This window comes from Paracoccus thiocyanatus (assembly GCF_900156255.1).
GTDB classification, from domain to species: Bacteria; Pseudomonadota; Alphaproteobacteria; order Rhodobacterales; family Rhodobacteraceae; genus Paracoccus; species Paracoccus thiocyanatus.
Genome location: NZ_FTMK01000017.1, coordinates 1 through 82,760, shown reverse-complemented (window position 1 = coordinate 82,760; position 82,760 = coordinate 1). Strand labels below are relative to the sequence as shown.

71 protein-coding genes and 1 pseudogene are annotated in these 82,760 nt (G+C 68.3%); 34 read left to right on the top strand and 38 right to left on the bottom strand.

What is annotated here, in order from left to right; all coding sequences use genetic code 11:
• The 10 genes and pseudogenes from F3H32_RS12795 to F3H32_RS12750 form a co-directional block, all read right to left on the bottom strand.
• Positions 1-450: pseudogene (locus tag F3H32_RS12795) on the bottom strand (hypothetical protein); the annotation flags it as partial.
• 188 nt (positions 451-638) lie between these two features.
• Entirely contained in the window at positions 639-2,699 is a 2,061-nt protein-coding gene (gene paaZ, locus F3H32_RS12790) for a phenylacetic acid degradation bifunctional protein PaaZ (RefSeq protein ID WP_149766192.1), read from the bottom strand.
• A 79-nt stretch (positions 2,700-2,778) separates the two neighbouring features.
• Positions 2,779-3,531 (bottom strand): Phenylacetic acid catabolic protein, encoded by a 753-nt coding sequence (locus F3H32_RS12785; protein ID WP_149766191.1) that lies wholly within the window; start codon positions 3,529-3,531, stop codon positions 2,779-2,781.
• Between the two features lie 22 nt (positions 3,532-3,553).
• Positions 3,554-4,630 (bottom strand): 1,2-phenylacetyl-CoA epoxidase subunit PaaE, encoded by a 1,077-nt coding sequence (gene paaE, locus F3H32_RS12780; RefSeq protein WP_149766190.1) that lies wholly within the window; start codon positions 4,628-4,630, stop codon positions 3,554-3,556.
• 28 nt (positions 4,631-4,658) lie between these two features.
• Positions 4,659-5,180, bottom strand: coding sequence for a 1,2-phenylacetyl-CoA epoxidase subunit PaaD (gene paaD, locus F3H32_RS12775; RefSeq protein WP_149766189.1), 522 nt, complete (start codon positions 5,178-5,180; stop codon positions 4,659-4,661).
• Positions 5,181-5,185: 5 nt separating this feature from the next.
• Complete coding sequence (gene paaC, locus F3H32_RS12770; protein ID WP_149766188.1) at positions 5,186-6,040, bottom strand: 1,2-phenylacetyl-CoA epoxidase subunit PaaC; 855 nt, start codon at positions 6,038-6,040, stop codon at positions 5,186-5,188.
• The gene (gene paaB / locus F3H32_RS12765; protein ID WP_024843406.1) at positions 6,040-6,324 is read right to left on the bottom strand and encodes a 1,2-phenylacetyl-CoA epoxidase subunit PaaB; all 285 of its coding nucleotides are present in this window, start codon (positions 6,322-6,324) and stop codon (positions 6,040-6,042) included. The genes paaC and paaB overlap by 1 nt, the downstream gene beginning before the upstream one ends.
• Before the next feature lie 65 nt (positions 6,325-6,389).
• Entirely contained in the window at positions 6,390-7,379 is a 990-nt protein-coding gene (paaA, locus tag F3H32_RS12760; protein WP_149766187.1) for a 1,2-phenylacetyl-CoA epoxidase subunit PaaA, read from the bottom strand.
• A gap of 18 nt (positions 7,380-7,397) precedes the next feature.
• Complete coding sequence (gene pcaF, locus F3H32_RS12755; protein WP_149766186.1) at positions 7,398-8,603, bottom strand: 3-oxoadipyl-CoA thiolase; 1,206 nt, start codon at positions 8,601-8,603, stop codon at positions 7,398-7,400.
• Positions 8,604-8,767: 164 nt separating this feature from the next.
• The gene (locus F3H32_RS12750) at positions 8,768-9,676 is read right to left on the bottom strand and encodes a PaaX family transcriptional regulator C-terminal domain-containing protein (RefSeq protein ID WP_223191443.1); all 909 of its coding nucleotides are present in this window, start codon (positions 9,674-9,676) and stop codon (positions 8,768-8,770) included.
• 174 nt (positions 9,677-9,850) lie between these two features.
• On the opposite strand from F3H32_RS12750, the gene F3H32_RS12745 reads away from it, so the two are divergent.
• The 7 genes from F3H32_RS12745 to F3H32_RS12715 are packed head-to-tail and all read left to right on the top strand — an operon-like array spanning position 9,851 to position 17,921.
• A complete protein-coding gene (locus F3H32_RS12745) occupies positions 9,851-11,728 on the top strand; it encodes a TRAP transporter large permease (protein WP_149766185.1) in 1,878 nt (625 codons plus the stop codon).
• A 30-nt stretch (positions 11,729-11,758) separates the two neighbouring features.
• Positions 11,759-12,775, top strand: coding sequence for a TRAP transporter substrate-binding protein (locus tag F3H32_RS12740; protein WP_149766184.1), 1,017 nt, complete (start codon positions 11,759-11,761; stop codon positions 12,773-12,775).
• Positions 12,775-13,587 (top strand): IclR family transcriptional regulator, encoded by an 813-nt coding sequence (locus F3H32_RS12735; RefSeq protein ID WP_149766183.1) that lies wholly within the window; start codon positions 12,775-12,777, stop codon positions 13,585-13,587. Before F3H32_RS12740 ends, F3H32_RS12735 begins: the two co-directional genes overlap by 1 nt.
• Positions 13,584-14,753 (top strand): acetyl-CoA acetyltransferase, encoded by a 1,170-nt coding sequence (locus F3H32_RS12730; protein WP_115754520.1) that lies wholly within the window; start codon positions 13,584-13,586, stop codon positions 14,751-14,753. The genes F3H32_RS12735 and F3H32_RS12730 overlap by 4 nt, the downstream gene beginning before the upstream one ends.
• The gene (locus tag F3H32_RS12725; RefSeq protein ID WP_149766182.1) at positions 14,750-16,339 is read left to right on the top strand and encodes an acyl-CoA synthetase; all 1,590 of its coding nucleotides are present in this window, start codon (positions 14,750-14,752) and stop codon (positions 16,337-16,339) included. Before F3H32_RS12730 ends, F3H32_RS12725 begins: the two co-directional genes overlap by 4 nt.
• The gene (locus tag F3H32_RS12720) at positions 16,336-17,163 is read left to right on the top strand and encodes a PCC domain-containing protein (protein WP_149766181.1); all 828 of its coding nucleotides are present in this window, start codon (positions 16,336-16,338) and stop codon (positions 17,161-17,163) included. Before F3H32_RS12725 ends, F3H32_RS12720 begins: the two co-directional genes overlap by 4 nt.
• Complete coding sequence (locus tag F3H32_RS12715) at positions 17,160-17,921, top strand: SDR family NAD(P)-dependent oxidoreductase (RefSeq protein WP_149766180.1); 762 nt, start codon at positions 17,160-17,162, stop codon at positions 17,919-17,921. Before F3H32_RS12720 ends, F3H32_RS12715 begins: the two co-directional genes overlap by 4 nt.
• A 31-nt stretch (positions 17,922-17,952) precedes the next feature.
• Here F3H32_RS12715 and F3H32_RS12710 read toward each other — a convergent pair whose 3' ends face one another.
• Complete coding sequence (locus F3H32_RS12710; RefSeq protein WP_149766179.1) at positions 17,953-19,137, bottom strand: replication initiation protein; 1,185 nt, start codon at positions 19,135-19,137, stop codon at positions 17,953-17,955.
• A 516-nt stretch (positions 19,138-19,653) separates the two neighbouring features.
• On the opposite strand from F3H32_RS12710, the gene F3H32_RS12705 reads away from it, so the two are divergent.
• Together F3H32_RS12705 and F3H32_RS12700 are read left to right on the top strand one after the other, a co-directional pair.
• Positions 19,654-21,066: an AAA family ATPase gene (locus F3H32_RS12705; RefSeq protein ID WP_149766178.1), complete on the top strand. Its 1,413-nt coding sequence runs from the start codon at positions 19,654-19,656 to the stop codon at positions 21,064-21,066.
• A complete protein-coding gene (locus F3H32_RS12700; protein ID WP_149766177.1) occupies positions 21,059-22,168 on the top strand; it encodes a ParB/RepB/Spo0J family partition protein in 1,110 nt (369 codons plus the stop codon). The genes F3H32_RS12705 and F3H32_RS12700 overlap by 8 nt, the downstream gene beginning before the upstream one ends.
• Positions 22,169-23,315: 1,147 nt before the next feature.
• Here F3H32_RS12700 and F3H32_RS12695 read toward each other — a convergent pair.
• Genes F3H32_RS12695 through F3H32_RS12685 form a run of 3 tightly spaced genes read right to left on the bottom strand, consistent with a single transcriptional unit; the run spans position 23,316 to position 25,201 of the window.
• Positions 23,316-23,864, bottom strand: coding sequence for a biotin transporter BioY (locus F3H32_RS12695; protein WP_149766176.1), 549 nt, complete (start codon positions 23,862-23,864; stop codon positions 23,316-23,318).
• Positions 23,865-23,868: 4 nt separating this feature from the next.
• Positions 23,869-24,486 (bottom strand): energy-coupling factor transporter transmembrane component T family protein, encoded by a 618-nt coding sequence (locus tag F3H32_RS12690; RefSeq protein WP_149766175.1) that lies wholly within the window; start codon positions 24,484-24,486, stop codon positions 23,869-23,871.
• On the bottom strand, positions 24,461-25,201 hold the full coding sequence (locus F3H32_RS12685; protein ID WP_149766174.1) for an energy-coupling factor ABC transporter ATP-binding protein: 741 nt from the start codon (positions 25,199-25,201) through the stop codon (positions 24,461-24,463). Before F3H32_RS12685 ends, F3H32_RS12690 begins: the two co-directional genes overlap by 26 nt.
• 212 nt (positions 25,202-25,413) lie before the next feature.
• On the opposite strand from F3H32_RS12685, the gene F3H32_RS12680 reads away from it, so the two are divergent.
• A complete protein-coding gene (locus tag F3H32_RS12680; RefSeq protein ID WP_223191442.1) occupies positions 25,414-27,021 on the top strand; it encodes a glycosyltransferase in 1,608 nt (535 codons plus the stop codon).
• Between the two features lie 9 nt (positions 27,022-27,030).
• The gene (locus F3H32_RS12675) at positions 27,031-27,930 is read left to right on the top strand and encodes a glycosyltransferase family 2 protein (protein ID WP_149766172.1); all 900 of its coding nucleotides are present in this window, start codon (positions 27,031-27,033) and stop codon (positions 27,928-27,930) included.
• A 40-nt stretch (positions 27,931-27,970) separates the two neighbouring features.
• Here F3H32_RS12675 and F3H32_RS12670 read toward each other — a convergent pair whose 3' ends face one another.
• The 3 genes from F3H32_RS12670 to F3H32_RS12660 all read right to left on the bottom strand — a co-directional run bounded on the left by F3H32_RS12670 (position 27,971) and on the right by F3H32_RS12660 (position 30,866).
• Complete coding sequence (locus tag F3H32_RS12670; protein ID WP_149766171.1) at positions 27,971-28,810, bottom strand: hypothetical protein; 840 nt, start codon at positions 28,808-28,810, stop codon at positions 27,971-27,973.
• A gap of 63 nt (positions 28,811-28,873) precedes the next feature.
• On the bottom strand, positions 28,874-29,638 hold the full coding sequence (locus F3H32_RS12665; RefSeq protein ID WP_115755434.1) for a sulfotransferase family 2 domain-containing protein: 765 nt from the start codon (positions 29,636-29,638) through the stop codon (positions 28,874-28,876).
• Positions 29,639-29,729: 91 nt separating this feature from the next.
• A complete protein-coding gene (locus F3H32_RS12660) occupies positions 29,730-30,866 on the bottom strand; it encodes a UDP-galactopyranose/dTDP-fucopyranose mutase family protein (protein WP_149766170.1) in 1,137 nt (378 codons plus the stop codon).
• Between the two features lie 462 nt (positions 30,867-31,328).
• On the opposite strand from F3H32_RS12660, the gene F3H32_RS12655 reads away from it, so the two are divergent.
• The 6 genes from F3H32_RS12655 to F3H32_RS12630 all read left to right on the top strand — a co-directional run bounded on the left by F3H32_RS12655 (position 31,329) and on the right by F3H32_RS12630 (position 39,248).
• Positions 31,329-32,717 carry a DUF6212 domain-containing protein gene (locus F3H32_RS12655; RefSeq protein ID WP_188128658.1) on the top strand — a complete coding sequence of 463 codons (1,389 nt, stop codon included), beginning with the start codon at positions 31,329-31,331 and terminating at the stop codon, positions 32,715-32,717.
• Between the two features lie 14 nt (positions 32,718-32,731).
• Entirely contained in the window at positions 32,732-35,374 is a 2,643-nt protein-coding gene (locus tag F3H32_RS12650; RefSeq protein WP_149766168.1) for a glycosyltransferase, read from the top strand.
• A gap of 13 nt (positions 35,375-35,387) precedes the next feature.
• Complete coding sequence (locus tag F3H32_RS12645; protein ID WP_149766167.1) at positions 35,388-36,125, top strand: sulfotransferase; 738 nt, start codon at positions 35,388-35,390, stop codon at positions 36,123-36,125.
• A 112-nt stretch (positions 36,126-36,237) separates the two neighbouring features.
• Positions 36,238-36,963 (top strand): hypothetical protein, encoded by a 726-nt coding sequence (locus F3H32_RS12640; protein ID WP_149766166.1) that lies wholly within the window; start codon positions 36,238-36,240, stop codon positions 36,961-36,963.
• A 31-nt stretch (positions 36,964-36,994) separates the two neighbouring features.
• Entirely contained in the window at positions 36,995-37,594 is a 600-nt protein-coding gene (locus F3H32_RS12635) for a sulfotransferase family 2 domain-containing protein (RefSeq protein ID WP_149766165.1), read from the top strand.
• Between the two features lie 145 nt (positions 37,595-37,739).
• On the top strand, positions 37,740-39,248 hold the full coding sequence (locus F3H32_RS12630; protein ID WP_149766164.1) for a catalase: 1,509 nt from the start codon (positions 37,740-37,742) through the stop codon (positions 39,246-39,248).
• Positions 39,249-39,319: 71 nt separating this feature from the next.
• On the opposite strand, the gene F3H32_RS12625 is transcribed toward F3H32_RS12630, so the two are convergent.
• The 9 genes from F3H32_RS12625 to F3H32_RS12585 form a co-directional block, all read right to left on the bottom strand.
• Positions 39,320-40,237 carry a sugar kinase gene (locus F3H32_RS12625; protein WP_149766163.1) on the bottom strand — a complete coding sequence of 306 codons (918 nt, stop codon included), beginning with the start codon at positions 40,235-40,237 and terminating at the stop codon, positions 39,320-39,322.
• Positions 40,234-41,682 carry a mannitol dehydrogenase family protein gene (locus F3H32_RS12620; RefSeq protein ID WP_149766162.1) on the bottom strand — a complete coding sequence of 483 codons (1,449 nt, stop codon included), beginning with the start codon at positions 41,680-41,682 and terminating at the stop codon, positions 40,234-40,236. The genes F3H32_RS12625 and F3H32_RS12620 overlap by 4 nt, the downstream gene beginning before the upstream one ends.
• The gene (gene uxuA / locus F3H32_RS12615; RefSeq protein ID WP_149766161.1) at positions 41,679-42,887 is read right to left on the bottom strand and encodes a mannonate dehydratase; all 1,209 of its coding nucleotides are present in this window, start codon (positions 42,885-42,887) and stop codon (positions 41,679-41,681) included. Before uxuA ends, F3H32_RS12620 begins: the two co-directional genes overlap by 4 nt.
• 18 nt (positions 42,888-42,905) lie before the next feature.
• On the bottom strand, positions 42,906-44,063 hold the full coding sequence (locus F3H32_RS12610; protein ID WP_149766160.1) for an alpha-hydroxy acid oxidase: 1,158 nt from the start codon (positions 44,061-44,063) through the stop codon (positions 42,906-42,908).
• Positions 44,064-44,067: 4 nt separating this feature from the next.
• Positions 44,068-45,111: an L-idonate 5-dehydrogenase gene (locus F3H32_RS12605; RefSeq protein WP_149766159.1), complete on the bottom strand. Its 1,044-nt coding sequence runs from the start codon at positions 45,109-45,111 to the stop codon at positions 44,068-44,070.
• A 1-nt stretch (position 45,112) separates the two neighbouring features.
• Entirely contained in the window at positions 45,113-46,393 is a 1,281-nt protein-coding gene (locus tag F3H32_RS12600) for a TRAP transporter large permease (RefSeq protein WP_149766158.1), read from the bottom strand.
• A gap of 4 nt (positions 46,394-46,397) precedes the next feature.
• Complete coding sequence (locus F3H32_RS12595; RefSeq protein WP_149766157.1) at positions 46,398-46,904, bottom strand: TRAP transporter small permease; 507 nt, start codon at positions 46,902-46,904, stop codon at positions 46,398-46,400.
• 67 nt (positions 46,905-46,971) lie between these two features.
• Entirely contained in the window at positions 46,972-47,952 is a 981-nt protein-coding gene (locus tag F3H32_RS12590; protein ID WP_149766156.1) for a TRAP transporter substrate-binding protein, read from the bottom strand.
• A gap of 23 nt (positions 47,953-47,975) precedes the next feature.
• On the bottom strand, positions 47,976-48,656 hold the full coding sequence (locus tag F3H32_RS12585; protein ID WP_149766155.1) for a GntR family transcriptional regulator: 681 nt from the start codon (positions 48,654-48,656) through the stop codon (positions 47,976-47,978).
• 171 nt (positions 48,657-48,827) lie between these two features.
• Here F3H32_RS12585 and F3H32_RS12580 point away from each other — a divergent pair, with 171 nt between their 5' ends.
• From F3H32_RS12580 to F3H32_RS12555, 6 genes are read left to right on the top strand one after another with little or no spacing between them, the layout of a single operon-like run.
• Positions 48,828-49,973: an ABC transporter substrate-binding protein gene (locus F3H32_RS12580; protein ID WP_149766154.1), complete on the top strand. Its 1,146-nt coding sequence runs from the start codon at positions 48,828-48,830 to the stop codon at positions 49,971-49,973.
• A gap of 60 nt (positions 49,974-50,033) precedes the next feature.
• On the top strand, positions 50,034-50,951 hold the full coding sequence (locus F3H32_RS12575) for a branched-chain amino acid ABC transporter permease (protein ID WP_149766153.1): 918 nt from the start codon (positions 50,034-50,036) through the stop codon (positions 50,949-50,951).
• Positions 50,948-51,934 carry a branched-chain amino acid ABC transporter permease gene (locus F3H32_RS12570; protein ID WP_149766152.1) on the top strand — a complete coding sequence of 329 codons (987 nt, stop codon included), beginning with the start codon at positions 50,948-50,950 and terminating at the stop codon, positions 51,932-51,934. Before F3H32_RS12575 ends, F3H32_RS12570 begins: the two co-directional genes overlap by 4 nt.
• Positions 51,927-52,691 (top strand): ABC transporter ATP-binding protein, encoded by a 765-nt coding sequence (locus F3H32_RS12565; protein WP_149766151.1) that lies wholly within the window; start codon positions 51,927-51,929, stop codon positions 52,689-52,691. Before F3H32_RS12570 ends, F3H32_RS12565 begins: the two co-directional genes overlap by 8 nt.
• Entirely contained in the window at positions 52,688-53,377 is a 690-nt protein-coding gene (locus F3H32_RS12560; RefSeq protein ID WP_149766150.1) for an ABC transporter ATP-binding protein, read from the top strand. Before F3H32_RS12565 ends, F3H32_RS12560 begins: the two co-directional genes overlap by 4 nt.
• Positions 53,378-54,181: an alpha/beta hydrolase gene (locus tag F3H32_RS12555; RefSeq protein ID WP_149766149.1), complete on the top strand. Its 804-nt coding sequence runs from the start codon at positions 53,378-53,380 to the stop codon at positions 54,179-54,181.
• Positions 54,182-54,202: 21 nt separating this feature from the next.
• On the opposite strand, the gene F3H32_RS12550 is transcribed toward F3H32_RS12555, so the two are convergent.
• Positions 54,203-54,745, bottom strand: a complete 543-nt coding sequence (locus F3H32_RS12550; RefSeq protein WP_188128657.1) for a MarR family winged helix-turn-helix transcriptional regulator — start codon at positions 54,743-54,745, stop codon at positions 54,203-54,205.
• Between the two features lie 108 nt (positions 54,746-54,853).
• Between F3H32_RS12550 and F3H32_RS12545 the strand changes: the two genes are divergently transcribed.
• Positions 54,854-56,401, top strand: a complete 1,548-nt coding sequence (locus F3H32_RS12545; protein ID WP_188128656.1) for an MDR family MFS transporter — start codon at positions 54,854-54,856, stop codon at positions 56,399-56,401.
• Positions 56,402-56,409: 8 nt separating this feature from the next.
• Here the strand turns inward: F3H32_RS12545 and F3H32_RS12540 are convergent, their stop codons facing one another.
• Positions 56,410-56,697 carry a hypothetical protein gene (locus F3H32_RS12540; protein WP_115757528.1) on the bottom strand — a complete coding sequence of 96 codons (288 nt, stop codon included), beginning with the start codon at positions 56,695-56,697 and terminating at the stop codon, positions 56,410-56,412.
• 82 nt (positions 56,698-56,779) lie between these two features.
• Positions 56,780-59,482, bottom strand: a complete 2,703-nt coding sequence (locus F3H32_RS12535) for a cation-transporting P-type ATPase (protein WP_149766147.1) — start codon at positions 59,480-59,482, stop codon at positions 56,780-56,782.
• A 343-nt stretch (positions 59,483-59,825) separates the two neighbouring features.
• Between F3H32_RS12535 and F3H32_RS12530 the strand changes: the two genes are divergently transcribed.
• From F3H32_RS12530 to F3H32_RS12510, 5 genes are read left to right on the top strand one after another with little or no spacing between them, the layout of a single operon-like run.
• A complete protein-coding gene (locus tag F3H32_RS12530; RefSeq protein ID WP_223191441.1) occupies positions 59,826-61,307 on the top strand; it encodes a putative nucleotidyltransferase substrate binding domain-containing protein in 1,482 nt (493 codons plus the stop codon).
• On the top strand, positions 61,304-61,549 hold the full coding sequence (locus F3H32_RS12525; RefSeq protein WP_149766145.1) for a hypothetical protein: 246 nt from the start codon (positions 61,304-61,306) through the stop codon (positions 61,547-61,549). The genes F3H32_RS12530 and F3H32_RS12525 overlap by 4 nt, the downstream gene beginning before the upstream one ends.
• Positions 61,546-64,242, top strand: coding sequence for a sensor histidine kinase (locus tag F3H32_RS12520; RefSeq protein ID WP_149766144.1), 2,697 nt, complete (start codon positions 61,546-61,548; stop codon positions 64,240-64,242). The genes F3H32_RS12525 and F3H32_RS12520 overlap by 4 nt, the downstream gene beginning before the upstream one ends.
• Positions 64,232-64,597 (top strand): response regulator transcription factor, encoded by a 366-nt coding sequence (locus F3H32_RS12515; RefSeq protein WP_115757557.1) that lies wholly within the window; start codon positions 64,232-64,234, stop codon positions 64,595-64,597. The genes F3H32_RS12520 and F3H32_RS12515 overlap by 11 nt, the downstream gene beginning before the upstream one ends.
• The gene (locus F3H32_RS12510) at positions 64,594-66,696 is read left to right on the top strand and encodes a 3'-5' exonuclease (protein WP_149766143.1); all 2,103 of its coding nucleotides are present in this window, start codon (positions 64,594-64,596) and stop codon (positions 66,694-66,696) included. Before F3H32_RS12515 ends, F3H32_RS12510 begins: the two co-directional genes overlap by 4 nt.
• On the opposite strand, the gene F3H32_RS12505 is transcribed toward F3H32_RS12510, so the two are convergent.
• From F3H32_RS12505 to F3H32_RS12475, 7 genes are read right to left on the bottom strand one after another with little or no spacing between them, the layout of a single operon-like run.
• Positions 66,690-67,856, bottom strand: a complete 1,167-nt coding sequence (locus F3H32_RS12505) for a BatD family protein (RefSeq protein ID WP_149766142.1) — start codon at positions 67,854-67,856, stop codon at positions 66,690-66,692. The two genes, F3H32_RS12510 and F3H32_RS12505, sit on opposite strands and share 7 nt — an antisense overlap.
• The gene (locus F3H32_RS12500; RefSeq protein WP_149766141.1) at positions 67,850-68,464 is read right to left on the bottom strand and encodes a hypothetical protein; all 615 of its coding nucleotides are present in this window, start codon (positions 68,462-68,464) and stop codon (positions 67,850-67,852) included. Before F3H32_RS12500 ends, F3H32_RS12505 begins: the two co-directional genes overlap by 7 nt.
• On the bottom strand, positions 68,461-69,330 hold the full coding sequence (locus F3H32_RS12495) for a VWA domain-containing protein (RefSeq protein ID WP_149766140.1): 870 nt from the start codon (positions 69,328-69,330) through the stop codon (positions 68,461-68,463). The genes F3H32_RS12500 and F3H32_RS12495 overlap by 4 nt, the downstream gene beginning before the upstream one ends.
• Positions 69,327-70,253, bottom strand: coding sequence for a VWA domain-containing protein (locus F3H32_RS12490; protein WP_149766139.1), 927 nt, complete (start codon positions 70,251-70,253; stop codon positions 69,327-69,329). The genes F3H32_RS12495 and F3H32_RS12490 overlap by 4 nt, the downstream gene beginning before the upstream one ends.
• On the bottom strand, positions 70,250-70,579 hold the full coding sequence (locus F3H32_RS12485; protein ID WP_149766138.1) for a hypothetical protein: 330 nt from the start codon (positions 70,577-70,579) through the stop codon (positions 70,250-70,252). Before F3H32_RS12485 ends, F3H32_RS12490 begins: the two co-directional genes overlap by 4 nt.
• The gene (locus tag F3H32_RS18100; RefSeq protein WP_262494989.1) at positions 70,566-71,438 is read right to left on the bottom strand and encodes a DUF58 domain-containing protein; all 873 of its coding nucleotides are present in this window, start codon (positions 71,436-71,438) and stop codon (positions 70,566-70,568) included. Before F3H32_RS18100 ends, F3H32_RS12485 begins: the two co-directional genes overlap by 14 nt.
• Positions 71,432-72,394, bottom strand: a complete 963-nt coding sequence (locus F3H32_RS12475) for an AAA family ATPase (RefSeq protein WP_149766137.1) — start codon at positions 72,392-72,394, stop codon at positions 71,432-71,434. The genes F3H32_RS18100 and F3H32_RS12475 overlap by 7 nt, the downstream gene beginning before the upstream one ends.
• A gap of 208 nt (positions 72,395-72,602) precedes the next feature.
• On the opposite strand from F3H32_RS12475, the gene F3H32_RS12470 reads away from it, so the two are divergent.
• Positions 72,603-73,859: an NAD(P)/FAD-dependent oxidoreductase gene (locus F3H32_RS12470; protein ID WP_149766136.1), complete on the top strand. Its 1,257-nt coding sequence runs from the start codon at positions 72,603-72,605 to the stop codon at positions 73,857-73,859.
• A 50-nt stretch (positions 73,860-73,909) separates the two neighbouring features.
• Here F3H32_RS12470 and F3H32_RS12465 read toward each other — a convergent pair whose 3' ends face one another.
• Positions 73,910-75,403, bottom strand: a complete 1,494-nt coding sequence (locus F3H32_RS12465; RefSeq protein WP_149766135.1) for a phosphomannomutase — start codon at positions 75,401-75,403, stop codon at positions 73,910-73,912.
• A gap of 94 nt (positions 75,404-75,497) precedes the next feature.
• Complete coding sequence (locus tag F3H32_RS12460; protein ID WP_149766134.1) at positions 75,498-77,081, bottom strand: hypothetical protein; 1,584 nt, start codon at positions 77,079-77,081, stop codon at positions 75,498-75,500.
• Between the two features lie 295 nt (positions 77,082-77,376).
• On the opposite strand from F3H32_RS12460, the gene soxC reads away from it, so the two are divergent.
• From soxC to F3H32_RS12440, 4 genes are all read left to right on the top strand, one after another.
• On the top strand, positions 77,377-78,762 hold the full coding sequence (gene soxC / locus F3H32_RS12455) for a sulfite dehydrogenase (protein WP_223191440.1): 1,386 nt from the start codon (positions 77,377-77,379) through the stop codon (positions 78,760-78,762).
• Positions 78,749-79,420 (top strand): c-type cytochrome, encoded by a 672-nt coding sequence (locus F3H32_RS12450; RefSeq protein WP_149766133.1) that lies wholly within the window; start codon positions 78,749-78,751, stop codon positions 79,418-79,420. Before soxC ends, F3H32_RS12450 begins: the two co-directional genes overlap by 14 nt.
• Before the next feature lie 170 nt (positions 79,421-79,590).
• Complete coding sequence (locus F3H32_RS12445; RefSeq protein WP_149766132.1) at positions 79,591-80,154, top strand: TetR/AcrR family transcriptional regulator; 564 nt, start codon at positions 79,591-79,593, stop codon at positions 80,152-80,154.
• A 216-nt stretch (positions 80,155-80,370) separates the two neighbouring features.
• Positions 80,371-82,665 carry a Hint domain-containing protein gene (locus tag F3H32_RS12440; RefSeq protein WP_149766131.1) on the top strand — a complete coding sequence of 765 codons (2,295 nt, stop codon included), beginning with the start codon at positions 80,371-80,373 and terminating at the stop codon, positions 82,663-82,665.
• Positions 82,666-82,760: the final 95 nt, after the last annotated feature.

Sequence of the window (82,760 nt, the reverse complement as noted above, 5' to 3'; positions counted from 1 at the left end):
CGAGGAAAGCTGGGTATAGGCCGCCTCCAGCCCCGCCGACAGGCCGAAGCCGTTCGAGGCCAGGTTTTGCAGCGTCACCCAGATGCTGTCGGTCAGCGACATGCGGCCGCCGTAAAGCGCATTGGCCTCGATCGGGTCGACGATCGGCCCGCGGCGGCGGCGCAGCCGCACCAGCAGGGCGCTGAGCAGCCCGCCGGCGGCCGGGATCGCCAGCAGCGGCCAGCCCCGCTCCAGCCCGGCGCCGCTCAGGCCCTGGGCAAAGCCCACCCCGTAAAGCAGCCGGTGCAGCAGCGCCGCAAGGCTGCCCACCGCCGCCACCACCAGCCCGGCAAGCCCCCCCGCCGCAATCCCCAGCAGGATAAGCCCGATCTCGTTGCCCCGCGCAAAGGCACGGCGACGGAAAAGCGTCAGCCACAGGATGGCAGAGGTGGCAAGGGATTTGCGGGACATGGCGGGGAATTGCCGTGGACGAAGGGAACAAGGGGCGACGCTGCGCGGACGGGTTTAACCGCAAACCGCGCCGCCGTCACCCTTTGCCTGCCCGGGGGCGGAAACCGGCTTTCGCCCGCCCGGCGATCCGTCGCCTGTCGCCGGGACCGGGCTTTCGGCCGGGCAGGACGGCTTTGCCGCCGGCGCCGTCACTCGGCCGCGGCAGCCTGCGGCCATGTCTTGGCCACCATGGTCAGCACATCGTATTGCGCCACCACCTCGGCCTTCTGGTTCGTCACCTGGCAATCCCAGCGCACCTCGCCATGGCCGGCATTCTCGCGCGGGTTGATCTCCTTGCAGGTCAGCCGCACCTGCAAGCTGTCGCCGAAATAGACCGGGGTCAGGAAGCGCAGGTTGTCCACGCCGTAATTGGCCAGGACCGGGCCGGGATCGGGTTCGACGAACAGCCCCGCCGCAAAGCTTGCGACCAGATAGCCATGCGCCACCCGGCCGTCGAAGAACGGGTTCGCCCGCGCCGCCGCCTCGTCCATATGGGCGTAAAAGGTGTCGCCGGTGAACTGGGCGAAATGTTCGACATCCTCGCGGGTGACGATGCGCGCCGCGGTGACAAGCTGGTCGCCGATGCGCAGTTCGGCCAGGGACTTGCGGAACGGGTGTTCGCCCTGCTGCACATCGGCGCCGGGGATCCAGCGCCCGGTGACGGCCGACAAAAGCCGCGGCGTGCCCTGCACCGCCGTGCGCTGCATGTAATGCTTGACGCCGCGGATGCCGCCCATTTCCTCGCCGCCGCCCGCGCGGCCCGGCCCGCCATGGACCAGCGGCGCCAAAGGCGAGCCATGCCCGGTCGAGGATTTGGCCGAGCCCCGGTTGCCGATCATCACCCGCCCGTGCCAGGGCGCCGCGCCCAGCACCAGGTCGCGGGCGACCGCCGGGTCGTCGGTAAAGACCGACGTGACCAGCGAGCCGCGGCCCAGCCGCGCCAGCGCCAGCGCCTCGTCCAGCCCGTCATAGGGCATGACCGTGGCGACGGGTCCGAACGCCTCGACCTCGTGCACCGCCGCCGCGGCAAAGGGCTGGGCCGCATACATCAGCACCGGGTTCAGGAACGCGCCGCTTTCGGCATCGCCCGAGGTCACGCGCACCGCGTCGGGGTCACCCGCCACGATCTCGGCCGCGGCTTGCAGGTCGCGGATGCGCTCGCGCACTTCCTCGCGCTGGCCCAGGCTGGCCAGCGGCCCCATGCGCACCCCCTCGTCGCCCGGCAGGCCAAGGGGCGTCTTGCCCAGCCGCTGATCCAGCGCGGCGACCAGCGCATCGACCTGGGCGCGGGGCGCGATGACGCGGCGGATGGCAGTGCATTTCTGCCCGGCCTTGACCGTCATCTCGCGCGCGACCTCGCGCACGAACAGGTCGAACTCGGGCGTGCCGGCCACCGCGTCGGGGCCAAGGATGGCCGCGTTCAGGCTGTCCGCCTCCATGGTGAAGCGCACGGAATTGGCGATCACCGCCGGATGGGTCCTGAGCTTGCGCCCGGTCCAGGCCGAGCCGGTAAAGGTCACCGCGTCCTGTTCGGTCACATGGTCCAGCAGATCCCCGACCGAGCCGCAGATCAGTTGCAGCGCGCCTTCGGGCAGGATGCCGGTCTCGACGATGCGGCGCACCATCAATTCGGTCAGATAGGCGGTCTGGCTGGCGGGCTTGACCAGGCAGGGCACCCCGGCCAGCAGCGTCGGCGCGATCTTTTCCAGCATCCCCCAGATCGGGAAGTTATAGGCATTGATATGCACCGCCACGCCATGCAGCGGCGTCAGGATATGCTGGGCGACGAAGCTGCCGTCCCTGGACAGCACCTCGACCTCGCCATCGGTCAGCAGGCGGGCATTGGGCAATTCGCGCCGCGCCTTGGAGGCAAAGGCCAGCATGGTGCCGATGCCGCCCTCGATATCCACCCAGCCGTCGGTGCGGGTGGCGCCGGTATGCAGGCTTTCGGCGTAGAACTCTTCTTTCTGCGCCATCAGCGCCAGGCCCAGGGCCTTGAGCATCCCGGCGCGTTCGTGAAACGACATGGCGCGCAGTTTCGGCCCCGCCGCCTCGCGGCCATGGGCCAGGGCTGCGGCAAAGTCGATGCCGGTCGCGTCGATCACGGCCACCGGCGCGCCGGTGGCGGCGTCCAGCAGGGTCTGGCCCGGCTTGTCGCCGGGGGTCCAGCGCCCGCAGACATAGCTTTCAAGACGGCGCGGAGTGGTCATGGGCGTTTCCTTGGTCAGTCTTCGTTTTGGTCAGGCGGCAAGGCCCCGCCCGTCGGGAAGCGCGGCCGCAAGCGCCGGTTCAGAGGCCAAGCGCGGCCAGATGTTCCGACACCAGCGCCTGCCAGCGCGCCAGCAGCGCCTCGTTCGGGCTGTGGCGCAGGCCGAACCGCGCCAGGGTGTCGTGGCGCGCCGAATGCGTCACGCCAAAGCCCGCGGCGACGCGTGGCCGCCAATAGGCGATGGCGGCGCGGGCTTCCTCGCGCCCCGCTTCGGTCTGGGCGATCTGCTCCAGCCCCTCTCGGCCCAGTTCGGCATGGCGCGCCTCGCGCGGGGCGATCTCGCGGAACACCTCGGCCAGGGGCGCGTAGGATACGCGGGTCAGTTCGGTCATCTGCACCCCGGTCGCCAGCCCTTGCAGCACGTTCATCACCACCGCGTCGGTCCAGCCGGCGATGGGATAGTGAAACACCGACAGCCGCATGTCGCCGGGCCGGCGCGCCGCGCCCAGGTCGGCTCCGCGCTCCACCCGCGCGGCCCAGTCATGGCTGGTCTGGTAGCGCCCGGCATCGGTGCCGAACTCGGCCATCACCCGCAGCACCCGTTCGGCATGATCGGCCTTTTCCAGGGTGATGCGGCTGGCGGCGATCCGCTCCCGGATGCCGGGGGCAAGGTTGATCGCATCGGCGAACCCGGCCGAGGCCGCCAGTTCGCTGTCCACGAAGGACGACATCAGCCGCAAAAGCTCGCCGCGATAGCGGGCGGGCACGTTGCCGGGCGCGGTCAGCACGCCGCCCTGCGCCAGGTAGTCCTCGATATTCATGGTGTCGGACATGGGTTCCCCTCCTGCGCCGGGATCATTCGTCATAGGTGACGACCACGCGGTCGCTGATCGGGCGGGCCTGGCAGGACAGCACATAGCCGGCGCGGACCTCGTAATCCTCCAGCGCGTGGTTCACCGCCATTTCGACCTCGCCCTCCAGCACCTTGCAGCGGCAGGTCGAACAGACGCCGGCCTTGCAGGAATAGGGCGCGTCCATGCTGTTGGCGAGCGCGGCCTCCAGGATCGTCTCGCCCTCGCGCGGCATCTGGAAGCTGCGGGTGGCGCCGTCCAGCGTCACCGTGGCCGCCACGCCCTCGCCCGCCGCGCCCGCCTGGGCCGAAACCGGACGGGCCTTGGCCCGGCCCGGCTGGCTGGACGCGAACAGTTCGAACTTGATCTGCCCCTCGCCCAGCCCGTGGGCGCGCAGGGATGCGGCAACGGCCAGCATCATCGGCTCGGGGCCGCAGATGAATGCGGTATCCACGGCCTCGGCATCCAGCCAATGCTGGAACAGCGCCGCCATCTTGGCCTCGTCGATGCGGCCGGTGAACAGGTCGATCTCCTGCCCCTCCTGCTCCAGCACATGGATGACCGAAAAGCGGCCCAGATACAGGTTCTTCAGATCCTCCAGTTCCTCGCGGAACATGATGGTGCTGATCTGGCGGTTGGCATAGACCAGCGTGAACTGCGCCCGCGGCTCGCGCGCCAGCACGGTCTTGATGATCGACAGGACCGGCGTGATGCCCGAGCCGGCGGCAAAGCCCAGATACTGCTTGTCCGCCCCAGGCTCGATCGGGGTGAAGAACTTGCCCATCGGCGGCATCGCCTCGATCTCGTCGCCGGGCGCCAGGGTCTCGTTCACCCAGGTGCTGAAGGCGCCGCCATCGACGCGCTTGATGCCGACGCGCAGCATCCCCTCGTCCTTGCCGGCGCAGATGGAATAGGACCGGCGCAGCTCCTCGCCGTCGAAGTCGCGGCGGAAGGTCAGGTATTGGCCTTGGGTGAAATCGAACAGCGCCCGGTCCTCGTCGCGGGGGGCCAGGGTGACGACCACCGCGTCGCGCGTCTCGCGCTTCACATCGGTGACTTTCAGCGGGTGGAAGCGTGCCATGCGGGTATCCTTCCTGAAGCGGGGCCTTTTACAGGCATTTGAAGTAGTCAAAGGGTTCCAGACAGTCCTTGCAGCGATAATTCGCCTTGCAGGGGGTCGAGCCGAACTGGCTGATCTTTTCGGTATGGGTCGAGCCGCAGCGCGGGCAGGCGATGGTCAGGTTCGCGCCGCTCATGCGGGCGATGCGCCCGGCCAGCACCCCGTCCGCCGCCGTGCCGTCGATGGGCGGGGCGATGCCATAGGCGCGCAGCTTTTCGCGGCCCGCCTGGGTGATCCAGTCGGTGGTCCAGGGCGGGGTCAGCTGGCGTTCCAGCCGCAGCTTGTCGATGCCGTGGCTGCGCAGCGCGGTCTCGATGTCCAGGTTGATGATGCTGGTCGCGGGACAGCCGGAATAGGTCGGCGTGACCCGGACGACCAGCGTGTCGCCCTGCCATTCGACGCCGCGGATGATGCCCAGGTCGGTCAGGCTGATGACCGGGATTTCCGGGTCGGGCACCTCGGACAGCCAGCCCCAGACCTCCTCGACGCTGGGATGGGTCGCAGCGGCCATGGCGCTTACCAGCTTGCGCCGGGATAGGCGCGTTGCAGGAACTGCATCTCGGCCAGGATATAGCCAAGCTGTTCGGTATGGATGCCCTGCCGCCCGCCCTTGTGCGAAAAATCGCCCTCGGGGATCTGCAAGGTGGCCTCGGTCAGCACATGGCGCAGCGTGGCGTCCCAGCCGGCGCGCAGGCTGGCCGGATCGGGGGCGATGCCGCGCGCCGCCATCTGGGCATCCTTGTCGTCGCCCAGAAACATCTCGCCGGCATAGGGCCAGAGCGCGTCCAGCGCCTGCTGCATGCGGCGGTGGCTTTCCCCGGTCCCGTCGCCCAGCCGCACCACCAGGTCGGATGACCGTTCCAGGTGATAGGCCACTTCCTTGCCGGCCTTGGCCGCGATCTCGGCCAGCCGCGGGTCGGACGAGGCCGCCAGCCCCTTCAGCATTTCATGGTGCCAGGCGTCGAACAGGAACTGCCGCATCAGCGTATGGCCGAAATCGCCGTTCGGACGCTCGCAGATCAGCAGGTTGCGGAAATCCCAGGCGTCGCGCAGATAGGCCAGGTCGTCGGCCGTCCGCCCCTGCCCCTCGACCTCTCCGGCCAGGCCAAGCCATAGCTGCGTCTGGCCGATCAGGTCCAGCGCCACATTGGCCAGCGCGATGTCTTCCTCCAGCGCCGGCGAATGGCCGCACCATTCGGACACGCGATGGCCCAGCACCAGCGCGCTGTCGCCGATGCGCAGCAGGGTTTCAAACAGCGCCTCTTGCCCCTCGTCGGGCTGGGGCACGGTTGGGTGGGCCGGATGCGCCTGGGCCTGTTGCCGGGCCAGTTCCGCCACCTGGGGCGTGGTCATGTCGGGCAGCGACGGCATCACATATGCCCCACTTCTTCGGGGATGTCGAAAAAGGTCGGGTGGCGATAGACCTTGGCGTTCGAGGGCTCGAACAGCGGCCCCTTGTCCGAGGGGCTGGACGCGGTGATCTGCGCCGAGGGCACCACCCAGATCGACACCCCCTCGTTCCTGCGCGTATAGACGTCGCGGGCGTTCATGATCGCCATTTCGGCGTCGGGCGCATGCAGGCTGCCGACATGGCGGTGGTTCAGCCCGTGCTGGCCCCGGATGAAGACTTCCCAGAGCGGCCATTCCTTGGACATGGTTCTCTCCCTAAACTTGGTTGCGCGTCCCGGCCCGGTCGGCCGGCGGCGCTGTTCCTGACGGGTTACTCGGCGGCCTGGGCGCGGCGGGCGGCGGCTTTCTCGGCATGGGCCATCAGCCCATCGCGGAACCAGGCGCCGTCCTCCCAGGCCTTGACGCGCGCGCCCAGCCGGTCCTTGTTGCAAGGCCCGTTGCCGGCGATCACATCGAAGAATTCCGACCAGTCCGGCTCGCTGAAATCGTAGCCGCCCTTTTCCTCGTTCCATTTCAGGTCCGGGTCGGGAACGGTCAGGCCCAGATATTCCGCCTGCGGCACGGTCTGGTCGACGAATTTCTGCCGCAATTCGTCATTGGTGTTGATCTTGATCTTCCAGGCCATCGACTGCGCCGAATGCACCGAATCCTTGTCCGAAGGCCCGAACATCATCAGCGACGGATACCAGAATCGGTTCAGCGCGTCCTGCGCCATGCGCTTTTGCGCCGGCGTGCCCTGGGCAAGCTTCATCATCACCGCATAGCCCTGGCGCTGGTGAAAGCTTTCTTCCTTGCAGATGCGGATCATGGCGCGGGAATAGGGACCGTAGCTGGTCCTTTGCAGCGGCACCTGGTTCATGATCGCCGCGCCATCGACCAGCCAGCCCACCGCGCCCATATCGGCCCAGGTCAGCGTCGGATAGTTGAAGATCGAGGAATATTTCATCTTGCCGGCATGCAGCAGCTTCATCAGCTCATCGCGGCTGACGCCCAGCGTCTCGGCGGCGCTGTAAAGATAAAGCCCATGCCCGGCCTCGTCCTGCACCTTGGCCAAGAGGATCGCCTTGCGCTCCAGCGTGGGGGCGCGGGTGATCCAGTTGCCCTCGGGCAGTTGGCCGACGATCTCGCTATGGGCATGCTGGCCGATCTGGCGGACCAGCGTCTTGCGATAGCCCTCGGGCATCCATTCCTTGGGCTCGATCTTCTCACCGCGGTCGATGCGCTCCTGAAAGGCGATCTCCTCGGGGGTCATCTCTTCGCGGGCCTTCGTCCCTTCGGACTTCACAAGCTGGGCATACATGGCAAACTTCTCCCTGGGTCAAACGCGTTCGATGATAAGGGCGATGCCCTGCCCCACGCCGATGCACATGGTGCAAAGCGCATAGCGCCCGCCGGTGCGATGAAGCTGATACATCGCCGTCGTCACAAGCCGGGCCCCCGACATGCCAAGCGGGTGGCCAAGCGCGATGGCGCCGCCGTTGGGGTTCACATGGGCGGCGTCGTCGGGCAGGCCAAGGTCGCGCAGGGTCGCCAGCGCCTGGCTGGCGAAGGCCTCGTTCAATTCTATCACATCCATCTGACCGATGGTCAGTCCCGCGCGCGCCAGCACCTTTTTCGCCGCCGGCGCCGGACCGATGCCCATGATCCGCGGCTCGACCCCCGCCGCCGCCATGGCGACGATGCGGGCCTTGGGCAGCAGGCCGTGGCGCTCTGCCGCAGCACCCGACAGGATCGCCAGCGCCGCGGCGCCGTCGTTCACGCCCGAGGCATTGCCCGCCGTCACCGTCAGGTCGGGTCCGTTCACGCCTTTCAGCTTGGCCAAGGTCTCGGCCGTGGTGCCGGGGCGCGGATGCTCGTCGGTATCGACCACGACGGGCTCGCCCTTTTTCTGCGGCACCGTGACCGGCACGATCTCGTCGGCAAAGACCCCGGCCTTCTGCGCCGCGTCCCAGCGCGCCTGGCTGCGCGCGGCAAAGGCGTCCTGGTCGGCGCGGCTGACGGCGAAATCGGCTGCCACGTTGTCGGCGGTCTGCGGCATCGAGTCGATGCCATATTGCGCCTTCATCGCCGGGTTGACGAAACGCCAGCCGATGGTGGTGTCATGGACCGCATTGGCGCGGGAAAAGGCGCTTTCCGCCTTGGGCATCACGAAGGGGGCGCGGCTCATGCTTTCGACGCCGCCGGCGATGACGAAATCGCAATCGCCCGCCTTGATGGCGCGCGCCGCCATGCCGACCGCATCCATGCCCGATCCGCAAAGCCGGTTCACCGTGGTCCCCGGCACCGCCACCGGCATCCCTGCCAGCAGCACCGCCATGCGGCCGACGTTGCGGTTGTCCTCGCCCGCCTGGTTGGCGCAGCCATAGATCAGGTCGTCCACCGCCGCCCAGTCCACGCCGGGATTGCGCGCCATCAGCGCCTTCAGCGGCACCGCGGCCAGGTCGTCCGCCCGGACCTGGGCCAGCGCCCCGCCATAGCGACCGATCGGCGTGCGCACCGCGTCACAGATGAAGGCGTCCTGCATGCTCTCTCCCTTATATGTGGCGAGACCAGTGATTCTCCAATTCACTGACCGATTGGTCAATTTATACAGGCTGAAACATCACGAAGAAAGAGAATTTTTCGCTATCCATGTAATGTTTGGCGGCGCCCGACAATTACCCCTACAATACAGCACATTACCCGATCTCACCCCGCCAGCCGCGCCCGGCTTTCGGCGGTTTGCGCCGGCAGGAAGCCGTCCTGGCCCTCGAAATGCCCGCCGATCCAGCGCTCGGCCGCGGGGGACAGGTGCCGGTAAAGGCTGCGAAACAGCGCCCGCGCCTCGTGCCCCTTCCAGTCGGCGGGCAGGGCGTCTTGCGGCAGGCGCGGGTCGCGCAGCAGCGCGCCGCGATAGTCATGCACCAAAAGCAGCCGGGCGATCAGCGCCATCTCGTCCGACAGCGCCGCCCCCGCCTGGGCCAGCGGCTGGAACCGCGCCAGCATGTCCTGATAGCGCCGATGCGGCACCGACAGGTCCCAGAACTGCCCGATCCGGTCCAGTTCCGGCGGGTCGGCGGCGCGAAAGGCCAGCGCGCCTGGGGGCACCGGCTGGCCGCGGTCGGGGCGGATGAACACCGCGCCGCCCATATGGCCCATGCGCTGGTGGCGGGCCTCGTCCTCGGCCAGGTCGGGGGCATGCAGGATCTGCCAGCCGCGCGGCGGCACCTCGGCGCCGTAAAGCAGCCCCGCCGCCTGGTCGAATTCCCGCTGGGCCGAGGCGTCCAGCCGGTAATAGCTGCGCCGCCCCAGCCGCTCGCCCCGCAGCCGATGCGCGGCAACCAAGCGCGACACCGCGGTCCGCACCAGCGATTCGCTGATGCCGACTCGTTCGCAGACCTCGATCAGCGTGCCGGTCCACAGCACGCCGCCGCGCGGCACCACCACGTCGCCATAGACCGTGACGATGAAACCGGCCGAACGCAGCGCCATGTCCTGCACGATCCCGTCGAACAACCGCCGTTCCGCCATGCCCTGCCGCCCCCGTCCGCCTGCCTGCCTGCCGCCATAGAAGCCGGGAATGCCGGCCCGCGCAATGCGCCCGGCATTCCACATCATGGACCAGTTTGCCAGCCAATCCGCGACGCAATCGCCCCCCGAACCGGGCCGGACAGTTTTTTCTTGCACTTGTCGCCGAACTGCCCAGAAATCGGCACAAGACGCGGCTGCCTGCTGTCCACATCGTGGATCGCAGGCCGGGAAGGAAGGGCCCGCCGCCAGGGGAGGACATATATGCAACTGACCGACACCCAGCCCCAGGGCGAGCTGGCCCTTGGCGGCATCGAGGCCCTGGCCGAACCCAAGCGCGCCGAACGCTGGATGCGCCCGGTCGAAATCGCCGCCGCCGCCCTGCTGGTGGTGATGATCGTCACCGTGCTGGCCAATGTGTTCTTTCGCTATGTGCTGACAAAGCCGCTGATCTGGGGCGACGAAGTGGCCTCGATCAGCTTCATCTGGATGGCGATGCTGGGCGCGGCGCTGGCGGTGGACCGGCACGAACACATGCGGCTGACCGTGGTGCTGCCCTTGCTGCCGCCGCGGCTGGCGCGGGTGGCCGAGGTGGCGGGACAGGTTCTGGTCTGCCTGTTGCTGTTGCGGCTGCTGCCGGTCGCCGTCGAATATGCCTATGAGGAAAGCTATGTCACCTCGCCGGCGCTGGGGCTGCCGATGTCCTGGCGCGCCTCGGCCCTGCCCGCCGGGATCGGGCTGATGTCGGTGCTGGCGGTGCTTTCGCTGCTGCGCACCCGCGAATGGCGCATCATCGCCGCGACCCTGGCCGTCACCGCGGCGGCGGTGGCGCTGCTGTGGTTCGCCAAGCCGGCGCTTCTGTCCATGGGCAACTGGAACCTGCCGATCTGGCTGGGCCTGCTGGTCGCGGTGCTGCTGTGCATCGGCGTGCCCATCGCCTTTTGCTTCGCGCTGGGGACGCTGGCCTATCTGACCTTTGCCAGCCATGCGCCGATCTTCGTGATGATGGGCCGCATCGACGAAGGCATGTCCTCGCTGATCCTGCTGTCGGTGCCGGTCTTCGTGCTGCTGGGCTGCATCCTGGATGCGACCGGCATGGGCCGCGCCATCGTCAATTTCCTCGCCTCGCTCCTGGGCCACGTCAAGGCGGGGATGAGCTATGTGCTGCTGGGCTCGATGTTCCTGGTCTCGGGGATTTCCGGCTCCAAGGTCTCGGACATGGCGACGGTGGCGCCGGCGCTTTTCCCGGAAATGCGCAGGCGGGGCCATTCCGCGCCCGAGATGACGGCGCTGCTGGCAACCGGCGCGGCCATGGCCGATACCGTGCCGCCCTCGATCGTGCTGATCGTGCTGGGCTCGGTCGCCGGCGTGTCGATCGCCGGGCTTTTCACCTCGGGCTTCGTCATCGCCATGGTGCTGCTGGTGGTGCTGGCGGTGCTGGCGCGCTGGAAGGCGCGGGCCGAGGATATGTCGGGCGTCAGCCGCAGCGCCCTGCCGCTGATCGGCAAGACCGCGCTGATCGCCGCCCCGGCGCTGGTGCTGCCCTTCATGATCCGCAGCCTGGTCGGCGGCGGCGTGGCGACCGCGACCGAGGTCTCGACCATCGCCGTGGTCTATGCTTTCGTCATCGGCGTCGTGCTTTACGGCGGCATCCCGGTCCGCAGGCTGGGCACCATGCTGGTGGAAACCGCCGCCATGTCGGGCGCGATCCTGCTGATCCTGGGCGCGGCCTCGGCCATGGCCTGGGCCTTGACGCAATCGGGCTTTGCCCGCGACCTGATGGCCGTCGTCACCGGCCTGCCGGGCGGCTGGCTGGTGTTCATGCTGGCCTCGATCCTGATCTTCCTGATCCTGGGCTGCGTATTGGAGGGGTTGCCCGCCATCGTGCTGCTGGCGCCGATCATGTTCCCCATCGCCCGCGGCCTGGGCATCCACGACATCCATTACGCCATGGTCATCGTCACCGCGATGAATATCGGGCTGATGGCGCCGCCCATCGGCATCGGCTTCTACATCGCCTGCAAGATCGCCAATGTGCCCGCCGACCAGGTCATGCGCCGCATCTGGCCCTATCTGGCGGCGCTGCTGGTCGGGCTGCTGGCCATCGCCGCCGTGCCGGCATTCTCGACCGCCCTGCTTTGACGTCAACACCCCCTGGAGGAGGAGGAAACCATGACCATCACCCGCCGCAGCATCCTGATGGGTGCCGCCGCAGGCGCGCTTGCCGCGCCCTTCATCCGGCTCGGCGCCGCCCGCGCCGCCGAGTTCGCCTATAAGATCGCCAACAACCAGCCCTTGGAACACCCCAGCAACGTGCGCCTGGCCGAGGCGGTCAAGGCGATCCTGGAAGAAACCTCGGGCGCGGTGGACATCCAGATCTTCCCCTCGAACCAGTTGGGCGCCGATACCGACGTGCTGGGCCAGCTCCGCTCGGGCGGGGTCGAATTCTTCCAGCTTTCGCCGGTGATCCTGTCGACGCTGGTGCCCAACGCCTCGATCAACGGCGTGGGCTTTGCCTTTCCCGACTACGACACCGTGTGGAAGGCGATGGACGGCGACCTGGGCGCCTATGCCCGCGGCCAGATCGAAAATGCCGGCCTGGTGGTGATGGACAAGATCTGGGACAACGGCTTTCGCCAGACCACCTCGTCCAGCAAGCCGATCCAGACGCCCGAGGATTTCCAGGGCTTCAAGATCCGCGTCCCGGTCAGCCCGCTCTGGACCTCGCTGTTCTCGGCCTTCGGCGCCGCGCCCGCCTCGATCAACTTCGCCGAAGTCTATACCGCGCTGCAAACCGGCATCGTGGACGGACAGGAAAACCCGCTGGCCATCATGAAGGTCGCCAAGCTGTGGGAGGTGCAGAAATACCTGTCCATGACCAACCACATGTGGGACGGGTTCTGGCTTCTGGGCAACCGCCGCGCCTGGGCCGCCCTGCCCGAGGATGCGCAGCAGGTCGTCGCCAGGCATTTCAACGCCGGCGCGGACCGCCAGCGCGAGGATGTGATGGCGCTGAACGCCACCCTGCGCGGCGACCTGGAAGGGCATGGCTTCGTCTTCAACGACGTGGACCCCCAGCCCTTCGAGGACAAGCTGCGCGAAGCCGGCTTCTATGCCGAGTGGAAAAAGACCTATGGCGACGAGGCATGGGAGATCCTGGAAACCGCCGTCGGCCGGAAGCTGGCCTGATGAAGGACGCCCCCGCCCCCCAGGCGACCGGCGGCGCGCAGGCGGTGGCGCGCGCGCTGTCGCTGCTGTCGCTGGTCGGCAGGGGCGGTGACGCCGGCCTGGCGCTGGGGCAATTGGCCGCCGCATCGGGGCTGACCCGGCCCACGGTGCGGCGGCTGCTTTTGGCCCTGGCCCAGGCGCGCATGGTCGAACAGGACCGCCGCAGCCGCCGCTATCACCTGGGGCCGGAAGCCTATCTGCTGGGCACATTCGCCGCCGAACGGCATGGCATCCTGCACCATGCCCGCGATTCCATGCTGCGGCTGGCCGACGAAACCGGCGACACCCTGCTTTTGACCGTGCCGCAGGGCGACCACACCCTGTGCCTGGAACGGATCGAGGGGGATTTCCCCATCCGCACCCATGCGCTGATGCGCGGCGACCGCAAGCCCGCGGGCGTCGGCGCCGGCGCCTTGGCGATCCTGGCCGCCCTGCCCCAGGCCCAGGCGCGGGCGCTGCTGCATCGGGCCGCGCCCCTGGCCGCCGAACTGGCCCCCGGCCTGGCCGCGGCGCTGGCCGACGATCTGGCCCAGGCGCGCGCCGCCGGCCATGCGCTGAACCCCGGCCGGGTGGTGCCGGGGTCCTGGGGCCTGGGCGTGGCGATCCTGTGGCCCGACGGCCGCCCGGCCGGCGCGCTTTCCATCGCCGCCATCGAAACCCGCATGGGCCCGGCCCGCCAGGCCGAACTGGCCGCCGCCCTGCACCGCGAGGCGCGCCTGGTCGCGGCCCGGCTTGCCGCATTGGACACTGAACCCGAAAGGAACATCGCATGACCGATCCCCTGATCGTCGGCTGGGCGCATACGAAATTCGGCAAGTCCGAAGCCCCCGACACCATGGCCCTGATGGCCGAGGTGGCGCGCCCGGCGCTGGACCATGCCGGCCTGCCGCCCGATGCCGTGGACGGCATCTTCGTCGGCGTCTACAACAACGGCTTCTCGCGCCAGGATTTCCAGGGCGCGCTGGTCGCCATGGGCACGCCGGAACTGGCGGGCGTGCCCTTCATGCGCACCGAAAACGCCTGCGCCACCGGCTCGGCCGCGATCTATGCGGCGGCCGATTTCATCGCCTCGGGCCGCGGCAAGGTCGCCCTGGTCATCGGCGCCGAAAAGATGAGCGCGACACCGGGCGACCAGGTCGGCGACATCCTCTTGTCCGCCAGCTACGTCCCCGAAGAGGGCGAGATCCCCGGCGGTTTCGCCGGCGTCTTCGGCCGCATCACCGACAGCTATTTCCAGCGCCATGGCGACCGCTCCCAGGAACTGGCGATGATCGCCGCCAAGAACCACGAAAACGGCATGCGCAACCCCTATGCGCATATGCAGAAACCCTTCGACCTGGCATTCTGCAACACCATCTCGGACAAGAACCCGCGCGTGGCCGGGCCGCTCAGGCGCACCGACTGCTCGCTGGTCTCGGACGGGGCGGCGGCGCTGGTGCTGGCCGCGCCCGAACTGGCCTCTGACCTGCAACGCGCCATCCGCTTTCGCGCCCGTGCCCAGGCCGGCGACCTGCTGGCGCTGTCGCGGCGCGATCCCATCGCCTTTGACGGCCCGCACCGGGCCTGGGCGGCGGCGCTGGACCAGGCGGGCCTGGGCATCATGGACCTGGCGCTGGTCGAAACCCATGACTGCTTCACCACCGCCGAGATGATCGAATACGAAGCCATGGGCCTTGCCCCCCGCGGCCAGGGCTGGCGCGTCATCCGCGACGGCGTGACCCGCTTTGACGGCGCGCTGCCGGTGAACCCTTCGGGCGGGCTGAAGTCGCGCGGCCATCCGATCGGCGCCACCGGCGTCTCGCAGCATGTCATGGTGGCGATGCAACTGGCGGGCGATGCCGGGGCGATGCAGGTGCCGGGCGCCAGCCTGGGCGGCGTCTTCAACATGGGCGGCGCCGCCGTCGCCAGCTATTGCTCGATCCTGGAGCGGCAGAAATGACGGAACCTATCGGCGGCCAGCGCCCGGTCTCGACCAGGGTGATGAACCTTGCCACCTTCCTGACCCAGGCCGCGCGGCGCGACCCGGACGGCATCGCGCTGGTCATGGGTGCGGCACGCTGGACATGGGGTCAGTTCGAGGCCCGCACCGACGCCCTGGCCCATGCGCTGCAAACCCGTTTCGGGCTGCAAAAGGGCGACCGGGTCATGTGCCAGTCGCAGAACTGCATGGAAATGATGCAGGCCATGTTCGCCACCTGGCGCGCCGGCGGCGTCTGGGTGCCCGCGAATTTCCGCCAGACGCCCGAGGAAGTGGCCTGGCTGACCCGATCCGCGGGCGCGACGCTGATGTTCTGCAACGCCGGCTTCCCCGACCATGCGGCGGCCTGCGGCGTGACCACGCTGGCCTTCGGCGACGCCGGTTTCGGCCCCTCGGTCCAGGACATCACCGCCGAAAGCATGGGAAGCCGGCCGCAGGTCGCGGCGGTGGATCGCGACGATCCGTGCTGGTTCTTCTTCACCTCGGGCACCACCGGCCGGCCCAAGGCATCGGTCCTGACCCATGGCCAGATGGCCTTCGTGGTGACGAACCACCTGGCCGACCTGATGCCCGGCCTGACCGGCGACGACGCCTCGCTGGTCGTGGCCCCCCTGTCGCATGGCGCGGGGGTGCATCAACTGACCCAGGTGGCGCGCGGGGTGAAAACCGTGCTGCTGCCGTCCGAGCGGTTCGACGCCGCGCAGGTCTGGGACCTGGTGCGGGAATGGCGGGTGTCCACCATGTTCACCGTGCCCACGATTCTGAAGCTGCTGGTCGAGCATCCGGCGACGGAAACGGCCGACCTGTCCTCGCTGCGCTATGTCATCTATGCCGGCGCGCCGATGTATCGCGTGGACCAGCAAAAGGCGCTGCGCAGGCTCGGCCCGGTGCTGGTGCAATATTTCGGCCTGGGCGAAGTGACCGGCAACATCACCGTGCTGCCCGCCCATCTGCACCAGGCCGAGGACGGCCCCACGACCCGCATCGGCACCTGCGGCCATGCCCGCACCGGCATCGAGATCCAGGTCCAGGACGACCAGGGCCGCGAATTGCCCCCCGGCCAGACCGGCGAGATCTGCGTGATCGGCCCCGCCGTCTTTGCCGGCTACTACCAGAACCCGCAGGCCAACGCCAAGGCGTTCCGCGACGGCTGGTTCCGCACCGGCGACCTGGGCCACATGGACAAGGCCGGGTTCCTGTATATCACCGGGCGCGAATCGGACATGTTCATCTCGGGCGGCTCGAACGTCCACCCGCGCGAGATCGAGGAAAAGCTCCTGACCCATCCCGCCATTTCCGAAGTCGCGGTGCTGGGCATCCCCGACCCCCTGTGGGGAGAGGTCGGCTGGGCGATCTGCGTCGCCCAATCCCCCGTGACCGAAGACGAGCTGGCGGCGTTCCTGGCCCCGAAACTCTCGCGCTACAAGCTGCCCAAGCGCTTCCTGTTCTGGGATGCGCTGCCGAAATCCGCCTATGGCAAGATCACCAGGAAGCTGATCCGCGAGGAACTCGAAACCCGCGGCCTGCTGGAACAGGCCCCGGCATGACCATGATCCATCCCGGCCCCCGCGCGGCCGAGCGCATCCTGGCACGGCGCGCCACGCTGCGGCCCATTCGCGGCCGGCTGCGCGCGGGGCAAACGGTGATGCAGGCGGTGGCCGATCTGTTCGCGGATCACGGCTGCAAGGGCGGCGTCCTGTCGCTGGCGGGCGTCGCCTGCGAGCCGATGCGCTATGTCCTGCCGGCGCTTTCCACCGACGGGCTGCACGCGGCCTGGTATTCCGCGACCCATGCGCCCGAGGGCCGCTGGACCATCGACAGCGCCACCGCCAGCGTGGGCTGCAAGGACGGCGCGCCCTTCCTGCATTGCCACGGCATCTGGTCGGGCGGAGGCGATACCGCCATGGGCCACCTGCTGCCCCTGGATTGCGTCATCGCCGAGGACGCGGCGGTCCAGGGCCTGGGTGCGGCGGAAACCTGGTTCGAGGCCCTGCCCGACCCGGAAACCGCCTTCACGCTCTTCACCCCGCAGGGCGGCGACGACGGCCCTGCCCTCTTCGCCCGCATCCTGCCTGGCGAAGACGTGGTCACGGCCATCGAAACCCTGGCCGCCCGCCACGGCATCGCCACGGCGCGGCTGCATGGCGTCGGCAGCATCGACCATATCCGCTTTGCCCAGGGGCACCGCATGGACTGCCTGGCCACCGAACTGCGCCTGGACGGCGCGCGGCTGGCCCAAGGGTCGGCGCATGTGCCGATCCAGGCCGTGGACATCCACGGCCATATCGCGCGCGGCACGCTGGCGCGGGGCGAAAACCCCGTCGGCGTGACGCTGGAACTGATCATCGAACCCACAGGGGACGCGCCATGAAGACCGCCATCGTCACCGGGGGCTGCCGCGGCATCGGCCTGGCCGCCACCCGGATCTTCCTGGAACAGGGCTGGGCCGTGGCCGTGGTGGACCGCGACACCCAGGAATTGCACCGCGCCTGCGCCCCCCTGGAAAACGTCCTGCCCATCCAGGCAGACATCTCCGACCCCCAGGCCGCCCAGGGCATGATCCGCCAGGTGGTCGAACGCTTTGGCCGCGTCGATGCGCTGGTCAACAATGCCGGCGTGGCGCTGTTCTCGCCCGCCGGGCAGACCGGCTTCGAAGAATGGCGCGAGGTCATGGCGACGAACCTGGACGGGGTGTTCCTGTGCATCCAGGCGGCGGTGCCGGAACTGGCCAGGACCCGCGGCGCCATCGTCAACATCGCCTCGATTTCCGGGCTGCGCGCCTCGACCCTGCGGGTGGCCTATGGCACCTCCAAGGCGGCGGTGATCCACCTGACCAAGCAATTCGCCGCCGAACTGGGCGAACAGGGCATCCGCGTCAATTGCGTGGCCCCCGGCCCGGTCAAGACCAAGCTGGCCGCGGCGGTCCACGCGCCGGAAATCATCGCCGCCTATTACGACGCCATCCCCCTGAACCGCTATGGCGAGGCGCACGAGATCGCCGAGGCCATCGTCTTTCTGTGTTCCGACAAGGCCAGCTTTGTCACCGGCCAGACCCTGGCGGTCGATGGCGGCTTCGACGCCACCGGCGTCGGCCTGCCGGCGCTGCGCCGCCAGGACCCGCCCGACTGACCGGGCCGCCTGACCCCGCCGCCACAGCCGGTCAGCCGTCGTCCAGCCCGGCCAGCAATCCGGGCGACATTTCCTCCCAGAATGCCGCGATGCGGGCGCTGTTCAGCGGCGACATCCAGCCGTGCTTTTCGAAATCCTCGCGGATGCGGGCATCGGAAAGCTGCGCCAGGAACAGCCGCTTGTCGGCGTCGCGCTGGGTCGGCGTGCGGGCCTTGACCGCGTCCAGGATGCGGCGCAGCCGTTCGGCGCGCGGGCTTTGCGGTGTCTCCCCTGCCCGCTCGGGCGGCGCGCCGAAATTGCCCTCCAGCGCCGCGGTCAGATAGCCGAGCTTGCTTTTGACGTTCTTGCGCGATTCGACATAGTCCAGCTTTTCCAGCACCTGCTCTTCGCCATGCGCGCTCAGCCATTGCCGCGCCAGCCGGTCGCTGACGCCCAGGTCGCGCAGCCGGGAATAGACCGCGCCATGCCGCATCCCCTCGCCATCGTCCAGGTCCAGGATCGCCAGTTGCGGGTTTTCCCGGATGCGAAAGCGGATCTCCGTGACCGCCCTGCCCTGTTTCTTCGTCTCGGGCGTGACCAGGATGTTGCTGCTGCGGTTCACCTCGTCCACGGCGGGCTTGATGACCTTGGCGTTCAGGTGCTTGAAGGTTTCGTAATAGGCGCTGCCATCGACCCCCATCAGCCGCCGGAACAGGTCCAGGGGCCACCACCCGGTCGAGCCGGTCCTGACAAAGCGATAGCAGTTTTCGTATAGCGCCAGCGCATGGCCGCTGGTGAATCGGCGCTGGATGTTCAGGTTGATCAGCGCGAAAACCTTGGGATCGTTCAGCTTTTCCGCAAGCGCCGGGGAATAGGCGTATTCGCACACCCCGCCCTTCAGCTTGGCATAGCTCAGCAGGCTGCTGACGCCCCATTCCTGCTGGCCCTTTTCGTCCAGCATGTCCCATTCGGCCACCGTTTCGGCCAGGCCGCGCAGCGACTGTTTCAGCGTGTCCATGTCGTTGCTGTTATAGCCGATCATCAGGCACAATGTGCGGGCGTCGATCTGGTGGCGCGCGCGGCTGATCAGCGTGTCATAGGCATTAAGCAGCAGCACGTTCGACAGCTTGCGCTGCAACAGCGTCAGCTTGCCCGACACATGGATCGCGGCCACGTGTTTCTTGACCGCCCCCCGGCGCAGCGCGCCCGAAAGCTGATCGCGAGGAATATCGTCCATCGCCCTGCCCCTTTATCATTGCCGGCGATTATGACCGACAAGGTACCTTCCGGCAACGCCAATCCGGGTTCCCCATCCGCCATTCTTCCGGTCCCGCAGATGGGTTCCTTAGCCCCGAACCGCCCGGCAAAGGCACCCGTTTACGGGGGGCCACGTCGCGTTTGCGGGCGAAATCCGGGCCGAAACCGCATATCCGGGCCCGTCCCGCATCTGGAAACCCCTCTTCCCGCGAATCGGTGCCCCCGCTCCCGGAATCGGGTGCCCTTCGTCCCGCAAACGGGTCCTTCTGGTCCCGAAAACGGGTGCCGTATGGCCGATAACTTGCTGATTCAGTTGAGTTTTCTATTCGGAAAGATTCTAAATATCTAAAAGGAATCACAAGCTTTCCGCTGCTGCTTTTCTCAATTTCGGGGGAATTTCGCTGCGAAACCTCGGCGGATGATTCACTTGCCGGCGATGATGTGTAATAGTTTCGCCAAAACACCCTTCAAAGCAGCACATCGCAGAGGATACGACATGTCCGCAGGCAAGGACCCCCTCCCCCCCTATTTCAACATCAACCCCGCACGGGCGGCCGAGCGTCTTTCCGAACCTATCGACACCGCCCGATTCGCGAAAGCCGCCGCCTTTGCCGCGCGCGGCCGCCAGGACCTGGCCGAACGCGGCTATGCCCCCGACGGCAGAAAGCGGCTGCGCCGCTTCTCGACCTGGGAAATCTGCCGCTACCTGATCCCGGTGGCCCCGGCGCATTTCCGCCGTGTCCTGCTTCGGAATCCCGACCTGCCGCAGGGCCAGGGCGAAGGGAACTCGAAATGGTTCAGCCTCGATGACGTGCTGCGCCTTCGCGACCATTTCGCGGCCGAGGGCGCGGCCGGCCGGGAATACCGCCCCTGGCGCCCCCAGGGGCTGCCCGCCAAGGTCCTGGCGGTGGCGAATTTCAAGGGCGGGGTCGGCAAGACCTCGACCGCCGCGCATCTGGCCATGTCGGCGGCGTTGGACGGCTACAAGGTGCTGGTGATCGACCTCGACAGCCAGGGCAGCATGACCTCGATCATGGGCGGCAAGGTGGCGGACGAATGGTCCACGGCCTTTCCCCTGCTGGCCAAGGATTACGCCCTGGCGCTTCAGGACGAAAACCGGGTGCGCGAGGCGGCGGGCCATGCCCCCCTGCCCTTCGACGAGACCCTGACCGAGGCGCTGAAGATCACCGCCCAGGACCTGATCCAGAACACGCATTGGCCGAATATCGACCTGCTTGGCGCGCAGCTGAACCTGTATTGGGCCGAATTCCAGGTGCCGGTCTGGCGCATGGGCCTGCGCGGCTGGCCGCTGTGGGACGCGCTCGGCAACGCCCTGGTGAACGATGGTATCCTGGACGGTTACGACATCGTCATCCTGGATACCCCGCCGGCGCTTGGCTACCTGACCATCAACGCCCTGGCGGCGGCCGACATCCTGCTGGTGCCGCTGGGTGCGTCCTTCCTGGAATTCGATTCGACCGGGCGCTTTTTCGATATGCTCTATTCGACCTTCGCCAGCGTCGAAGAGGGCGAGAATGCCGCCCGCCGCCGCGACGGCCTGCCCGAGATGCGCTTTGAATGGGACGCGGTGCGGGCCATCGTCACCCGCTTCGATGCCGGCCAGCAGACCGACCTGGCCAATGTGATCCAGGCCTATTTCGGGGATTTCATGACCACCTATCGCCAGGAACTGACCGCCATGGTCGGCCAGGCCGGCGAACAGGTGAACGGCATCTACGAGGCCGATTACCGCGAGTTCAACCGCGAGACCTATGTCCGCGGCCGCGAGACATTCGACCGCACCTGGGCCGAGGTCAAGGAGCTGATCCTGGGCACCTGGTGGCGCGATCTTCAGATGCAACAGGCCGAGCAGGCGGCCGAGGTGAAGGAGCAGCAGGCCCATGGCTAAGCGCAGACGGCTGTCGACCCCCAGCAGCGCCGATCTGGACCGGATCGAGGAACAGTTTCGCAGCGAAACCTATGAGCGGCCGGCCCTGGGCCGCGGCATCGCCCCAATTGCCCAGGTGGCGGGCGACAGCGCGGCGCTGTCCAGCGCCGAAAGCACCGAAAGCCGCGCCGGCCGGGCGCGGGCCGAGGCCGACGCGGCACGGCTCCACGATGCGCAGGAACGGGGGCTGCTGATCGCCGAACTGCCCATCGACCAGATCGACGAAGGCGCGATGGTGCGCGACCGCATGGTGATGAATGACGAGGACATGCAGGAGCTGCGGCTGTCCATCGCCGCAAACGGCCTGCGACTGCCGATCGAGGTCTATGAGATGGCGGCGCCGGACGGGCAGGGGCCGCGCTACGGCCTGCTTTCGGGCTATCGCCGCCTGCACGCGGTGCGGGCCCTGCACGAGCTGACCCAGGCCGAGAAGCACAGCCGCATCCGCGCCCTGGTCCGGCCCCGCACCGAGACCGACGCGGCCTTTGTCGCCATGGTCGAGGAGAACGAGGTCCGCGAGGAGCTGAGCCATTTCGAGCGCGGCCGCATCGCCGTGATCGCCGCCAACCAGGGGGCCTTTGCCAATACCGAGGAGGCGGTGAACCGGCTGTTCGCCACCGGCTCAAAGGCCAAGCGGTCCAAGGTGCGCTCTTTCGCGCTGATTTTCGAGGAATTGGGCGACATGCTGCGCTTTCCCGAGGCGCTGACCGAAAGGCGGGGGCTGCGGCTGTCGGCGGCGCTGCGCAACGGGGCCGAGGCGCGGCTGCGCCAGGCCCTGTCGATGCGCGGCCCCGAGAATGCCGAGGAGGAATGGGACCTGATCGAGCCGGTGCTGCAATCGCTGGAAGGCGGCCCCGGCACGGCCAGCCGGGGCGGGCGGCCGCGCTCCAAGCAGCCGCGCTATGGCTGGGTCGACGAAATGACCCTGCGCACCACCAGCGGCGTTGAAATTCGGCGGGGCAGGGACGGCAGGGGCCATATCCTGCGGCTGGAGGGCGATCCGCTGACCGACGATCTGATGGAAAGCCTGATGCTGGAGATCCGGGCGCTGCTGGAGAAATAGGGGGTTTCGCAGCGAAACCACCGGAATAGGGCAGGGGGGCAATTTGCCCTTTTGGCGCTGGGGTATATGGGTAATCCGCAGAAAGGGAGTTTTAAGCGGATATGATGGGATAGAAGTTTGCGTTTATTGGAGGAAGGGCTTGAGCTGGTTCCGGCTGAAAGGCCCTTGAGTGAGGGTATTTCGGCCATGTGGCCTGGTCGCTTGGGTGCCCCAGGTGGGGGTTTGAGCCAGGGTTTTAGGGTGGTTTTCAGAGAGTTGCGCGGCGGGGGCGGTTCGTTCCAGCCCGCCGGCCGCGGTGGGGCATCGGGGCAAGATGCGGGGGGCCTTGCCGCCCAACGGGGCCGGTGCTGGTCGATCTGACGACCCGTCGCGAAAGGGTCGGCGGGTCGGGAACGGGTCCCGGCAAAGCCCTGTGACCACGGGCAAGAAGGCCGGCCGCGATCTGCCCCGCGCACGCGGGCCTTTGACGACCCGAAGGTTGCGCCCCTTGCCGGGCAACGGGGCCGGTTCTGGTCGGTCCGGCCACCCGTCGCGAAAGGGTTCGCGGGTCGGGAACGGGTCCCGGCAAAGCTCTGTCATCACGGGCGGGCAAGAAGGCCGGCCGCGATCTGCCTCGTGCGCGGGCCTTTAACGACCCGAAGGCCGCGCCCCTTGCCGCCCAACGGGGTTGGTTCTGGTCGATCCGGCCTTCCGTTGCGAAAGGGTCGGCGGGTCGGGAAAGGGTCCCGGCAAAGCCCTGTGACCACGGGCAAGAAGGCCGGCCGCGATCTGCCCCGCGCACGCGGGCCTTTGACGACCCGAAGGTTGCGCCCCTTGCCGGGCAACGGGGCCGGTTCTGGTCGATCCGGCCTTCCGTTGCGAAAGGGTCGGCGGGTCGGGAACGGGTCCCGGCAAAGCCCTGTGACCACGGGCAAGAAGGCCGGCCGCGATCTGCCCCGCGCACGCGGGCCTTTGACGACCCGAAGGTTGCGCCCCTTGCCGCGCAACGGGGCTGGTTCTGGTCGGTCCGGCCTTCCGTTGCGAAAGGGTCGGCGGGTCGGGAAAGGGTCCGGGCAAAGCCTTGTCATCACGGGCGGGCAAGAAGGCCGGCCGAGATCTGCCCCGCGCGCGGGCCTTTAACGACTCGACCCCCCGCGCCCCCCGCCGGTCAGGCGCGGTGCCAGGCCAGGGTCTGCGGGCGCAGCTTGGCCAAAGCCTGCACCAGCAGGCCGGTGATCGCCGCCTTCAGCAGGTCGCCGGGGATGAAGACCGCCACCAGCAGGAACGCCTGGCCCAGGCTTTTGCCGCTGGCCAAGGCAAGCCCGGCCGCGCCCATGACGTAAAGGATCGCGATCCCGCCGAAGGCCGCGCCCAAGCCCGCCGCCAACCCCGCCGAGCGCAGGCGGACATGTTCGACGAACAGGCCGGTGGCAAAGGCCGCGACCGGAAAACCCAGCGCAAAGCCGCCGGTGGGCGCGGCAAAGGCGCCCAGCCCGCCGCGGCCGCCGGACAGAAGCGGCAGGCCAAGCGCCACCAGCAGCAAAAACAGCCCCGCTGCCGCGGCGCCTCCGCGCGCGCCCAGCACCGCCCCGGCCAGCATGACGCCCAGCGTCTGCGCAGTGATCGGCACGCCGAAGCCAAGGGTGATCTGCGGCACCAGCCCCAGCGCCGCGATCATCGCGGCGAAAAGGGCGATCTGGGCGATATTGCGTTCCATGCGTTTACTCCTGTTCCGGCGGGCCAAGAGCGCCGCCGCGCGCCCGCAAAGCTTCGCCGACATGGTCGGCCTCGTCCAGTGCCTGCAAGGTCAGGGGCAGCACCAGCCGCCAGCCGGGCCGGCGGCGCGACCGGGCGCGCCAGGCCTGGGCCAACGCCTCGGCACGGGCGACCAGGACCGGGGTGAAGCGGATGACCAGCGGGATCGCGGTTTCCAGCAGATGCACCGGCAGGCCCAGCCGGCGCAGCGGCGCGACCAGGCGGTGGACCAGCTCGACCAGCGCGTCAAGCCCGGTGGTCATCGTCACCAGATTGGCCAGCGCCACCAGCGTCACCATGCGCAGCGTGACCAGAACGCCCTGGGCCAGGTCGCCGGCCAGGCCGTGCCAGGCCAGCAGCACGGCCACGAAAGGCAGCACCACCCGCAGGCTGTGCAGCCCGGCGCGCAGAAAGATGCGGCCCGGCGCGGCGTAAAGCGCCGCCACCACGGCCAGCGCGGCGGCGTGGACCGCGATGTCGCGCACCAGCACCAGCCCGGTCGAGGCCAGGCACAGCGCGGCAAGCTTTGCCCCGGCGGGCCAGCGATGCGCGCGGGTCTTAACCGGGGAGGTCAGCGATATCATCAAGATCCCCCAGCCGGACCATCTCGGCGGTAAAGGCGGGCAGAAGCGTTTCGGGCGGACCCTGGGCGATGATGCGCCCGCGTTCCAGCCAGTAAAGCTGGTCGGATTGCGCCAGGTCGGCGGGGTCGTGCGAGATATGCAGCAGCCGGGCCGGGATGCGGTGCAGATGCCGGGCAAGCTGGCGGCGGGTGGGAATGTCCAGCCCGGCATAGGGTTCGTCCAGGATCAGAAGCTGCGGCCGCATCGCCAGCACCGCCATCATGCAGACCAGGTGCTTTTGCCCCTGCGACAGCACCGAGACCGGCGCGTCCTGCCAATGCGGCTTGCCGAAGGAATGCAGCACCGCCTGGACCCCGGCCGCGGCCTGGGCCTTGTCCAGCCCCTGCTGGCGCAGGCCAAAGGCGATCTCTTCGCCGACGCGGGGAAAGATGATCTGGTGGTCGGGGTTCTGGAACAGGATGCCCACGGTCGCAAGCGCCGCGCGCCGGTCGCGAAACACGTCATGGCCGGCGATGCGGATCTGGCCGCTTGTCGGTGCCAGCAGTCCGGCCAGCAGCCGCGCCAGGGTGCTTTTGCCCGAACCGTTGCGCCCCACCACGCCGATGCGCCGGGCCGAGCAATGCAGGGTGATGCCGTCCAGCACCGCGCGCCCGCCGATCTTATAGCGCAGATCGTCAAGCCGGATGGCAAAGCCGGCGCTGTCGCAGCGATGCAAGCGGGCCTCCTTTCGGCCGGGACTGGTTCTGGTCCTGATGGGGGGAAATGCGGGCCGGATGCAAGCCCCAACCCCGGCCGGGGCGGGTGGCAACAATCTGCGCAGTTGCGCCGGTTTTCCGGCACGGCCCGCTTGTGGCTTTTCCTTGTGGCCGTTCTCGACTACATCCGGGCCGGAAGCAGGCAGACGAGATACGCAGCAGCATGACCAGCATGACCGCACTCGCCCCCGTCGGCGAGGAAACCGCCCAGCGTATCGAGCGCGAAATCCAAGAGATCGTCGCCATCTATTCCCGCCTTTACCCCACGCAGGCGCTAAGCTTCCTGGTCTATCAGGGCAAGGATCCGGTCTGGGGCGCGCCGGTGGTGACCGAGGGCGCCTTTACCTTTCAGCCCGAACACTTGAATGCCGAGTTCCTGGGGCAGGTGGACCGCCCCGGCGCCCATCCCGGCGCGCCGGTCGTCACCGTCCAGGTGTCGATCCCGCGCAAGCCGCTGCCCAGCGAAAGCCGGCAGATGGACGCGCCCTGGAGCCCGATGCGCCGGCTGCGCGCGCTTTACCGGCTGTCGCCGCTGGCCTATGAAACCGTCCGCTACCAGGCGGAAATGCAGCGCAAGCGCCGCGCCGGCGGCCATTCGCATCAGCCGCTGCCGCGGGGCGACGGCTCGGCGCTGCTGGCCGCCCCGGCGCCCGCGCAGCAGGACCAGCGCCCAGCCATCCTGATCGGCATGCATTGGCTGGAGGTCGGCGGTGCCGAGAAGCTGGGCTTCGACACCATCCGCTGGGCGCTGGAGGCGGGCTTGCGGGTCTTCGTGGCCGCCGGCGTGCCTTCGATCCAGCGGCTGGCGGACAGGCTGCCCGACCACCCCGACGTCACCTTTCTGCGGCTGGACCGCTATCTGCCCCACCCCCTGTGGCCGCGCTATGTCGAGAACCTGGCGCGGGCGGAAAACATCCGGCTGATCCATATCCACCATTGCCGGCCGCTTTACGAATCGCTGCCGCAGGTGCGGGCCAGGCTGCCCTGGATCAGGGTGATCGACAGCACCCATATCGTCGAACATGCCGATGGCGGCTTTCCGCGCAGCTCCGGGGTCTGGTCGGGCTTCATCGACCTGCATCATGTCATCAGCCGGGAGCTGGTCGATTACTACCGCGACAGGTTCCAGATCATCGGCCAGGTGCGGCTGGGGCGCATGCTGGAGCGGGGCGGGCATCCCGCCAGCCTGCCCGAACCGAACATGCAGCCGGGCAAGAAGCGGTTGCAGGTGGCCTTTGTCGGCCGGCTTTACTACCAGAAGCGGCCGATCGTGCTGGTCGAGGCGTTGCGGGCGCTGTCGGACTGGGCCAGGCGCAACGATGTCGAACTGGCCGCCAAGATCGTGGGCGAGGGGCCGTTCCTGGACGCGGTGCGGGCGCTGATAAGCCGTTACGGCCTGGCCGACCGGGTGGCGTTGCTGCCTGCCGACGCGCCGGTGCCCGAGATCCTGCGCCAGTCCGACATCCTGCTGTTGCCGTCCAACAACGAGGGGCTGGCGCTGGTCTGCTATGAAGCGGTGGAACAGGGCTGCATCCCCATTTCGACTGATGTCGGCTCGCAGGCCGAGATCGTGCCCAAGGACCTGCTGGTGCCGCTGGCGCCGCGGGCCTGCGTCAAGGGCATCGTGGCCGCGGTGGACCGGCTGTGGCGCGATGCGGATTTCCTGTCCCGGCAGCGCGAGGCGCTGGTCCGGTCCTGGACTGCGATAACGAGTGACCCCACCGCCAAGGACGTGCTGATGCCGGTCTATCAGAAGGCCGCGGCGGGCCTTCAGGAGTAGTGTTTCAAGATGAGTGCTTTGGGCAAGACGGCGGCGGTGATCGTGACGTTCAACCGTTCGGCCAAGTTGATGAAGGTGCTGGACGCGCTGGACGGCCAGACGCTGCGCCCCGACGTGATCCTGGTGGTCGACAATGCCTCGACCGACGACACCCAGGCGCTGGTCGAGGCGCGGGCCCAGGACGACGCGCGCATCCGCTATCTGCGGCTGGCGCAGAATGTCGGCGGGGCAGGGGGGTTCCACGAGGGGCTGAAGGCCGCCTATCGGCTGGGCGCGCATTATTTCTGGGTCTCGGACGACGACGCCTATCCGCAGCCCGACGCCATCGAGCGCCTGGTCCAGGCCATCACCGCCTTCGAGGCGCAGCACGAATGGCGGCCCAGCTTTGCCTGTTCGCGGGTGGAATGGATCGACGGCTCGCTGTGCGAGATGAACACGCCGCGCCCGGTCTGGGACTGGCCGCGTTTCCTGACCGCCCGGACGCCCTGGGCGCTGGTCGATTCCGCCTCGTTCGTGTCGATCCTGATCCCGCGTTGGGCGGTGGAACAGCACGGCCTGCCGATCGCGGATTATTTCATCTGGTTCGACGACGCGGAATATACCCGGCGGCTGTCGCGATCCTATCCGGGGATTTTCTGCCCCGAAAGCCGGGTGATCCACGACACGCCCGACAATCGCGGGGTGAATTTCGCCCTTGTGGATGAAAAGAGCCTGTGGAAATTCAAATACGGCGCCCGCAACGAGGCGTCCTGGCGCCGCCGCGAAAGGGGCCGGATGGGGATCCTGGCCTTTGCCTATGGCGTGCATTTGCAGATGAAGGGCGGCAATGTGCCCTGGAAACTGCGGCGAGAGATTTTCCGGGCGATTGCGCGGGGGGCGGTGTTCCGGCCGGGGATCGTGAAGGTGTGATCCGGTCTTGGGATGGATGCCAAGCCGTGAAGCTTGGGCGCTATGGGCCGGCTAGCCTATGGACGCGCTCGGCAAGGATTGGGTGGTTTCGTGCGACCGCGTGGTTCGCCAAGACTTCGCGATACAACAAGGTGCCACGGCGAGCCCTTATAGTCCTGAAGAACCATTTCGGATCCAGTTCACCAGCGATCATGGCTCGATTGACCTCTTTGAAAATGCCCATCTGGTTCAACATAGGCGCACCGCCATGTCCAGCGCCCGGTATTGGCAAATTGACAACATGCGACCCCACGGCCAAGCGGTCTGCGTGTCGTCTGTCGAAAGTATCCAAGTTGTCGTATATAATATAGCATAGGCCGGCATGGCGGACGCCGTCTGCACCGTCCCAGAAGGGCAGGGACCAGTTCTGCCTTGTGCCTTCTGGAAACCTGTTCTCCCACGGGGTAATATCTGGTTTCAAAGTGCTCTGCGGGCTATATGCGAGGACTTTACATCCCGGCGCAAAGGGAGCAAAGGCCGCTGCCGCATAACCGCCCATGGAGCCCCCGGTAAAGACAACATTCGAAAAGCTTTCAAAGAAGCCCTGATTTTTTATCGCTTCAAATGCTTCTATGAGGTCGTGGCGGCGATACCAATCGCGCCTGCGTGCAATTACGCCCAGCAGCGAATGGCCTTGTCCAAGATAGAACTTCTCGCCCCAGGTGTGGCGGCCGTGGTATTTCTCATTAAGCGGCCGGGCGGCGTTATCGAAGGAAACGATTAGCGTCCGCCCGCCCGCCTTGTATTGAAGGCGATGGTTCGAAAGATGGAAGGTAAAGTCCGAAGAGGCGTTGACCTCTCCTATATGCTTTCGCCTTGTAATAAATCGGAGTAGCCTCATCGGACTGCCTCTACATCCTGCCGGCTTACTTCTCGTTCAATCAGACAAATCCAGATGCAGACGTCACCTTGGAAGTTCAAGGCCATAGCCGAAATGTTCGAAATCGTTGGCATAAACCTTCCGAACAATATCGGCAGTCTTCTGGGTGTAGTATTCCTGCACCTTTTCATTCGACCCGGTGGCGTGTGAGCGCCCGGCGGTGAAGGAGAGCTTTGCCAAGCCTATTCGGCGGGCGATGTCGCCCGAGTCTTCATCCAGTGTTTCAAGCTTCGCAAAGAAAGTATAGGGTATGATATCGGCACAGATGTGTTCGTATTGCGGCCGCCAATGCTGATCGAAGTCCAGCGGCTGTTCGAACAGCGTCAATGCCTCGCAATATTCCTCGAAGCTTACGGAATTGTGCGCAACGGCGGACACATGAACGTTGCGTAGTTTTGCCACCCGGTGCGCGATGTTTCTGAACTGGGGCTCGTCACGCCGAACCTTGTCGAGATAGCCCGACAGAATCCGCGTGAAGGGGTTGCGCACGACCGCCCACTTAATGACGTTGCTATCTCTGATGAACTCGTTGAATTTCGTGCGGCCCATCTGGAAAGGCTTGATCAGAAGCTGATGCTGAAAAGGGACATGGGGGTTGTGGTTTTCCCGCAGAAAGCCCTCCGGCACGGGCACATCCATGGTTTCCTGTCGCCATAGCTCTTTCTTTACGGCCGAGCATCCCGATTTCGCCACCTCACAAAAGAAATACATATTCTTCAGCGAAATCGAAAAATGATAGTTCATCTGCTGCGGACCGAGTCTCTGGTTACAGTTTTGGTAGTAGAACATCACTTTTTCTCCGGATAGTCAGGTGAGCGAACTGCCCTCGCGTCGGCATTCGCAGCTTTTTTGCCCTCATGCAAGAGCGGGGGGACGGCGCTCATATCGGCGGTGTAACAAACCCCGGCATCGCCTTCCCGGCCCGCAGAAACACCCCCGCCGTATCCAGCGCCTCGCGAATGGTCACGTCCATGTCGAGATAGCGATAGGTGCCCAGCCGGCCGACGAAGGTCACGCCGCGCTGCGCCTGCGCCAGATCGACATATTGCGCCAAAAGCGATTTTTCCTCGACCAGGCGAATCGGGTAATAGGGGATGTCGCCGGGACCGGCTGCGCGGGAATATTCGCGATAGCAGGTGCTGGAATCATGGCTTTCCCAGGGCGAGAAATGCTTGTGTTCGGTGATGCGGGTCCAGGGCACCTCGCGGTCGCCGTAATTCATCACCGCGCAGCCCTGATAGTCGCCCTGATGGGTGAAACGCTCGAAATCCAGGGTGCGATAACCCAGCCGGCCCAGCTTGTAGTCGAAGAACCCGTCCAGCGGTCCCGACCAGAACACATGGTCGGCGGCCTGGGCCATCTGGGCGCGATAGGGGGTCTGCAACTCGACCGTGATGCGCGGATGGTCCAGGATCGCCGCCACCATGGCGGTATAGCCGGCCCGCGGCATGCCCTGGAAGCGGTGGAAGAAATAGTTGTCGTCATAGTTGAAGCGCAGCGGCAGCCGCTTGAGGATCGAGGCCGGCAGATCGCGCGGCGAACAGCCCCATTGCTTTTCGGTATAGCCCTTGAAGAACGCCTGATAGAGTTCGGGGCCGACGAAGCGCAGCGCCTGTTCCTCGAAGCTTTGCGGCTCGGCGATCGAGCGGTCGGCGCGGCTTTCGATGAAGGCGCGGGCCTCGTCCGGGCGCAGGGTCTTGCCGAAGAACTGGTTGATGGTGTGCAGGTTCACCGGCAGCGAATAGACCGCGCCCTGCGAGGTGGTCTTGACCCGGTTCCGGAACGGCACGAATTCGGCGAAGCGGTTGACATAATCCCAGACGCCCGCGTCGTCGGTGTGGAAGATGTGGGGGCCGTAAAGATGCAGCATGACGCCGGTTTCGGGGTCGCGTTCGGTATGGCAATTGCCGGCGATATGCGGGCGGCTGTCGATGATGCGGCAGTCATGGCCCGCCTCGGCAAGCTGGCGGCCGATCACCGCGCCCGACAATCCCGCGCCCACAAGCAGTATCTTCATCCGTTCACCCCAATGCCCCGTCCGCGTGGTGCGATGCCGGCCAGCTTGCCCCAGGCCGCGGCCCGCCGGTTCCACGCCTGGCCTCATGTCAGCAACCTTGCCGAAGGTCTATAGCACGGCTTGGCCTTGGCGCAAAAACCCAGGGCAGGTGGCGTAATTACGCTTATCGCCAAGGCTGCCGCAGGGGTTGCCGATACAACGGGCGGATGAGCGGTTTTCCGCGCTGCCACCCCCGCAACGGCCGGCGCGGGGGCGGAAAATCTTTGCATGACTGTCACGAAAGGTCCGTAATACAACCGCGTAGGGAATCGTCGTCCCGGCGCCAGCAATCGGTTGTCATCCGGCTTCAAATATCGCAAAAACCGACGAGTTTAGTTTACATAGTTGGCCTTTACGCCGCCCCGTCCATTTCATCCACCAGGGTCGCGCATTCTCATGTCCAAGCAATTTGCCTCCGTTCTCGTGGCGCCGGAAGACTATGCCAAGGTCAGCGCCCTGTCGCTGCCGGTGTCGCTGATCGTCGCGCAGGCGTCGTCCGATACCGTCGAGTTCAGCGACGGCCGGGGCCAGGCCCTGCCGCTGGACCAGGTGGCGCTGCGCGCCATCGGCCGGCTGCCGCTGTCCAGCGGCGGCAAGGCGCATCTGGCGCAACTGGCCAAGCTGTGGCAGTCCAAGCTGGACGCCGACGCCCCGGCAGAGATCCCGCTGGAAATGGTCGACACCGCCGACAGCCGCGCCAAGGTGCTGGAATGGCTGGTCGCGGAACTGACCAAGGCCCAGCAGCAAGGCGCGCAGCGTTCGACCCGCTTCATGCGCGAACTGGGCCTGTTGCGCCAGCAGCACGAGGAAATCCAGGCCAGCTTCCAGAATCTTGAGCAATTCGTCTATCGCCATGGCCCGCAGCATCGCAAGCTGGAGACGACGCTGTCGCCGGTCGCGGGGCAATTGCCGATCACCCTGCGCAACGGTTCGCGGCTGGTCGAGCGGCTGCCCGGTTCCAGCGTCGGGCTGAGCGACATCGCGATCCAGATCGCCAACGAGACGCCGCCGGCCGAAGGGGTGCTGAATGTCAGCCTGCAAAGCCCCGACACCAGCGAAACCCTGGCGATCTGGCAGGTGCCCGCCGCGCGGCTGACCCAGGGCTGGCTGCGCTTTTCGCTGGACCGGGCGCTGGGGCCGGACACGATCAGCCTGACGCTGAGCCTGAGCTATCAGGGAACCGAGACGATCCGGCTGGCAAGCGCGGTCCAGCACCCCGAGCCGCGGTTCCATCCCGACCTGGACGGCCAGCCGGTCGAAACCCTGCCGGCCTTGCAGATCTGGCGCTGGATCGCCGGCGCGCGGGCGCCGGTCCCGGCCAATGCCGTGATCCAGGTCGGCGGCAAGAACCGCCTGCGCCGGGTCGAGCGCGACAGCCTGGCCACCGCCATCAACCTGGAGACGCTGCACGACACCTTGCCCATGTTCCAGTCCGGCGACGCGCTGCTGGTGCATGTGCTGCCCGATCTTACCGCCTGCGGCGTCCTGGCCGGGCTGGCGCTGCCGGGGATGCGGCAGGTCTTCGCCTCGATCCTGACCCGCCATCCCGAGGCGCCGCCGGTGGAATACCAGCTTGCGCTGCTGCCCCAGGACCAGCGGCCGCATCTGCCGGGCCGCCTGCCGGCATTCGACCCGGCCCTGGCTTCGGGCTGGATCAGGTTGCAGCCCGAGGAAGAGGGGCAGGCGCATGTGCTGCCGCCCGGCCCGCTGGATGGCCCGCATGACATCTATCTGATGACGCGGCTGCCGCAGGGCCATTCCAGCAACCATTATGGCTGGTCCACCTTTTCGAACATCTGCTTGCAATTCTGACGGGGGCGCGAAGCATGCAGCAATCGCCCTTGCGCCCGCGGGACCTGAACCCGACCCCGGTCTCCGCCCCGCGCATCGCCGTCGTGGTGCCGATCTTTCGCCATTCGGTGCTGCTGGCCGAGGCCATCGAAAGCGTCCTGGCCCAGCGGGCCGGGTTTCCGATCCAGCTAATTCTGGTCAATGACGGCTGCCCGCATCAGGAAACCGACCTGGTGTGCCGCGAATATGCGCTAAGCTATCCCGAGCGCATCACCTATCTGCGCAAGCCCAATGGCGGGCTGAGCGACGCGCGCAACCACGGCATCCGCCATGCGCTGGCGGCCTGGCCCTCGGTCGATGCGATCTATATGCTGGATGCCGACAACCGGCTGCGCCCCGATGCCATGGCCAACGCCATGGCGGCGCTGGACGCGCATCCCGATGCGGGGTGGATCTATCCCAATATCGACATGTTCGGGCTGACCTGGGCGGGGGATTATGGCGGCGACTATTCGCTGCTGATCCACACGGTGATGAACATCTGCGAGGCCGGCAGCCTGATCCGGCGCCAGGTCTTCGACGCCGGGGTCTGTTTCGATACCTCGTTCAAATCCGGCTTCGAGGATTGGGATTTCTTCCTGACCGCCGCCGAGGCCGGGTTCCGGGGGCGCAATATCGACAATTTCGGCTTTCTCTATCGCAAGCGCGCCGAAAGCATGCTGGCCGATTCCGAACGCGACGCGGATGCGATCCGCAGCGAGATGCGCAAGAAGCACAAGCGCCTGTTCAGCCCGCGCGGGCTGCTGGAGCTGGAGCAGGAAGAGGCGCCGCGCTATGCCATCTTCCTGGCCGACCGGGGCGAGGTGCTGCTGACCGTCGATCCCGACGCGGCCGATGCGCGCCGCCTGCCCGCGGCCGAGTTCGAGCAGCTTTGGTGGCGCACCCAGACCGACAACAGCCAGCATCACATGCCGCCGATCCTGGTCATGACCCATTCGGCCGTGCTGGAGCAGTTGCGGGACGCGCGGCTGCTGCACGGGGTGCTTTGGACGATGGAACGCCGGCTGAGCCGGCATTGCTTTACCGCGCTTGAGATCGAGCCGCGCGAAGCCGAGCGCATCGGCTGGAGCGAGCATGAGGCGCAAGGGACCGCCGGCCTGAACGCCGCCATGCTGATGGTGCGGCCCGGCACGCTTGCAGCCATCGTGCGCGACAGTTCCATCGCCTGGGCCACGGGCATCGCGTCCAGCCCCTGCGCGATGCCGGCCACGCTGATGCGGCTGCAACTGCCCGAGGCGCTTTTTTCCGGGCGGGACGGGCTTTACACCTCGGCCGCGCATGATTTCGTGGCCATGACCGCGCGCTTCCATGCCTCGGCCCACCGCGCGGCGCTGAACCATAGCTGGGACTGGCGCAATGCCGACATTCCCTGGCGCGCACGCACGCAGGAAATCAGCCGCGTTCCCACCAAGGCGGATGCCGCCTATCCAAGGGTGGCCGGCGGCGGGCGCGATATCGGCTTTGTGCTGCCGCTGGTCGAGTTCGGCGGCGTGGAACGCGTGGCGCTGAACACGGCGCGGGCGATGAAATCCGCCGGCTGGCGGCCGCATCTGTTCGTGCTGGAGGCGCAAAGCTGCCAGTTCAGCGCGGAATGGCGCGAGACCTTCGAAAGCGTCACCTTTCTGGCGGATGCGAATTTCTCGACCTGGGGGCCGGCCAATTCCAACTATCTGGGCACCGATGTGCCCGACTGGTCGCGGTTCGGCGACCAGCGGCACGCCACCGCGATGCTGGCCTGGCTGGATGCGGTGGTCAATTTCCACGGCGGCGCCATTTCGGGCGTGATGGGACGGCTGAAGCGGTTCGGGGTCAAGACCGCGCTGTCGCTGCATCTAAGCGATCAAAGCCCGTTCCGGCGGCTGGTCGGCAATACCTATCTGGGCCTGGCCTTTGAACATGCCTATGACCTGGTGCTGCCCTGTTCGGAACAGCTCGGCGACTGGTGCCACGGCATGGGCATTCCGGCGGACAAGATCGTGCCGCTGCTGAATGCCCCAAGCTTCGATCTGCCGGAGGGCGCCCTGGCCCGGATCGAGGCCCGCCGCGCGCTGCGGTCGCCCCAGGACCCGCTGCGGGTGATCTATCTGGGGCGGCTGGACCACCAGAAGGGCGTCGAGCGGCTGATCTCGATCGTCGAGGCGGCGGGGGCCGCGCGCCTGCCCGTCGAATGGCGGCTGATCGGCAAGGCGGTGCTGGGCGACAACGCGCCCGAGATCCCGCCCCATATCGCCGGGCTGCTGGAGCCGCCGCTGACCACGCCCGAGGGGCTGGCGGATGCCTTTGAATGGGCGGATGTCTTTATCCTGCCTTCGTATTACGAAGGACTGCCGCTGACGATCCTGGAGGCGATGCGGTCGGGCGTCATCCCCATGGCCACCGATGCGGGCGCCGTGACCGAGGTCGTGCGGCAGGGAGAGAACGGCGTGGTGCTGTCGCAAGACGACACGGTGGCCGAGGCGCTGTCCGCCTTGACCCGCCTGGCCGGCGACCCGGACCTGGTCCAGCGCCTGTCGGCGCGGGCGCGCCAGGACATGCACGGGCGCGACTGGGACGGCGCGGTCGAACCGTTGATCGAGCGGCTGGAGATCATGCAGGCTGCGGATCGACGGAAAAAATAAAAAAGGAAAAACGATGAACGCCAAGTTGTATCCCGCCTTGTATGCTCCGAAGGATGGCTATGTGTTCGTGGTGACATATGGCCGCTCTGGCTCGACGCTGACGCAAAGCCTGCTGAACTCGATCCCCGGCTATTGCATTCGCGGGGAGAACGGGAATTTGCTTTACCAACTTGCGCGTGCAGTATCTGTAACGAAGACTTGGGACAATTACGTCTGGAGAAGAACGGATCGCGACAAGCCGGCAGAGGAGCAGCGCGTGTTCCTGAAAGGCATTCTGGGGACGCCGGGTGATCCGTGGTATGGGGCAGAGAATGTCGATCCCTTGCATTTTTCCAGATCGCTTGCGAATGTATTTGTGCGTGATGTTTTGGCTCCGCCGAAAGGGACCAGGGTATGCGGCTTTAAGGAAATACGTTTCCACGAGGACAAGGCATTCTTCCCTTCCTATCTGGATATCATAAAGAGTAGCTTTCCGAAGGCTCGGTTCATCTTTCAGACGCGCGACCCGGAAGATGTCTCTAAATCAAGTTGGTGGGGCAGCAGGAAAAAGTCCGATGTTTTGGAGATGATCAGGAACGCGGAAATGCTGTTCCAAAGTTTTTCCGAGCAGAATCCGGATTCCTGCATGACGGTCAACTATGAACGGTATGCCGAAGGAAGCGGCTATGTATCCGAGTTGTTCGACTTCTTGGGAGAGAGTGTTGACGAAGCTGCCGTGTCGAAAGTCCTTGACAGGAAGCTTAAGCACTAGAGAGCTAATGTGCAAACCCTTGAGGTGAATATCGTGATAGAATGCAGAATGGGCCAGCAGCATTCTTCAATAAATCGGCTCTAAATCCACGTCCACCTAGAGGAGATGCTCTGTGGAAACTCCGACCAGATTTGCCATACTTAGCGACGCTCGTTCCGGTACGTCGCTCTTAACAGCGACGCTAAACAGCCACCCGGATGTGATCTGTCATGGTGAAATTTTCCACCAAGCTCCTAAGGATTATCATATTAAGGTGCCACGTGAAGAAGTAGACCCCGAGGAAGTGCTTTCGCTGCGTGAGAACGACACGCAAAGATTTGTTGAGTTGGTTTATAATAGGCCGAGCACAAAAGCCGTCGGCTTCAAAATGTGGAGAAGTCAGAATCCACGCTATTGTGACGAGTTGCTTGAAGATGAAAGCGTCGCAAAAATTATCTATGAGCGGTCGAATGTGCTGGCGAAGTACTCGTCAAGTCAGCTTGCAAAGCAGACTGGGATATGGAATTTGAACTCGGGCGCAGAGCGGCCGGATATGCTTGATAAGAAGCTAACCTTCAATCCAGAACAGTTCCAAAATTATGTTAAACGACATAAGGGGATGTTCAATTTCTATAGGGCAAATTCGAAGGGAAGGACTCTGGATATTTCCTATTTGGATGTCGTAAATCGCGGTTTCTCTGAAGTCTTGGATTTCATCGGAGTTTCGCCTGTAGCGCTTAAGCCAAAGAAGGAAAAGCTTCACACCTCCACTATTCTTGATCGTTTTGAAGAGAGTGAACATGATATCATCATAAAGTCACTTGATGAGATCGGTCACTCTGAATGGCTTCATGAATAATATGAAGCTTGTAAGGCAGGAGGCATAATCCATGCCCTTCATCCAGCATAACGGCCAGCGCATCCTTTTCATCCATATCCCCAAGGCGGGGGGCACCTCGGTCGAGAGCTGGATGAAGGGCATCGCGCCTCTGCGGCTGTTTTCCATGGGCATTCCCCATGCCAGCCGCTGCACGCCCCAGCATTATCGCGCCCAGGACATCCAGGCGCTGCTGGGCGAGGGGTTTTTCGATTACGCCTTTACCATCGTGCGCAACCCCTATCACCGGCTGGAAAGCGAATATCGGATGCGCGCGCAACTGGCCAAGGACAGTTTCTGGAAAGGGCTGCCGGCCTTCTCGGCCTGGATCGAGGAAAACCTGGACCAGCAGCGGCGCGCCAAGTTCCATCTGGACAACCACCTGCGCCCGCAATGGGAGTTCCTGGGCAAGGATGTCGAGGTCTTCAAGCTGGAAGACGGGCTCTCTGCGCCATTGGCGGCCGTGGCCGGGCGGCTGGGCGTCGCGCCGCCCGCGCAAAACCCGCATGAGCTGCGCTCGGACCCGCTGGACATCGACTGGAGCCCCGCCGACCGCATCCGCGTCCGCGACCATTACGCCCGCGATTTCGAAACCTTCGGCTATCCGGCCTAGGCCCGGCCGGGGGGCCGCCTGCTTTGGGCCGCCGGCCGGGCCGCGCAGCCACCTTGGGGCGAGACTTCCGCGCCAAGGCCGATTACGGTGATGCGGGGCCGCCGCTTTGGCCCCCGCGTTATTCCAAGACCTGTCAGGAGGCACCATGTCAGATCAAGGCAAATCCACGGACAGCCGCGCCGTGCCGTCCACCACCGGCGCCGGCGCGCCCGCGCCAAGCGACCGCAATTCGCTGACCATCGGCACCGACGGCCCCATCCTGCTGCACGACGTGCATTTCCTGGAGCAGATGGCGCATTTCAACCGCGAAAAGGTCCCCGAGCGCCAGCCCCATGCCAAAGGCGCCGGCGCCTTCGGCATCTTCGAGACGACCGAGGACGTGTCGGCCTATACCCGCGCCGCGCTGTTCCAGAAGGGCGCCTCGACCGAGATGCTGGCGCGGTTCTCGACCGTGGCGGGCGAGATGGGCAGCCCCGACACCTGGCGCGACGTGCGCGGCTTTTCGCTGAAATTCTATACGACCCAGGGCAATTACGACCTGGTGGGCAACAACACGCCCATCTTCTTTGTCCGCGACCCGATGAAATTCCCGCATTTCATCCGCAGCCAGAAGCGGCTGGGCGATTCCGGCCTGCGCGACAACCACATGCAATGGGATTTCTGGACCAACAATCCCGAAAGCGCGCATCAGGTCACCTATCTGATGGGCCAGCGCGGGCTGCCGCGCACCTGGCGCAACATGAACGGCTATGGCTCGCATACCTATATGTGGGTCAATGCGGCGGGCGAGCGGTTCTGGGTCAAGTATCATTTCCACACCGAACAGGGCATGGCGTTCTTCAGCAATGCCGAGGCCGCGGAGATGGCCGGCGCCGATGCCGATTTCCACCGCCGCGACCTGTTCGACGCCATCGCGCGCGGCGATCACCCGGCCTGGATCCTGTCGGTGCAGGTCATGCCCTATGAGGATGCCCGGACCTATCGGATCAACCCGTTCGACCTGACCAAGACCTGGCCGCATGCCGATTATCCGCTGATCCGGGTCGGCCGGATGGTGCTGAACCGTAACCCCGAGAACTTCTTTGCCCAGATCGAGCAGGCGGCCTTTTCGCCGGGCAATACGGTTCCCGGCATCGGCCTGTCGCCGGACAAGATGCTGCTGGGCCGCGCCTTCGCCTATAACGACGCGCAGCGGAACCGCATCGGCACGAATTTCCACCAATTGCCGGTGAACCAGCCCAAGGTGGCGGTGAACAGCTATATGTTCGACGGGCAGATGGCCTATCACCACAGCGGCAGCGCGCCCACCTATGCCCCGAACAGCGCCGGCCGGCCCTGGGCCGACGACACCGGCCCGGTGCCCGACGGGTGGGAGGCCGACGGCGCCATGGTCCGCAGCGCCTATGCCCTGCGCGCTGACGATGACGACTTTACCCAGCCCGGCATCCTGGTGCGCGACGTCATGGACGAGGCGCAGCGCGCCGCCCTGGTCGACACGGTCGCAGGCAGCCTGCTGGGCGGGGTGCGCGAGCCGGTGCTGGGCCGGGCCTTTGACTATTGGAAAAGCATCGACGCCGAGACCGGCCGCCGGATCGAGGAAAAGGTGCGCTCGGGCACCGCCACCAAGCCGGCCGAGGGCATGGGCGAGGGCTGAGCGGACGCCCGCCCGCATGGCCCCCAGGGGCAGGCGGGCGGGCTGGTCCGTTTTCCGTGGCGCGGCGCGGATCAGCCGGTGGCCAGCGCCTGGGGCACCAGGGCGCCGCGATGGCGGATGACCTTGCGGCCAAGCTCGTGCCCGCTGCGGATTGCGGCGGGGATGTCCTGGCCTTGCAGGCGCGCGGCCAGGTAGCCGGCGTTGAAGCTGTCGCCGGCGGCGGTGGTATCGACCGGGATTTCGCGCGGCAGGTCCTTGACCAGGCCCGCGCCCTGGCACCCGCCATAGATCACCGGGTCGCCGCCGGCCTTGACCACGACCTGCCCGGCGCCGCAGGCCAGGTAGCGCGCCACCGTCGCCTGCGGATCGGCATCGCCGAAATGGTCGCGCTCGTCGTCGAAACTGGGCAGGAGCAGGTCCGAGACCGCTGCCGCCGCCTGGATCTGCTGGCGCATGGTGTCAAGGTCGGGCCATAGCCGGGGCCGCAGGTTGGGGTCGAAGACCACCTGGGTGCCGGCCTGGCGCGCGGCCTTCAGCGCCTGGATCAGCCGGGCGCGGCCGGCGGGCGGCAGGATCGCCAGGGTGATGCCGGACAGATAGGCGATGCCCGCGCCGTCAAGCGCCGCCTCCAGCGCGGCCGGGTCGTCGGCCAGCCCCCTGGCCGCCGAACTGTCGCGCCAATAGCTGAAGCTGCGCTCGCCATCCTTAAGCGAGATGGCGTAAAGCGCGATCTCGCGTTGCCCGTCGCGGGTGACATGGGCGGCGTCGATCCCCTCGGCCGTCAGGAAATCGACCATCTGCTGGGAAAATTCGCCCAAGCCCACGCGGCTGCAATAGGCGACGCGCCAATCGGCGGGCAGCAGGCGGCGCAGATACCAGGCGGTGTTCAGCGTGTCGCCGGCGATGCCCAGCCGCCACAGCCCGTCCTGTCCCGAGGGCGACAGTTCCACCATCGCCTCGCCGATGGAAAGGATGGATTTTCCGGTCACGATGCCAACTCCGTCGCCATGGCCGCGCGCAATCCGTCGCGGCGGATATGGGTGACGGCCTGCCGCACGGCGTCGGCAAAGCCGGCATTCCCAGCCAGATCCGCCGGCGCCAGCCCCGGCAGCGCCAGGACCGAGCGGGTCAGGACCGCGTCATCCTCGCCCGCCTGGCGGGCCAGGTCCAGCAGCACCGGGCCGCGCGGATCGTCGGGGGCCTGGTCCTGCGCCGCCAGCCAGGCCAGCCAGATCGCGGTGGCAAAGGCAAAGGGGCGGGCGTCGCCGCCCTGTCGCAGCAATTCGGCGGCGGGGGCGAACCAGCGCTGCGGCAGCTTTTCGCTGCCGTCCATGGCGATCTGCCGGGTCTGGTGGGCGATGGCCGGGTTGGCAAAGCGCGCCAGCAGCGCCGCGGCATAGGATTGCGGGTCAAGCCCGGCGCCCCGCGGCAGGGTCGCGCCCGCCGCCTGCATGTGGCGGCGGACCAGCGCCGCCAGCGCCGGATCGGCCATGGTGTCGCGGACATGGGGCATGCCCAGCATCTGCCCGGCATAGGCGATCAGCGAATGGCTGCCGTTCAGCATCCGCAGCTTCATCGCCTCATAGGGGCGGACATCCTGGACGAACAGCGCGCCGCCGGCCTGCCATGCCGGGCGGCCCTGGGGGAAATGATCCTCGATCACCCATTGGCTGAAGGGCTCGGTCTCGACCGCGGCCAGGTCGCTATGGCCGGTCAGCGCCTGGGCATCGGCCAGGGTGCGCGGGGTCGTGGCGGGGGTGATGCGGTCCACCATGGTGGCCGGAAAGGCCACGTGATCGGCGATCCAGCCGGCCAGGTCGGGGTCGCGGCGGCGGGCAAAGCCCAGCACGCCGGCGCGCAGCAGCGCGCCGTTGTCGGGCAGGTTGTCGCAGCTTAGCACGGTAAAAGCGGGGGTGCCGGCGTCGCGCCGCGCGGCCAGGGCGGCGGCGATGATGCCCAGCACGCCCTGCGGCGCCTGCGGCTGCGCCAGGTCGGCCGCGACCGCCGGATGGGCCGGATCCGCATCCATGGCGGCGCGGTCGATGCCGTAAGCCTTTTCCGAGACGGTCAGCGACAGGATGCGGATCGCCGGATCGCAGGCGGCGCGCAGGATCGCCGCCGCATCGCCGCCGATGGCCGGGCCATGCGCGCCGATCACCCGCGCCCGGTCGCTGTCCGAACGCTCCAGCACGGTGAACAGCCCGTCTTGCGCGTTCAGCGCATCCGGGATGTCGCGGCTGCGCAGGTTGGCGCCAAGGATGCGCCAGTCGCCGCCCTGGGCCGCCAGCGCGTCGTCGGTGTAAACCGCCTGATGCGCGCGGTGGAACGCGCCCAGGCCCAGGTGCAGGATGCCCACGCCATGCGCCGCGCGGTCATAGCGCGGGCGCGCGACGCCGGGCGGCAGGTCGGCAAGCCCGGTCAGGCGCGGCGTCATGGCCGCGCCCCGTGGGCCAGCGCCAGTTCGACCCCGCGCAGTTCCGCCAGGCCCTTGAGCCGGCCGATGGCGGGATAGCCCGGCTGGCCGCCGCGGCCGATATCGTCCAGGATGTCCTGGCCGTGGTCGGGGCGCATCGGGATCACGGCATCGGCGCGGCCGGCTTCGCGGCGGCGGGCTTCCTCGCGCAGGACGGCGGCGACCAGCGCCACCATGTCGGTCTGGCCGCCCAGATGTTCATCCTCGAAGAAGGAACCGCGGATCGCGTCGGTGTCGCGGCGCACGTTGCGCAGGTGCAGGAAATGCACCCGCTCGCCCAGCCGCTCCATCATGCCGGGCAGGTCGTTGTCCGGCCGCGCGCCAAGCGAGCCCGAGCAAAGCGTGATGCCGTTCGCCGGCAGGTCCACGGCGGCCATGCGTTCGGCGTAATCGGCCTCGGTCGACATGACGCGGGGCAGGCCCAGCAGGGCAAAGGGCGGGTCGTCGGGATGGCAGCAGAGCCGCACCCCGATCTCCTGCGCGACCGGGACCACCTGTTCCAGGAAGTCGTGGAAATGCCGGCGCAGCACCGCGTCGGTGACGGGGGCATAGCTTTCCAGCAGCGCCCGCACGTCGTCCAGGCTGAAATGCTCGGCCGCGCCGGGCAGGCCGAAGACCACGTTGCCGGCCAATTGCTCGCGCCGGGCGTCGTCCATCTGGGCAAAGCGGCGGGCGGCTTCTTCGCGGATGTCTTGGGGGAAATCCTCGGCCGCGCCGCGGCGTTGCAGGATATGGATGTCGAAGGCGGCGAAATCGGTAAAGTCGAAGCGCATGCAGCGCGCGCCATTGGGCCGCCGCCAGACCAGGTCGGTGCGCGTCCAGTCCAGGACCGGCATGAAGTTATAGCAGATCACCTCGATCCCGGCGTCCTTCAGATGCCGCATCGAGGTGATCCAGTTCGCGACATGGGCGCGCCACTCGCCGGTCTGGGTCTTGATCGCCTCGCTGACCGGCAGGCTTTCAACCACCTCCCATTTCAGGCCCGAGGGCGCGCCGTCGGTCATCAGCGCCAGATCGGCCTGCCGGCGGGCGATTTCCTCGGGCGTCCAGACGGCGCCGGTCGGGATGTGGTGCAGGGCCGAGACCACGCCCTGGACCCCCGCTTGCAGCATGTCGTCGATCGAGACCCGATCCTTGGGGCCGAACCAGCGCCAGGTATGTCGCATTTCACGTTTCCTTGTTTCTCAGGCGGCATTGCCGCGGTCGTCCGGCCACAGGCAGCCGGGACCGAAATCCTTGATGTCGTTGACGCCGCACAGCGCCATGGTGATGTCCATTTCGCGGCGCAGGATGGCCAGCGCCGTCGCGACGCCCTTTTGCCCCATGGCGCCCAGCCCATAGGTAAAGGCGCGGCCGATAAACACGCCGTTCGCGCCCAGGGCGATGGCCTTGAGCGCCTGTTGTCCCGACTGGACGCCGCCGTCGAGATAAAGCGGGAACTCTGGCCCGACCGCGCGCCGGATCGCCGGCAGGGCGCGGATGGTCGAGGGCGCGCCGTCGAGCTGTCGCCCGCCGTGGTTCGAGACCAGGATCGCGTCGCAGCCGGTGTCGCGGGCGCGGCGCGCGTCCTCGGGGTCGTTGATGCCTTTCAGGATCACCGGCCCGCCCCATTTGCGGATGATCTGTTCCACCCGCGCCCAGTCCAGCCGCTGGTCGAACTGGCGCGCCGTCCAGTCCATCAGGTCGCCCAGGCTGTCGACGCCGCGGGCATGGCCGACGATATTGCCGAAGCTGCGCCGGCGCGTGCCCAGCATCCCCAGCGCCCAGCGGGGATGCAGCGCAATGTCGATCAGGTTCGGCAGCGACAGCCGCGGCGGCGCGGTCATGCGGTTCTTGAGGTCCTTATGGCGCTGGCCCTGGATGGTCAGGTCCAGCGTCAGCACCAGCGCCGTCACCCCGGCGCGGCGGGCGCGGTCCAGGATATTGTCCAGGAACTCTTCGTCCCGCAGGGTGTAAAGCTGGAACCAGAACGGCGCGCCGGTCGCGGCGGCCACGTCTTCCAGCGAACACATGGACATGGTGGACAGGGTAAAGGGCACGCCGGCGGCATGCGCGGCGCGGGCGGCGTGGATTTCGCCGTCCGGGTGCTGCATGCCCAAAAGGCCCACCGGGGCCAGCGCCAGCGGCATCGAGACCGGCTGGCCCAGCATGGTGGTGGCAAGGCTGCGGGATTCGATGTTGCGGGCCACGCGCTGGCGCACCAGGATACGTTCGAAATCGGCGTGGTTGGCGCGATAGGTGCCGCCGGTCCAGGCGCCGACATCGACGTAATCGTAGAACATGCGCGGGACGCGCCGCCGGTGCAGGCGGCGCAGGTCCTCGATCTCGGTGATGACCGGCATGGGTTCAGGCCCCGAAATCCAGCTGCACCTTGACCGCCTGCGCCCGGTCGCCGGCCAGGTCGAAGGCGCGCTGCGCCTGGGCCGCCGGCAGGACCTGCGTGACCATGGGCGACAGGTCGATCTGGCCGGCGCCGATCATGGCCACGGCCTGCGCGAATTCGCGGTCGAAGCGGTGGGTGCCGACCAGGCGCAGTTCCTTGGCGACGATCAGGTTCAGGGGCAGGGGCAGGGTGCCGCCGACGCCGATCTGCACCATGGTGGCCTGCGGCCGCGCCAGGGTGATGGCCTGCGCGATGGCATGGGGATTGGCCGAACATTCCAGCACCAGGTCGATCTGGCCCTTGCCCTGGGCCAGGTCGGCCAGGGCGTCGGCATCTTCGGCCACGTTCACCGCCCGGTCGGCGCCCATGCGGCGGGCGATCCCAAGCGTGAAGTCCTGCACATCCGTCACCACGATCTGCGCCGCGCCGCGCAGCCGGGCGAGCGCGGTGCAGATCGCGCCGATGGGACCGGCGCCGGTGATCAGCACCCGCTGGCCGGACAGGTCGGGGGCCATGCCAAGCGCGTGCAGGCAGACGGCCAGCGGCTCGGCCCCCGCCGCGGCCTGGGCGTCGGCCCCGTCGGGCAGCGGCAGGCATTGGTCCAGCGGGTGATAGAGCCGGTTGCGGAAAAACCCGTCCTCATGCGGAAGCCGCATGGCCGAGCCGCTGAAGCGCATGTTCAGGCAATGCCGTTCCTGGCCCGCGCGGCAATAGTCGCAGTCGCCGCAGGGGCGCGAAGGCGACAGCGCCACCAGTTGCCCGGCCACGAGGCCCGAGCCCTCGGGCGCGCTTTCCACCACGCCCGCGGCCTCGTGGCCCAGCACGATGGGCTGGCGCACCCGGACCGGGCCGAAGCCGCCGTCGTGATAGTAATGCAGGTCCGAGCCGCAGATGCCGCCGCGCAGCACCCGGACCAGCGCCGCGCCGGGCTGGGGTTGCGGATCGGCCAGCGGCTCGATCCGCAGGTCATGGGCCGCATGCAGGCGGCAGGCGATATCATGGCTCATGTCAGTTCCCCATCAGCGTGTTCGGCAGCCAGGTGGCGAAGGGCGGGTAATAGGACACCAGCAGCAGCACCAGGATGTTCGAGATCAGGAAGGGGATGACCGCGCTGATCACCTTGGCCAGCGGCTCGCGCGCGATGTTGCAGGCGACGAACAGGCAGACGCCCACCGGCGGCGTGGTCAGGCCGATCATCAGGTTCAAGACCGCGAAGGTGGCGAAATGCAACGGCTCGATCCCGACGCTGGTCGCCAGGCCCAGCAGGGGCACGAACAGGATGATGAGCGCGGCGATGGTTTCCATGAACATGCCGATGCACAGCAGCAGCACGTTGATCAGCAGGATGACCAGAATCGGGTTATCGGTGATCGCCAGGACGCTGCTGACCAGCATCTGCGGGATGCGCTCGGACGCCAGGATCGAGCCGAAGACGTTGGCGAACCCCACCAGCGCCAGGATGCCGGCCGAGGAAACGGCGCTGTTGACGACGATGCGCGGCACCGCGCGGATCGGCAATTCGCGATAGACGAAGGCACCGACGACAAAGGCGTAAAGGCAGGCGACGATGGCGGTTTCGGTCGGCGTCGCGATGCCGGTCAGCAGCCCGCCGATGATCAGCCCGGTCATGGCCAGCGCCCAGAACGCGGCAAGGAAGGCTGCGATCAGTTCGCGAAAGCCCTGCCATTCCTGGCGCGGATAGTTGCGGCGCACGGCCAGGATATAGCAGGTGATCGCCATGCCGAAGCCCATCAGCACGCCCGGCACCGCACCGGCCAGGAACAGCTTGCCGACCGAGATGCCCGACAGGGCGCCGACGATGATCATCGGCACGCTGGGCGGCAGCATCGGCCCCACCGTGGCCGAGGCGGCGGTGATGGCGGCGGCGAAATCGCCGGGATAGCCGGATTTCTTCATGCCGGGGATCATGACGCCGCCGGTCGCCGCGACATCGGCGACGGCCGTGCCCGAGACGCCGCCGAACATCATCGAATCGGCGACGTTGGCCATGGCCAGGCCGCCGCGCATCCAGCCCACCATGGCATTGGCCAGGCGGATGATGCGTTCGGTGATGCCGCCGAAATTCATCAGGTTGCCGGCCAGGATGAAGCCGGGGATGCACAGCAGGACAAAGACGTCCATGCCGGCATACATGCGCTGCGGGATGATGACGACCGGCAGGCCCGCCGACAGGATATAGGCCAGCGAGGCAAGCCCCAGGCAGACCGCGACCGGCACGCCAAGCGCCAGGGTCGCGACAAAGGTGGTGAGCAGCAGGAAAAGGTCCAAGGGCTTATTCCTCTTCGGCTAGGTGGGGGCGGCCGTCATCGGTGCCGGCGATCATGCCGATCACGCGCAGCAGCGCGAACAGGAACAGCAGCACCGACAGCACCAGCACCGAGGCGTGGATGATGTCCATCGGCCAGCGCAGGCTGGGGGATTGCTGAAAGGCGCCGATGCGGGTGAATTTCCAGGCCGGCCAGATCATCACCAGGCCCAGCCCCGCCGTGCAGAGCGCCGCGACCAGGCGCATCCACCAGGCGGCGCGCGGGGGCATGATTTCCTGCACCAAGTCCACGTTCACCAGCTCGCCCGTCATCAGCGACAGGCCGATGCCGAATGCGGTCAGGTAAAGCAGCAGATAGCGCGACAATTCCTCGGTCCAGACCGGCGAGGGCAGGCCGAAGGTGCGGGTGACGATTTGCAGCGTGACCACGGCGATCAGCACGAAGAAGGCAAGGCCCACCACGAACCGGCTGACCGCCGCGACGCCGCCTTGCAAATATGCCAGGTTTTTCATGGTTCCAAACTCTTGGGGACGAAGCGGCCGGCGCGGTTGTGCGCCGGCCGGCGTCGTCCCGTTCCGGTCAGTGGTTGAACAGGTCCTCGACGATGGGGCGGATGCTTTCGTCGACGCTTTTGATCACCGCATCGCGCGAGCCGTCGGCAAAGGCTTTCTGGTCCACCTCGACAAAGGTCATGCCCTTGGCTTCCAGGTCGGCGCGGATGGCGTCCTCGTCTTGCAGGAACTGCTGGCGTTCGAATTCCTGGGCGATGCGGGCCGCTTCTTGCACATGGGCCTGATCCTCGGCCGACAGGTTTTGCCAGACCTGCTCGGCGATGGTCAGGTAGATCCAGGAGCGCACATGCTCGGTCTGGTTCACATGGCTTTGCACCTCGTTCAGCGAGGCGGTCTGGATCAGCGCCAGCGGGTTTTCCTGTCCGTCGATGGTGCCGTTCTGGAGCGAGGTGAAGACCTCGGAGAACGCCATCGGCGTCGGCTGGGCACCAAGCGCGGTCCAGGCATCGACGAACAGCGGCACGTTCGGGACGCGCAGCCGCATCCGCTGCAACTCGGCCGGGGTGGTGATGGCGCGGTTGGCGGTCAGGTTGCGCGGGCCGCGGGCGAAATAGCCGATGGGCCGGACCTGGGCGCGTTCGATGACCTGCGCCTCGATCTCTTTGCCGATCTCGCCGCCGGCGACCTGATCCATGTGTTCAAGCGACTGGTAGGCATAGGGAATGGCCAGCAGCGCCGCCATCGGCGCCCAGTTCTGCAAGCTTTCGCCGGTGATGGTCATCTCGACCGTGCCAAGTTGCATGCCGTTGATCAGGTCCATCTCGCGGCCCAGCGAGTCGTTGGGGAAGACCTCGACGGCGATACGGCCTTCGGTCAGGCGGTCCAGTTCCTCGGCGAATTTCAGCGACGCCTTGTGCCAGGAGTTCTGTTCGTTGGCGAGATGGCCCAGCTTCAGCGTCAGTTCGGCCGCCGAGGCGCCCATGGCGGAAGCGGCGGTCATGCAGGCTACGGCCAGCGCCGCGAAGCGGCGGCGGTTCAGGGTGATCATCGTTCTCCTCCGGGTGATGCGGTCTAGGGTATGAAAAGTTCCGGTCGGCTGTCCGAGATTCCGGGCAGGTCGTTGAGCAGTTCGCGCAGGTGCCGGCGCATGGCGGCTTCGGCCAGGGCCGGGTCGTGCTGGCGCAGGCCCTCGACGATCTCGGAATGCTGGCCGATCAGCTTCTTGATGTCGAAGGCGCGCGCGGTGATGTAGCGCAGGCGGTTCATCTGGGATTTCAGCCCCTCCAGCACGTCCCATGCCGCCTCTTGCCCGGCGGCCACGGCCAGCATGCGATGGAAGCGGTCGTCAAGGCGCACGAAGGTTTCGGCATCGCCCGCCGCGACGGCCTGGGCCTGTTGCGCGATTTCCTGGTCGAGACGGGCCAGCAGCCGGTCGTCGGCCAGATCGGCCACCATGCGGATCAGGTCGCTTTCCACCGCCTCGCGGATCAGCCGCGCCGACAGCACCGCCGCAAGCGAGATGCGGCGGATATAGGTGCCGCGCTGGGGCCGCACCTCGGCCAGGCCGTCGGCGGTCAGGCGAATGAACGCCTCGCGCACCGGCTGGCGGCTGACGCCGATGCGGTTGGCGATCTCGGTCTCGCTGAGACGGGCGCCGGGGGGCAGTTCGCCGCGCAGGATCGCGTCGCGCAGCCATTCATGGACCTGCGGCGCGGTCGAAAGCGTGAAGTCGATATTCGGCTGCATGGTCATGATTCTTCCCCCAGGACGGTTCTATACCATACTTGCATACTAGTAAATATCCCGCGCGCCGGGCCTTGGCGGCCGCCGCAGATGTGGGCCGGGGCGGAAAAGCCGTTGCAGCCTGCGCCCGCATCGGAAAGACATGCAAAGCACCATCGCGCTTACAACAGGGAGTTCGCCATGAAACTGAAACGGTTGCTGATCGGGGGCGCTGCCGCCATCGCCCTGGCCGGGGCGGCAGGGGCCGAACCCGTCAAGGTCGGCATGATCACCACGCTGTCGGGCGGCGGGGCCGGGCTGGGCGTCGATACGCGCGACGGTTTCCTGTTGGCGCTGAAGAACGCGGGCGAGGCGGGCCAACAGGTCGAGCTGGTGATCGAGGACGACCAGCAGAAACCGGACGTGGCGGTGCAGATCGCCGACAAGATGATCCAGTCGGACCAGGTGGACGTGCTGACCGGCATCGTCTGGTCGAACCTGGCCATGGCGGTGGTGCCGGCGGCGGTGGCGCAGGACAAGTTCTACCTGTCCACCAATGCCGCGCCCTCGCAACTGGCGGGGGCGGGCTGCCATCCGAAATATTTCTCGGTCTCTTACCAGAACGACAACCTGCACGAGGCGGCCGGCGCCCATGCCACCGATGCCGGCATCGGCAAGGTCTTCATCATGGCGCCGAACTATCCCGCCGGGCAGGATTCGCTGGCGGGCTTCAAGCGCTATTACAAGGGCGAGGTGGTCAGCGAGGTCTATACCCAGGTCGGCCAGACCGATTACGCCGGCGAGATCGCCCAGATCCGCGCCAGCGACGCGGATGCGGTGTTCTTCTTCCTGCCCGGCGGCATGGGCATCGCCTTCATGAAGCAATATGCCGAATCCGGCGTCGGCAAGCCGCTGATCGGCCCGGCCTTCAGCTTTAGTCAGGACATCCTGCCCGCGGTGGGCGATGCCGCGCTGGGGGTCAAGAACACCGCGCAATGGTCCAAGGACCTGGAGAACCAGCCGAACGCGGCATTCGTCGAAACCTTCCAGGCCGAATATGGCCGGCTGCCGTCGCTTTACGCGGCGCAGGCCTATGACACGGCGAACCTGCTGCTGTCGGCGATGGCCAAGGCCGATCTGGACGATGCCGACGCCTTTCGCGCCGCCTTGGCCCAGGCGGATTTCCCCAGCGTACGCGGCAAGTTCCGCTTTGGCCCGAACCAGCACCCGATCCAGGACTATTACGTGCGCGAGGTGGTCAGGGAAGGCGACGTGCTGACCAACAAGATCATCGGCCCGGCCATGGCCGACCATGGCGACGCCTATGCCGAGCAGTGCAAGATGTAAGCCCTGCCGGGCCGGGTCGATGAGGCCCGGCCCCAGGGCGATCGGGGGGATAACGCGGTGATGCTTCTGGCCGAGCAGGCGCTGAACGGCCTGCAATACGGGATGATGCTGTTTCTGATGGCGGCCGGGCTGACGCTGGTCTTCGGCGTCATGGGGCTGATCAACTTGGCGCATGGTTCGCTTTACATGGCCGGGGCATTCGCCTGTGCGGCGGTGGCGGCGGCCACCGGCTCGTTCTGGCTGGGGCTGGCGGCCAGCCTGGTCGCCGCCGCCGCGGCCGGCGCGCTGGTCGAGATCGCGGTGATCCGGCGGCTTTACGCCCGCGACCACCTGGACCAGGTGCTGGCGACATTCGCGCTGATCCTGGTGTTTTCCGAGGGCACGCGCTGGCTTTTCGGCTCCTTCCCGCTTTACCTGACGCTGCCGCCTTCGCTTTCCGGCGCGGTCATGCTGCCGGGCGGGCTGCATTACCCGCTGTTCCGGCTGGTCATCATCGGCTTTGGCGCGGCGGTGGCGCTGGGGCTGTGGTGGCTGATCGCCCGCACCCGGCTGGGCATCCGCATCCGCGCCGGCGAGGCGGACCGCGAGATGATCGGCGCGCTGGGGGTGGATATCGCCCGGCTTTACACCATCGTCTTTGCGCTTGGCGCGGCGTTGGCGGGCTTCGCCGGGGCGCTGGTCGGCACCATCCAGTCGGTGCAGGTCGGCATGGGCGAGCCGGTGCTGATCCTGGCCTTCGTGGTGGTGGTGATCGGCGGCATCGGCTCGATCAAGGGTGCCTTCGTCGGCGCGCTGCTGGTCGGCATGACCGACACGCTGGGCAAGGCGCTGCTGCCGGGGCTGCTGTCGCGGATGTGGGACGCCGCCAGCGCCAATACCGTGGGGGCCTCGCTGGCATCGGTGCTGATCTATGTGCTGATGGCGGTGGTGCTGATCCTGCGGCCGCAGGGGCTGTTCGGGGCGGGGGCCGGGCGATGACGTTGAACCGCGACACTGTCGTCAACCTGGCGATCCTGGCCCTGCTGGTCGCCACCGCCATCGGCGCGCATGTGCTGGGCAACGGCTTTACCGTCACGCTGGCGACCAAGGCCGCGATCTTTGGCCTGGCCGGGGTGGGGCTGAACCTGGCGCTTGGCTATGGCGGGCTGATTTCCTTTGGCCATGCCGCCTTTTTCGGCATCGGCGGCTATGTCACCGGGATCCTGGCCAGCCATGCCGCCGCGGGCACGCCGGTCGCCACCCTGCCCTTTACCGTCATGGGCAGCAACGAAATGCTGGGCATCTGGCCCATGGCCATGCTGGCGGCGGGGCTGGCGGCGCTGGTCATCGGCGCGCTGTCCTTGCGCACCTGGGGCGTCTATTTCATCATGGTGACGCTGGCCTTTGCGCAGATGCTCTATTACTTCGCCATCAGTTGGCCGCGCTATGGCGGCGAGGACGGGCTGAGCTTTTATGTCCGCAACAGCTTTCCCGGCCTGAACACCTTTGCCCCGATCCAGTATTTCGCCATCTGCACCACATTGCTGGCGGTGGCGCTGGTCTTTACCGCCGTGGTCACGCAGTCGCGTTTCGGCCTGGCCTTGCAGGCGGCGCGGCAGAACAGCCAGCGCACCGTCGCCTTGGGCATCCGGCCCTATGCGATCCGGCTGACGGCATTCGTGCTGTCGGGGATGATCGTCGGGCTGGCGGGATCGCTTTACGCCGATCTCAACCGCTTCGTCAGCCCGGCCATGCTGTCCTGGCACATGTCGGGCGAGATCATGGTCTTCGTCATCCTGGGCGGCGTCGGGCGGCTTTGCGGCCCGGTCGCGGGTGCGGCGCTTTTCATCCTGCTGGAGCATGTGCTGGGCGGCGTCAGCGATTACTGGCAGGCGCTGCTGGGCCTGTTGCTGCTGGCGATCGTGCTGTTCGCGCCGGGCGGGCTGATCGGCATACTTACGCAAAGGCGCCGCCATGCCTGAACCCAAGCGGCACGACCCCATCCTGGAGATCCGCGGCCTGCGCAAGTCCTTTGGCGCGCTGGCGGCGACCGACGATGTCAGCCTGGACCTGCGGCCGGGCGAGATCCATGCCCTGATCGGCCCGAACGGCGCCGGCAAGTCCACGCTGATCAAGCAGATCGTGGGCGAGATCCGGCCCGACGCCGGCAGCATCCGCTTTGAGGGGCAGGTGATCGACGGGCTGGACGCGGCGGCGCGGGCGCGGCTGGGGCTGGCGCGCAGCTTCCAGGTGTCCTCGGTCATCGCGGATTTCACCGCGCTGCAAAACGTCATGCTGGCGGTGGCCGGGGCCAGCGGCGCGGTGTTCCGCTTTCACCGGCCGGCGCTGGCCGACCGCAAGCTGACCGAACCGGCGCTGTTCCATATCGAGCAGGCGGGCCTGGCCGGGCGGCACCTGGTCCCCGCCGCGGCGCTGTCGCATGGCGAGCGCCGCAAGCTGGAAATCGCCATGGCGCTGGCCCTGCGCCCGCGCGCCTTTCTGCTGGACGAGCCGATGGCCGGCATGGGGCTGGAGGGCGGGCGGCAATTGACCGCCATCCTGTCGGACCTGCGCGCCGAAGCGCCGATCCTGCTGGTCGAACATGACATGGATGCGGTCTTTGCGCTGGCCGACCGCGTCTCGGTCCTGGTCTATGGCCGCGTCATCGCCACCGGCAGCGTCGCCGAGATCCGCGCCAATCCCGAGGTGCGGCGCTCTTATCTGGGAGAGGAGGCATGACCCGGCTGCTGGAACTGCGCGACGTGACCGCATCCTATGGCCCGGTGCAGGCGCTGTTCGGCATCACCCTGGACCTGGACCAGGGCGAGGTGGTGGCGCTGATGGGCCGCAACGGCATGGGCAAGACCACGACGATCCGCTGCATCAGCCGGCTGATGCCGCATTCGGGCGGCAGCCTGCGCCTGGCCGGCCGCGACATCGCTGGCCTGACCGCGCCCAAGGTGGCGCGGCTGGGCGTCGGGCTGGTCCCCGAGGGGCGGCGCTGCTTCGCGCCCCTGACCGTGGCCGAGAACCTGACCGTCGCCGCCCGCCCCGGCCCCTGGGACATGGCCCGCGTCTGCGCGCTGTTTCCGCGGCTGCGGGAACGCATGGGCCAGGTGGCGCGCACCCTGTCGGGGGGCGAACAGCAGATGCTGGCCATCGGCCGGGCGCTGATGACCAATCCGCGCCTGCTGGTGCTGGACGAGGCGACCGAGGGGCTGGCCCCGGTCGTCCGGCACGAGATCTGGGGCGCCGTGCGGCGGCTGAAAGCCGAGGGGCTGTCGATCCTGCTGGTGGACAAGTCGCTGCGCGAAATCGCCCTGGTCGCCGACCGCGCGGTGATCGTGGAACGCGGCGCGACGGTCTGGCAGGGCGGCATCGCCGATCTGACCGCCGATCTGGCCGACCGCTATCTGGGGGTGTGAATGACGCTTTATCGGGGCATGAACCGGCAGGAACTGGACGCAGCCTATAGCAATACCGCCAGGCTTGCGGATTTTCCGGGCCTGATGCGGGATTTCCGCGCCCGCAGCCAGGCTTTCCATGCCGCGCAAAATGGCCGGCGCGACCTGCGCTATGGTCCCGGCGCGCGCCAGACCTATGACTGGTTTTCCTGCGGCCGGGCGGATGCGCCGGTCTTGGTCTTCATCCATGGCGGCTATTGGCAAAGCTGCGCCAAGGAGGATTTCGCCTTTTGCGCCCAGGGTCCGTTGGCGCATGGCCATGACGTGGTCCTGGCCGAATACACGCTGGCGCCGCAGGCGTCGATGACGCAGATCGTGGCCGAGATCGGCCAGCTTCTGGACCATCTGGCGGCGACAGGGGTCGGGCGGCTTTGCCTGGCCGGGCATTCCGCCGGCGGGCATCTGGCGGCCATGCATCGCGGCCATTCCGCTGTCGGCTCGGTGCTGGCGATCAGCGGGCTGTTCGAGCTGGAGCCGATCGCCCTGGGCCAGCTTAACGACAAGCTGCGCCTGACCGCGGCCGAGATCGCCGCTTGCAGCCCGCAGCGCCATATCGGCGCGGGCGCGCCGATGCTGGTCGCCGTGGGGGCCGAGGAATTGCCGGAACTGATCCGGCAGTCCGGCGATTATGCGACGGCCTGCCGGCTGGCGGGGCAGCGGGCGGCGCTGCTGCATGTGCCCGGCTGCGACCATTTCCGGGTGCTGGACGACCTTGCGGACCCGAACGGGGCGCAATGGGCGGCGCTGGCCCGGCTGGCCGGGTAGGGGCGCCGCCTGTCGCGGGCGTCAGGATGCCTCGGGCCGGGGTTCGGGCGGCGATTCGGGCCGGGCCGGGCGCAGGTCGGGGCGGGAAAGCCGCGCGTCCAGCGCCTGGGTGAAACCGTCGAAATCCCGCGCAAAGGCGGCCAGCCGCGCCTCGGGCCAGTCGCCGACGATCTCGCGGATCAATTCGTGCTTCAGCCGCTCGACCTCGGCCAGGACGCGCTCGCCGGTTTCGCTGCGCCTTAGCACCGCGCGCCGCCCGTCCTGTTGCGAAATGGCGCGGACCAGGAAGCCGCGCTGCACCAGTTCCGCCACCAGCCGGCTGGCGCGCGAAGGGTCGATGCGCAATTGCCGCGCGATGTCCCCGACCGAGACCCCGTCCGTTTCCCCGTCCGTGCCAGCGGCCGCCGGCACCAGGCCCAGCACGTCCAGATCCGAGACATCCAGCATCGGCGCCACATTTCTAAGCGCCAGCCGGCCCATCACCCGCCGCCCGATCATCATGCGCAGCCGCCCCAGGGACGAGGAAATGCGCTGGATGCCAGCCGTCCTGCCGGTCGCTTGCATCGGTCCTTCCTTCCCGTTATATGTGCCTTTAGCATATATATGCCAAACGCATATGTTGCGCAATGCGAACCCGCCCGCCGGCCTGCGGGCCAGACAGGTTTCCGGTCCATGATCCAGCCCATGTCCTGCGGCCCCGCGGCCCCCAGCCATCGCCGCCGCAAGGTGATCTTCGCCTTTCTGATGCTATCCATGTTCATGGCCACGCTGGACAGCCAGATCGTCTCGACCGCGCTGCCCACCATCACCGGCGAGTTCGGCGCCATCGAGCGTTTCGGCTGGGTCGGTTCGGCCTATCTGCTGGCGCAGGCGGCGATCATGCCGGTCTATGGCAAGCTGGGCGACCTTTTGGGGCGCAAATACGTGATGATCTTTGCGGTGGCGCTGTTCACGCTGGGCTCGGCCGTTTGCGGGCTGGCCTGGTCGATGGACAGCCTGATCGCGGCGCGGGCCTTTCAGGGCCTGGGCGGGGGCGGCATCATGGTGTCGATCTTTTCCATCAATGCCGACCTGTTCGAGCCGCGCGAGCGGGCGCGCTATCAAAGCTTTTCCAGCCTGGTGCTGATGGCCTCGGCCTCGGTCGGGCCGGCGCTTGGCGGCAGCATGAGCCAATATCTGGGCTGGCGCTCGATCTTTCTGATCAACCTGCCCATCGGGGTGCTGGCGCTGACCGCGCTGGCGCTGCTTTTGCCGCATTACCGCCCCGACCGGCGGCCCAGGGTCGATTATCCCGGCGCGCTGACGCTGGCGGTGGCGATCGCGGGGGTGGTGCTTTGGGCCGACAGCCGTTCGCTTTTCGGATCGCTGACGGCGTGGCCGGCGCTGGCGTTGCCGGTGATTTCCGCGCTGGCGCTGGTCCTGTGGCTGCGCATCGAGCGGCGCGCGCCCGAGCCGATCATCCCGCTGCGCCTGTTTGCCGACCGCAACTTTGGCCTGCTGCTGGTCGTGGGGGCGGCCAGCGGCGGCATCGCCATCGGCATGGTCAATTACCATGCGCTGTTCTTGCAGATGACCACCGGCCTGTCGCCGGCCGCGGCGGGGCTGTTCTTCATCGCCGTGACCGGGGGGCTTGCCATCGGCTCGCTGACGGCGGGGCGGCTGATCTCGACCACCGGGCGCTACAAGCCCTGGGTGGTGCTGGGCCTGTTCCTGGCGATGGGCTGCCTGTTCAGCCTGTCGGTGCTGCCGCTGCATGCGCCGTTCTGGGCGGTGGCGGGCCTGCTGATGGGGCAGGGCGTGGCCATCGGGCTGGGCCAGCAGGGGCCGGTGATCGGGGCGCAGGTTTCCGCCCCCCGCGCGGATGTCGGCGCGGCGACCGGGGCGGTCACGCTGTCGCGGATGGCGGGCGCGTCGCTGGCGATTTCGGTCTATGGCGCGATCCTGTCGGACCGGCTGCTGCGCATCACGGTCGAGGGTGCGGGACCCCTGGCCGAGATGACGCCCGAGCGGCTGGCGGCCCTGGCGCCGCCGCTGCGCGAGGCGGTGTCGCTGGCGTTCCGCGATGCCTTTGGCTGGGTCTATCTGTCGGCGGTGGGGTTGGCTGCGGCCGGGTTCGTGGCGGCGGTGCTGCTGCGCCCGGTGCTGCTGGCGCCGAACCGCCCGGCCAAGCCGCCGCCGGACGGCCGCCCCACTGATGCGGGCACCGCCGCCGCCCGCTAGCCCGCCGGTCAGCGGTTGCTGTCGATCCAGCGCGACAGCAATCCCCGGTCGCGGAAACATTCCTCGGGCACGGCGCGGCGCTTGATGCGCGCGATGCGTTCGGCAAAGGCGACCTGTTTCGAGGTCGGCAGCCCCGTGGCCGGCCGCATCCGCGCCTGCGCCTCGATCCAGGCGCTGAGGGTGCGGCGGTCCTGCTGCACCTCCCACGGTAGAAGCGTCTGGTTTCTCAGCGCCAGCGAGCGGGCATAGGCCATCTGCCGCGGCGTGGCCGGCAGGGCAAAGGTGGTGGTGTCCATCGCGGATCTCCCTTGCGGATCGTGATCCCGATATAGAACATATGGGGAACAAAATCAATCCGGGGCGGGCGATCCCGGCCGCTTACAGGGTCAGGCGGCGGGTCAGGATCTTTTCGATTTCCAGGATGGTCATGGTCGCCACGCCCACCAGCACGATCACCAGCCCGTCGGCAAAGGCCAGGGGCGCGCTGTCGAACAGGTCCTGCATGAAGGGCGCATAGGTGAACAGCATCTGCGCCGCGACCACCACCGCGACCGCCGCCAGCACCGCCGGAGTGCCCATGGCGCCGACCAGGCTGAAGGATGTGCGGTGCAGGTAGCGCACGTTGAACAGGTAGAAGATCTCCATCACCACCAGGGTGTTCACGACCATGGTGCGGGCGCCGTCGATCCCGTAGCCGCGATGCTGGGCATAGGCGAAGATGCCGAACACCCCCAGCATGAACAGCACCGAGACGAAGCCGATGCGCCAGACCAGGAAGCGCGATAGGATCGGCGCGTCGCGCGGCCGCGGCGGGCGGTTCATCACGTCGGGCTCGGGCGGCTCGAAGGCCAGCACCAGGCCAAGCGTCACGGTCAGGATCATGTTGATCCACAGGATCTGCACCGGCGTCATCGGCAGGGTCAGGCCCAGGATGATGGCCAGGATCACGCAAAGCACCTCGCCGCCATTGCTGGGCAGGGTCCAGCCGATCACCTTGCGGATATTGTCGTAGACGGTGCGGCCTTCATGCACCGCGGCGACGATCGAGGCGAAATTGTCGTCAAGCAGCACCATCTGCGCCGCCTCCTTGGCGGCCTCGGTGCCCTTGCGGCCCATGGCGACGCCGACATCGGCCTGCTTGACGGCGGGCGCGTCGTTCACCCCGTCGCCGGTCATGGCGACGATATGGCCATTCGCCTGCAAGGCATCGACGATGCGCAGCTTGTGTTCGGGCGTGGCGCGGGCGAAGACGCTGACCCGCTCTACCTCGCGGCGCAGGGTGGCGTCGGGCATGCCGTCCAGCGCCGCGCCTTCCAGGACCTGCGGGTCGTCGGCGATGGCAAGCTGGCGGGCGATGGCGGCGGCCGTGCCCTTGTGGTCGCCGGTGATCATCTTGATGGCGATCCCGGCCGAGCGGCACTCGGCCACCGCCGCCACCGCCTCGTCCCGCGGCGGGTCCATCAGCCCGGCCAGGCCCAGAAAGGTCAGCCCGCTTTCGACCATGGCGAAATCCAACCGCGTGTCGCCGGAAGCGGCGGCACGGGTGGCGAAACCCAGCACCCGTTCGCCGTTCCTGGCGCAGGCGTCGATGCGGGTCTGCCAATAGCCGGGGTCGAGCGGCTGCACGGTCCCGCCCGCCGCCTGGTCGGCGCACATGGCCAGCAGCCGTTCCGGCGCGCCCTTGACGAAGATGCGCCAGCCGCCGCCGGGATCGTCATGCAAAGTCGCCATGAAGCGGTGCTGGGCGTCAAAGGGGATCTCGTCCAGGCGGCGCCAGGCGGCGCGCTGGGTCTGCGGGTCCAGGCCGGCCCTGGCGGCGGCGGCGAGCAGCGCGCCCTCCATCGGGTCGCCCAGCACGGTCCACTGCCCCTGGCGCTCGGCCAGCCGGGCATCGTTGCAAAGCAGCGCGGCGCGGATCAGCGTGTCGCGGGCGGGATCGGCGGCGGCGGCGGTCCCGTCGGGGGCGGCAAGCCCGCCGCCCTGCGGCGCATAGCCGGTGCCCGACACCGCGGTCAGGCCGGCGGCAGTCACCAGATGGCGCACGGTCATTTCGTTGCGGGTCAGGGTGCCGGTCTTGTCCGAGCAGATGACCGAGGTCGCGCCCAGCGTCTCGACCGCGGGCAGGCGGCGCACCACGGCGTTGCGCGCCGCCATGCGGCGCACGCCGATGGCAAGGGTGATGGTGATGACGGCGGGCAGCCCCTCGGGGACGACGCCGACCGCCAGGGCCACCACCACCATCAGCGCGTCCAGCGGGTCATAGCCCCGCAGCAGGGTGGCAAAGGCGAAAAGCAGCGCGCCGGTGGCGATGGCGAACCAGGTAAAGCGGGTGCCGAAGCCGTTGATCTGGCGCAAAAGCGGCGTGGTCAGGGTCTGGACCGCGCCGATCATGCCGGAGATGCGGCCGATCTGGGTCCGCGGCCCCGTCGCCACCGCCACGCCCAGGCCCTGGCCGGTGGTGATCAGCGTGCCGGAATGCAGGATCGGCGCGCGGTCGCCCAGAACGGCATCGGGCGCGACCGGGATTTCGGTCTTTTCCGCCGGCACCGATTCGCCGGTCAGGATCGCCTCGTCGGCGGAAAGGCCGCGGGCGCGCAGCAGGCGCAGGTCGGCGGGAACCTTGTCGCCCGCCTCGACCGCGACGATGTCGCCGAGCACGATCCGGCGGGTGTCGATCACGTGCCGCTGCCCCTGGCGCAGGACCACGGCCTGGGGGGCGATCATGTCGCGGATGGCGTCCAGCGCGCGTTCGGCCTTGCCTTCCTGGACGAAGCCGACGACGGCGTTGATCAGCACCACCGCGAGGATGACCGCGCCGTCGACGACATGCCCCAGCGCGATGGAGGCCAGTGCCGCGGAAAGCAGGAAATAGATCAGCGCATTGTTGAACTGCGCCAGAAAGCGCAGCGCCGGATGGGTGCGGGGCGCGGGCGGCAATTCGTTGGGGCCGAAGCGGTCCAGCCGCCGCGCCGCCTCGTCCTGGGTCAGCCCGTCGGGGCCGGTCGCCAGGGCGGCGCAGGTCGCCTGGGCGGTCCGGGCATGCCACGGCACCGGGTCCGGCGCGGGTTCGGCTGGGGTCATCGCGTTCCTCCTGTGGCGGGCGGCTTGCCGGGGGCGCGCGCGCCCGGCGGCGGGCTGCGGCGCGGAAATCCGGCCATGGCGCGGGGCCATCCTGCGGATATCGATGCCGCAGGGTATTGATTCAAGTCAAGAACTGCGCATGCGACCCCGCGCCGCCGGCCGGGGGCGGCTTTGGCGTGGGCAAGGATGTTGTGAAACCCCCGCGCTTGGGCTTAACAAGGGAATTGCGAGCAGGGAGGAATGCCGGAATGGCGCCCGGCGCAGCCCGAAAGGCTGCGGCGCGCGCGGTTGCAAGGTCGGGAGGGGGGCAGCGATCCATGCGCGATACCTGCAAAGCAGCGGCTTGGCCCGGACGCGCCGGGCCGGGATGGCGGCCGTGACCGCCGCCGGCCGGGCGCTGCGCCACGAGCAGCGCGAGATGGTGACGCTGGTCACGGCGCGGGTGCGCGACGCCATCCTGCGCAAGCCGCTTTTCGTCGATGCCCAGACCGACCTTTTGTCCCTGTGCGGCCAGTTGGCGGCGCGCGGCATCACCGATGCGCTGGTGCAGGACGGCGCGCGGCTGGGCATCTTTACCACCACCAACCTGGTGCAGGCGATCCTGCGCGACCAGCCGCCGGCGGCGCTGAAGGTGCGCGACTTTACCAGCTTCACCCCCCTGGCCGTGGGCGTCGGGGACGATCTTTACGATGCGATGATGCTGATGCTGCGCCACCGCATCCACCGCGTCCTGGTGCGCGATGGGGACCAGGTGGTCGGCATCCTCAGCCAGCTTGACCTGATGGGGTTCCTGGCCAACCAGTCGCATCTGGTCGCGGCCGAGATCGCGCGCGCCACCAGCCCGGCCGAACTGGCCCGCCCCGCCGCCCAGGTCGAGGCGCTGATCCGCATCCTGCACCAGGACGGGGTGCGCATCGAGGTCATCGCCGGGCTGGTCGGCGGGCTGAACCGGCAGATCTTTCGCCGGCTGTGGCAGATGCTGGCGCCGCAGCCGCTGCGCGAGAACTGCTGCCTGATCGTCATGGGCAGCGAGGGGCGGTCCGAACAGATCATCCGCACCGATCAGGACAACGCCCTGATCCTGCGCGACGGCTTTGCCTTTGACGGGCTGGGGCGCGTCACCCAGGCGTTCACCCAGGCGCTGATTTCGTTCGGCTATCCGCCCTGCGCGGGCGGCATCATGCTGAGCCGGCCGCAATGGTGCCAGGACGTGCGGGGCTTTGGCGACAGCCTGCGCGACTGGATCCATGGCGGCGATGCCGAGGGGCCGATGAACCTGGCGATCTTTCTGGACGCCGTGCCGGTGTCCGGCGACGCCACCTTGCTGGCCGCGGTGCAGAACCGGCTGCGGCGCATGCTGACCGGCAGCGACAGTTTCCACGCCCGCTTCGCCGCCGCGATCCGGCAGTTCGACAGCGGCGCCGAGGGCGGCTGGTGGCGCCGCCTGCCGGGGATGCGCGGCCCCGAGGCGGCCGAGATCGACCTGAAAAAGCTGGGCATCTTTCCGCTGGTGCATGGCGCCCGCGCGCTGGCGCTGGAACATGGCGTCGCCGCCACCGGCACCCGCGCCCGCTTGCAGGCGCTGGCCGGGGCGGGGCGCATCGAGGCGGGGCTGGCGCGCGACCTGGCGGATGCGCTGCATTGCATGATGGGGCTGAAGCTGGAGGCCAACCTGGCGCAGATCAGCCGCGGCCAGGCCCCCGACAACACCATCCGCCCCGCCGATCTGGGCCGGCTGGACCGCCAGGCCCTGCGCGATTCGCTGAACATCGTGCGCGATTTCAAGCAATGGCTGGGCCGGCATTACCGGCTGGACCTGCTATGAGGCGGCGCGACGGTCCCCCGGCGCAGGTGCTGCTGGCGCTGTGCGGCGCGGGTTTTCTGCTGTTCAACTTTCCCATGCTGCTGGTCTGGGACCAGCCGCTGACGGTGCTGGGCCTGCCGCTGCTGCCGGTGGCGCTGTTCGCGATCTGGGCCGGGCTGGTCGCGGCGCTGGCCTGGGTCAGCGCCCGCCGCGGCGGCCGCGGCGCCAAGGATGCCCCGGACGACAACAAGGTGGACCGATGATCCAGCCCGGCCTGGTCCTTGGCGTATCCTTTGGCTATCTGCTGCTTTTGGTGGCGGTGGCGGCGCATGGCGACCGCCGCGCCGGCCAGGGCCGGTCGCTGATCGACAACAGCTTTGTCTATGCGCTGTCCTGGGGGGTCTATTGTTCGGCCTGGACCTATTTCGGCAGCGTGGGGCGCGCCGCCTCGGGCGGGGTGTGGTTCCTGCCCATCTATCTGGGGCCGATGCTGGCCATGCTGCTGGCCTGGCTGGTGCTGCGCAAGATGGTGCGGATCGCGCGCAGCTACCGCATCACCTCGATCGCGGATTTCATCGCCAGCCGCTATGGCAAAAGCCCGTTGCTGGCGGCGCTGGTCACGCTGATCACCGTGGTCGGCATCCTGCCCTATATCGCCTTGCAGCTAAAGGCGGTCTCGGCCGGATACGAGGCGCTGACCGGCGGGCCGGGCCAGGACGGCGCGGCATGGTGGCGCGACGGCACGCTTTACATGGCGCTGTCGCTGGCGGGTTTCGCGGTGGTCTTCGGCACCCGCCACCTGGACCTGTCCGAGCGCCACGAGGGCATGGTCGCCGCCATCGCCTTTGAATCCGCGGTCAAGCTGGCGGCGTTTCTGGCGGTCGGGGTCTTTGTCACCTACGGGCTTTTCGGCGGCATGGGCGACATCTGGGCGCGCGCCCAGGCCCAGCCCCAGATCGCCGACCTGCTGAGCCTGGACGGGCAGGGCTTTCAGGGCTTCCATGGCGCGCAATGGTTCACGCTGACGCTTTTGTCGATGCTGTCGGTGCTGATGCTGCCGCGGCAGTTCCAGATGATGGTGGTCGAATGCGTGAACGAACGCCATATCCTGCGCGCGTCGTGGCTGTTCCCGGCCTATCTGCTGCTGATCAACATCTTCGTGCTGCCCATCGCCATCGGCGGGATGCTGATCTTCGGCGATGGCGGCGCGGGGGCGGAAAGCTATGTGCTGACGCTGCCTTTGTCGCAGGGCGCGGTCTGGCTGGCGCTGCTGGCCTATATCGGCGGGCTGTCGGCGGCGACGGGGATGATCATCGTGGAAACCGTCGCCGTCTCGACCATGGTGTGCAACGACCTGGTGATGCCGGCGCTGCTGGGCAGCGGCCGCTTTGCCCGCAAGGGCGGCGACCTGACGCGGCTGTTGCTGAACATCCGCCGGGCCGCCATCCTGCTGGTGCTGCTGCTGGGCTATCTGTATTTCCACGTCGCCGGCGAGGCTTATGCGCTGGTCTCGATCGGGCTGATCAGCTTTGCCGCGGTGGCGCAATTCGCCCCGGCGCTTCTGGGCGGCATGTATTGGCGCGGCGCGACGCGGGCGGGCGCGCTTGGCGGGCTGCTGGGCGGGTCGCTGGTCTGGGCCTATACGCTGATGCTGCCATCGCTGGCGCGGTCGGGCTGGATCGGCGCCGGCTTTCTGGACGGCCCCATGGGCCTGGGCTTCCTGGCGCCGCAGCGGCTGTTCGGCATGGCCGGTTTCGACGAGTTGACCCATTCGCTGTTCTGGAGCCTTTTGGTCAATGTCGCGCTTTACGTCGGCCTGTCGCTGCGCGGCCGGGCCTCGGCGCGCGAGGCCAGCCAGGCGCTGCTGTTCGTCGAGGTGTTCGAGCGGGGGCAGGCGCAGCCCGTCTTCTGGCGCGGCCGGGCGCGGCCCGAGGACCTGCGCCGGCTGGCCGGCCGCTTTCTGGGCGCGGCGCGGGCCGAGGCGCTGTTTCGCGACCACGCGCGCGAGACCGGCACCGCGCTGGACAACCTGACCGCCGATGCCCGGCTGGTGGACCGGGTCGAGCGCCAGATCGCCGGCGCCATCGGCACCGCATCGGCCCGCGTCATGGTCGAATCGGTGGCGCAGGAAGAACCGCTGAGCCTGGGCGACGTGCTGGAGATCATCGACGAGGCGTCGCAGGTGCGCATCTATGCCCGCGAGCTTGAAGAGGCGACGGTCGAGCTGCGCGCCGCCAATGAAAAGCTGAAGAGCCTGGACCAGCTCAAGGACGATTTCATGTCCTCGGTCACGCATGAACTGCGCACGCCTCTGACCTCGATCCGGGCGCTGACCGAACTGATGCTGGACACGCCCGACATCCAGCCGCACGAGCGCAAGGAGTTCCTGGCCATCATCCTGTCGGAAAGCGAAAGGCTGAGCCGGCTGGTCAACCAGGTGCTGGACCTGGCCAAGATCGAATCCGGCATGGCCGAATGGCACAATACCGACGTGGACCTGAAGGCGCTGATCGTCGCCGCGCTGCGCGCGACCGCGGAACTGTTCCGCGAGCGCGGGGCCGAGGTGGTGCTGGACCTGCCCGATCAGGTGCCGCTGTTGCTGGCCGATCCCGACCGGCTGACGCAGGTGCTGGTCAACCTGTTGTCCAACGCCGCGAAATTCGTCCCCGAGGGGCGCGGCCGGGTCCAGGTCGCGCTGCGCGAGCAGGGCAGCGAGCTGGTGGTCACGGTCTGCGACAACGGCCCCGGCGTCGCGCCCCAGGACCAGGCGGGCGTATTCGACAAGTTCCGCCAGGGCGGCGAGGCCGGCAACCGCCCGCAGGGCACCGGGCTGGGGCTGCCGATCAGCCGGCAGATCATCGCCAATCTGGGCGGCAGGATATGGCTGGACAGCCAGCCGGGCCGGGGGGCCTGTTTCGGCTTCGCCCTGCCCAAGGGGGGAGCCGATGGCCGATAGGGTGCTGATCGCGGATGACGAGCCGAACATCGTCGTGTCGCTGTCCTTCATGCTGAAGCGCGAGGGCTACGAGGTGCTGGTCGCCCCCGACGGCACCCAGGCGCTGGCCGCGATCCGGGCCGAGCGGCCGCGGCTGGTGCTGCTGGACGCGGCCATGCCGGGGCTGAGCGGCTTTGAGGTCTGCGAGGCGGTGCGCGCCGATCCCGGCCTGTCGGGCATCCGCATCCTGATGCTGACCGCCAAGGGCCGCGACACCGACATCGCCCGCGGCATGGGCGCGGGGGCGGATGCCTATGTGACCAAGCCGTTTTCGACCCGCGACCTGATCGCCCGCATCCGCGAGATGCTGGCATGAAGCCCGCGCCGCGCCGCCTGGCGCTGGTGGCCGCGCCGGGGCTGGCGCTGGCGCTTTGGGCGCTTGCCGGTGGGGCGCTGTTTCATGCCTCGCTGCCTTTGGGGCTGCGCGGGGGGCTGGCCGCCGCCCTGGCCCCGGCGCTGCAATCCAGCGGCGCGATCCTGCTGGGCTGGTGGCTGGCCGGCGCGGTGCTGGCGGGCTGGCTGGCGGCGCGGCTGCATGCCCGCCATGTCGCGGCCCCGGCGCGGCTGGCCGATGCGGCGCGGCTTTTGGCAGGCAATGCCGATGCGCCGCGGCTCCAGGCAAGCGGCGCCCTGGCCGGGCTGGCCGATGCGCTGAACCGGCTGGCCGACCAGCGCCAGACCTTGCAGACCGACATGGCCCGGCTGGTGGCCGAGGCCCAGGACAAGGTGGCGCAGGAACGCGACCAGCTTGGCGCGCTGATGGCCGAACTGCGCCAAAGCGTCGTGGTCTGCAACCTGGACGGCCGCATCCTGCTTTACAACGACCATGCGCGCGGGCTGTTTCACCGTGCCTTGGGCGGCCAGCCCGCCGGCGGGGCCGAGGCGATCGGGCTGGGCCGCTCGATCCATGCGATGATCGACCGGGCGCTGATCGAACATGCGCGCGAGACGGTGGACCGCCATATCGCCCGCGGCGAGGCCGCCGTTTCGGCGCAATTCGTCACCGCGACGCCCACCGGCAGCCTTTTGCATGTCGTGCTGGCCCCGGTGCGGGCGCAGGGCGGCGCGATCAGCGGCTATGTGCTGCTGCTTGACGACATCACCCAGGATTATGCCGCCCAATCGCTGCGCGACCGCCGGCTGACCCAGTTGACCGAGGCCAGCCGCGCCTCGCTTGCCAATATGGGCGCGGCGCTGGACATGCTGGATTATCCCGACCTGGACCCGGCCGAGCGCGACGGCTTCCACGCCATCGTCCGCGACGAGGTCGCTGCCATGGGCCGGCGGCTGGCGGCGCTGACCGAGGACGCCTCGCAAGAGATCCTGACGCGCTGGCCCTTGCAAGAGATGCTGGGCGAGGACCTGCTGGCGGCGGCGGCGCAGCATGTGCTGGCCCGGACCGGGCGGGTCGCCGGGGTGGAAAGCGCCGATGCCGGGCTGTGGCTGCGGCTGGACAGCTTCTCGCTGATCCAGGCGCTTGGCGCGCTGGCGGGGCAACTGGCCGGGCCGCAGGGCATGCCGCCGCTGACCCTGCGGCTGGCGCCGGCCGCGACGCCGGGCTGGGCGCATCTGGACCTGGTCTGGCCGCTGGACCCCGCCGGGACCAGGGCCGCCGCACCGCCCGAGGCAAGCGACATCGCCGAACGCCATGGCGGCGCGCTGTGGCTGGAACGGGACCGGGCGGCGGGGCTGGCCTTTTTCCGCTTCCTGCTGCCCACGGCCGAGGCGGGACCCCAGGCCGAGGCTTTGGAGCCGCGCCCCGAATATTACGATTTCGACCTGTTCGCGGCCAGCGAATCCAGCCATTCGCTGGACGACCAGCCGCTTGACCGGCTGACCTATACCGTCTTCGACACCGAGACGACCGGGCTGAACCCGGCGCAGGGCGACGAGATCATCCAGGTCGGCGCGCTGCGCATCCTGAGCGGCAAGATCCTGCGCGGTGAGCGTTTCGACCAGTTGGTCGATCCGGGGCGCGAGATCCCCGAGGCGTCGATCCCCTATCACGGCATCCGCCCCGAGATGGTGCAGGGCCAGCCCCGCATCGGCCAGGTGCTGCCGGCATTTCACGCCTATGCCGCCGATACGGTGCTGGTCGGCCATAACGTCGCCTTCGACATGCGCTTTTTGCAGATGAAAGAGGCCGCGACCGGGCTGCGCTTTGACCAGCCGGTGCTGGACACGCTGCTGCTGGCCAGCATTGCCCAGCCGCATGAGCCCTCGCATTCGCTGGAGGCCCTCGCGGCGCGGCTGGGGGTCGGGATCGCGCAGCGCCACAATGCGCTTGGCGACGCGCTGGTGACGGCGGAACTGTTCCTGCGGCTTTTGCCGCTGCTTCGCGACCGCGGCATCGTCACGCTGGGCCAGGCGCGGGCGGCGGCCGCGCAATCCTATTACGCCCGGCTGCGCTATTGACGCGCCGGGCGCGACTGCAACCGGCGCGCAAAGCCCATCGGGTCGAAGGGCGGCGGCCGGGCGGCGAACAGCGCCCGGTCCAGCGTCGCCAGCGCCTGCGCGTCGATGCTGCGGCCGGCCGCGCGCTCATGCGCGGCATAATCCTGCGCGGCGCGGCGCAGCGCCCATAGATCGCCGGCCGCGGCGGCCTGGCGCAGGGCGTGGCGGTGCGGGTTGGGCAGGCCCCGGTGCAGCCGGCGCAGGACCTGGCGGCGGGTGGCCAGCCGGGTCCCCGGCAGCCCCGCGGCCAGACCGGCAAGCAGGGCGATCCCGCCGATGGCCGCGGCCAGCGCCGCCATGCCGGCGGGCGGGCGCGCCGCCCCGTCCAGGCCGCTGCCGGCCGGCCCGACCTGCACCGGCAATGTCACCGCGCCGCGCATCTCGCGGATCAGGGTGTTGAACCAGACGAACTGGATCGGCGTCAGCGCCCCGCCGCCGCTGCCGGACCCGCTGCCCTGGGATCGCAGGCTCCATTCCCAGATCGCCACGGCGACCGGCCCTTCGGCGGTCAGCCGGGTCTCGCGGATCTCGGGCGCGGCAAGGCTGACCAGCCCGTCGCCGCGGATGTCGGGCCGGGGCGGCAGCAGGTGGTCCATGCTGCCCTCGGCCGTCAGGGTCAGGCGGCGGGTAAAGGTCTGGCCGGGGCGCAGGCTGGCCGGGTCGGCGGAATATTCGTCCTTGACCGTGACATGGCGCGCCGCCAGCGGCCGGCCCGAACCCGGATAGGCCAGCACCGACAGGACGACCGGGCTGGCGGTCACGTCGCCTTGCAGCCGGGCAGTGCCCTGGGCCTTGGTCAGGCTATGGACGACCGGGCCGATGGTCAGGGTGCCGGCGGCGCGGGGAAAGACCGCGATGCGGCGTTCGAAGACCCGGCGCAGCCGGCCTTCGACCCGTTCATCCGCCCAGCGGTCGCGCGCGACCTGGATCCAGTCATAGGCGGTGGAATCGGGGAATTGCATGTTTTCCAGGGTGATCGCGCCCTTGTATTCGCCGCGGATCGTCACCGGGATCATCTCGCCCACCACCGGCCGCATCGGCGGCACGATCAGGCGCAGGCTGTCCTGCGCCGCAAGCGGCAGCGCCGACAGCAGAAAAAGCAGCAGGGCGCGGATCACCATGGCTCGCCCTCGCGCGGGCGGACCAGGCCCTGGGCGGCGCGGCGGTCGTATTCCGCGGCCAGGCGCAGCTTGAGAAACGCGCCCGGATCGTCGGGAATGCTGTCAAGCCAGGCGTCGCTGGCGACGATGCCGCCCGCGTCCAGCCGGCGCTGGTTTTCGGGATCCTGGACGGCGCCGGGCGAGCTTTGCGGGCTTTGCTGGCCCGGCCCCTGGCCGCCATGCCCCTGGATCCGGCCCGGCGCGATGCTTTCACCGCGCGCGGGCGGATACATGGCGGCGACCAGATCGCGGCTCTGCCGCGCCTCGGCATCGGCGGGATTGGCGTAAAGCACGGCATCGAAATAGGCCACGGACAGCGGATAGTCCCCGACCGCCGCCAGGCTGAGCCCGCGGTTATAGGTCTGCCCCCGCCCCGAGGCGGCCAGCGCCGCATCCGCCTGGGCATAGCGGCCGGCGCGATAGAGCGCGACGCCCCGCTCGGCCGGGTCCGAGAGCAGCGGCGCCGCAAGGCCCGGCAGGCCGGCGATCAGCAAAAGCCGCCCCAGCGCCTGCGGCCCGGCCAGCGCCAGGCAGGCCAGCCCGGCGGCAAGCGGCAGCGCCCGTCTCATGCCTGTCTCCGAAAGCGCGGCAAAAGCAGGGCCAGCGCCAGCAGCGCCGACCAGGGCCCCAGGTCGCGATAGCGCAGCGCCCGAAGCGCCGGGTCGCGCGCCAGCCCCGAGGCGGCCAGCGCCTGCGCCAGGGCCGCCGGCTGGTCGGCGGGCACGACCGGGCCGCTGGCGATCCCGGCCAGATCCTGGACCCGGCCGGGCGGGTTCCCCCGCACCGTCAGGGCCGAGATGCCGATCCCGGCCGCCGCCAGCCGCCCGGCCTCGGCCCGCGCCGCGCCGTCGATGCCGCCGCCATCCGAGATCAGCACCAGATCGGCGCGGGCCGTGCCGCGCAGCATCTGCCCGGCCAGGGCCAGCGCCGCGGCGGGACGAGAGCCCTGGTCGGGCATGGTTTCGGCGTCCAGGACCGCGATCTGCGTCTGAAGCGTCGCCGGGTCGCCGGTGGGGGCGGCGACGGCATAGGCTTCGCCGGCGAACAGGATCAGCCCGACGGGACGGCCGGCCAGCCGCGCCAGCAGCCCGGCGGCCGCGGCCTGCGCATCCGCCAGCGCCGGGCCTTGCGCGACCGAGGGCGACATGTCGATGGCGATCACCACCGCGTCGGCCTGGGCCAGGACCGGGCTGTCGGGCCGCGGGACGGCCGGGCCGGCCAGCCCCAGCGCCAGCGCCGCCGCGGCGGCCAGCGGCAGCATCCGCGGCCAGCCCGCGCCGGTGCCAAGCTGCCCCAGCGCCGCCAGGCCCGCCAGCATATGGGGCGGCATCACCGCCTGCCAGCCGCCGGCATCGGGGCCGCGCCGCCGGATCGCCAGCGCGATCCCGGCCAGAACCGGCAGCGCCAGAAGCCACCAGGGACGCAAAAGGATCATCCGCGCCTCCAGCCGATCAGAACCAGCGCCAGCAGCCCCAACGCCCCCGGCCAGGCCCAGAGCGATTGCCAATAGCGCATCGGCGGGCGCTCGGCCGGGTTGGGTTCCAGCCGGTCCAGCGCCGCGGCCATGGCGCGCAGGTCCTCGGTCCGGCGCACGCGAAAGGTGGCGCCGCCGCTGGTCTGCGCCAGTTCGCGCAGGGTGCGGATGTCGACGGCGTCGCGCGCGCCGGGGCGGGTTTCCAGGTCGTCGGGGCCAAGCGCCACGCTGTGGATGCGGATGCCGTGCCGGGCCGCCAGCCGCGCCGCGTCCCGCGCGCGGACCTTGCCCGAGGTATCGACCCCGTCCGACATGAGCACGATCACCCGGCTGGGCGCATCGCTGGCGGCCAGCCGCTTCATCGCCAGCCCCAGCCCGTCCGAGATGGCCGTGGCGCGGCCCGAGATGCCCACCTGCGCCTCGTCGATGGCGCGGGCGACCGAGGCCACGTCAAAGGTCAGCGGCTGCGCGAAATAGGCCCGGTCGCCAAAGATCACCAGCCCGATCCGGTCGCCCTGCCGCGCCGCGACAAAGCTTGCGGCGGTGCGCTTGACCGCCTGGAGCCGCGAGACGGGCTGGCCGTCAAGCTGGAAGTCCTGCTTGAGCATGCTGCCCGACAGGTCGATGGCCAGCACGATGTCGCGCCCCGAAGCCGGCAGCATGCCGCTGGAGCGGTCGACCTGCGGCCCGGCCAGCGCCAGCACCAGCGCCGCCCAGGCCAGCGCCGGCAGCAGCAGCCCGCCCCTGCGGCCCCGCTGCGGCGCCATGGCGGCAAAGACATGCGGCGGCACGCGCAGCCCGCCTTGCGCCGCCGCCGGCGGCAACAGCCGCATCAGCAGCGGCAAGGGCAAAAGCAGCAGCGCCAGGGGAAAGGCCAGGCTCATCTGCGCCGCCTGGCAAGGCGCTCGACCTCGTCCTGGGGCGGCATGGGGGCGGCGCCATAGGCGGGGGCGCGCAGGGCGGCGGGCAGGCGGCCCAGGATGCGGGCGATGGCCAGCAGCCGCTCGGCCCCCGGCAGGCCGCGGGTGGCGCGGATCCGGGCGCGGCGCGAGGGGCGGCGCGACAGCAGCGGCGACAGCGCCAGCGCGAGCGCCAGCCCGGCCAGCAGGCCAAGCCCCGCCAGCGCCAGCATCCCGCGCCAGTCCAGCGCCATCAGGCCGGGCGGCAGGCGGCTGGGGGCCAGGGCGGCGATCAGTTCATCCGGTGTCATCGGGCAGAACCGTGGCGACGCGCAGGCCCAGGCCGCGCAGGCGGGCCATCAGCGGCAGCGGATCATGGGCGCAAAGCCGGCCATGGCGCGCCGCCCGCCCGTCATGGACCGCCAGCCCCGCGGCGGGCGGCGCGGTTTCGGCCGGGTCCAGGATCAGGTGCAGGCTGACCCTGCGCCCGCGGGCCAGCCGCGCCAGGGCCGCATCCGCGCCCTCCAGCCCCTCGGGGCCGGTGGCCAGATGCACCTGGGCGCCGGGCGGGGCCAGCCGCCGGGCCTGCGCCAGCACCGGGGCCAAGCCTTGCGCCGGCCCCGAAGCCTGTCCCGAAGACCGCCCCGCCGCCTGCGCCGCCCGCGCCAGCGCCGCGTCATGGACGCGGGCCAGCGCCGCCGCCACCGCCTGCATTTGCGCCGCGCCCGTGCCGGCGGCCAGCAGCGCCGGCGGGCCGTCCCCGACCGCGACCAGCGCCACCGAGCCGCCGCGCGCCACGCCCTGCCAGCCGATCCGCGCCAGCGCGCGCGCGCCCCGGACCGAGCGCAGCGCCGTGCCGGTCCCCCACAGCATGGCAGGGCGGAAATCGGCAATCAGCAGCGTGCTGTCGTCGCGGTCGTCGTGAAAGCTGCGGACATGCAACTGGCCGGTCCGCGCCGTCGCCGAGGGATCAAGGCGGCGCAGGTCGTCCCCTTGGGCAAAGGCGCGGATTTCGCGCAGGTCCATGCCCTGTCCCGGCGCGCGCGATGCCAGCGCGCCGGGCCGGCGGCTGGCCGGGGTTTCGCGCCCGGCGCGCGCCGGCGGGCGCAGCGCCACCAGTTCCGCCGCGGTCAGGCGCAGGCCGGGATGGTCCAGCGCCGCCGCTACCACGGCCGGACCTGGCGCAGGATGTCGGCGATCAGGCTGCGGCCGCTGCGCCCCTCGCTGACCGCCTGCCAGTTGGGGACCAGGCGATGGGCCAGGGCGTCCTGGGCCAGGTCCTCGACATCCTCGGGCAGGGCATGGTCGCGGCCGTGCAGCCAGGCCCGCGCCCGCGCCGCCGCCGCCAGCGCCAGCGTGCCGCGCGGCGAGACCGGATGTTCGACCCATTCCGCCGCCATCCCGCCCGCCCGCGTCGCCATCACCAGCCGGATGATGAAATCCTTGAGCGCCGGGGCCAGATACACGCCCGCGACGGCGCGGCGGGCGGCGTGGATTTCCGCCTCGGCGATGGCGGTGCCGGGCGGGGCGGGGGGCGCGGCGGTCTCGGCCTCGACCAGGTCCAGGATGGCGCGTTCGTCCTCGGCCCCCGGCATGTCCAGGGCAAGATGCAGCAGGAAGCGGTCCATCTGCGCTTCGGGCAGCGGAAAGGTGCCCTCGTGCTCGATGGGGTTCTGCGTGGCCACGACCATGAAGGGATCGGGCAGCGGCCGGGTGGTGCCGCCGGTCGTCACCTGATGCTCGGCCATCGCCTCCAGCAGCGCCGATTGCACCTTGGGCGGCGCGCGGTTGATCTCGTCCACCAGCACCAGCGCGTGGAACAGCGGCCCCGGCACGAAGTCGAAGCCGCCGTTGCCGGGACGGAAGATCTGCGTTCCCGTCAGGTCCGAGGGAAGCAGGTCCGGCGTGCATTGGATGCGGGCATGGCGTCCGGGCAGATGCGCCGCCAGCCGCTTGACGGCGCGGGTCTTGGCGATGCCGGGCGGACCTTCCAGCAGCACATGGCCGTTGGCAAGAAGCGCGATCACCAGCCGCTCGGCCAGCCGTGCGTGGCCGACAAGTCCCGCCGCCACATCCGCGACCAGCCGCGGCACCGGATCGCCGGCCATCCTGTCCTGACTTGTCATCCGATTTCCTCCGCGACCAAGTTCACGCTGCCGGCGGCTGCGAATCCAAGGAAAATCCCGGCGCGTAAGACCTTGGTCCGATGGTTTTGCGGCGCAGCGCCCGTCAAACTCGTGCGGCTGCCCTTGCCCGGCGCGCATCGGCTGGTGCAACCTGAAGGCTGGGCGGGAGCGGCCGGCCGGCTGGCCCGGACAAGGGAGGCTTTGGCGCATGAAGCACCGCGTCGTCGTCATCGGGGCAGGGTTTGCCGGTTTGCAGGTGGTGCTGGGGCTGAAGGGCGCCGGCTGCGAGATCACGCTGATCGACCGGCGCAACCACCACCTGTTCCAGCCGCTGCTTTACCAAGTGGCGACGACGCTGCTGGCGACATCGGACATCGCCTGGCCGATCCGCGCGCTGCTGCGCGAGCGCCGCGACGTGACCACGCTTCTGGGCACGGTCGAGGGCATCGATCGCGACACCCGCCAGGTGGTCCTGCGCGGCGGCGGGCGCATTCCCTATGACACGCTTGTCGTTTCGACCGGCGCGCGCCACGCCTATTTCGGCAAGGACGCCTGGGAAGCCGATGCGCCGGGTCTGAAGACGCTGGAGGATGCGACGACGATTCGCCGGCGCCTGCTTTTGGCCTTTGAGCGCGCCGAACTGACCGAAGACCCGGCCGAGCGCCAGGCGCTGCTGACCTTTGCCGTCATCGGGGCCGGGCCGACCGGGGTCGAGCTGGTCGGCATCATCGCCGAACTGGCGCATCGCATCCTGCCGGCCGAGTTTCGCCGCGCCGATACCCGCAAGGCGCGTATCCTGCTGGTCGAGGCCGGGCCGCGCATCCTGCCTGCCTTTAGCGCCGAGCTGTCGGCCTATGCCTCGGCGGCGCTGGCCAGGCGCGGGGTCGAGGTCAGGACCGGCGCGCCGATGACCGAATGCTCGGCGCAGGGCATCGTGGTCGGGGGTGAGCTGATCCCGGCCCGCACGGTGATCTGGGCTGCCGGGGTGCAGGCGTCGCGGGCCCAGGAATGGCTGGGGGCCAAGGGCGACCGGGCCGGGCGGGTGATGGTGGCGCCGGACCTGACCCTGCCCGGCGATCCGGCGGTTTTCGTGCTGGGCGATACCGCGCATGTCGTGTCGGACGGCAAGCCGGTGCCGGGGGTGGCGCCGGCCGCCAAGCAGCAGGGAGCCCATGCCGCGCGGGCGATTCGCGCCCGGCTGGCCGGCCGGCCGGGGCCGGGCGGTTTCCGTTATCGCGACATGGGCAATCTGGCGACCATCGGGCGTAACGCAGCGGTGATCGAATACGGCCGCTTCAGGCTGAAGGGCTGGCTGGCCTGGTGGGTCTGGGGCGTCGCGCATATCTATTTCCTGATCGGCGCGCGGTCGCGGCTGTTCGTGGCGCTGAGCTGGCTTTGGGTCTTTCTGTCGGGGCAGAACTCGGCGCGGCTTATCACCCAGCGCGAATTGCCGAAGGATCGGTAGCCTGCAAGGCGTTTCCCGGCCTGCCTGGCCCTTGTCACCCGCCGGCGCCGTTAGCGCGGCGCAAGGCCGCGCACGCGCGCCAGCGCCGCGGCGTTCAGGCTGCGCGCGGCGTCCTCGGTCTCGGCCTCGGTATAAAGCCGCAGTTCCGGCGCATTGCCCGAGGGGCGCAGGTGGATGATCGCGCCGTTCTCGAAGGTCATGCGCAGACCGTCGGTCAGGTCGACCTGGCGCAGCCGGCCGGCCAGCGGGGCGAATTCCGCCTCGATCCGCGCGGTCCGCTGGGCCTTGTCCGCCGGGTCCAGCCAGGCCAGGATCGCCTGGGCGTCGGGGTTCGGAAAATGCTCCAGCCGGTCGCTGAAGGTCGCGCGCTGCGGCAGGCCGGCGCATAGCTTGGCCAGGCCTTGCGTCCGGGCCGCCGCCAGCACCGCGACCACCGGCAGGACCGCGTCGCGCGTCGGCAGGGCCGCAAGCTTGCGCCCGTCGCGCCAGATGTCGCTGCCCAAAAGGAAGCCGCCATTCGCCTCGTAGCCGCAGACGGGGCCGGCGGCGTGGCGGGCCGCCTGGTCCATGGCGGCGATGACATGGGGCGAGCCGATGCGGGTGCGGATGGTGCGCGCAAAGGCGCCCGAGCGTTCCAGCGCGGTATTGCTGCTGACCGGGGTGACGACGCAGGCCGCGCCCAGTTCGCGGGCGCAAAGCAGCCCCAGCGTGTCGCCGCGCAGCCATTCCCCGCGATGATCGGCCAAAAGCGGCCGGTCTGAATCGCCGTCGGTCGAGACGATGGCGTCCAGCCGATGTTCGGCCGCCCAGCCGCGGGCCAGCGCGACATCCTGGGGGCGCAGCGCCTCGGTATCGACGGGGATAAAGCGGTCGCTGCGCCCCAGCGCCAGCACCTGGGCGCCAAGCGCGCGCAGGATGCGGGCCAGAAGGTCGCGGCCGACGGCGGAATGCTGGTATAGCCCCAGCGTCAGCCCAGCCAGCGCCTGCGGACCGAAGAAATCCAGGTAGCGGTGCAGATAGCCCGTCTCGATATCCACCGGCTCGGGCAGGGGGGCGGGATCGACCAGCGCGCCCTGGGCGTCGAAGCGCGCGGGGTCCAGCGCCAGTTCCTGCCGCGCCATGCCGGCTTCGTCGGGCTTGAGAATCTCGCCGGTCGGCAGGTGGAACTTGATGCCGTTGCGGTCGTCGGGGATGTGGCTGCCGGTGACCATCAGCGACGGGATGGCCCGGCCAAGGCCGTAATGCGCCAGGGCCGGAGTGGGGACGTGGCCGCAAAACAGCGGCCGGCCCCCGGCGTCGCGGACCGCCTGGGCGCAGGCGCGCAGGATGCGCGGGGTCGAGAGGCGCAGATCGCCCGCCAGCGCCACCTGGGTTTGCGGGGAAAAGCCCCCGATCTCGTGCAGGTAGCGCAGGAAGCCCTGGGTGCAGGCATAGGCCACGCGGTCGGTCAGCGCCTCGACCGGGCCGCGCGCGCCGCTGGTGCCAAAGGCTACGCCGCTTTGCGCCATCAGGTCGCGCAGGGCCAAGGTGGTGGGCTGGGTCATGCTTGCTGCTCTTTGGTTGCCGGTCCGATCATGCAGGCCGGGCGGGGGGTTCGTCCAGCCCCGCCCCCGTCCCCGCCGCCGATTGCCCGGCGGGCTATTTGCCGTCGCGCCAATAGACGCGGCCGTCGATGACCAGGTCGTCGGGCGCGGCGGGGTCGCCATCCGCAAGCCGGGCCGCGAAATGGCGTTCCTCGCCCTCGGGGCCAATCAGGATCAGCGCGTAGCCCTGGAAGCGATAGGCAGAGCGGGTCTGTTGCTCGGGTCCCAGGGGCGAGGTGATGAAGCTGGTCCCGACCCGGCCGCCGACGAAACTGTCGCTGCCGTGCAGCAAGGTCCCGTCGCCGGCAAAGTCGAAGCTGCGGTCGCGCCGCAGCCCGCCCATGGCGATGTCGGTCATCGCCCAGGTGCCGGTGATTGCCCGGCCCTCGGGCATCGGCAGCAGCCGTTCGGCCCCCGAAAGATCCAGCGTCGTGCCATCCGCCGCGGTCAGGACCACCGCGCCGTCACGCTGGACCCAGGTAAACCAGCGCTGGGGTTCGCGCGCCCGCGACATGTCCAGCGCCAGATCGCCGAAGGGCACCGGCCAGTCGTGGCGCATCGCGGTGCCGTCGCGCAGCAGCACCCAGATGTCCTCTTGCCGGTCCAGATAGCCGTTGCCGGCGCCGTCCAGACGCGGCGAGAACTCGGCAGTGTAAAGCACCCGGTCGACATCGGCAGGGGCGATCCGCGGTCCCGGCGCGGCCAGCAGCTCGGCCAGTTCGGGCGGGCGCGGTTCCAACTCCACCGGGCCGTCGCCGGCCAGCGGCAGGCCCGCCGCGGCCGCATCAAGGATGCGGCAGTCGCGCAGGCCGACCACGCCGCCGGGGGCGTCGTCGCGGACCCAGTAGACCTTGCCGGTCAGCACCGCGGTGTGGCCGACAAGATCGGCCATCCGCTGCTGGTCGTCCTGGTCTGAAAAGCGGCGGCAACTGGCGGCAAAGCTGGATTGCCGGTCGCCGTGCCATTCGCGCAACTCGCTGTCCGAGACCACGCGGCCCTGAAACATCAGCCGCCCCTGGGGTTCGAGCAGCGCCAGCAAATATTCCTCGCGCGCCTTGCGCAGGGCGGGGTCGGACTGCGCGCCGGGGGCCGAGCCGATTTCGGCCATCGCGGCGCTGGCCCAGGCCGAGAACTGCGCCAGCGGCTGGACCGCCGCGGCCAGCCCCGGTTCGAGCCGGGGCGGCACGGGATCGGCGGGGCGGACGCCCAGGTCGCGGGCGATCCGCCGGGTTTCGCGCAGGGCCGGGCGCAGCGCGTATTCGTCGGATTTCAGCCGTTCGGGCAGGCCGGCGCAAAGCTGCGGCTTGGCGGCGATCTGCTGCGCCACGGCCGCGTCGATCTGGGCAAAGGCGGCGTCGGTCTGTTCCGCCAGCCCCGGCGCCGCGTCCTTGAGCGCAGCCATGAGCGCGTCGTAATCCGCCGCGTCGTTGCGATGCGACCAGCCGGCCAGCGCATCCCCCAGCGCCACCCGGTCCGCGCCCGTCTGCCCGGCGCATTGCCGCGCATGGGCGCGGGCGCTTTCGGCGCGGCTGAACAGATCGGTGACGGAATCGCTTAGGTCCGCCAGCGGGTCGGCATGGGCGGCGCAGGCCAGTCCCAGGAAGGCCAGCGCGCAGATCAGGCGGGGGGCGGGGCGCATCCGGCCGCTCCTTTCCTTGCAAGACGGGGCCGCGGGCTGCGCGGCGCGAGGTCGCCGATGGCCCGTGCCGGACCCTGGGCTGCCCGAAGGGATAGTCAGTTTTCACCTGGATGTCACGGATGCCGGGCACGGTTGACCCAATGCCGATGCCCAGCTACGCTACCTATTAATTGGTAGGGTTGAATCGCGAAAATCCCCGTCGCCAACTGTGAACATCGGCGCGGTGATCGGGGGGGACCGGATCGGGGACGCGATAGCCAGGCACGACAATCCAGCGGAGCGAAGGGAGATCGCGATGTCAGACGACACGACACACCACGAACGCTATGGTCCGGCCGAAAGGCGGATGGTCCGGCAAATGGCCGATGCCGAGACGCAGATGCTTGACCAGCTTGCGCAGGACGATGCGGATTGCGAATGCCGCGAGGGCATGTTCCCCGGCGTCAGCCGGCGCGGCATGCTGTTCGGGGGCGCGGCGCTTGGCGCGTCGCTGCTGTCAAGCGGGCAGGCCGCGGCGCAGGCGCCGCCCGGCGCCATCGAATATCCCGTCCAGCCCGATTCGACCAAGGAGCAGGGCCGGCTTATCCTGGATGACGGCGGCTATGGATCGCGCTCGCAATTCGAGAACGAACTGCGCTGGCGCTATCCCACCGACAGCCTGGATTCGAGCTGGTCGATGACGCCCCTGGCCGCGGGCATGGGCATCATCACGCCCTCGGGCCTGCATTTCGAACGCCATCATGGCGGCATTCCGACCATCGACCCCGAAAAGCACAGCCTGATCATTCATGGCATGGTCGACAAGCCGCTGCGCTTTACCATGAACGACCTGAAGCGGCTGCCTTCGGTCAGCCGGACCATGTTCATCGAATGCTCGGGCAACGGGCTGTCGGAATGGGACAAGCCGACGCTGAAGACGGTGCAGGGCACGCATGGGCTGACCTCGACCTCGGAATGGACCGGCGTCCTGCTGTCCACCGTGCTGAAAGAGGCGGGGATCCAGGACGGCGCGGCATGGATCCTGGCCGAGGGCGCGGATGCGGCGGTGATGACGCGTTCGGTTCCCATCGACAAGGCGATGGACGACGCCATTCTTGCCTATGGCCAGAACGGCGAGGCGCTGCGCCCCGAACAGGGCTATCCGCTGCGCCTGTTGCTGCCGGGCTATGAGGGCAACACCCATATCAAATGGCTGCGGCGGCTGGAGATCAGCGACAAGCCCTTCATGACCCGCGAAGAAACGCTGAAATACACCGACCTGCTGCCCGACGGAAAGGCGCGGGAATTCACGCTGGAAATGGATGCCAAATCGGTCATCACCTTCCCCTCGGGTGCGATGCGGCTGCCGACTCCGGGGTATTACGAGATCAGCGGCATTGCCTGGTCCGGGCGCGGCAAGATCACCGGGGTCGAAATCTCGGCCGATGGCGGCAAGACCTGGAACAAGGCCACCTTGCAAGAGCCGGTGCTGGACAAGTGCCATACCCGCTTCCGCATGCCCTGGGTATGGGACGGGCGCGAGGCGGTCTTGCAAAGCAGATGCACCGACGAGTCCGGCTATGTGCAGCCGACCCTGGCCGAACTGGTCAAGGTGCGCGGCGTCTATTCCGTCTATCACCTGAACGCGATCCAAAGCTGGCATGTCGCGGCCAACGGGGAGGTGAGCAATGTTCATGCGTGACAAGCTGCGCCAGTCGCTGGCGATCGGCGCCCTGGCGCTGACGACGACCGCCCTGCCGGCCATCGGCCAGGAAACCCAGGGCCGCACCGTCGCCCCGCTGCCGGCCGAGATCGAGGAAACGACCGAACTGGTGCCCACCTCGCCGGTCGCGGATAGCGAAGGGACGGCCGATGCGGGGCTCGAGTCGAATTTCGGTCTGGGCCGGGCGGCGACCGAGGCGGAAATCGCGGCCATCGACATCGACGTCATGCCCGATGGCCGCGGCCTGCCCGAAGGCAACGGCAGCTATGCCGAGGGCAGCAGCCTTTACGAGGAAAAATGCCTGGCCTGCCATGGCGAGAACCTGGAAGGCATCAAGGAACTGGGCGCGCCGGCGCTGATCGGCGGCCGCGACACCCTGGGCAGCGACAAGCCGGTGAAGACGGTCGAAAGCTATCTGGCCAATGCCAGCACGCTTTACGACTACATCCACCGGGCCATGCCGCTGGATTCCCCCGGCTCGCTGAGCGCGGACGAGGTCTATGCGCTGAGCGCCTATATCCTGGGCCGCGGCGGCATCCTGGGCGAGGATGCGGAACTTGACGCCCAAAGCCTGCCGCAGGTGCAGATGCCGAATGCCGACGGATTCATCGCCGATCCCAGGCCGGATTCGCTTTGACCAAGGTGCGGGCGGACCCATGCCCTTGCGGCTGGGTCCGCCCGCACGGACCCGTGCAGGCGGCGGTGCAAACGGCGCCTGCGACCTTATGGCCGCCTCGGCAGTCTTGTGTCCGCCCGCCGCCATATTAATTTGGCCCCGGTCCGGCCGGCGACCGCGAGGAACAGGCAATGTCAGACACCAGGGCCGCAATCTTGCAGGTCGCCGAGGATCTTATCCGGACCCGCGGCTATTTCGGCTTCAGCTATTCGGACATCGAGGCGGCGGTGGGCATCCGCAAGGCCAGCATCCACCACCATTTCCCCACCAAGGCGATATTGGTGGCGGCGGCCGTCGACGCCTATAGCCGGCAATATGAAGCGGCGCTGGTGCGCATCGAAGCCGAACAGCACCATGCCATCGCCCGGATCGAGGCTTATGCCGATCTGTATCGCCAGGGGCTGCATCGCGGGCTGGGCTGTCTTTGCGTCGCGCTGGCTGCCGATATGGGCACGCTGCCGCCCGACCTGCTGTCGCGGGTAAGGCTTTTCTTCCAGGCGCATGTGGACTGGCTGACGCGGGTGATCGTCCAGGGCGCGCGGAAGGGCGAGGTCATTCATGGCATCGACAGCGGCTCGGTCGCCCGCCTGCTTGTCTCGACCCTGGAAGGGGCGATGCTGCTGGGGCTGGTCAGCGGCAAGCCGGCGGATTTCGACGACGCCACCGGAACCGTGCTGCGCCTGCTGAAAACCTGACGGCGCACCGGAAAGCCGATAATCCGCGGTCACGATAAAACCCGGCATTTCAACCCCAAGTTCCCGGTGGAATTGGCGCTTTTGCGCCGATAGCAGTTATCTGCGCATCCAAAAATACAACCCTGGCACGAACCTGCCGAGCTTTGGATTGGGGGTTGCCTGCCCTTGGCCGCGCGGCCACCAATCCCCCGAAAATGGAAAAAGGGAAGCGCGAAAATGGCCAGCGTCACTTACAGCATGCTCTATCTCGGCAAGCTTCCGGATATGGATACCATCGAAACCAATCAGGTCGCGGACAATCCCGGCGCGGTTTTGAACGGAAAGACCTTTGGCTCGGCCGGCAATCCGCTTTTTTCCCAAAGCATGCGCGTGACGCTGAATGACAACAACAATGACGGGGTCGTGTCCTTCAATCACCGAAGCGGCGGCACCACCGATACGGTCAGCTATCGGCTTGGCGATACCAGTTCCACGGTCAAGGTCGACTCGGCGGTCCGCGTGCTCAGCGCCAATGTGGTGCAGGCGCTGGATGGCGGCGGCACGCGCACCATCCAGGTCACGCTGCGCATTTTCCAGGACGTCAACGGCAATGTCTTCATGTTGCCGCCGTCAAGCGAAAACCAGTTTCCCAACGAAACCCGGCTGACCGAAAATCCCGTCGTCAGCATCTCTGTCCCGTCCAATGCGACATATGACACCGCCGCTTATTCGGGCCTGACGCTTAATCGCGCGGTGCTGCCCTTTGCCGATGGTTATGTGGACGGGACCGATGGCAATGACCTGATCGGGGACGCCTATATCGACGGCTCGGGGGACAGGGTGGATGCGGGTGACGCCATCCTGCCCGGCGCCTTGGGCGATGACGACGATATCCGCGCCGGTGCCGGCAACGATACCGTCTATGCAGGCAGCGGCCGCGACAGTGTGCGGGGCGGCGCCGGCGACGACGTGCTTTACGGCTATCGCCAGGCGGCAGGCGATGACGGGGCGGCCGATACGCTGGACGGAGGCGATGGCCAGGACCGGCTTTACGGCGGCGGCGGGGCCGACAGCCTGCTGGGGGGCACCGGCAACGACCTTCTGGACGGAGGAGCCGGGAACGATACGCTGGAAGGCGGCGACGACAGCGACACGATGACCGGCGGCCTTGGCGCGGACAGCTTCCTGGGCGGCGCGGGCGCGGACAGCATTTACGGCGACGATACGCTGGGGGCCGACAGCCTGGGCGGGGCCGATTACATCGACGCCGGGGCCGGGGACGACCGCGCCCTTGGCGGCTTCGGCAACGACACCATCATCGGCGGAACCGGGGCGGATACGGTGCTGGGCGGCGCCGGAAACGATCTGCTTTACGGCGACGACACCTTGGGGACCGGCAGCCAGGGCGGGGCGGATTCGATCGAGGGCGGCGCGGGCGCCGACAATATCATGTCCGGCGCCGGCAACGATACGGTCCGCGGCGGCGACGGCAATGATACCATCCTGGCCGGCATGGGGAACGATCTTGTCGATGGCGGCGCGGGCGCGGACCTGCTGACCGGCGGCGAAGGCTTCGACACGTTCCTCGTGGGCACCGGCGACCGGATCACCGATTTCAACACCGGCGCCGGCCAGGACATTTCCGACGGCGACCGGACGAATAACGACTTTGCCGACCTGTCATCCTATTACAACAGCACCAACCTGGCGCGGTGGAATGCCGCCAATCCCGAACAGACCTATTCGCATGCCCTGGCCTGGATGCGGGCCGACCAGGCCGACAACGGAATCCTGGACATGCTGCAGGGCAGCAATGGCTTGCCCGAATTCAGCATGGCCATCCAGAATGGCGGCAGCGCCGTCGCCGGCTCGGACCTGACCACCGACAATACCGCGGTGGTCTGCTTTGGCGCCGATGCGATGATCGAGACCGCCACCGGCGCCGTTCCTGCCGGCGCCTTGCAGGTCGGGGACTTGGTCATGACCCGCGATTGCGGCCTGCAACCCCTGCGCTGGATCGGAAAGCGGCGGCTGGATGCGCGAACCCTGTCCGCCAGGCCCCAGTTGCGGCCGGTGCGGATCCGGGCGGGGGCGCTGGGACCGGGCCTGCCGACGGCCGATCTGATCGTGTCGCCCCAGCACCGGGTCCTGGTCAGGTCCAGGATCGCGCAAAGGATGTTCGGCACCTGCGAAGTCCTGGTCGCCGCCAAGCAGCTTTTGCAAGTCGAGGGGATCGAGCCCGCCGCGGACCTGCGCGAAGTCACCTATGTCCATTTCCTGCTGAACCGCCATCAGGTCGTCATTTCGAACGGTACCGAAACCGAGTCGCTTTATACCGGCAGCCAGGCGCTGGAGGCGGTCGGTTCGGCCGCCCGCGAGGAAATCTTTGCGGTCTTTCCCGAATTGCGGACCCAAGGGGCGGTGCCAAGCGCCCGCTTCCTGGTGCGGGGCCTTGGCCGGCAACCGGCCGCCCGCCACCGGCAAAATCGCCAGGCCCTGGTGCAGGACCGCGCGCGCCGGGTTTCCGGCTAGCCCCTCGCTTATTTCCCTGGCGGGACCTTCAGGATTGCTTCATGCATGCTGATTGCGTCTTCGAGGTTTTGGAAGACGGATATGGCGCCCTGGTG

What these genes read in the sequence shown, in the direction of transcription:
- paaZ (WP_149766192.1), bottom strand. Translation starts at nt 2,699, where the DNA reads ATGACCACTCCGCGCCGTCTTGAAAGCTATGTCTGCGGGCGCTGGACC.
- F3H32_RS12785 (WP_149766191.1), bottom strand. Translation starts at nt 3,531, where the DNA reads ATGTCCGACACCATGAATATCGAGGACTACCTGGCGCAGGGCGGCGTG.
- paaE (WP_149766190.1), bottom strand. Translation starts at nt 4,630, where the DNA reads ATGGCACGCTTCCACCCGCTGAAAGTCACCGATGTGAAGCGCGAGACG.
- paaD (WP_149766189.1), bottom strand. Translation starts at nt 5,180, where the DNA reads ATGGCCGCTGCGACCCATCCCAGCGTCGAGGAGGTCTGGGGCTGGCTG.
- paaC (WP_149766188.1), bottom strand. Translation starts at nt 6,040, where the DNA reads ATGCCGTCGCTGCCCGACATGACCACGCCCCAGGTGGCGGAACTGGCC.
- paaB (WP_024843406.1), bottom strand. Translation starts at nt 6,324, where the DNA reads ATGTCCAAGGAATGGCCGCTCTGGGAAGTCTTCATCCGGGGCCAGCAC.
- paaA (WP_149766187.1), bottom strand. Translation starts at nt 7,379, where the DNA reads ATGTATGCCCAGCTTGTGAAGTCCGAAGGGACGAAGGCCCGCGAAGAG.
- pcaF (WP_149766186.1), bottom strand. Translation starts at nt 8,603, where the DNA reads ATGCAGGACGCCTTCATCTGTGACGCGGTGCGCACGCCGATCGGTCGC.
- F3H32_RS12750 (WP_223191443.1), bottom strand. Translation starts at nt 9,676, where the DNA reads ATGATGTGGAATGCCGGGCGCATTGCGCGGGCCGGCATTCCCGGCTTC.
- F3H32_RS12745 (WP_149766185.1), top strand. Translation starts at nt 9,851, where the DNA reads ATGCAACTGACCGACACCCAGCCCCAGGGCGAGCTGGCCCTTGGCGGC.
- F3H32_RS12740 (WP_149766184.1), top strand. Translation starts at nt 11,759, where the DNA reads ATGACCATCACCCGCCGCAGCATCCTGATGGGTGCCGCCGCAGGCGCG.
- F3H32_RS12735 (WP_149766183.1), top strand. Translation starts at nt 12,775, where the DNA reads ATGAAGGACGCCCCCGCCCCCCAGGCGACCGGCGGCGCGCAGGCGGTG.
- F3H32_RS12730 (WP_115754520.1), top strand. Translation starts at nt 13,584, where the DNA reads ATGACCGATCCCCTGATCGTCGGCTGGGCGCATACGAAATTCGGCAAG.
- F3H32_RS12725 (WP_149766182.1), top strand. Translation starts at nt 14,750, where the DNA reads ATGACGGAACCTATCGGCGGCCAGCGCCCGGTCTCGACCAGGGTGATG.
- F3H32_RS12720 (WP_149766181.1), top strand. Translation starts at nt 16,336, where the DNA reads ATGACCATGATCCATCCCGGCCCCCGCGCGGCCGAGCGCATCCTGGCA.
- F3H32_RS12715 (WP_149766180.1), top strand. Translation starts at nt 17,160, where the DNA reads ATGAAGACCGCCATCGTCACCGGGGGCTGCCGCGGCATCGGCCTGGCC.
- F3H32_RS12710 (WP_149766179.1), bottom strand. Translation starts at nt 19,137, where the DNA reads ATGGACGATATTCCTCGCGATCAGCTTTCGGGCGCGCTGCGCCGGGGG.
- F3H32_RS12705 (WP_149766178.1), top strand. Translation starts at nt 19,654, where the DNA reads ATGTCCGCAGGCAAGGACCCCCTCCCCCCCTATTTCAACATCAACCCC.
- F3H32_RS12700 (WP_149766177.1), top strand. Translation starts at nt 21,059, where the DNA reads ATGGCTAAGCGCAGACGGCTGTCGACCCCCAGCAGCGCCGATCTGGAC.
- F3H32_RS12695 (WP_149766176.1), bottom strand. Translation starts at nt 23,864, where the DNA reads ATGGAACGCAATATCGCCCAGATCGCCCTTTTCGCCGCGATGATCGCG.
- F3H32_RS12690 (WP_149766175.1), bottom strand. Translation starts at nt 24,486, where the DNA reads ATGATATCGCTGACCTCCCCGGTTAAGACCCGCGCGCATCGCTGGCCC.
- F3H32_RS12680 (WP_223191442.1), top strand. Translation starts at nt 25,414, where the DNA reads ATGACCGCACTCGCCCCCGTCGGCGAGGAAACCGCCCAGCGTATCGAG.
- F3H32_RS12675 (WP_149766172.1), top strand. Translation starts at nt 27,031, where the DNA reads ATGAGTGCTTTGGGCAAGACGGCGGCGGTGATCGTGACGTTCAACCGT.
- F3H32_RS12670 (WP_149766171.1), bottom strand. Translation starts at nt 28,810, where the DNA reads ATGAGGCTACTCCGATTTATTACAAGGCGAAAGCATATAGGAGAGGTC.
- F3H32_RS12665 (WP_115755434.1), bottom strand. Translation starts at nt 29,638, where the DNA reads ATGTTCTACTACCAAAACTGTAACCAGAGACTCGGTCCGCAGCAGATG.
- F3H32_RS12660 (WP_149766170.1), bottom strand. Translation starts at nt 30,866, where the DNA reads ATGAAGATACTGCTTGTGGGCGCGGGATTGTCGGGCGCGGTGATCGGC.
- F3H32_RS12650 (WP_149766168.1), top strand. Translation starts at nt 32,732, where the DNA reads ATGCAGCAATCGCCCTTGCGCCCGCGGGACCTGAACCCGACCCCGGTC.
- F3H32_RS12645 (WP_149766167.1), top strand. Translation starts at nt 35,388, where the DNA reads ATGAACGCCAAGTTGTATCCCGCCTTGTATGCTCCGAAGGATGGCTAT.
- F3H32_RS12635 (WP_149766165.1), top strand. Translation starts at nt 36,995, where the DNA reads ATGCCCTTCATCCAGCATAACGGCCAGCGCATCCTTTTCATCCATATC.
- F3H32_RS12630 (WP_149766164.1), top strand. Translation starts at nt 37,740, where the DNA reads ATGTCAGATCAAGGCAAATCCACGGACAGCCGCGCCGTGCCGTCCACC.
- F3H32_RS12620 (WP_149766162.1), bottom strand. Translation starts at nt 41,682, where the DNA reads ATGACGCCGCGCCTGACCGGGCTTGCCGACCTGCCGCCCGGCGTCGCG.
- uxuA (WP_149766161.1), bottom strand. Translation starts at nt 42,887, where the DNA reads ATGCGACATACCTGGCGCTGGTTCGGCCCCAAGGATCGGGTCTCGATC.
- F3H32_RS12610 (WP_149766160.1), bottom strand. Translation starts at nt 44,063, where the DNA reads ATGCCGGTCATCACCGAGATCGAGGACCTGCGCCGCCTGCACCGGCGG.
- F3H32_RS12605 (WP_149766159.1), bottom strand. Translation starts at nt 45,111, where the DNA reads ATGAGCCATGATATCGCCTGCCGCCTGCATGCGGCCCATGACCTGCGG.
- F3H32_RS12595 (WP_149766157.1), bottom strand. Translation starts at nt 46,904, where the DNA reads ATGAAAAACCTGGCATATTTGCAAGGCGGCGTCGCGGCGGTCAGCCGG.
- F3H32_RS12590 (WP_149766156.1), bottom strand. Translation starts at nt 47,952, where the DNA reads ATGATCACCCTGAACCGCCGCCGCTTCGCGGCGCTGGCCGTAGCCTGC.
- F3H32_RS12585 (WP_149766155.1), bottom strand. Translation starts at nt 48,656, where the DNA reads ATGACCATGCAGCCGAATATCGACTTCACGCTTTCGACCGCGCCGCAG.
- F3H32_RS12580 (WP_149766154.1), top strand. Translation starts at nt 48,828, where the DNA reads ATGAAACTGAAACGGTTGCTGATCGGGGGCGCTGCCGCCATCGCCCTG.
- F3H32_RS12575 (WP_149766153.1), top strand. Translation starts at nt 50,034, where the DNA reads ATGCTTCTGGCCGAGCAGGCGCTGAACGGCCTGCAATACGGGATGATG.
- F3H32_RS12570 (WP_149766152.1), top strand. Translation starts at nt 50,948, where the DNA reads ATGACGTTGAACCGCGACACTGTCGTCAACCTGGCGATCCTGGCCCTG.
- F3H32_RS12565 (WP_149766151.1), top strand. Translation starts at nt 51,927, where the DNA reads ATGCCTGAACCCAAGCGGCACGACCCCATCCTGGAGATCCGCGGCCTG.
- F3H32_RS12560 (WP_149766150.1), top strand. Translation starts at nt 52,688, where the DNA reads ATGACCCGGCTGCTGGAACTGCGCGACGTGACCGCATCCTATGGCCCG.
- F3H32_RS12555 (WP_149766149.1), top strand. Translation starts at nt 53,378, where the DNA reads ATGACGCTTTATCGGGGCATGAACCGGCAGGAACTGGACGCAGCCTAT.
- F3H32_RS12550 (WP_188128657.1), bottom strand. Translation starts at nt 54,745, where the DNA reads ATGCAAGCGACCGGCAGGACGGCTGGCATCCAGCGCATTTCCTCGTCC.
- F3H32_RS12545 (WP_188128656.1), top strand. Translation starts at nt 54,854, where the DNA reads ATGATCCAGCCCATGTCCTGCGGCCCCGCGGCCCCCAGCCATCGCCGC.
- F3H32_RS12540 (WP_115757528.1), bottom strand. Translation starts at nt 56,697, where the DNA reads ATGGACACCACCACCTTTGCCCTGCCGGCCACGCCGCGGCAGATGGCC.
- F3H32_RS12535 (WP_149766147.1), bottom strand. Translation starts at nt 59,482, where the DNA reads ATGACCCCAGCCGAACCCGCGCCGGACCCGGTGCCGTGGCATGCCCGG.
- F3H32_RS12525 (WP_149766145.1), top strand. Translation starts at nt 61,304, where the DNA reads ATGAGGCGGCGCGACGGTCCCCCGGCGCAGGTGCTGCTGGCGCTGTGC.
- F3H32_RS12520 (WP_149766144.1), top strand. Translation starts at nt 61,546, where the DNA reads ATGATCCAGCCCGGCCTGGTCCTTGGCGTATCCTTTGGCTATCTGCTG.
- F3H32_RS12515 (WP_115757557.1), top strand. Translation starts at nt 64,232, where the DNA reads ATGGCCGATAGGGTGCTGATCGCGGATGACGAGCCGAACATCGTCGTG.
- F3H32_RS12510 (WP_149766143.1), top strand. Translation starts at nt 64,594, where the DNA reads ATGAAGCCCGCGCCGCGCCGCCTGGCGCTGGTGGCCGCGCCGGGGCTG.
- F3H32_RS12505 (WP_149766142.1), bottom strand. Translation starts at nt 67,856, where the DNA reads ATGGTGATCCGCGCCCTGCTGCTTTTTCTGCTGTCGGCGCTGCCGCTT.
- F3H32_RS12500 (WP_149766141.1), bottom strand. Translation starts at nt 68,464, where the DNA reads ATGAGACGGGCGCTGCCGCTTGCCGCCGGGCTGGCCTGCCTGGCGCTG.
- F3H32_RS12495 (WP_149766140.1), bottom strand. Translation starts at nt 69,330, where the DNA reads ATGATCCTTTTGCGTCCCTGGTGGCTTCTGGCGCTGCCGGTTCTGGCC.
- F3H32_RS12490 (WP_149766139.1), bottom strand. Translation starts at nt 70,253, where the DNA reads ATGAGCCTGGCCTTTCCCCTGGCGCTGCTGCTTTTGCCCTTGCCGCTG.
- F3H32_RS12485 (WP_149766138.1), bottom strand. Translation starts at nt 70,579, where the DNA reads ATGACACCGGATGAACTGATCGCCGCCCTGGCCCCCAGCCGCCTGCCG.
- F3H32_RS12475 (WP_149766137.1), bottom strand. Translation starts at nt 72,394, where the DNA reads ATGACAAGTCAGGACAGGATGGCCGGCGATCCGGTGCCGCGGCTGGTC.
- F3H32_RS12470 (WP_149766136.1), top strand. Translation starts at nt 72,603, where the DNA reads ATGAAGCACCGCGTCGTCGTCATCGGGGCAGGGTTTGCCGGTTTGCAG.
- F3H32_RS12465 (WP_149766135.1), bottom strand. Translation starts at nt 75,403, where the DNA reads ATGACCCAGCCCACCACCTTGGCCCTGCGCGACCTGATGGCGCAAAGC.
- F3H32_RS12460 (WP_149766134.1), bottom strand. Translation starts at nt 77,081, where the DNA reads ATGCGCCCCGCCCCCCGCCTGATCTGCGCGCTGGCCTTCCTGGGACTG.
- soxC (WP_223191440.1), top strand. Translation starts at nt 77,377, where the DNA reads ATGTCAGACGACACGACACACCACGAACGCTATGGTCCGGCCGAAAGG.
- F3H32_RS12450 (WP_149766133.1), top strand. Translation starts at nt 78,749, where the DNA reads ATGTTCATGCGTGACAAGCTGCGCCAGTCGCTGGCGATCGGCGCCCTG.
- F3H32_RS12445 (WP_149766132.1), top strand. Translation starts at nt 79,591, where the DNA reads ATGTCAGACACCAGGGCCGCAATCTTGCAGGTCGCCGAGGATCTTATC.
- F3H32_RS12440 (WP_149766131.1), top strand. Translation starts at nt 80,371, where the DNA reads ATGGCCAGCGTCACTTACAGCATGCTCTATCTCGGCAAGCTTCCGGAT.